Source organism: Polyangium sp. 15x6, assembly GCF_029960785.1.
Taxonomy (GTDB): Bacteria; Myxococcota_A; Polyangia; order Polyangiales; family Polyangiaceae; genus Polyangium.
In genome coordinates this window covers 1-114,138 of the sequence record NZ_JASBQE010000025.1, presented here as the reverse complement: position 1 = coordinate 114,138, position 114,138 = coordinate 1, and the positions used below count along the sequence as shown (strand labels likewise).

The 114,138-nt window shown below is 67.9% G+C and carries 98 protein-coding genes and 2 pseudogenes (1 of these 100 only partly in view); 36 read left to right on the top strand and 64 right to left on the bottom strand.

Annotated elements, in window-relative coordinates; all coding sequences use genetic code 11:
• Both QHF83_RS20305 and QHF83_RS20300 read right to left on the bottom strand, forming a co-directional pair.
• Positions 1-219: the 5' portion of a hypothetical protein gene (locus tag QHF83_RS20305; protein ID WP_282419528.1), read on the bottom strand. Its footprint begins 477 nt before the window's first position; only the first 219 of its 696 coding nucleotides appear in the window; its start codon is at positions 217-219; its stop codon lies beyond the left edge, outside the window.
• A gap of 63 nt (positions 220-282) precedes the next feature.
• Complete coding sequence (locus QHF83_RS20300; protein WP_282419527.1) at positions 283-552, bottom strand: carboxymuconolactone decarboxylase family protein; 270 nt, start codon at positions 550-552, stop codon at positions 283-285.
• A 335-nt stretch (positions 553-887) separates the two neighbouring features.
• Between QHF83_RS20300 and QHF83_RS20295 the strand changes: the two genes are divergently transcribed.
• Entirely contained in the window at positions 888-1,472 is a 585-nt protein-coding gene (locus tag QHF83_RS20295; RefSeq protein WP_282419526.1) for a TIGR02265 family protein, read from the top strand.
• Here the strand turns inward: QHF83_RS20295 and QHF83_RS20290 are convergent.
• On the bottom strand, positions 1,461-2,561 hold the full coding sequence (locus QHF83_RS20290) for a class I SAM-dependent methyltransferase family protein (protein ID WP_282419525.1): 1,101 nt from the start codon (positions 2,559-2,561) through the stop codon (positions 1,461-1,463). The genes QHF83_RS20295 and QHF83_RS20290 overlap by 12 nt on opposite strands.
• Before the next feature lie 241 nt (positions 2,562-2,802).
• Entirely contained in the window at positions 2,803-3,825 is a 1,023-nt protein-coding gene (locus QHF83_RS20285) for a Rieske (2Fe-2S) protein (RefSeq protein WP_282419524.1), read from the bottom strand.
• Positions 3,826-4,367: 542 nt separating this feature from the next.
• On the opposite strand from QHF83_RS20285, the gene QHF83_RS20280 reads away from it, so the two are divergent.
• On the top strand, positions 4,368-5,138 hold the full coding sequence (locus tag QHF83_RS20280) for a VOC family protein (RefSeq protein WP_282419523.1): 771 nt from the start codon (positions 4,368-4,370) through the stop codon (positions 5,136-5,138).
• Positions 5,139-5,144: 6 nt separating this feature from the next.
• Here the strand turns inward: QHF83_RS20280 and QHF83_RS20275 are convergent, their stop codons facing one another.
• The 3 genes from QHF83_RS20275 to QHF83_RS20265 form a co-directional block, all read right to left on the bottom strand.
• Complete coding sequence (locus QHF83_RS20275; protein ID WP_282419522.1) at positions 5,145-6,779, bottom strand: hypothetical protein; 1,635 nt, start codon at positions 6,777-6,779, stop codon at positions 5,145-5,147.
• Between the two features lie 64 nt (positions 6,780-6,843).
• Positions 6,844-7,380, bottom strand: coding sequence for a DUF4142 domain-containing protein (locus tag QHF83_RS20270; RefSeq protein WP_282419521.1), 537 nt, complete (start codon positions 7,378-7,380; stop codon positions 6,844-6,846).
• 149 nt (positions 7,381-7,529) lie between these two features.
• Complete coding sequence (locus tag QHF83_RS20265) at positions 7,530-9,575, bottom strand: cation:proton antiporter (protein WP_282419520.1); 2,046 nt, start codon at positions 9,573-9,575, stop codon at positions 7,530-7,532.
• Between the two features lie 216 nt (positions 9,576-9,791).
• Between QHF83_RS20265 and QHF83_RS20260 the strand changes: the two genes are divergently transcribed.
• On the top strand, positions 9,792-10,352 hold the full coding sequence (locus QHF83_RS20260; RefSeq protein WP_282419519.1) for a DUF2231 domain-containing protein: 561 nt from the start codon (positions 9,792-9,794) through the stop codon (positions 10,350-10,352).
• A 675-nt stretch (positions 10,353-11,027) separates the two neighbouring features.
• On the opposite strand, the gene QHF83_RS20255 is transcribed toward QHF83_RS20260, so the two are convergent.
• The 9 genes from QHF83_RS20255 to QHF83_RS20215 all read right to left on the bottom strand — a co-directional run bounded on the left by QHF83_RS20255 (position 11,028) and on the right by QHF83_RS20215 (position 21,715).
• On the bottom strand, positions 11,028-11,951 hold the full coding sequence (locus QHF83_RS20255) for an SDR family oxidoreductase (protein WP_282419518.1): 924 nt from the start codon (positions 11,949-11,951) through the stop codon (positions 11,028-11,030).
• A gap of 122 nt (positions 11,952-12,073) precedes the next feature.
• Entirely contained in the window at positions 12,074-12,478 is a 405-nt protein-coding gene (locus QHF83_RS20250) for a hypothetical protein (protein WP_282419517.1), read from the bottom strand.
• A 106-nt stretch (positions 12,479-12,584) separates the two neighbouring features.
• Positions 12,585-14,603, bottom strand: coding sequence for an NAD-dependent DNA ligase LigA (gene ligA / locus QHF83_RS20245; protein ID WP_282419516.1), 2,019 nt, complete (start codon positions 14,601-14,603; stop codon positions 12,585-12,587).
• A 17-nt stretch (positions 14,604-14,620) separates the two neighbouring features.
• Positions 14,621-16,234, bottom strand: coding sequence for a right-handed parallel beta-helix repeat-containing protein (locus tag QHF83_RS20240; RefSeq protein WP_282419515.1), 1,614 nt, complete (start codon positions 16,232-16,234; stop codon positions 14,621-14,623).
• An 18-nt stretch (positions 16,235-16,252) separates the two neighbouring features.
• A complete protein-coding gene (locus QHF83_RS20235) occupies positions 16,253-17,434 on the bottom strand; it encodes a YCF48-related protein (protein ID WP_282419514.1) in 1,182 nt (393 codons plus the stop codon).
• A gap of 300 nt (positions 17,435-17,734) precedes the next feature.
• Positions 17,735-18,916, bottom strand: coding sequence for a cytochrome c peroxidase (locus tag QHF83_RS20230; protein ID WP_282419513.1), 1,182 nt, complete (start codon positions 18,914-18,916; stop codon positions 17,735-17,737).
• A 174-nt stretch (positions 18,917-19,090) separates the two neighbouring features.
• Positions 19,091-19,345 carry a hypothetical protein gene (locus QHF83_RS20225; RefSeq protein ID WP_282419512.1) on the bottom strand — a complete coding sequence of 85 codons (255 nt, stop codon included), beginning with the start codon at positions 19,343-19,345 and terminating at the stop codon, positions 19,091-19,093.
• A 69-nt stretch (positions 19,346-19,414) separates the two neighbouring features.
• A complete protein-coding gene (locus QHF83_RS20220) occupies positions 19,415-20,278 on the bottom strand; it encodes a class I SAM-dependent methyltransferase (RefSeq protein WP_282419511.1) in 864 nt (287 codons plus the stop codon).
• Positions 20,279-20,305: 27 nt separating this feature from the next.
• Positions 20,306-21,715, bottom strand: coding sequence for an amino acid permease (locus QHF83_RS20215; RefSeq protein WP_282419510.1), 1,410 nt, complete (start codon positions 21,713-21,715; stop codon positions 20,306-20,308).
• A 21-nt stretch (positions 21,716-21,736) separates the two neighbouring features.
• On the opposite strand from QHF83_RS20215, the gene QHF83_RS20210 reads away from it, so the two are divergent.
• From QHF83_RS20210 to QHF83_RS20200, 3 genes are all read left to right on the top strand, one after another.
• Positions 21,737-22,174 carry a hypothetical protein gene (locus QHF83_RS20210; protein ID WP_282419509.1) on the top strand — a complete coding sequence of 146 codons (438 nt, stop codon included), beginning with the start codon at positions 21,737-21,739 and terminating at the stop codon, positions 22,172-22,174.
• 11 nt (positions 22,175-22,185) lie between these two features.
• Entirely contained in the window at positions 22,186-23,511 is a 1,326-nt protein-coding gene (locus QHF83_RS20205; RefSeq protein ID WP_282419508.1) for a hypothetical protein, read from the top strand.
• Between the two features lie 84 nt (positions 23,512-23,595).
• A complete protein-coding gene (locus QHF83_RS20200; RefSeq protein ID WP_282419507.1) occupies positions 23,596-24,324 on the top strand; it encodes a hypothetical protein in 729 nt (242 codons plus the stop codon).
• Between the two features lie 5 nt (positions 24,325-24,329).
• Here the strand turns inward: QHF83_RS20200 and QHF83_RS20195 are convergent, their stop codons facing one another.
• The 6 genes from QHF83_RS20195 to QHF83_RS20170 form a co-directional block, all read right to left on the bottom strand.
• Positions 24,330-25,391 (bottom strand): M28 family peptidase, encoded by a 1,062-nt coding sequence (locus QHF83_RS20195; RefSeq protein WP_282419506.1) that lies wholly within the window; start codon positions 25,389-25,391, stop codon positions 24,330-24,332.
• A gap of 39 nt (positions 25,392-25,430) precedes the next feature.
• Positions 25,431-26,840 (bottom strand): HTTM domain-containing protein, encoded by a 1,410-nt coding sequence (locus tag QHF83_RS20190; RefSeq protein ID WP_282419505.1) that lies wholly within the window; start codon positions 26,838-26,840, stop codon positions 25,431-25,433.
• Positions 26,827-27,966 carry an imelysin family protein gene (locus tag QHF83_RS20185; RefSeq protein ID WP_282419504.1) on the bottom strand — a complete coding sequence of 380 codons (1,140 nt, stop codon included), beginning with the start codon at positions 27,964-27,966 and terminating at the stop codon, positions 26,827-26,829. Before QHF83_RS20185 ends, QHF83_RS20190 begins: the two co-directional genes overlap by 14 nt.
• Positions 27,963-29,354: a di-heme oxidoredictase family protein gene (locus QHF83_RS20180; RefSeq protein ID WP_282419503.1), complete on the bottom strand. Its 1,392-nt coding sequence runs from the start codon at positions 29,352-29,354 to the stop codon at positions 27,963-27,965. Before QHF83_RS20180 ends, QHF83_RS20185 begins: the two co-directional genes overlap by 4 nt.
• A gap of 5 nt (positions 29,355-29,359) precedes the next feature.
• Complete coding sequence (locus QHF83_RS20175; RefSeq protein ID WP_282419502.1) at positions 29,360-30,550, bottom strand: imelysin family protein; 1,191 nt, start codon at positions 30,548-30,550, stop codon at positions 29,360-29,362.
• Positions 30,551-30,631: 81 nt separating this feature from the next.
• The gene (locus QHF83_RS20170; RefSeq protein ID WP_282419501.1) at positions 30,632-31,111 is read right to left on the bottom strand and encodes a hypothetical protein; all 480 of its coding nucleotides are present in this window, start codon (positions 31,109-31,111) and stop codon (positions 30,632-30,634) included.
• A gap of 100 nt (positions 31,112-31,211) precedes the next feature.
• On the opposite strand from QHF83_RS20170, the gene QHF83_RS20165 reads away from it, so the two are divergent.
• Complete coding sequence (locus tag QHF83_RS20165) at positions 31,212-32,471, top strand: ferritin-like domain-containing protein (protein ID WP_282419500.1); 1,260 nt, start codon at positions 31,212-31,214, stop codon at positions 32,469-32,471.
• Here QHF83_RS20165 and QHF83_RS20160 read toward each other — a convergent pair.
• Positions 32,424-33,611: a type 1 glutamine amidotransferase domain-containing protein gene (locus QHF83_RS20160; protein WP_282419499.1), complete on the bottom strand. Its 1,188-nt coding sequence runs from the start codon at positions 33,609-33,611 to the stop codon at positions 32,424-32,426. The two genes, QHF83_RS20165 and QHF83_RS20160, sit on opposite strands and share 48 nt — an antisense overlap.
• Positions 33,612-33,903: 292 nt before the next feature.
• On the opposite strand from QHF83_RS20160, the gene QHF83_RS20155 reads away from it, so the two are divergent.
• The 3 genes from QHF83_RS20155 to QHF83_RS20145 are packed head-to-tail and all read left to right on the top strand — an operon-like array spanning position 33,904 to position 38,984.
• Positions 33,904-35,661 (top strand): DEAD/DEAH box helicase, encoded by a 1,758-nt coding sequence (locus tag QHF83_RS20155; RefSeq protein WP_282419498.1) that lies wholly within the window; start codon positions 33,904-33,906, stop codon positions 35,659-35,661.
• A gap of 40 nt (positions 35,662-35,701) precedes the next feature.
• Entirely contained in the window at positions 35,702-37,762 is a 2,061-nt protein-coding gene (locus QHF83_RS20150) for a hypothetical protein (protein ID WP_282419497.1), read from the top strand.
• 4 nt (positions 37,763-37,766) lie between these two features.
• A complete protein-coding gene (locus tag QHF83_RS20145) occupies positions 37,767-38,984 on the top strand; it encodes an alanine racemase (protein WP_282419496.1) in 1,218 nt (405 codons plus the stop codon).
• 3 nt (positions 38,985-38,987) lie between these two features.
• Here QHF83_RS20145 and QHF83_RS20140 read toward each other — a convergent pair whose 3' ends face one another.
• Both QHF83_RS20140 and QHF83_RS20135 read right to left on the bottom strand, forming a co-directional pair.
• Positions 38,988-39,842, bottom strand: coding sequence for an NAD(P)H-binding protein (locus QHF83_RS20140; RefSeq protein ID WP_282419545.1), 855 nt, complete (start codon positions 39,840-39,842; stop codon positions 38,988-38,990).
• Positions 39,843-39,926: 84 nt separating this feature from the next.
• The gene (locus QHF83_RS20135; protein WP_282419495.1) at positions 39,927-40,844 is read right to left on the bottom strand and encodes a LysR family transcriptional regulator; all 918 of its coding nucleotides are present in this window, start codon (positions 40,842-40,844) and stop codon (positions 39,927-39,929) included.
• Positions 40,845-41,118: 274 nt separating this feature from the next.
• On the opposite strand from QHF83_RS20135, the gene QHF83_RS20130 reads away from it, so the two are divergent.
• Complete coding sequence (locus tag QHF83_RS20130; RefSeq protein ID WP_282419494.1) at positions 41,119-41,889, top strand: SDR family oxidoreductase; 771 nt, start codon at positions 41,119-41,121, stop codon at positions 41,887-41,889.
• Between the two features lie 862 nt (positions 41,890-42,751).
• On the opposite strand, the gene QHF83_RS20125 is transcribed toward QHF83_RS20130, so the two are convergent.
• The 3 genes from QHF83_RS20125 to QHF83_RS20115 all read right to left on the bottom strand — a co-directional run bounded on the left by QHF83_RS20125 (position 42,752) and on the right by QHF83_RS20115 (position 45,187).
• On the bottom strand, positions 42,752-43,633 hold the full coding sequence (locus tag QHF83_RS20125; protein WP_282419493.1) for an SDR family NAD(P)-dependent oxidoreductase: 882 nt from the start codon (positions 43,631-43,633) through the stop codon (positions 42,752-42,754).
• Positions 43,634-43,733: 100 nt separating this feature from the next.
• Positions 43,734-44,111: a nuclear transport factor 2 family protein gene (locus QHF83_RS20120; protein WP_282419492.1), complete on the bottom strand. Its 378-nt coding sequence runs from the start codon at positions 44,109-44,111 to the stop codon at positions 43,734-43,736.
• Positions 44,108-45,187 carry an alkene reductase gene (locus tag QHF83_RS20115; RefSeq protein ID WP_282419491.1) on the bottom strand — a complete coding sequence of 360 codons (1,080 nt, stop codon included), beginning with the start codon at positions 45,185-45,187 and terminating at the stop codon, positions 44,108-44,110. The genes QHF83_RS20120 and QHF83_RS20115 overlap by 4 nt, the downstream gene beginning before the upstream one ends.
• Positions 45,188-45,295: 108 nt before the next feature.
• Here QHF83_RS20115 and QHF83_RS20110 point away from each other — a divergent pair, with 108 nt between their 5' ends.
• On the top strand, positions 45,296-45,898 hold the full coding sequence (locus QHF83_RS20110) for a TetR/AcrR family transcriptional regulator (protein ID WP_282419490.1): 603 nt from the start codon (positions 45,296-45,298) through the stop codon (positions 45,896-45,898).
• A 319-nt stretch (positions 45,899-46,217) separates the two neighbouring features.
• Here QHF83_RS20110 and QHF83_RS20105 read toward each other — a convergent pair whose 3' ends face one another.
• The 14 genes from QHF83_RS20105 to QHF83_RS20040 form a co-directional block, all read right to left on the bottom strand.
• Positions 46,218-48,833 (bottom strand): GH116 family glycosyl hydrolase, encoded by a 2,616-nt coding sequence (locus QHF83_RS20105; protein ID WP_282419489.1) that lies wholly within the window; start codon positions 48,831-48,833, stop codon positions 46,218-46,220.
• A 200-nt stretch (positions 48,834-49,033) separates the two neighbouring features.
• Positions 49,034-49,675 carry a VIT1/CCC1 transporter family protein gene (locus QHF83_RS20100; RefSeq protein ID WP_282419488.1) on the bottom strand — a complete coding sequence of 214 codons (642 nt, stop codon included), beginning with the start codon at positions 49,673-49,675 and terminating at the stop codon, positions 49,034-49,036.
• Positions 49,676-49,967: 292 nt separating this feature from the next.
• Complete coding sequence (locus tag QHF83_RS20095) at positions 49,968-51,818, bottom strand: bifunctional acetyl-CoA hydrolase/transferase family protein/GNAT family N-acetyltransferase (RefSeq protein WP_282419487.1); 1,851 nt, start codon at positions 51,816-51,818, stop codon at positions 49,968-49,970.
• Between the two features lie 18 nt (positions 51,819-51,836).
• Positions 51,837-52,898 (bottom strand): hydrogenase expression/formation protein HypE, encoded by a 1,062-nt coding sequence (gene hypE / locus QHF83_RS20090; RefSeq protein WP_282419486.1) that lies wholly within the window; start codon positions 52,896-52,898, stop codon positions 51,837-51,839.
• Complete coding sequence (gene hypD / locus QHF83_RS20085) at positions 52,895-53,986, bottom strand: hydrogenase formation protein HypD (RefSeq protein WP_282419485.1); 1,092 nt, start codon at positions 53,984-53,986, stop codon at positions 52,895-52,897. The genes hypE and hypD overlap by 4 nt, the downstream gene beginning before the upstream one ends.
• Positions 53,983-54,243 (bottom strand): HypC/HybG/HupF family hydrogenase formation chaperone, encoded by a 261-nt coding sequence (locus tag QHF83_RS20080; protein WP_282419544.1) that lies wholly within the window; start codon positions 54,241-54,243, stop codon positions 53,983-53,985. The genes hypD and QHF83_RS20080 overlap by 4 nt, the downstream gene beginning before the upstream one ends.
• Positions 54,243-56,531, bottom strand: coding sequence for a carbamoyltransferase HypF (gene hypF, locus QHF83_RS20075; protein ID WP_282419484.1), 2,289 nt, complete (start codon positions 56,529-56,531; stop codon positions 54,243-54,245). The genes QHF83_RS20080 and hypF overlap by 1 nt, the downstream gene beginning before the upstream one ends.
• A 9-nt stretch (positions 56,532-56,540) precedes the next feature.
• Positions 56,541-56,882, bottom strand: coding sequence for a hydrogenase maturation nickel metallochaperone HypA (locus tag QHF83_RS20070; protein WP_282419483.1), 342 nt, complete (start codon positions 56,880-56,882; stop codon positions 56,541-56,543).
• Between the two features lie 17 nt (positions 56,883-56,899).
• Positions 56,900-57,349: a hydrogenase maturation protease gene (locus QHF83_RS20065; RefSeq protein WP_282419482.1), complete on the bottom strand. Its 450-nt coding sequence runs from the start codon at positions 57,347-57,349 to the stop codon at positions 56,900-56,902.
• A 13-nt stretch (positions 57,350-57,362) separates the two neighbouring features.
• Positions 57,363-58,652 (bottom strand): Ni/Fe hydrogenase subunit alpha, encoded by a 1,290-nt coding sequence (locus QHF83_RS20060; protein WP_282419481.1) that lies wholly within the window; start codon positions 58,650-58,652, stop codon positions 57,363-57,365.
• Entirely contained in the window at positions 58,645-59,457 is an 813-nt protein-coding gene (locus QHF83_RS20055; protein WP_282419480.1) for an oxidoreductase, read from the bottom strand. The genes QHF83_RS20060 and QHF83_RS20055 overlap by 8 nt, the downstream gene beginning before the upstream one ends.
• Before the next feature lies 1 nt (position 59,458).
• Positions 59,459-60,298, bottom strand: a complete 840-nt coding sequence (locus QHF83_RS20050) for an FAD/NAD(P)-binding protein (protein ID WP_282419479.1) — start codon at positions 60,296-60,298, stop codon at positions 59,459-59,461.
• Positions 60,295-60,762 carry a cyclic nucleotide-binding domain-containing protein gene (locus QHF83_RS20045; protein ID WP_282419478.1) on the bottom strand — a complete coding sequence of 156 codons (468 nt, stop codon included), beginning with the start codon at positions 60,760-60,762 and terminating at the stop codon, positions 60,295-60,297. Before QHF83_RS20045 ends, QHF83_RS20050 begins: the two co-directional genes overlap by 4 nt.
• 9 nt (positions 60,763-60,771) lie before the next feature.
• The gene (locus QHF83_RS20040) at positions 60,772-61,884 is read right to left on the bottom strand and encodes a 4Fe-4S dicluster domain-containing protein (protein WP_282419477.1); all 1,113 of its coding nucleotides are present in this window, start codon (positions 61,882-61,884) and stop codon (positions 60,772-60,774) included.
• A 189-nt stretch (positions 61,885-62,073) separates the two neighbouring features.
• Here QHF83_RS20040 and ppsA point away from each other — a divergent pair, with 189 nt between their 5' ends.
• Entirely contained in the window at positions 62,074-64,350 is a 2,277-nt protein-coding gene (ppsA, locus tag QHF83_RS20035; RefSeq protein WP_282419476.1) for a phosphoenolpyruvate synthase, read from the top strand.
• A 13-nt stretch (positions 64,351-64,363) separates the two neighbouring features.
• Here ppsA and QHF83_RS20030 read toward each other — a convergent pair whose 3' ends face one another.
• From QHF83_RS20030 to QHF83_RS20015, 4 genes are read right to left on the bottom strand one after another with little or no spacing between them, the layout of a single operon-like run.
• A complete protein-coding gene (locus tag QHF83_RS20030; RefSeq protein ID WP_282419475.1) occupies positions 64,364-64,729 on the bottom strand; it encodes a hypothetical protein in 366 nt (121 codons plus the stop codon).
• Between the two features lie 47 nt (positions 64,730-64,776).
• A complete protein-coding gene (locus tag QHF83_RS20025) occupies positions 64,777-65,559 on the bottom strand; it encodes an amino acid ABC transporter ATP-binding protein (RefSeq protein ID WP_282419474.1) in 783 nt (260 codons plus the stop codon).
• A complete protein-coding gene (locus QHF83_RS20020) occupies positions 65,556-66,629 on the bottom strand; it encodes an amino acid ABC transporter permease (protein ID WP_282419473.1) in 1,074 nt (357 codons plus the stop codon). Before QHF83_RS20020 ends, QHF83_RS20025 begins: the two co-directional genes overlap by 4 nt.
• Before the next feature lie 6 nt (positions 66,630-66,635).
• The gene (locus QHF83_RS20015; protein ID WP_282419472.1) at positions 66,636-67,514 is read right to left on the bottom strand and encodes a transporter substrate-binding domain-containing protein; all 879 of its coding nucleotides are present in this window, start codon (positions 67,512-67,514) and stop codon (positions 66,636-66,638) included.
• Positions 67,515-67,780: 266 nt separating this feature from the next.
• Here QHF83_RS20015 and gcvPA point away from each other — a divergent pair, with 266 nt between their 5' ends.
• The 5 genes and pseudogenes from gcvPA to QHF83_RS19990 all read left to right on the top strand — a co-directional run bounded on the left by gcvPA (position 67,781) and on the right by QHF83_RS19990 (position 74,098).
• Positions 67,781-69,148, top strand: a complete 1,368-nt coding sequence (gene gcvPA, locus QHF83_RS20010) for an aminomethyl-transferring glycine dehydrogenase subunit GcvPA (protein ID WP_282419471.1) — start codon at positions 67,781-67,783, stop codon at positions 69,146-69,148.
• Complete coding sequence (gene gcvPB / locus QHF83_RS20005) at positions 69,145-70,668, top strand: aminomethyl-transferring glycine dehydrogenase subunit GcvPB (RefSeq protein WP_282419470.1); 1,524 nt, start codon at positions 69,145-69,147, stop codon at positions 70,666-70,668. The genes gcvPA and gcvPB overlap by 4 nt, the downstream gene beginning before the upstream one ends.
• A gap of 25 nt (positions 70,669-70,693) precedes the next feature.
• A pseudogene (locus QHF83_RS53475) lies at positions 70,694-72,268 on the top strand (glycine/sarcosine/betaine reductase component B subunit); the annotation flags it as partial.
• Positions 72,242-73,006 carry a D-proline reductase (dithiol) protein PrdB gene (prdB, locus tag QHF83_RS19995; protein WP_282419543.1) on the top strand — a complete coding sequence of 255 codons (765 nt, stop codon included), beginning with the start codon at positions 72,242-72,244 and terminating at the stop codon, positions 73,004-73,006. The pseudogene QHF83_RS53475 and the gene prdB, both read left to right, overlap by 27 nt.
• 27 nt (positions 73,007-73,033) lie before the next feature.
• Positions 73,034-74,098, top strand: coding sequence for a nitrilase-related carbon-nitrogen hydrolase (locus tag QHF83_RS19990; RefSeq protein WP_282419469.1), 1,065 nt, complete (start codon positions 73,034-73,036; stop codon positions 74,096-74,098).
• A gap of 21 nt (positions 74,099-74,119) precedes the next feature.
• Here QHF83_RS19990 and QHF83_RS19985 read toward each other — a convergent pair whose 3' ends face one another.
• Positions 74,120-75,133, bottom strand: coding sequence for a proline racemase family protein (locus QHF83_RS19985; protein ID WP_282419468.1), 1,014 nt, complete (start codon positions 75,131-75,133; stop codon positions 74,120-74,122).
• 93 nt (positions 75,134-75,226) lie between these two features.
• Between QHF83_RS19985 and QHF83_RS19980 the strand changes: the two genes are divergently transcribed.
• On the top strand, positions 75,227-76,642 hold the full coding sequence (locus tag QHF83_RS19980) for an amino acid permease (RefSeq protein WP_282419467.1): 1,416 nt from the start codon (positions 75,227-75,229) through the stop codon (positions 76,640-76,642).
• 122 nt (positions 76,643-76,764) lie between these two features.
• Positions 76,765-78,135, top strand: a complete 1,371-nt coding sequence (locus tag QHF83_RS19975; RefSeq protein ID WP_348980450.1) for an APC family permease — start codon at positions 76,765-76,767, stop codon at positions 78,133-78,135.
• 120 nt (positions 78,136-78,255) lie between these two features.
• Here the strand turns inward: QHF83_RS19975 and QHF83_RS19970 are convergent, their stop codons facing one another.
• Both QHF83_RS19970 and QHF83_RS19965 read right to left on the bottom strand, forming a co-directional pair.
• Entirely contained in the window at positions 78,256-79,386 is a 1,131-nt protein-coding gene (locus QHF83_RS19970; RefSeq protein ID WP_282419466.1) for a YbdK family carboxylate-amine ligase, read from the bottom strand.
• Positions 79,383-80,561 carry a M20 family metallopeptidase gene (locus QHF83_RS19965; protein WP_282419465.1) on the bottom strand — a complete coding sequence of 393 codons (1,179 nt, stop codon included), beginning with the start codon at positions 80,559-80,561 and terminating at the stop codon, positions 79,383-79,385. Before QHF83_RS19965 ends, QHF83_RS19970 begins: the two co-directional genes overlap by 4 nt.
• 225 nt (positions 80,562-80,786) lie before the next feature.
• Between QHF83_RS19965 and QHF83_RS19960 the strand changes: the two genes are divergently transcribed.
• Complete coding sequence (locus tag QHF83_RS19960; RefSeq protein WP_282419464.1) at positions 80,787-82,511, top strand: pyridoxal-dependent decarboxylase; 1,725 nt, start codon at positions 80,787-80,789, stop codon at positions 82,509-82,511.
• Positions 82,512-83,029: 518 nt separating this feature from the next.
• Positions 83,030-85,105: a multicopper oxidase gene (locus tag QHF83_RS19955; protein ID WP_282419463.1), complete on the top strand. Its 2,076-nt coding sequence runs from the start codon at positions 83,030-83,032 to the stop codon at positions 85,103-85,105.
• A gap of 80 nt (positions 85,106-85,185) precedes the next feature.
• Here the strand turns inward: QHF83_RS19955 and QHF83_RS19950 are convergent, their stop codons facing one another.
• Positions 85,186-86,517 (bottom strand): arginine deiminase family protein, encoded by a 1,332-nt coding sequence (locus QHF83_RS19950; protein WP_282419462.1) that lies wholly within the window; start codon positions 86,515-86,517, stop codon positions 85,186-85,188.
• Here QHF83_RS19950 and QHF83_RS19945 point away from each other — a divergent pair.
• Positions 86,419-86,835, top strand: a pseudogene (locus QHF83_RS19945) (aminotransferase class V-fold PLP-dependent enzyme); the annotation flags it as partial. The gene QHF83_RS19950 and the pseudogene QHF83_RS19945 overlap by 99 nt on opposite strands.
• A 74-nt stretch (positions 86,836-86,909) precedes the next feature.
• Here the strand turns inward: QHF83_RS19945 and QHF83_RS19940 are convergent.
• Complete coding sequence (locus QHF83_RS19940; protein ID WP_282419461.1) at positions 86,910-88,271, bottom strand: right-handed parallel beta-helix repeat-containing protein; 1,362 nt, start codon at positions 88,269-88,271, stop codon at positions 86,910-86,912.
• Between the two features lie 161 nt (positions 88,272-88,432).
• Here QHF83_RS19940 and QHF83_RS19935 point away from each other — a divergent pair, with 161 nt between their 5' ends.
• Both QHF83_RS19935 and QHF83_RS19930 read left to right on the top strand, forming a co-directional pair.
• On the top strand, positions 88,433-89,539 hold the full coding sequence (locus QHF83_RS19935) for a sialidase family protein (RefSeq protein WP_282419460.1): 1,107 nt from the start codon (positions 88,433-88,435) through the stop codon (positions 89,537-89,539).
• A 420-nt stretch (positions 89,540-89,959) separates the two neighbouring features.
• Positions 89,960-91,942 (top strand): GAF domain-containing sensor histidine kinase, encoded by a 1,983-nt coding sequence (locus QHF83_RS19930; RefSeq protein ID WP_282419459.1) that lies wholly within the window; start codon positions 89,960-89,962, stop codon positions 91,940-91,942.
• Between the two features lie 406 nt (positions 91,943-92,348).
• Here QHF83_RS19930 and QHF83_RS19925 read toward each other — a convergent pair whose 3' ends face one another.
• Entirely contained in the window at positions 92,349-93,410 is a 1,062-nt protein-coding gene (locus QHF83_RS19925) for an aldo/keto reductase (RefSeq protein ID WP_282419458.1), read from the bottom strand.
• A gap of 115 nt (positions 93,411-93,525) precedes the next feature.
• Here QHF83_RS19925 and QHF83_RS19920 point away from each other — a divergent pair, with 115 nt between their 5' ends.
• Positions 93,526-94,443, top strand: a complete 918-nt coding sequence (locus QHF83_RS19920) for a LysR family transcriptional regulator (RefSeq protein WP_282419457.1) — start codon at positions 93,526-93,528, stop codon at positions 94,441-94,443.
• Between the two features lie 89 nt (positions 94,444-94,532).
• Positions 94,533-95,420 carry a hypothetical protein gene (locus QHF83_RS19915; RefSeq protein WP_282419456.1) on the top strand — a complete coding sequence of 296 codons (888 nt, stop codon included), beginning with the start codon at positions 94,533-94,535 and terminating at the stop codon, positions 95,418-95,420.
• A 132-nt stretch (positions 95,421-95,552) separates the two neighbouring features.
• Here the strand turns inward: QHF83_RS19915 and QHF83_RS19910 are convergent, their stop codons facing one another.
• Positions 95,553-96,065, bottom strand: a complete 513-nt coding sequence (locus QHF83_RS19910; RefSeq protein WP_282419455.1) for a DUF3592 domain-containing protein — start codon at positions 96,063-96,065, stop codon at positions 95,553-95,555.
• The gene (locus QHF83_RS19905; protein WP_282419454.1) at positions 96,065-96,562 is read right to left on the bottom strand and encodes a hypothetical protein; all 498 of its coding nucleotides are present in this window, start codon (positions 96,560-96,562) and stop codon (positions 96,065-96,067) included. The genes QHF83_RS19910 and QHF83_RS19905 overlap by 1 nt, the downstream gene beginning before the upstream one ends.
• Before the next feature lie 148 nt (positions 96,563-96,710).
• On the opposite strand from QHF83_RS19905, the gene QHF83_RS19900 reads away from it, so the two are divergent.
• Entirely contained in the window at positions 96,711-97,604 is an 894-nt protein-coding gene (locus tag QHF83_RS19900; protein WP_282419453.1) for a LamG domain-containing protein, read from the top strand.
• Between the two features lie 31 nt (positions 97,605-97,635).
• Positions 97,636-98,073 (top strand): hypothetical protein, encoded by a 438-nt coding sequence (locus QHF83_RS19895; RefSeq protein ID WP_282419452.1) that lies wholly within the window; start codon positions 97,636-97,638, stop codon positions 98,071-98,073.
• On the opposite strand, the gene QHF83_RS19890 is transcribed toward QHF83_RS19895, so the two are convergent.
• Together QHF83_RS19890 and QHF83_RS19885 are read right to left on the bottom strand one after the other, a co-directional pair.
• Positions 98,058-98,861, bottom strand: coding sequence for a phytanoyl-CoA dioxygenase family protein (locus QHF83_RS19890; RefSeq protein ID WP_282419451.1), 804 nt, complete (start codon positions 98,859-98,861; stop codon positions 98,058-98,060). The genes QHF83_RS19895 and QHF83_RS19890 overlap by 16 nt on opposite strands.
• Entirely contained in the window at positions 98,858-99,835 is a 978-nt protein-coding gene (locus QHF83_RS19885; protein WP_282419450.1) for an aldo/keto reductase, read from the bottom strand. Before QHF83_RS19885 ends, QHF83_RS19890 begins: the two co-directional genes overlap by 4 nt.
• Positions 99,836-99,931: 96 nt before the next feature.
• On the opposite strand from QHF83_RS19885, the gene QHF83_RS19880 reads away from it, so the two are divergent.
• Positions 99,932-101,011: an ATP-binding protein gene (locus QHF83_RS19880; protein ID WP_282419449.1), complete on the top strand. Its 1,080-nt coding sequence runs from the start codon at positions 99,932-99,934 to the stop codon at positions 101,009-101,011.
• Positions 101,008-101,775: a hypothetical protein gene (locus QHF83_RS19875; RefSeq protein WP_282419448.1), complete on the top strand. Its 768-nt coding sequence runs from the start codon at positions 101,008-101,010 to the stop codon at positions 101,773-101,775. The genes QHF83_RS19880 and QHF83_RS19875 overlap by 4 nt, the downstream gene beginning before the upstream one ends.
• 21 nt (positions 101,776-101,796) lie before the next feature.
• Here the strand turns inward: QHF83_RS19875 and QHF83_RS19870 are convergent, their stop codons facing one another.
• A complete protein-coding gene (locus tag QHF83_RS19870; protein ID WP_282419447.1) occupies positions 101,797-102,120 on the bottom strand; it encodes a hypothetical protein in 324 nt (107 codons plus the stop codon).
• Between the two features lie 54 nt (positions 102,121-102,174).
• Positions 102,175-103,029 (bottom strand): hypothetical protein, encoded by an 855-nt coding sequence (locus QHF83_RS19865; protein ID WP_282419446.1) that lies wholly within the window; start codon positions 103,027-103,029, stop codon positions 102,175-102,177.
• 598 nt (positions 103,030-103,627) lie between these two features.
• On the opposite strand from QHF83_RS19865, the gene QHF83_RS19860 reads away from it, so the two are divergent.
• A complete protein-coding gene (locus QHF83_RS19860) occupies positions 103,628-104,368 on the top strand; it encodes a class I SAM-dependent methyltransferase (RefSeq protein ID WP_282419445.1) in 741 nt (246 codons plus the stop codon).
• Between the two features lie 353 nt (positions 104,369-104,721).
• Here QHF83_RS19860 and QHF83_RS19855 read toward each other — a convergent pair whose 3' ends face one another.
• The 3 genes from QHF83_RS19855 to QHF83_RS19845 all read right to left on the bottom strand — a co-directional run bounded on the left by QHF83_RS19855 (position 104,722) and on the right by QHF83_RS19845 (position 107,430).
• Complete coding sequence (locus QHF83_RS19855; RefSeq protein WP_282419444.1) at positions 104,722-105,411, bottom strand: hypothetical protein; 690 nt, start codon at positions 105,409-105,411, stop codon at positions 104,722-104,724.
• A gap of 442 nt (positions 105,412-105,853) precedes the next feature.
• Positions 105,854-106,435 carry a Fe-Mn family superoxide dismutase gene (locus tag QHF83_RS19850; RefSeq protein ID WP_282419443.1) on the bottom strand — a complete coding sequence of 194 codons (582 nt, stop codon included), beginning with the start codon at positions 106,433-106,435 and terminating at the stop codon, positions 105,854-105,856.
• Between the two features lie 125 nt (positions 106,436-106,560).
• Positions 106,561-107,430, bottom strand: coding sequence for a polysaccharide deacetylase family protein (locus QHF83_RS19845; protein WP_282419442.1), 870 nt, complete (start codon positions 107,428-107,430; stop codon positions 106,561-106,563).
• A gap of 216 nt (positions 107,431-107,646) precedes the next feature.
• Between QHF83_RS19845 and QHF83_RS19840 the strand changes: the two genes are divergently transcribed.
• Both QHF83_RS19840 and QHF83_RS19835 read left to right on the top strand, forming a co-directional pair.
• Positions 107,647-108,156, top strand: coding sequence for a hypothetical protein (locus QHF83_RS19840; protein ID WP_282419441.1), 510 nt, complete (start codon positions 107,647-107,649; stop codon positions 108,154-108,156).
• On the top strand, positions 108,153-109,709 hold the full coding sequence (locus tag QHF83_RS19835) for a GMC family oxidoreductase (RefSeq protein ID WP_282419440.1): 1,557 nt from the start codon (positions 108,153-108,155) through the stop codon (positions 109,707-109,709). Before QHF83_RS19840 ends, QHF83_RS19835 begins: the two co-directional genes overlap by 4 nt.
• A gap of 343 nt (positions 109,710-110,052) precedes the next feature.
• Here QHF83_RS19835 and QHF83_RS19830 read toward each other — a convergent pair whose 3' ends face one another.
• Both QHF83_RS19830 and QHF83_RS19825 read right to left on the bottom strand, forming a co-directional pair.
• Entirely contained in the window at positions 110,053-110,667 is a 615-nt protein-coding gene (locus tag QHF83_RS19830; RefSeq protein WP_282419439.1) for a hypothetical protein, read from the bottom strand.
• Positions 110,668-110,767: 100 nt separating this feature from the next.
• Complete coding sequence (locus QHF83_RS19825) at positions 110,768-111,343, bottom strand: 3'-5' exonuclease (RefSeq protein WP_282419438.1); 576 nt, start codon at positions 111,341-111,343, stop codon at positions 110,768-110,770.
• A 54-nt stretch (positions 111,344-111,397) separates the two neighbouring features.
• Here QHF83_RS19825 and QHF83_RS19820 point away from each other — a divergent pair, with 54 nt between their 5' ends.
• Entirely contained in the window at positions 111,398-112,405 is a 1,008-nt protein-coding gene (locus tag QHF83_RS19820) for a hypothetical protein (protein WP_282419437.1), read from the top strand.
• Here QHF83_RS19820 and QHF83_RS19815 read toward each other — a convergent pair whose 3' ends face one another.
• The gene (locus QHF83_RS19815) at positions 112,406-113,227 is read right to left on the bottom strand and encodes a lysophospholipid acyltransferase family protein (protein WP_282419436.1); all 822 of its coding nucleotides are present in this window, start codon (positions 113,225-113,227) and stop codon (positions 112,406-112,408) included.
• A 65-nt stretch (positions 113,228-113,292) separates the two neighbouring features.
• On the opposite strand from QHF83_RS19815, the gene QHF83_RS19810 reads away from it, so the two are divergent.
• A complete protein-coding gene (locus QHF83_RS19810; RefSeq protein WP_282419435.1) occupies positions 113,293-114,018 on the top strand; it encodes a methyltransferase in 726 nt (241 codons plus the stop codon).
• Positions 114,019-114,138 lie beyond the last annotated feature (120 nt).

Below are 114,138 nucleotides of genomic sequence, written 5' to 3'. Positions count from 1 at the left end.
ATCGAACGCGATGCCCGTGCCGTCCGCGACGCGCGTGTAGTAGTTGAAGAACGCCGCGACGCAGATGGCGTGCTCGACGCCGTCCTCGGACAACCCCACGGCGCGGAGGCGGTCGAGATCGGCGGCGTCGATGGACCACGGCGCCTCGGTCATGACGACCGCGAACCCGGCGAGGGCGCGCTGCCGCGGGGAAGCGCGCTCGAAGTCGGTCCCCGTCACGACGTCCGCGGCGAGGTCCTCATCCTGAGAAGCGGCACGCAGAAACTCTGCGTGAGCTGACGTTCAGTAAAAGCACTGGTTCGTCCGCGAGGCGGACGCGGCGATGAGCTCGCGCTCCGCCCAGGAGAGCTCGTCACCCCGGTGGAACGTGCCGGTCGCGGCGAAGGTGATCCGGAGGAGGTCCGGGTCGAGGCTGTGCGCGCGGATGATGCCGGCCGGACCGCCGTGCGGCGCACGGTAGACCGCGGGGATGGGACGCGACAACATGGCATCGTAGACGGCGCGGAGGGGGGCGTCCGCTTCGTGGGCCTCGACGATCCGGATGTGGGGCATGACAGGAGGCTATCATGGATCCCGAGGCGGAGTGAAATCCGAACGCGGACGCCGAAACGCGAAGCGGCGGAGCGCGGGACGATTCCCATGTCATTCTGGCAATGACGGACGCGATTCTCTCGCGCGTGCTATGCGCGTGCCCCGCCGAACCTGTCATGTAGAACATGCTACGTAGAACGCGGGGGGAAGGACGGGGGAGCTTTTGGCGCGAAGAACCGATAACGGCTCGGCCGCCTCGATGGGCAGCACGAACGCCCCCATCGGGGATGGTGACGGACGGGAAGGTTCGTGTAAGCTGCGAGCACTTCGTTCCTGGGAAAGGACCTGGACGGGCGATGGACTCCAAGGAGATGCTTGACAAACGGATCGCGCTGGCGACGAGCACCGACAACATGCTCGGCATGGTGCTCGACGGCGCGCTCACCCACCTCGGCCAGGCCTACGGGGTCGCGAAGGTGAACACCATCCGCACGCAGGTGATGGGGGACAAGACGATCCGCTCCTTCTTCTGGTACCCGGTCACCTCGCTCCTCAAGGTCGCGCGGCGCCTGGTCGACGACCCGAGCCTCGGCCTGACCTGTGACGAGGTCATGAGCGGGTGTGGCGAGCACGCCTTCAGCTCCCTGCTCGAGTCGCCCGTGGGGAAGATGCTGGCCAGGTTCGGCCAGGGCAACCCGCAGGCCCTCGTCGCGAACGGCCCCTATGCCTATACCCTGGCCGTGAGCTTCGGCGAGCGCGAGTACACGAAGACGGGCGAGCGCTCGGCCGACGTGCTCTTCACGCGTGACCTCTTCGGCCCCGCCTTCACCACCTCCGTCTACAAGGTGGCCTTCAAGCTCGTGAGCAACGTGAACGCCACGGTCACGGCGACCATCTCCAACGACGCCGGGACCGACTTCACCGTCCACTCACGGTGGTGACTCCATGCTCGGACGGTCGCCGCGCTTGCGGACCAAGAGAAGGTGGAGGCAACCGGTGGCGTCCGTCCAGACCTCCGCGTCCTCGACGTTCGGCAGCCCCGAGGCCAGCGCCAGCATGTCCGGCACATCCCTGTAAATCAGGTACCAGTCCATCGCCGCCTCGATGAAGCGGCGCATGGGGTCGTGGCCGTTGAAGTTCCCGAGCGCCAGGAGGCCCCCCGGCGCGAGGTTGAGCCAGAGCCGCGCCGTGAGCGCCGTCGCGAACCGGGGCGACAGGTAGTCGTACAAGCCGATCGAATAAATGAAGTCCTGATCGCCGGGGACGAGGGTGGTCTTGCCGCGAATGAGCGTGAAGACCGAGCCGGACCAGGTGCGCACGTGGGCGGGATTCATCCGCTTGCCGAGCGCCGTGACGGCCGCATACAGGGCGCCCTGGTCCTGGTCGAGCAGCGTGACGCCGTCGAAGGGCATCGCGTGCACCACCTCGGAGAGCTCCGAGGCCGCGCCCGACGCCACGTTCATGACGTAGCGCGCGCCCCGGTTCCACTCGTCGCTGAGCAGCGACTTGAGCTTCTCCCGGCGGTTTCGGACCGCGACGAAGCCGGGCTGCTCCAGCACCCACCGGTCCATCCAGCGGCCGAGGGCCGTCTCGCCCTTGGGGGCGTTCTTGTAGACATCGTCCATCATCAGGAAGTCGCCGGCGTAGCCCCGGGGTTTGGCGAAGCAGCGGTGGATGATGGGGCTCTGCCAGAAATAAGTTCCCAGGACCTCCTGAAAGCGGCGCTGGGCCTGGGAGTTACGCAGCAGGCCTGACGGCCCGAGGGCGTCGCTCGCCTCCCAGATGCCGCGCAGCATCTCCCCGAGCCGGGCGCTGTCCTCCGGCGATGGGGGCAGCGCGCTCCGCGGGGACGCCTCGAGCTCCCTGCACCAGGCGGCGAGCTGGGCGAGCCGCCGCTCGCAATCCATCGAGATGGGCGGCCCTTGGACCTCCCCATCCTCTGGATCGAATGATCTTCGAGCAGCGTGCTCCCCCGCCGCGCGCTCCTCGGCCCCCTTCGCGATGCTTTCCCTGGCAAGCTGCTGGGACATGGCCGGGCTCCTGTCGTTGTTCTCCGAACTGACGCAGAGCATCGCCGAAAAACGCCCTCGCTGACAACCCTTCAGGTAGTCGACGCACGAAGGGCGCGATCGGGTGAGTCCGGCCACGCAAAACCCCGAGGGTCCAGAGGGGGCTCGACGACGTTCGCGGCGGGGTGGGCGCGTTCTTTCGCGACGAACCCGCCGCGGCCGGGTCCTCGGGCGCGGCGTCGAGGCGCGCGGGGCAGGAGCTTCAGCGAATGAACTCGGCCGAGGGGTGTGCCCGCGGGAACTTGCGCAAGTATTCGAAGAAGCGCGCGAGCGCCGTGTCGCTCTTCGTCAGGGCGCCGGGCCGGAAGTGGACGCCCCGGAGGATGGGGGCGTCGTCCGCGAGGATTTGCCGCTGCACGCCCATCGCGAAGTCGAGCAGCTCCTTCTGGGACGCCGCGTCGCCCTCGGATTTCCGCGTGGCCAGGACGTAGTACAGCTTCGTTCGCCCCGGCGCCGGCATGCCGAACGGGGCGAGGTATCCATACCAGCGGCCGTTGAAGAAGCTGCTCTGATAAAAGATCGTCGTCCCGAAGATACCCACCCGGAACGTGACCCGGGGGCCCGCGGGGTGGATGCCGTCGAAGTCGTACATCATCGAATGATCGGTGATGACCATGTTCTCGGCGGGCTCGCCCTTGTCGAACCTGAAGCCGTGCACGACGCGGATGTGCTGTACGTCCGGCGTATTGCAGCAGACGACCCAGGGATCGACCGGAAAGACCTCGTCGTGCTCTTCCACCCGGAAGACGAGATCGTCGTCGGGATAAGGGAAATCCGGGAGGTCGAAGAGCGGGGTTTCGCCGTTGAAGGCCCAGATCATCCCGTACCTCTCGACCGTCGGGAAGCGGAAGAGGCAGGCGCCGGGCGGCGGCGGGTCGCCGGGGCCGGTCTTCAGGCAGGTCCCCTCCTGGCTGTACTCCCAGTGGTGAAACGCGCAACGGATGGCGTCCCCGACGACCGATCCCGCGGCAAGATCGGCGCCGAGGTGCGGGCAGTAGGCGCTGAGCGCTTGCGCCCTGCCGCTCTCGCCCCGAAACACCACGATGCGCCCGTCGAGGAAGCTCGCGCCGAGGATCTTCCCCGGCGAAAGCTCGCTCGACATGCAGACGGGATACCACGATTGCGTGAATACACCGCCCTCCCCTTCGGCCGGGATCGGCTTGCCGAGGAGCCTCCTCCTCGCGCCGATCACCTGGCCCGGTCCCCCATGGCTCTTGGTCTCCATCGTACGTCGTCTCCGTCCTTCGTCCGCAATGCCGATTCAATGCGGGAATGCCGCGCTTCGAGTAGACGGGACAGCCGAGCCGCATGTCAAGGAGCGCTCTTCTGGCACTCATCTCGAGGCCGTTTCGCTGGGGCTTTGCCCCAGGCCCCAGCAGGGGCTGTCCGCCCCTGCACCCGGACCAGCCAGGGGCTGGACCCAGGACGATGAACTGCGCTCCGCGCAGTTCATCGCACAGGCCGAGGCAAGACCGGCGACGATCTCGCCAACCAAGACAGCAGCGCTGACGTCTCGGCTGGCGAGGCGGTCCCACCGGCCTGCTGGGAGAACTGCGCGGAGCGCAGTTCTCCCACAAAAGGTCCAGCGCTTGCGCTGGTTCGGGTCGAGGGGCGAACAGCCCCCGCGGGGTCCGGGGCAGCGCCCCGGCTCCACGGTTCCAGCCGAGACCCATCGATGTGTCATTTGCACATTCGCTGCGCCAAACTCTTCAGGTGACACGAAGGCCGCGCTGTGTACAATGGGCCCCGCCACGAAGGGAGGAGTCCATGACGGTGAAGAGCTCGTATGCACCCGGCCAGTTTTGCTGGACGGACCTGATGACCACGGATCCCGCGGCCGCCAAGACGTTTTACACGACGCTGTTTGGCTGGACGGCGGAGGAGATGCCGTTCCCCGGCGGGTCGTACACGATGTTCCGGAAACGCGAGCACGATGTGGCGGGGCTCGGCGGACAACCGCCCGAGGAGCAATCGCGTGGGATCCCGCCGCATTGGAACGTCTACGTCTCCGTGGACGACATCAACGCCGTGTCGGCCAAGGCCGCCACGCTGGGAGGCAACATCCTCGCGCCCGCGTTCGACGTGATGGATGCGGGGCGCATGGCGATCCTCGCGGATCCCACGGGCGCCGTGTTTTTCCTCTGGCAGCCGCAAAAACACATCGGCGCGACTTTGTGGGGCGAGCCGGGCGCGCCCTCTTGGTTCGAGCTCCAGACCACCGATCCGGAGAAAGCAAAAGCGTTTTACACGGCGCTCTTCGGCTGGTCGACCGGCGGTGACGCGACCTACCAGGAGTGGATCGTGAATGGCGAGCACGTGGGCGGGCTCTTGAAGATCGACCCGAGCTGGGGCCAGGTGCCGCCGAACTGGAGCGCGTATTTCACGGTCGAGAACGCCGACGACACGGTGGCGAAGGCGCGCGGGCTCGGCGCCAAGGTGTACCTGGGGCCGAAGGAAATCGGCGGCGGGGGCAGGTTCGCCGTGCTCTCGGATCCGCAGGGCGCGGTGTTCTCGGTATACGAGGAAAAACGCCGCTGACGCCCTTCACGGCCCCGGAGGGCTGCCGCCCCGGATCTTGAAGACCACCTGGAACTTCACGGGGCCCTTCACCTCCGGGGCCACGATCTTCTCGATTTTTTCGTAGATGGCCTGCGCGAACGGCTGATCCACGGTCGGCCGCTGGGCCATCTCGAGTTTTTTCTTCTTGCCGGGGAGGAGCTCGCATTCGACGAGCAGGTCGGTGCCCGGCCCCTTCGACGTGCCGACCTGTGCCTCGACGATGGCGATGATCTGCTTCACGACCTCGCTCAAGTCGTCGACCGTGGTCCGCTTCGCGATGTCCTGCTCGTTCGTCAGGAGAACGAGCGCGGCCTCGACCTGGTCGTTCCGCTTCTGCGCCGCCGCGCCGCCCTCGGGCTTTGCCGTGTCCCAGCCCGTTTCCGATTCGTATCGTTTGCCGTCGATGGGATTCACGTAGGTCGTCTGGACGTGCTCCACGACGAACGCCGGCATCTCCCCCTGGCCGGGAATCGTGATCTCCTTGCCCGAGACGAGCGCCTCGCGAATCCGTTTCCACGTGGCCAGGGGGAACATCATGACGAACCCGTCCTCGGCCACCCCGGCCTTGGACACGTCCTTTTTGCCGGCGAGGATCAGGAAGTTGCCCGTGATCCGATCGCCCGCGGCCGCCGGGCTCGTGATGGCGGAGGCCACGGTTTGCCCCGGATACCAGTAGAGGCCCGTGCCCGAGCTCGGATCCATTTCGAGCATCAGGATGAGGCCGTCCTCGTTCCCCTCCGACGCCGCGGCCGACTTCAGATTGTCGAGCCCGCGGGGGAGCACCCGCAGGACGATACGATCCCCCGGAACGAAAAAACTCTGCGTCGGGGAGGCGTTCGCGAGGCCGCCTTTTCGCTCCAGGCGCACCGACGCGCCGCGAACGTGCCTTCGCGAGCCCTTCGTGATCAAGGTCTGATCGGTTTCCCCGGGCCGGGCCACGGAAGGGCGCTTGCGGTCGGTCCAGAACGGGGTCGGATAATGGCTCGCCTGCGCGCCGAGCCGGGCCAGGATCCGCGCATAGCCGGCCTGCCCCCCCACGTCCTCCTCCTCGCACGTGACCATCACGGCCGAGAGGAACGGCGCGTTCGCCGCGATGCCCTCCACCGGCACCGGCGGGCCATAGATGATGCAATGAAAATCGTCGCGCCCGAGCAGCGGCGGGCCGCCGAGCTGCGACCGGCCGTGGACGTCGACGATCTTCCCCTGCTCCGCGAGCTCGTAGACGAGCCCGTAGAGCTCGAAGAGCTGACGATCGAATACGCCCTCCGCATCGTCGGGCTCACGCTTGACGGAGAACCGGATCTCGCGTTGCCCGAGCGACCAGAGGCCCTCGCTCACGTAGGTCCAGAAGTGCAGCGGTCCCTCGGGCGTCGAGAGCGAATGCGAATACACCGTGACCGAGAGCTTCCCCGGCACGACCTCCTCGCGCAGGAGAATCTGCACGGCGGATCCGGGTGCAGAGGCGCCGGCGCGGGGCGACGAAGCGCTCGCCGTGGCCGGAGGTTTTTCGTTCGCCGGTCCCGCGCAGCCCGTAACGAGCGCCGCGGCGAAGAGCGCCGAGCGCACGCCGCGACGAGCCGTGATCCATGTCCCCTGCCGATGCATGCGCCTCGTCTCCATCGGCCGACGAGGGTAGCCGCATCGGAGGCGCGCCGTCACGTTTGTCGTGGTTCGCCGTCGAGGGTCATTCCTGGGGCAACGTCCGGAGGATCTCCTGCGCCGCCTCCAGGTGCCCCCGCAGAATGGGGAGGTTCTTCTCGGCGAACGCCTTTACGTCCGCGTCCCGGGAGGACAGCGCAAGCGACAGGATGGCCACGTCGTACATGTGCGACTCGATGACCGTGTGCAGGTACGCCCGGTCGAAGCGATTTCCCTGGAGGTTCGAGAGGCGCTGGAAGAGGCTCTCGACCAGAGGATCGAGCGCTGTCGGCATCGCGACGCCGAACTTGCCCGCGAGCGCCTCGATTCCCTCGGTCACGTTCACGTGCTCGGCGAGCTCCTGCAGCGCGAGCGCCTCGACCTTGGAGTTCTTCGCCAAACGCACGGCGAGCCGCGCGGCCTTCACCGACCAGAGATTGCTGTTCGCCGCCGCCTGCACGAAGAGCGTATCGTTGTGCGTGACCGCGAGCTCGGACGCCGCTTCCTCTTCCGGCGTCTCCGCAAGGGCCACGGACGACATCCCCATCGTGGCGAGCATGACCGCCATGAAAACCTTCTTCATGATGACATTCCCCCTTCCCGGCTCCCCGCGGAGCGCCCGCTGTCCTGCCTGATCCTGGGACCACGAGCGCGCGGGCGGGAGCCTGGCCGGAGAGAATGTCGCGCCTCGCTCCCGAGGCGCGCGGCGAGGAGCAGATTCGCGAATCCGCGTCAACCGCGTGAAGTCGGCATGGCCTCGCTGACCGGCGCCTCGCCGTCGGCCAGCGGCCGGCTCAGGAGATCGACGGCCTTCTTCACCGAGCTCACGGGCCCCGCGAGATAGACGATGTCGCCGACATCAAAAGGCTTCTGCGGATCCATCTGTTCGAGGAGTTTGTCACCGCGCCGCACCGCGATGATGAGCGCACCGGTCCTGCGACGCACGCCGAGCGACGCCGCCGAGCGACCCACCGCCGCGCTCGCCGTGGTCACCGAGGCGCTCTCGATCTTGAGCTCGGCGAGATCCCCATGCTCGCCGAGCACCCGCCGCGGGAGCTTGTGCGTGCGCTCGGTGGTCTGCGTGGTCGCGCGCGCCTCGTCCACGCGATCGTCGATCACGTTGCGCGGCACGTCGAGCCAGCGGAGGAGCCTCGCGAGGATCTCCACGCCGCCCTCGACCTCCTCGGCCACCACGTCCGTCGCGCCCATGCGCAAGAGCGCCGGTTTCTCCAGGAGGTAATGAGCCCGCATGAGGATCGGGACCTCGGGCGCGACGCGCTTGGCCGTGTCCACCACGCGCTGCGCAGCCTGCGGATCGTTCATGAGCAAAAGAAGCGCGCGCGCCTTTTCGAGGTGGGCATGGCCGAGCGCCTCTTCGCTGGTCGCGTCGCCGTAATACACGGGCTGGCCCGCGGTTCGCGCGGCGCGGACGGTCTCGGAGTTCAATTCGAGCACGACGTACGAGACGCCGCACGCCTCGAGCGCGCGCGCCACGAGCTTGCCCGCGACGCCGTAGCCCACGATGACGACGTGATCCGAGAGCCCGTGCACCTCGCCCTGGTCCGCCTCGTCGATGCTACGAACGCCGATGAGCCGCTCGAGCGGCGCGAGCAAGCGCTGCCCCGCGGTGACGTGCGGCGCGACGCGCACGAAGACGGGCGTGAGGAACATGCTGGCGATGCCCGCCGCGAGGAGCGGTCGCGTGGCGTTTTGATCGACCACGCCCGTGCTCTCGCCGAGCCGCGCGAGGACGAACCCGAACTCGCCGAACTGCGCGAGCCCCACGCCCGCGAGCCAGGCGACGCGCGCCGGGAAGCGCATGGCGATCGCCGCGATGGTGGCGAGCAAGCCCTTGGCGACGAGGAAGCCGGAGGCGAGGAGCAGCACGAGGAGCGGCCGTTCGAGCACGATCCGCGGGTCGAAGAGCATGCCGAGCGAGACGAAGAAGACGCTGACGAAGGCGTCGCGCAGCGGGAGCATGTCGCCCATGGCGCGGTGGCCGTACTCGGTGTCGGCGACGACCATGCCGCCGAGGAAGGCGCCGAGCGCGAGCGAGAGGCCAGCGAGCGACGTGAGCCACGCGGTGCCGACGCAGAGCGCGAGCACGGCGAGGAGGAAGACCTCGCGGCTACGGCTCGCCGCGACCCAGCGCAAGGCGCGCGGGACGACGAGGCGCGCGACGAGGATGGTCGCGACGACGACGGCCGTGGCCTTGCCGAGCGCGAGGCTGATTTCCTTGGCCATGTTCGTGCCCGCGGAGCCTTCGCCGAGCATGGGGACGACGAGGACCATCGGGACGACGCAGAGGTCCTGGAAGATCAAGGTGCCGACGATGAAGCGGCCGTGCGGCGCGTCGAGCTCGCGCCGCTCGGCCAGGGCGCGCAGGACGATGGCGGTGCTGGAGAGCGCGAAGACGAAGCCGTAGAAGACGCTGCGCCCGGTCGGCTGTCCGAGGGCCTTCGCGACGAGCGCGACGACGGCGGTGGTGAGCCCGACCTGGATGATCCCGCCGAGCGCGACCTGCCGGAAGATGCTCTTCAGCCGCGCGAGCGAGAACTCGAGGCCGATCGTGAAGAGCAAGAGCACCACGCCAATCTCGGCGAGGATCTCGATCGCGTGGATCGAGCGCACGAGCTTGAAGCCGAACGGCCCCACGAGCGCGCCCGAGAAGAGCAGCCCCGCGACCGTGGGCAGCGAGAGGCGCGAGAGGACGACGGTCACGAGGACGCCGAGCGCCGCGATGACGGCGATCTCGTCGAGGAGCGGAATATGGCCCATCGGAGTGAAAGGTAACGTCGAACGGGGTTGGTTTGAAGACAAACGAACGGCGCGCTCGATCGTCACCCCATCCGCGGTCCGAAGCAAGCCGCTTCGCGCGTGGCGCCGTCGAGAAGCCGCTTTTCGTGTGTCTCCCGCGGCGCCCGCGATTCCAGAGGGGACGAGCCGCCGGCGGGCGGCCCGAGCGTTGCTTGACCGGCATTGCGAGGAGGCAGCATGAGAGTTCCGTGGCCCCTGCGTGTCGTCGAGCGGCTACCGCTCGACGAGATCGTCGACGTATTTCACGCCCCCGTGCGTGGTTTCTTCGCGCGGCATCCCCGCATCCGAAGGGCACTCGATGGCTCCTGGCTCGGGCATCCGCTGCATCCAGCGCTGATCCCCGTGCCCATCGGGGCCTTCACGACGGGCCTCGTCCTCGATGTCGCGACGCTACTCGGGAGCACATGGGCAGCGCGCGGAGCAGATCTCGCATTCCTGTTCGGGCTCGTGGCCACCGTCCCCGCAGCGCTCACGGGGATCGTGGAGTGGAGCTATCTCGAAGGAAAAGCGCGACGCGTGGCGTTCGTGCACGCAGTGTCGAACGTGGCGAGCACGAAGCTCGTGGTGGGATCGGTGATCCTGCGGGCCATGGAGCTCCGCGGCGCGGGGCTCGTGGCGTCATCGCTCGGTTTCCTGATTCTCGGATTCGGCGCCTGGCTCGGCGGGGAACTCGCGTACCATTACGGCGCAGGCGTCGGACGCATTTCGGAAGATCGTGGCGATTCGGACGCGTCGTGACCTCCCGTGCGTGTCGCCGGGGTTTCACCCCGGACCCCGACCAGGGGTTGTCCACCCCTGGACCCGGACCAGCGCAAGCGCTGGACTCGGGGTCGATGAACTGCGCGATGCGCAGTTCATCGAAGGGGCCGGGTTTTACACGTGTCAGGTGGTGGTCCTGTGCCGGCGCGGTGTCTGACACGTGTGTCGGTCGCAAGAGCCGTTCGGGTTGGGCAGATGACACGTGTGGCAGCAGGCGGATCCGTGCTCGTCGCCGCATGGACACACGTGGCAGGCCGTCCTTGCGCTCGAAAAGGGTGGGTGACACGCGTCGAAGGTGCCGCGCGGGTGGGGCTCGGCGAGGTGACACGTGTGGAACATGGCGATCCCGGTCCGCGGGAGCGGGTGACACGCAGGACAGGTGCGCGGGGAGACCAGGGAAACCGGGTGACCGGTTGGTCTCATGTCGAAACCGCAGCGCTGACCTCTCAACCGAGAAGTCCCACCGGCCCGTTGGAAGAACTGCGCATCGCGCAGTTCTTCCACAAAAGGTCCAGCGCTTGCGCTGGTCCGGGTCCAGGGGCGGACAGCCCCTGGTCGGGCCCGGGGTGAAACCCCGGCGCTACGGTACCATCTGAAACCAATGCTCATTCATCTGCTGGGGTGCGGGGCAAAGCCCCGCGCATACCTCTCCGTTCAGTAGAGCGTCCCCCTCCCCCCGCGGCGCACGCCGAGCCGGCCGAATCCGCCGCTCTTCGCGTGTGGCTCCTTCGGCTCGAAGAGATTGCCGAGCGTCGGCGTCGCGGGCTGCGCGCGGATCGAAAAGCGGTGTGTGAGAGAGCCCATGAGGCTCGCCGAGAGCGCCGGGGAGAGCCGGCTCAAAATATAAAGAAAGGCGCCTGCGACGCCGATGGCGCGCCGTGGGCGCGGCCGTTTGGCGAGATCGACGAGGACCTCGGCCACGTCGTTGGCCGAGGAGACTGGCGGGATCGGGCCGATCTCGTGGCCCGTGAGGTTGCCGGCGCGCTCGTAAATGGGCGTGTCCACCGAGGGCGGGAGCACCGAGCATACGTGGATGTCGGGGAAACGCGCGAGCTCGAGGCGCAGGCACTCCGAGAGGCCGAGGAGCGCGAACTTGCTCGATACGTACGAGCTCGCGAGCGGCGCGCCCACGAGACCCCAGCCCGAGACGTTGTTGATGAGAATGCCCCGACCCTGCGCGAGGAACACCGGGAGCGCGGCCCGCGCCCCGTGGAGGTAGCCGTAAAGGTTCGTCTCGACGACCCGCTTCCAGGCGGCGGTCGGCGTTTCGAGCAGCGTTCCGAAGAGCAGGAGCGCCGCATTGTTGATCCACACGTCGATGCGTCCGAAACGGGCGACCGCCGCTTGCGCGAGCGCCTCCACCGCGGCCTCGTCGGTCACGTCGGTCGGCACGGCGAGCGCCTCGGCCCCGAGCGCCTCGCAGGCGCGTGCTGCCTCCGCGAGGGCGTCCTCCTGCCGCGCCGCGAGCACGAGCCGTGCTCCTCGCCGGGCGAAAGCCTCGGCCGTCGCGAGCCCGATCCCGCTCGACCCGCCGGTGATGACGACGACCGACCCCTTGATCGCGTTCGAACCCTTCATATCGATCTCCTCCGGCGAGACCTGCGGACCGGACAGGGCCCGGCCCCCGCTTCCCGGACGTGGGGAGCGAGGGCCGGGTGATCTCACGACTGCCAAGCACGAACAGCGCGTGTCGGTGCGTATCAGAAGCGGCCGCCGCGACGGCCGCAGACGTGCCTCACGCAGAAGTTGAATTCGCGCTGGCAGCGGCCGAGGCGGCGGAAGCGGTCGCGATCATAACCGTGGCGCCTGAACCGATCGTCGAACCGCTCGCATCGGAAGTACTCGTCCTGGCAGAACTCCCGACACTCGCGCCGCCCGCCATGACGACGGAACCCTTCGTAATCGTAGGGGTTCCAGTCCTGGCTCGACAGCGCTTGGTCGGACTCCGTGATGTTGCGCTCCTCGGTGGCTTCATTGTCCACGAGCGCGCCCTCGGCCTCGGCGACGATCCCTTCCTCCACCGGCTGCTCGGCGCGGGCCACACTGGCGGTCCCGACGAGACCCATCGACATCACGGCCAAGAGCAACGACTTGATAGCGTTCATCGTAGATTCCCCCTGCGCCCGGGACGCCCCGGGCAGGCAAGCTATACGTCGTGCCCGGACAGGCGGACGTCCACAGGGGGAAATGTTTTTTCTGTCTGGCGTGAGCTCACTCTCCCGGCTTGGCCAGAAGCTCCAGGAAGAGCGCCTCGTCGAGCCGCGGGATGCCGAGCTTTTCGGCTTTTTCGAGCTTCGAGCCTGGCCCCTCGCCCACCACGAGGTAGTTCGTCCGTGACGAGACGCTCGACGTGACCTTGCCGCCGAGCGCCTCGATCCGAGCCTTGGCCGCCTCGCGTGACATGCCCGCGAGCGTCCCGGTGATCACGAACGTTTTTCCGGACAAGGGCCCCTCCGTCTCCTTCCGCTCCTCGGTCAGGCGCACGCCGGCGCGGCGGAGATCCTCCACGAGCGCCTGCATGGCGGGCCGGTCGAACGCCTCGCGGACCGCTCTGCCGATCGTGGGCCCGACGCCCTCCACGGCCGCGATCTCCTCCACGCTCGCCTTTGCAATGGCGTCGATCGATCCGAACGCGTCCGCGAGCCGCCGCGCCGCGGTCGCGCCCACGTGGCGAATGCCGAGGCCGTACAGCAATCGATCGAGGGGTCGATCCTTGGCGGCCTCGATCGCCGAGAGCAAGTTCCGGATCGAGCGTTCCTTGTACCCGGGCAAACCCGCGAGATCCGCCTCCGTCAAGAAAAACACGTCCGACGGGCCCCGGATGAGGCCCCGATCGAGCAGGGCCTGCGCCGTGGCGTAGCCAAGGTGCTCGATGTCCATCGCGCCGCGGGAGGCGAAATGGACGACACGCTCGAGGGCCTGCGCCGGGCAATCGAGGTTCGGGCACCGCGCGACCGCCTCGCCCTCGGGCCGCACGATCGGGCCGCCGCAGGCAGGGCAAACCGTGGGCATGTGGAAGGGGCGCTCCGCGCCCGTGCGCAAGCTCGGAATGGGGGCGACGACCTCCGGGATGACGTCGCCCGCGCGGCGCACCACCACCGTATCGCCGATGAGAATGCCTTTCCGGGTGATCTCGCTCTCGTTGTGCAGCGTCGCCATTTGCAGGGTGACGCCGCCGACGCGCACGGGTTCGAGGATCGCGAACGGCGTGACCGCGCCGGTCCTGCCGACGTTGACCCGGATGTCGAGCAGTTGGGTCGTTCGCTCCTCCGCCGGGAGCTTGTATGCGACGGCCCAGCGTGGCGCCTTGGCCGTGGCGCCGAGCTCGATCTCGGCAGCCAGTGGATTCACCTTCACCACAGCCCCGTCGATCTCGTGCGGCAGCGAATGCCGATCCGCCGCGAGGCGCCGGACCTCGGCCTTCGCCGCGTCGAGATCGGGCGCGCGCGCCGAGCGCGGGTGGACGCGCAGCCCGACGTCGCGCAGGTAGTCGAGCATCTCGAAATGGGTCGCGAACGTGCGCCCCTCGATCCGTACGAGGCCGTGGAAATAAATGTCGAGGGGCCGCCGCGCCGTGACCGCCGGATCCTTTTGCCGGAGCGTGCCGGCGGCCGCGTTGCGCGGGTTCGCGAACAGGGGTTTTCCCTGCTCGCCGAGATCCTCGTTGATCCGATCGAACGCGGCGATTGGCAAGAACACCTCGCCGCGGACCTCGAGCCACGCCGGCGGGTGTTCCGTACGCAGGCGCGCGGGGAGCGCGCGCAGGGTCCGGAGGTTTTGCGTGACGTCCTCGCCCACCGTGCCGTCGCCGCGCGTCGCGCCTCGCAGATAGCGGCCGCCTTCGTAGACGACCGCGACGGAGACGCCGTCGATCTTGGGCTCGGTCACGAGGTCGACGGCGCGGCCGAGGGCGTGCCGCGCGCGCTCGTACCAGGCGTCGAGCTCGGCGTCGTCGAAGACGTTGTCGAGGGAGAGCAAGCGGTCGCTGTGGCGGACCGGCGCAAAGAGGGCCTCGGGCGGGGCGCCCACGCGCTGGGTGGGCGAATCGGGCGTGATCAGCTCGGGATAGGTCTTTTCGAGGGATTCGAGCTCCCGGACGAGCTCGTCGTATTCGGCGTCGGAGATCTCCGGCGCGGCGAGGACGTGATACCGATCATCGTGGTGCGCAATGGCAGCCCGGAGCTCGTCCGCCCGCACGCGCGCCCGCGCGAGGTCTTCTTCGGAGGGCACGCCGGGAGCATGCGGCTTCAGCGCGAGGCGCGCAAACGACGGCGAATCCGGGTCGCGAGGAAGGCGCCGGCCACGAGCGCGAGGGCGCCATGGTTCGTCGCGGGGTCCGTCGTTCCGGCCACGCGGCAACCGCAGCTCGCGTCGGAACCGGGATCGTCCGCGGATGCGCCGCCCGAGCCGCCGGACGCGCCCGCGCCCGAGCCGCCGGACGCGCCCGCTCCGCCGCCGCCGCCTGGGCCCGAGGAGCTGCTCGAACCGCCGCCCACGCCGCCCGTGGGCGAATCCATGACGAACTCGTACGCGCCTACGGCGGGGGGTTTGGCGCGGAGGAATCCGTCGAGGTCGGTGGTAAAACCGTCGGCGCTGTGATCGATGCCGGCGCTGCGTGCGGGCGAGCTCTCCGTCAGGTGGTAATCGTCCGCGTCGGGCGCGACGAACCCGGCCTCGGCGACCGTGGGCACGAAGAGGTTGCCCTCGGCCGCCCAGCCGACGTCGTTGCCCGCCCCGATGGCCGAGTTCGGCCCCACGACGAAGTTGTTGTAGGCGAACGCGCCCTCGATCTTGTCGCCGAAGACCTGCACCGCGGCCTTGCCGAAGCCGACCAGCGTGTTGTGGGCGATGCGATAAGCGACGGGCCCCGGGTTGTTTTGAATGTTCGCGTAAATGTTCGTCTCGCCGAAGCGCAGAACGACGTTGTCGGCGACGGTGGTGTCGTTCGCGCCGAACACGAAGATGCCGTTCACCGGGCCGTCGGAGATGATGTTCCGGCGGATGTCGCACTTCGAGGGGCCCCCGATCTGCAGGCCCATCCACTGGTATTGCACCATCTCGCCACCGACGCGGCGGATCACGTTGTCGTGGACGCTGCACCCTTCGCGGGCCATGCCGACCTGCGCGCCGTCCCAGCCCGTGTCCTCCACGAGGCAATGGTCGATCTCGATGCCCTCCAGGAAATGCGGCATGCGCACCTCCTGCTGGCCATTGCAGGTGATGGTATGGCCGGCGCCCTGGGTGCTGCCCACGTAAAATCCTTCGCCGCCGGTGTCGTGGACCCAGAGGTGGTGAAGGCGCACGTTTTTCTGGATGAACTTGTCCTGGTCGGCGCTGCCGTCGCAGAGAGGGTCGGTCTTCGACATCACGCCGGCAAAACCGGTCTCGTAGACCTCGATGTGATCGACCTCGTAATCGGTGCTCTTGTCGAGGAACCAGAGGCCCACGCCCGGATACGGCTCCTTGTCCGGCGCGCTGACCCGGAAGCCGTACTCGACGCCGGCTTCCCCGGTTCCGGTGAGATGAAAATCGTGGGAGCTACCCTGGAAATCGACGGCGTACGCACGATCCGTGTTGCGCACGTTGACGACGCCGCCGCAGTTCTTCACGACGACGGGCGCCTCCGGCGTGCCGCGGATCTCGCGGAAGCGGATGAACTGGTAATCCCCGGCCATGACGCAGACGACGTCGCCGGGCTTGACACCGAGCTCGGTGCCGTTCACGGCCGTCGTCCCCGGCATGATCTCGTGATTGCAGCCGCATTCGGCGGCCGACGCGGAGGCTGGATCGAGGATCAGGAGCGAGAGTGCCGTGCAGGCAGAGAGGGTGAGCGAGATGCGAGCGTGGATCGAGGAAGGCATGCCCACATGGTAACGGTATCAACGGCGGCGAAACAAGGTGCCCGTGGGGCGCGGCGAGTAAACACCCTCGCCGCCCACGAAGACCTCGCCGCTCGGTAAGGCGAAAATCGTATCCACCATGCTGTAGGCGAGCTTCGTCCACATGTTTTGCGCGGAGAGCTCGTCGGTCCACGTTTTTCCACCGTCCTCGGAATGCTGGAAGGTGCGATTGCGGCCACCCACGAAGATTTCACTCTTGCCGCGACAAGCGAGCGCGCTGAGCTCCATCGAGCCGAACGAATGCGCCTTCGCCCAGGTCTTGCCGCGATCCTTCGACTGATGGATCGATCCGCTGGAGTCGATGATGTGCATCACGCCGTCGCCGGTGCCGCAGATGCCACGCAGCGGCGCGGCGTTGATGTTCATGAGCGTCCAGCTCTTTCCGCGGTCCTGCGTGTGCACGAGCGCGGTCGTGCTCTGCCACGAGCCGTCTTTCGGTGCGGCTTCGCCGAAGGCCCAGACGTCGCGGCCTTTGCCCCAGACGCCGTAGAGCCAGCGAAGGCCCAGCGTTTCCCCTTGCCGCTCCCACGTCTCGCCGCGATTCGTGGAGTGCAGGATCACGCCGTCCGAGCCGACGGCGTAGACGTCCTTCTCGTCGGCCCAGAACCCATTGTAATATGCATTCGCCGGAACCACGGTGGTTTTCCACGTGACGCCGCGATCCGTCGAGCGGAGGATGACGTTTTTCGAGCCCACAAAGACCTCGTCGGGCGAGGTGCCCCAGACGCTGAGGGCCTGGGTCGTTGGCGGGAGTTTTACGATGCGCCAGGTGAGGCCGCGATCGTTCGACTGCAAAAATTCGTCGCCGGCGGCGGCGAAGACGAGGTCCCCGGCGCCCCATACCTCCCGCACCGGGGAATGGTAGTTGCCGTGCTCGCCGGTCCACGTGCCGGGCGGGCCGTCGAGCAGGACCAAAGCCATCTCGCGGTACGCTTTGGCCTCCGGCGGAGGCGCGGGCGAAGGTTCGGGCGCCGCGGGCTTCTCTTCGAGCGCCGCGGGCGCGGGCGGCTTCACTCCGGTCGTCGTGGGTATGGGAACGTCGACCACGGGCGCGGATTCGACGGGCGCAGGCCCCGGAGAACGCCCGCCGCCGCAGGCGACCGCGAGGAGGGCCGCCGGCGCAACGGCCCAGGAAAACGAGCGCGTGAGGGATCGGTGCATTCGCGTGCCTCGTTCGAGCATGCCACCATAACCACACCGCGGGCGGCGAAACAAGTCCGGACCGCGTCCCCAAGAAGAACCCGGGCAAGTTCATCGGTCGCGTGGTCTGGTATTTCGGCTACTGCGACGTGGTCTCGGGTGACCCGCAGAAGAAAGAGCGACGCTACGGGTGGGTGCCGGCGCTCGCGTTGAAGAAGGTCTGACGCCGTCGATGGAGGTTCGCGCCTCCAGGGATGGAGGCTGGAACCTCCATCCCCGAAGCGAAAGGCCCGGCTTCCGTCCCCGCGGCCGGGTGAGCGCTCAGGGCGAGGTCTTTTCGAATGGGTCCGCGTACATCGGATCGACGAGCAGCTCGTCGTCGGTGAGCGTCCCCAAGAAGGCGATGAGCGAGGCCTTTTGCTCGGGCGTGAGGTTCAACTTGCGGGGCTCGGTCGATCCCTGGACGCGCAGGCGCGGGTCGAGGTTCGGGTGCGGCTTCACGCCGGAGTTGTAATGCTCGACGACCTCGGCGAGGGTCTCGAAGCGGCCGTCGTGCATGTACGGTGCGGTGAGCGCCACGTTGCGGAGCGAGGACGACTTGAAGCGGCCGCTATCCTGCGGGTTCTCCGTGATCTCGCCGAGGCCGTTGTCATCGACGTCGGTGGTCGCGTCGAGGCCGTTGTTCGTGGGGATCGCGATGAAGAAAAACGCGTTGTTCCGGCGCGGCGGCGGGTGGGGCGGGCCGTCGTCGAGGTGACACGCCGCGCAGCCGCCCGCGGGGCCGAGGAAGAGGGCCTTGCCCGCGTTTTCCTCGGGCGTGAAGTTCGGGAAGTCGGCGGCGATGTCGCCGCCCGCCGCCTCGATGCCCTGGTCGAAGCGCGAACGGTACGAGACGATCGATCGGACGAACTGCGCGAGGGCGCGGGAGATACGGTCCGAGGTGATCGCGGGGTCGCCGAACGCTTTTTCGAAGAGCGCCGGGTAGTAGCTCTTCGCCGAGACGTTCGCGACGAGCTCGTCGAGGGTGAGACCCATCTCGACGGGATCCTGGATCGGCCGGAGCACTTGATCTTCGAGCGTGGCGGCGCGCTCGTCCCAGAAGAAGCGGCCGCTCCGATAGTAGCGGGCGTCGATGACGCTCATCGAGTTTCGCCCGGTCTCGCCGCCCTCGAAGCCGAGGCTCAGCCGCGTCGTGTCGGCGAAGGCGTCCTTCTGCTTGTGGCAGGAAGCGCAGGCGACGGCGCCGTTTTTCGAAAGGGCCGTGTCGTAGAAGAGCACGCGGCCGAGGGTCGCGCCGTCGTCGGTGATGGGGTTCGCCGCGGGCGTGTTGTCCTGGTCCTGCGCGAGCTGGCCCTGGAAATGCGCGGGTAGGTCGATCTCGGCGTAGTTGTAGGGCGTCGCGGGGAGATCGAGCCCGTCGTCGGTCGTCACCGGGGGACCCGGCGGATCGATGGGATCGGGCGTCTCGGCAGCAGGGCCCTCGCAAGCGGCCAGGGCAGCCATGCAGGTCAAGGAGATCAAAGCAATCGTCGTCGTTTTGCGCACAAGGCACCTCTCGTCGTCGCCAGGGGGGAAAGCTCGACGGCGAGACAGAGCAAATGAGGTGCCAACGGAGAGACGGGCGCAGCCGCGGGGGTGCGCCACGGGCGAGGTGCGGAGGACGTGGGGTCATTCGTTTCAGAAGCCTTGCGAGCCTTTGCGTTCGCCCCAGCTCGCGCGGCCCGGATCCCCCGTGACCTTGGCGCCCGGCGGGGCGGGTTCGTCGTATTGATGCGGATTGTCAGCGGTATAGCCGCGCTGGCTCGATCCCTGCTGCCGAGCGATGTCGGCGATGGATCCGCTCGCGGCCGGATTCACGGTCCGCGTCGATTGCCCGGGCTCGATCCGCTCGGCGCCCGCCTCGTCACGCCTGCCCGCCCCGTGTTTGGCCATGTCCCCTTTCCTTTCTGCGCGGCCGCGCTTTGGGTCCATGGGCCCGGGCGCCGCCCACGTCGAGCGCCGTCACGGGGTCGCCGCTTCCCGCTGCGCCGTGAATGCCCGCGATTGCCCGCCGGCCGGCATCACGTTCCCGTGAATGCGCGTCCCCTCGACCCGGCCACGGAAATGCATCTCGGGGCCCTCGGCCGTGCGGAAGCTGAGCGCGTCGCCCTGCAGGACCACCTCCGCGAGCGGCAAGCGCCGATTGCCGATCCGGAGCGTGCCGTTCACGTCCTGGAACTCCTGCTTCAGCGTGAGCGTGGCCGGCGCCTCGCCCTGCGCCGTGGGGACCGACAAACGGTACGTGCCCTGCACGCTGGCGGGGACGATCCACAGATACACCGTGTCGTCGCCGACGATTTCTTTCCGGTCGGGCCGCCAGTCCCCCATGTCGAAGTCGTGCGAGACGATCCGCGCGCCGGGCTTGAGCTCGGTGAGCAATTTGCTGCGGATTTTCAGGTTGACCGCGGGCAAGAGGTAAATCGTGACGACGGTCGCGTCCTTGATGTCCGCGTCGAAGAGGCTCTGCTGCCGGAATTCCACGCGATTGGTGACGCCGGCCGCCTTGGCATTGATGTTGGCCTCCTGGATGCGCACCGGATCGATCTCGACGCCGACGGCGCGCGCGCCGAGCTTTTGCGCGGCCATGACCACGATGCGGCCGTCGCCGCTGCCGAGGTCGTAGACGACGTCATCCTTGGTCACGCCGGCGATGCCGAGCATTCGCGCCACGGTCTCCTCGCGCGTGGGCACGAAGGGCACGTCTTTCTGGACGGTCTCCTGGCCTTGCGCGACCCGCGTCACCTGGGGCTTGCGCGCGCCCTCGGCGTGCGCAGCCGCCGGCAGGAGGCAAAGTGCGAGGTACGGAACGAGCATTCGCTTCGGCATGAGCTCCTCTCCTCGTGATCGATTGCGTCAGCGTCGAGCCTCCGCCGCCCGCCGCCTTCCGCGCCCGCGCGCGCGCGGGCGCGGGCGCGGAAGGAGCAGCACCGGCACACCAGCAAGGAGCACACCCACGCCCACGAGCGCGCCGACGCCCGTATACGCCAGGCTCGACCGGAGCATGTGCAGGCAAACGCCGCAAAAAAGCACCGGCACGAGGGGATAGAGCGGCACGCGGAAGGGGCGCGCGGCGTCGGGGTCCTTTTTGCGGAGCACGAAGAGCGACAGGCCCACGAGCAGGAGAAACCCCCAGAAGACCGGCGCCGTGTATTCGACCATGGTCACGAATCCGCCGCGCGTGACGTCGCCGAGGAGGACGAGCGCGAGCGCAATGGCGCCCTGGACGACGAGCGCGCTCCGCGGCGTGTCGGCCCCGTCGTGCCACCGGCCGAGGCGCTGGAAGGGCGCGAAGCTCTGGCCGAGCGCGAACGTCGTGCGCGCTCCCGTGAAGATGGTCGCGTTCATCGTGCTCAGCGCGGCGAGCGAGACGAGGACGCTGATGAGCGGGACGCCGACCGGACCGATGGCCCGGCGCATGAGATCGGCCGCGACGGCGTCGGAGCCGGCAATGGCCGGAAACCCGAGGCCACGGAGGAAGATCAGGTTGACGGCCAGGTAAATCGCCGTGATGAGGCCAATGCCGATGACCAGCACCCGCACGACGGCGCGCCGGCCGCCGCGTAGCTCGGCCGAGAGGTAGGCCGCCTCGTTCCATCCGCCGTACGTGAGGAGCACGAAGACCATGGCCAGGCCAAACGCCGGGTTCGCCGCGGTCGCCGCCGCGGCAGCGGCCGGGGCCGGCGCGGGCGTGAGGACGAGGCCGGCGACGACGACGAGCACGAGGCCGAGGACGAGCGCGGCCGTGAGCACGCGCTGCAGGACGCGGCATTGCTCGAGGCCGGCGATGTTCGCGCCGGTCAGGAGAGCGATGACGAGGGCGGCCCAGATCGACGCGGAGTGGGGGCCGAACGAGGCCACCCGGGAGGCGTAATCCCCGATGAGGAAGGCCTGCATGGTGATGGATCCCGTCTGGATGACGGCCATGCGCGACCAGGCGAAGAGAAAGCCCACCGTGCCGCCGAACGCTCGCGTGAGGTAGTGGTAATCGCCGCCCTTGTGGGGGTACGTCGAGGCGAGCTCGGCATAACAGAGCGCGCCGAGCAAGGAGGCCACACCTCCGAGCATCCAGGCGAGCATTGCGCTTCCGGCGCTCGTCACGTTCGCCGCGACGAGCGAGGGCGTCTTGAAGATGCCCGCGCCGATCACGATGCCGACGACGAAATAGATGCCGTCGCTGACCGAGAGCCCCCGCGCGCCACCTTCGGACGTCCGGCCCGCGGACGAAGTCGCTCGGATCCGGATGGTGTCGAACCAGCCTCGCATCGGCCCCCCGAGGGAAATGCCGTGCAGAAGGCAGGCCAGGCGACGGGCGGCGCGCGGTCTCCGCCGAGAATTTGCCCGGCCGGCGAGCGCTCGGTAAAGCCGTCGGGCATGCGCTCGTTCTTGATGCCCCTCCTCTCGTTTTGCCTCCTTCTCCCGCTCGCGGCCTGTAGCTCCGACGAGGTCCAATGCACCACGATCGCCGCGGTCTCCGTGACGGTCACCGTCGTCGACGGCACCGGCGCAGCCGTGACCGACGCCGAGCTCGAGTACACGGTGAACGGCAGCGCGGCGAAGCCCTGCGAGCAGGTCATCGAGAACACCTACGATTGCGGCGTGGAAGAGGCGGGCGACTTCGTCATTACCGCGACGCGCGACATGGCGACGAAGACGGCGAACGTCACGGTGACCTCGGATGAGTGCCACGTCATCGGCCAGGCTTTGACGATCACCATCGATTGATGCGTTTTGCCATGCGAACCTCGATTCCTGCGCGCGCCACGCTCCTGACCCTCGGGAGCGCGCTCCTCGGCGCATCCTGCGTGGTCCAATCTCCGCTTCAAGCGACCGTCGTCTCGGATCCGCAATTCGTCGCGTCCGCGCCGCAGCCGCAGGCGCCGGCGGCCGCGCAGCCGCCGGCGGAGGCCAAGCGGCCCGAGGTCGCGGTGCTCCCGATCGAGGACGATCAGCTCTTCCGCGCCGAACGAGCGGCCCTCCGCGCCGAGCTCGCAGCGCACCTCGCCCGGGTCGCGCCCGATTACCTGATTCTCGGGCCGGCCATGGTCGATCCGAAGTTGCGGCCCGTCTCCCAGAAAACCGGGCATCGATGCGCCTACGAGGGCGAACCCCTGTCGCGGCGCGCCCACGACGAGGGGTGGTTGACGACGGACGTCATCCACGTCGCCGGGATCGCGGGGGGCAAGGGCGAGGAGCTCTGGATCAACATTCTTCCGCGCACGGGCGGCCCCGATGTCACGTTCCAGGCGCCCTGGGATCCGAAGCTCGGGATCGTGGATCGATATCGCACGGCGTTCGCGTCGCTCGTCCGGGACGACGGCGCGGCCGGCCTCGTCGGCGGACTCGGCACCCTCGGGTGGGCGCGTGATACCAGCGTCCTCCGCGAAGGTCCCCTCACGATCTGCGAGAATCGAAACTTCGGGCAGTGTGAGCCCGGGACCATCGACTGGAAAGATCGCGCGGTCAGCCTGGCCGCATGTTTTGCGAACGACGACGACGTGACCCGCGATTTCCTCGTGCAGGGCGACGCCGGCGGGCGGTATTGCGAAATGGAAAACCTCGATTTTCGGGACGGCCGCGAGGGCGCGCGCGAGGCATGCGTGTGCCAGGCGCTCGTGGGTTCGGCAGCGATCAGCAAGCGGCCCGGGCGGCGCACGATCCGCGTGCGGTACGAGGCGCCGGATCTGGCCGGAAAGCCGCGGCCGGAGATCCGGGTAATCGAGGCGAGCACGAACCTCCACGTCGAGGATGACTGGCATTCGATGGAGCAGGTGGTCGACGGGAAAAAGCGTTACTCGTCCGTCAAGCGGCTCGTGGTCGACAACGTCGATTCGCTGCAAGCGCCGCTCGCGCGTTGCGCGGCCCCCGCCGGCAGCTTGGTCGTGGTCGATCTCGACATCCGCGAGGACGGCGTGCCCGCCGCGGGCAAGGTGGTCGCCGGAACGACCGATCGCGAGCTCTCCGCATGTATCGAGAAAAACCTCGGCCGCGGCGCCTTCACCTGCACGGACGACGGCAGCAGTGCGAGGGTGCGCGCAGCGCTGCATTGGCACGCCCCCTGACGCAGGAAGATGGTCACTGCATTGACCATCGATTTCGTCTAGATTCGTCCTTTCAATGGTGCGTGCGGAGTGTATACTTCCGTCATGCGCAACTCGTCATTTACCGTTGCGGTGACCTCCCTCTTCCTGCTGCTCGGTTGCGAGCAGTCTTCTTTCGATCAGGCGTCATTCGATCCGCTGCGTGGCGTCAAATTCGCGGTTGTCGCCACGCCGGAGCCGTGTCTTCCCACGAGCCCGCCCACGATCGTTGCCCCGCCGTCCACGGAGCCGCCTCCCACGGAGCCTCCGCCCACGGAGCCGCCTCCCACGGAGCCGCCGGATCCGACGGACCCGCCCACGGAGCCGCCCCCGGATCCGACGGACCCGCCCGATGAATGCGACGTTCCGCTCCTCACGCGGACGCAAGGATTCTGGAAGAACCACACCTGCGTCATCGATGGCGTCGTGGGTGGGCTCTCACTCTTGCCGGTCTCGCTCGGCGCGACCGTGACGTTCGATTCGTCGGCTGAGGTGCAGGCGTATTTCCAGACGCCGCCCAAGGGCGACCCGCAGATCATCCTGGGCCACCAGCTCCTCGCGGCGAAGTTCAACGCCAAGGCCTTCGGTATCGGTAACTACGTCTTCGCGGACGTCGACGCCGATGGGGATCTCGAGACGGTGGACGAGCTCCTCGCCCTCGGAGACGTTGCGTTCGACGAGGGCGACGACGAGCGCCGCCTGGTTCTGGGCGCGGTCCTCGATGAATTGAACAATGCGGGAGATGGAGAGTCCTTGCCGTTCAATCCCGCGTGCGGGGGTAAGGGCGGAAAGTAGGCGAACTATCGCCCAGAATCGCGCTCCTTCCGCACTTCGTCGAGCACCGTCAACGTGAGGCGCACGGCGCGCCCGATCTGGTCGGTATCGATCTGATCGGGCGTGTCCGTGGGCTGATGGTAATCGGCGAGCGCGGCATCGGAGAGAAAAATCGTGGGGGTGTGCGGGCCAAACGGGACGCTGTCGGAGGCGTACCCGAGTCGCGTCATTGCCGCCTCGGGAATGCCAAACAGAGGCCGATCCTCACGTGCCGCCGCACGATCGAGCAGCGCGCGCGTCCTTTCCCCATCCCGTGTCCCCACGACGAACCCGAGCGCCTCGGATGCGCGGGGGACGACGAGCCGGAGCGGCGATCCGTCGAGCAGGGGCCGGCCGACCATGTCCAGGTTCACCATGAGCGCGAGGCGCGAAAGAGGCACCGTCGGCGCCTCGACGTAAGCTTTCGCCCCGAGCACGCCGCGCTCTTCGGCGCCAAACGCGACGACGACGAGGTCGAGATCCGTCCCACGCAAGGCGTGCAGGCGGGCGATTTCGAGCAAAGCTGCGACGCCGGAGGCATTGTCATCGGCGCCGGGATATGCTTCGCCGCCGCGTTCGCCCTGCGCATCGTAATGGGCTCCGACGAGGACGGCAAGGCCCTCGGGACGTGGTTTTCCGCGGAGGTGGGCGATGACGTTCTGATCACGGAGGCCGCTGCGCTCGAAGGGGACACAAGGGTCGTGGCCCTCGGGCGGGGAAAAACCGAACGAGAGGAAAGCGCGCGCGAGCAGATCGGCGACGCGGCGGTTTTCGGAGGAGCCGGCCGCGCGGCCATGGAGGGCGGGATCGGCGAGGAGCTCGACCCAGGCGCGGAGGTTCTCCCGGGAGGGCTCGGGCGCGCGGAGGTCGAGGCGGGGCGCCGGGAGCGACGGGAGCTCGGCCGCGAGGGCACAAGCCGGCTGGATGGGCGGAGGCGCGGCGGGCGGGGGCGCAGAAGCCGCCATCGGCGCGGGCGGGGGCGCGGGGGGCGCGGCCGGAGCGCCGCACGCGGCGAGGACGAGCGAGAGGGCGAGCGGGAGGCGCGGCATCGGCGAGAGGGTACGCCGGGCCGGGGCCGATTCACCAGATCAAGGCTGCGAGGAAGCCGTGGCGGACTTCTCGGCGCTGTCGTCGAGCGGCAGGATCCATGGTTTGGGCAGCAACGAATCCTGGACGGCCGTGAGGTCGACGCTGGGATCGATGATCCGCCGGCTCGGTCGACCATTCATGGTGACCCACGCATCTGCGTACACGGAGACTCGTTTACCCCGGCGCGCGTAGTCGTCCGCGACGTGGTGCGCGAGCTCGAGGATCATGTCGGGGCTCTGCGCCATCATCTTCGTCTGGAGCGGCGTGAGCCACCGGGAAGGCTCGGCGAGGAGCGTCCGGCCCGTCGTGTGGTCGTGGATGCGGAGCTCCACATAACCGAGCTTTTCGACGAGCATGACCCTCCAGGCAAATCGAAACCCCTCCTCGCTCCAGGCCGTGTTCCCAGGGTAGAGGAAATGGCGGAGCGGGAGCGCAATCTGCACGATCCCATGCACCGCGAGGAGCGCGAGCCCCATGCGCTGCCACATACCCATCGTGCGCGGCGGCTCTGGGGCTGCGAGATCCTCGGGCGTCGAGCGGGCAAACCGGCGCGAGATCCGCGCGACGAGCTGCCGCGGCCAGCTCGGCGGGAAGAAGATCAGCGCGGACGCGGACATGACCCACGGGAAGACGCCGATGGGGAAGAGCATGCCCGTGACGAAATGAAAGCCGAGCACCGCGGCATACGCGAAGCGCCGCGTGCGGTCGCGGAGCAGGAAAAACACCACGGTGAGGTCGAACGCGGCGCCCGCGAAGCTCGCGGCGCGCGCGACCCAGCGCTCGGCGAGCAAGGGTCCGACGAGCGGGATGTCCGTGTGCGCCGAGAGCCAGATGCCGAGCGGCTCGCCACGCAGGAGCCAATCCGGGCCGAGCTTCGCGATCCCGGCGAACACGTACACGACCCCGATCTGGAAGCGCAAAAGCAGGAGCGCCCAGGCCGGCGCCGTGCGGCTCGCGAGCGCCGGGTTTCTCCACGCGTCGATCGACGCCGCCCGGTGGAGCGGCAGGAAGATCATCAGGAAGGAGAGAATGCTGATGAGGTAATAGTGATTGAGATAAGTCGCCTTCTCCAGGAGCTCGACGTACGTGAAGGCGACGAACAGGACGGCCGCGGCGGCGCGGTAGAAGAGGCCCACCATCACGAGGGCGCTCGCGAGGCCGAGGACCACGAAATGGGCGTACATGCCCCAGCTCGGCCAGGGCGAGACCCACGAAAAACCGAAGTAATGGAAGTGGAACGGGGGTACGATGTAAAAATCGCGGATCCAGCCGTTCGCCCAGAACCGGACGACGCTCACCAGCATGAGCGCGCCGAAGAGGATGCGGAACGCGGTGAGGGACGCGATGTCGACGGGGCGGAAGAGCCTCTCGACGAGGCTCTCCCGCGGCGATTTCTCAGTCGCCGTCATTGTCACTCAAGGTGACGGTGACGCCGAGCACGCTGGCGACGTCGGTGGAGAGGAGGCGCCGCAAGACCCGGAGCGCGTCGTGCGCCTTGGTGACGGCCGCGGGATCATCCGTGATCGCGGTGCGCAGAGGTCCGGGGATCGCCGAGGCCGCGGCCATCGCGTCCGTGAATGCCTTTCGAACGGAGGTATCGATGGCGGGGCTGCGCGCGGCGACGAGCTCCGTGACGCCACGCCCGCTGTGGTCGCCGTGGCGGCCGAGGTAGACGTCCTCGATGCCGCGGAGCGTGCCGAGCAGGTCTTCGATGGAGTTGTCGCTGAAGCGTGATTCGATGATCGTCGGATCCGGCCCGGCGCCGCTCACCGCGCCGAGCGGGCCCGAGACCCTGTTCTCGGCCACCGCCTGCATGGCGAAGACGAGCAGGTTGACGATCCGCGCGATGCCGTCCTGCCCCGTGAGGAAGAGCGTGCTGCCCGATCCCGCTTTCGCGACCTGATCCACGAACGCGCCGCCCTCCAGGCTCCACGCATCCTGCGCCGTCGTCGCGTCCGCGGCGATCGCCTCGGCGAGGGCGCGCGCATACGCGCAGCGCTTCTTCCCGGTCGCATCCGCGGCCCCGAGGGACGCGAGGACCGCGGCATTGCCGCCCGCCGGATCGAAGAGCAGGTATTCGAGCGCCGGCAGGCCCTTCGTGGCCACGCCGAGCGAGGCGATGTGCGTGGCGGTGACGGGCTCGGGCGCGTCGGTGATCGCGGATTCGATCGAGTCGGGACGCGCAGGCCAGAAGTCGAGGGCGGTGCCGAGGCGGAGGTCTTCCACCGGGCCGAACCGGAACGCCTCGGCATGCTTCCACGGCACGCGCGCCGCGCGCCACGCCGCCTGCGCGGCTTTCAGCGTGTCTTCCGTCGGCGCGTCGCAGAACCCCGCGACGGCGGGAGGCAGCGGGAGCGCCTCTTTTTCGAGCTCGTCGTAGATCGGCAGCATCACCTCGTAGGCGAGGTCGTGCATCACCGCGCGTTGCGCCGTGTCGTCCGCGGTGGGCGTCTCGCACGAGGCCGCCGCGAGGGCGAGCGTCATGGCGAGGGCGAGCGTGGATCGGGAAGGAAAGGCGGGGCGGGACAAGCTCATAACGACTCCAGGAACCGAACGAGCGCGCGGCGATCCTCGGACGGCAGGGCGCGGAACGCCTCGCGGGAGCCTTCCGCCTCGCCGCCGTGCCAGAGCACGGCCTCGACGAAGCCGCGCGCGCGGCCATCATGTAGCAGATTTTTGTGGCCATTGACGGTCTCGAGGAGCCCGAGGCCCCAGAGAGGCGCCGTCCGCCACTCGCGCCCGTCCGCCTCGAAATCGGGACGGTCGTCCGCGAGCGCCTCGCCCATGTCGTGGAGGAGCAGGTCCGTGAAGGGCCGGATCGTCTGGCCCGAGAGCTCCGGGTAGCCGTCGAAGGTGCCGGTGCGAAACAAGGGCGTGTGGCATTTGCCGCAGCCGAGCTTCAGGAAATGTTGCTTGCCGGCGAGGACCCCGGGGTCGCCCACGTCGCGGCGCGCAGGGACGGCCAGGGTCGTCGAGTAAAACGCGACGTCCCCGAGGATCTTTTCGCTCGCCTCGGGGCTGCCGCCGGTCGGGGCGGCCTTGCAATCGGCCTGCGCGTCCGTGCACTCCTCGGTCAGGAACATCGACGTGGTGATGCCCATGTCCCCGAGGAACGCGCCCGCCGTCTGCTGCATGAGCGTCGGCTGGTTCGCCTTCCAGCCGAATCGACCGAGCGTGACGGCCCCGCGCGCCACGTCCCACACGTGGTTCGCCCGCCCCGAGATGCCGTCGCCGTCGGCGTCGCCCGGATCCTCGGCCCGGAGGACGTCCTCCTCGGTGATGGCTTCGAGCAGGCCGAGGCCGATCATCGCGGGCGCCACGCGCGGGGAGAACAACGTGTCCGGCTGCATGTCGCCGCGGGCCGCGGCGATCGTATAGACGGGCTTGCGCAGGCTGTACGTCTCGCCGTCCGGGAACGAGCCCGGCATTTCTTCATATGCGACGAACGCGTCGCCCTCGGGCGCGACGCCGGGGATCGCGCGCGGCTGGAGCTGGCCGCCGTACAGGGGCTCGGGAGCCGGGCCGCCATGCGCGTCCACGCCGGGGATGCCGAGACGGAGGAGGACCGAGACGAGGGGCTCGGCCGGGTCGTCCGGCGGGCTGCCGCGACCGTCGAGGAGGTGGCAGGACGAGCACGAGCGCGCATTGAAGAGCGGCCCGAGCCCGTCCCGTCCTTCGGTGGAGGAAGGAGCGATGACCCAGTTTTCCTTGAAAAACGAATTTCCCACGAAGAACGCGCTGCGCCGCTCCGGCGTCATGTTGCGGGCCGAGAGCGAGTAGGCGTTCTTCGAGGTGTCGTGCACCGTGGTCTCGCCGCCGGAGAGCTCTTCCCCCGGCTCGGCCGAGAGCCCGGTTTCCCCGGGCGGGGCCTCCGCGCCGCAGCCGAGGACCACGAAGACCAAAGGAAACACGGGCCATCGCATGGCGCTCACTCCTCGATGTTGAGCTCGATACCGAGCAGCGTCGCGACCTCGATGATCGACGTCGTCTGCTTGCGAAGCGCCTCGATCGCCGTCTTCACCTTCTGCCGCCCGGCCGCCATGTCGTCGCCGAGGATCGCCTGATCGAACGGCGCTCCAATGGCCTTGATCGCGTCGATGCTGGCCTGCATCTCCGCCTGGAGGCGCGCGTCGAGCGCCGGATCACGCTCGCGCACGAGCTCGTCGAGGCCGGGCAGGTCGACGTTGCCGCGACGGCCGAGGTAGACGTTCTGGATGCCGAGCGCGTTGTTGAGCAGATCCTTGTGCGTGTTGTCGCTGAAGCAGGAGTGCTCGTCTTCCTGCTCCTTCGTGTCCCACGCGACCTGCATCCGCTCGCCGGCGAGCTCGGCGCCGCTCAGGCTACCGAGACCGAGCAGAATGCGGCGCAGCGCCTCCTCGGGCGGCAGCGCGACGAACGACGCCCGATACGCGCCGCCCTCGGGCGCCCATTCCGCCGAGACCGAGCCGAGGTCCTGGAGCAGGAGTTTTCCTGTCGCGAGGAGGTACTGCCCGCGCCGCTCCTGGTTCGCGGCCGTGCCCATCTCGACCACGTAATCGGTGTACGGCCGCTGCCCGGGGCCGTCGGCGGAGAGGTCCTGCCCCCAGAGCAAGAACTCGATCGCGTGATACCCGGTCGCGATGTTCTTCTCGCCGTCCTTCTCGTTCAGCTCGGCGATCGTGGTCTCGTCGATCGTCGGGTACGTCGCCGCATCGTTGATGATGCCCGCGTTGGCATCACCCTCCACGTAATCGACGTAGGCCTCGTCCATCGGCCAGGCATTGATGCGGCCCTCGGGGCCGTCGTCGTCGTCGATGGGGCCGCCGTAAAAGCGGAAGGCCTCGGTCAGGCCGTACGGATCACGCGCGAGGAGCCACGCCTCGCGGGCGGTGTCGAGCTTCTGCTGCGAGGGCTCGGCCACGAACGAGGCGAGCGAGGCATTGAGCGAAGCGGTTTCGTCCATGGCTTCGACGTACGAGCCGTGCACGAGGTTCGCGTACGCCTCGATGACGGGCGGCGCGGTCTCGGAGAGGGGCTTCGCGCCCGACGAGGCCTCTTCCGACCCGCAGCCGGTGAGCAGCCCGGCCACGGCCGTCACGAAGGCCGCGGATTTCAAGATTCGTGTCGCAGGCTTGGTCATGTATCGGTACTCCAGAAATTGAAAGTGACTTTCACTTGTCACAGACGACCGAGCCCTGTCAAGCGGAACGGGCCTCCGTGTTCAGCGATCGGTGGGGCGAACCACGCCCGCGGCGCGGAAGGCTTCGTCGAGGTCCGCCTGGACATCGCCCGTGGGGAGCGTCGTGGATCGACCGTCCTCCACGACCTCGAGCGCCGAGCATTCGTAACAGATGACGAGATCGACGGTGCGGCCTCCCTGCACGGCATGCACGCCATGACGCGGGTTGAAGCATTTCGCCTGCGTGCCGCCCTTGCGCACGCCGGCGTTGACGATGCCGACGATACGCTCGCGCGCCTCGAGGTCGACGACGTCGCCCTTCGCGAGGACCTGATGTCCGTGGAAGGTCTCGACGCCCGGCGGCGGCTCTGCCCCGTGATCGGGATCGAGCGCGAGGACCTGGAACGAATCGGACCCTTCGAGCACGGCCACCGCGGAGTCCGGGAGCGAGCTGCAGCCGAGGACGGGCGTAGCGAGGAGCGCGAGGAGGGCCGCGGCACGGGCAACGAAGGGGATTCGCATGAATGCGATCTTATCTCGCAGATTTGACGTACCCGTCCAGACGTAGACTCGTGATACCCAGACGGAGCCGCGTCCGTATCGGCGCGCGGACGGAGGAGTCATGGATCGTTCTTTCCTTTTCCGGCGCCGGATCGCGGCGCAGTTGCTCGGCGTTGCACTCGCAGGGATGGGCGTGGCGGCTGCGCAGGGTTGTGGCAACGACGTCGACACGGAAGGTCCGGGAGGCCAGGGGGGCCAGGGAGGTCAAGGCGGCGCCGGCGGCACCGGGCTCAACATGGTGGGAGGCTCAACCCCCGCCTTCGAGACGAAGACGGAGTGCTTCGCCTGGCCCCAGGCAGACGCCGGGAGCGGCGGCTCGGGCGGCGGAGGCGGCGCAGGGGGGAGCGGCGGCGCTGGAGGCTCGATGGTGCCCCCTTGCCCGCCCAAGGACGCGGCATTGATGCACGTGCAAAGCGGCGCCCCCGTAGGGTACTGCAGCGCCGTCGTGAATACCGAAGGGGTCTTCGAGGACGGGGAGTGCTGCTACGAGGTGACGTACGAGACCTGCGGCGTCGGTCGGCCCTACCTCGTCGAAGGCCGGGCCCGCGCGGCGACGCGCACGGCGGGCCGATCGAGCTGGATGGATAGCCCCCTCCCCTCGCCCGATCTCGCCGGTTTGTCCCCGGACGAGCGCGCCCTGCTCGCCGTCGCCTGGACCCACGACGGCCTGCTCGAACATGCCTCGATCGCCTCGTTCGGCCGGTTCGCGCTGGAGCTGCTCGCCGTGGGGGCGCCGGCCGAGCTCGTGGCGCGCGCACACGAGGCGGCGCTCGACGAGGTCCGGCACGCGCGCCTCGCCTTCGCGCTGGCGTCGGCCTACGCCGGTGAGCCGCTCGGGCCGGGCGCGTTCCCGTTCGCCGGGGGCGCCGTGGACGTGAGCACGAACCTCGCGGACATCGCCGCGCGCGCGGTGCGGGAAGGCTGCATCGGCGAGACGCTCGCCAGCCTGCTCGCGGCCGAGCAAGCCGCGCGGGCGACGGATCCGGCCGTGCGGGAGGCGCTCGAGGCCATCGCGGAGGACGAAGCGAGGCACGCGGAGCTCGCGTGGCGGGCGGTGACCTGGGCGCTTCGGAGCGGGGACGCGACCGTCGCGCGGGCCGTCCGGGCGGCCTTCGTGGAGGCGCTCGCCGCGGGCGTCACGCTGGAGGTGCGAGCAGGCGGGGCGGGCGCGCTCGAGGCGCATGGACGGCCGGAGGCGGCCGTGCTGCGGGCGTCGATGGCGCGTGCACTCGAAGAGGTGGTTCGGCCGGCCGCAACGGCGCTCCTTGGGAGCTCAGCCGCGCCGGCCGGTGAAGGCCGCGAGCGCGCGGAGCGCGGGTAGCGCCGCGAGGCCCACGGCGAAGGCCGCCGTGAGGCCGAGGACACTGCGCGCCTTGGCCACCTTCGGCAGGAGCGCCGCGCCGGCGAGGGCCATCGCCGGCGGCGCGCTCCGCTGCGGCGACGACGCGGCCGGCGCCCACGGCCGCTCGGGCGTCGGCTTCGTACCGGTGAAGAAGTCCACGAGCGCCTTCGTGAACACCGGCAGATCCTGCGGCCCGCGGCTCGAAATGATGTTGCCGTCGCGCACGACCGCCTCGTCGCGCCAGGTCGCCCCCGCGTTCACCAGGTCATCCCGGATCCCGGGCCACGACGTGATGTGCCGCCCGCGCAGAATGCCCGCCGACGCGAGCACCCACGCCCCGTGACAGATCGCGCCGATGGGCTTGCCCGCCGCGTCGAAGGCCCGGACGAACTCGCGCACCTCCTGGCTCTGCCGCAAAAAGTCCGGTGCGATGAACCCGCCCGGTACGAAGAGCGCGTCGTACTCGCCCGGATCCGCCTCGCGGATCGTCCGCTGCACGCGCACCCTCCGTCCCGGGACGTCGACGTTCATCCCGACGATCTTCCCGGGCCGGAGCGACAGCACCTCGACCGCGCCGCCCTCATCGCCGATCGCCCGCGCCGGTCCGAAGAGCTCGACCTGTTCGAACCCGTCCGCCGTGAGCACTGCGATCTTCCGGCCCGCGAGCCGCTTCCGCCGCGACGGTCGCGCCGCGAAGAAGCTCGCGATCCCGAGGGCGAGGTACTTGGCGAGCGTGCCCGAGTTGCCCATCGCGCGGCGGAAGTTCGGGACGAGACGATCGGGCAGGACAAGCGCGTCTACGGCATACCCGCCGAGCGCCGAGAGCGCGCTGGCGAGCAGCATGTCCCGGGGCCGCTCGGGACGGGCCCGCGCGAGCACGCCCTGATACGCGAGCCCCCAGCCGAGGAGGCCGCCGGTGAGTAGCAGCAAGCCGAGGGGCGTGACGCCGCGCTGGAACCGGACACCGACCCGCCGTGTCGGCACGGCCGCCGTGGCCATCGCGTTGAGCCCGGCCCACGGCGAGCCCCGCTCGATCGTCGAAGAGCTCATCATGGCCGTCGCGGTCGCCGCCGTCAGCGCGGCGCCCGTCCACAATCCTCGCCTCACGATTGCTCGCATGGTCTCTCCTTCCGCGTCGTGCACACGGGGAGAGCCGCGGATTGCATCACAAGTGCCACGTCCGAGCGCGGCCGGGCGCTCTCGGCCGGAAGGGCCCGGCCCCCAGGCGGGATCCGGGGGTTTGGGGCGTAGCTCGGCTTGCCCGAGCGTAGCCCCCAAGCGTGAACCGCGGTGTGGCGGACGAAACTCCGGGCGATCCGTCGTCCGAGCTGCTACGGTGCGCGCCTTTCTACATGGGGGCGCCGCTCGGACGAACCGAGCTCCTTCGCGTAACGCCCCCTGCCCGCATCCGATGACCGAAATCGACACCCTTTCGCCTGCCATCGCGGCTGCCTTCCAGAGCCGCGGTTACACGACCCTCACCCCGATCCAGCAAGCCGTCCTCGACCCGGCCCATGCGGGGCGCGACCTGCGCCTCTTCTCGCAGACCGGCTCGGGCAAGACCGTCGCCATCGGCCTCGTCCTCGCCTCCGACCTCGAGCGCATCGTGGCCGAGCGGGCGAGCCGGGCCCCGGCGTCCGCGCCGTCCCCCGCGGCCACGCCTGCCACGATCGTGATCGCTCCGACGCGCGAGCTCGCCGCCCAGCTCGCCCGTGAGCTCTCGTGGCTCTTCCGGCCCCTCGGCGCCACCGTCTGCGCCGTCACCGGCGGGACCAGCATCCCGCAGGAGCTCTACAACCTCCGGCAGGGCCCGCTCGTCGTCGTGGGCACGCCCGGGCGCCTCGTCGACCACCTCGAGCGCGGCGCGATCGATCCCTCGCGCGTCTGCGCGGCCGTGCTCGACGAGGCCGATCAGATGCTCGACATGGGCTTCCGCGAGGAGCTCGAGACCATCCTCGGCAAGATGCCCGAGGAGCGCCGCACCCACCTCGTCGCGGCCACGTTCTCGCGCGAGGTCTCGGCTCTCGCGAACCGCTACCAGAAGGACGCCGTCGCCGTCGAGGGCACGAGCCTCGGCGAGGCGAACCAGGACATCACGCACGTCGCGCACCTCGTCAAACCGGACGAGCGCGACGCCGCGGTCGTGAACTTGCTCCTCCTCGCGCCCACGGAGCGCGCGCTCGTCTTCGTCCGCACCCGCGAGGGCGCCTCCGAGCTCGCCGAGCGCCTCGGGCAGGCCGGTTTTTCGGCGCGCGCGCTGAGCGGCGAGCTCGAGCAGCGCGAGCGCACCCGCACCCTCGCGGCCTTCCGCTCGGGCGCCGTGACCACGCTCGTCGCGACCGACGTGGCTGCGCGCGGCCTCGACATCCCCGACGTCGGCCGCGTCATCCACGCCGATCCCCCGAGCGACCCGGAGACCTTCACCCATCGGAGCGGCCGCACCGGCCGGGCCGGGCGCAAGGGCACGAGCGTCATGCTCGTCCCGCCGCAGGCCCGCGACTACGTGGCTCGCCTCTTCCGCGGCGCCGGCATCCGCGCCACCTGGTCGGCCGCGCCGTCTCCCGCGGACGTCCTTCGCGAGGCCGACGCGCGCCTCGCCGCAGAGCTCCGCGCCCCCGCGGCCGAGCCTGCCGATCCGCGGCTCCAGGCCCTCGCGGCGTCCTTGCTCGCCGACATGGATCCGGCCGTGCTCGTCACCACGCTGCTCACCCGCTCCCGCCACACCGGCCCTTCGGCGCCCTTGCCCGTCACGCCGCTCGTCCCGCACGAGCCGCTCCCGCGCCGCCCCCCGGAGCCTCGTGCCCCGCGAAACGCGCCGAATGCCGGCGCGTTCGTCCCGTTCCAGGTGAGCTGGGGCGGCCGGCACGGCGCCGATCCCCGCCGGCTCCTCGCGCTCGTGTGCCGGCGCGGCGGCATTCGCAGCGATCAGGTCGGCGCCATTCACGTCGGCGACTTCTCGTCGAGCGTCGAGGTCGCGACGCCCGTCGCCTCGGACTTCGCCCGCTCGGCGGCGCGCCCCGACGAACGGGATCCGCGCGTCCGCATCCGGCCCATGCCCGAGTCGAACGGCGACACGCACGCTCGCCCGGCGCCTCGGCCCCGCGGCCGTGGCCCGCTCGGCGGCGACGAGCCCCCGCGCCGCTTCCGCAACCATTCCCTCTCGCGCTAGAGCCTGGACACGCGCGCCGGCCACGGCGAAAGTGGCCTTCATGCCGCGCGCGTTCGCCCGCCCACGCGTCTCCGCACACCTCTCGGCCGCCGTCCTGATCCTCGCCGCGACGAGCCTCGGCTGCGGCCCCTCGGGCACGAACCCTCCGGCTCCGCAGCGCACCCGCGTCGCCCTCGACTTCACCGGCGGGAGCGGCTTCTTCGGCGCGCCCTTCCCGAGCGACGCGCGCCTCACGGCGAGCGGCGCGGCCGATCTCTCGACCTTCCCGAACCCCTCGAACAACGGCATCGCCGCGCAGATGATCGACCTCGCCGGCGACGTCCGCGGCTTCGGCACCACCACGGCCGTCTACTTCGGCCTCGACGGCCCCTTGCCCGCGGGCGAGCTCGTCACGCCGCTTGAAAGCCTCGCGCCCAACGCCCCTGCCCTTCTTATCGGCGTCTCCGCGTCCGCCCCCGATTACCTCCGCCGCTACCCCATCTCCGCTCATTTCCTCGAAGACGGCGGCCCGTACGGCGCGCCCAACCTGCTCGCCCTCCTCCCCGTGCAAGGGGTCCCGCTGCGGCCGAACACCACGTATGCGGCCGTCGTCCGAACGTCTCTCCCGGATCGGGATGGCGCCCCGCTCGGCGTCTCCCCGGCCATGGCCGAGCTGCGCGCTGGCAAAGCCCCGGCGGGCATGTCCGAGCAGACGCTCGCGACCTACACGAACGCGCTCGCGGCCCTCGCCGAGGCGGGCATTCCGGCGGACCAGATCGCCGCGCTCACGGTCTTCACCACGGCCACGCCGATCGACGATTACGCCCGTGTCGCCGAGGCCATGCTCGCGGAGCCGCTCCCCGCGCCGACGGCGCCGTTCGTGCGAAACGAGCTTTTCGACGAGTATTGCGTGTACGAAACCACGATTGGTTTGCCCGTGTATCAAAGCGGGGAACCCCCGTACACCTCGACGGGTGGCAACTGGGCCTTCGACACCGCGGGCAACCCCATGCTCCAGCGGTACGAAGAAGCAAACTTCGTCGTCACCGTCCCGCGCCGCCCCATGCCGCCGGCTGGATACCCCATCGTCCTTTTCTCCCGCACGGGCGCGGGCGGCGAGCGCCCCCTCGTCGATCGCGGCGTCCGCGCCGAACCGGGCGGACCTGCGCTCGAACCCGGCACCGGCCCCGCGCTCACCTTCGCCCGCGCCGGCTTCGCGGGCGCCAGCGCCGACGGCCCCCACGGCGGCTTGCGCAACAAGACCGGCGGCGACGAGCAGTTCCTCGTCTTCAACGTGGGCAACCCCGTCGCCCTCCGCGACAACATCCGCCAATCCGCCGCCGAGCTCGGCCTGCTCGCGCACGTCCTCGGCGCGATCGAAATCGACGTCGCCGATTGCCCCGGCGCGGACGCAGCCGGCGGAAAAGCTCGATTCGACACGGACACCCTCGCCCTCATGGGTCATTCGATGGGCGCCTCGATCGTCCCGCTCACCGCGGCCTTCGAGCCGCGTGTCCGCGCCTTGCTCCTGAGCGGCGCGGGGGCGAGCTTCCTCGCGAACATCGTCCACAAGCAAAAACCCCTCGCCACGCGCCCGCTCGCCGAATCTCTCGTCGGCATCAGCGGCACCGGATACACGCTCACCGAGATCGATCCGCTCCTGAACCTCCTGCAATGGGCCGGCGAGCCCGCCGACGTGCAGCCCTACGCCTCGCGGATCCTGCGCGAAAACGAGGGCCCGCCGCGGCACGTCCTCATGATGCAGGGCATCGTCGACCATTACATCCTGCCGCCCATCGCGAACCCGATGAGCCTCTCGCTCGGCCTCGACCTCGCCGGCCCGCCGCTCGACGCCTCGCACCCCGAGCTCGCCGTCTACTCCCCGCTCTCCGCGCTCCTCTCGCTCAATGGTCGCAGCGAGATCTCCCTGCCCGCGTCGGGCAACATCGACGGCGCCACCGCGGTCGTCGTGCAACATCCCGAAGACGGCGTCGAGGACGGCCACGAGGTCGTCTTCCAGACCGAGCCCCCGAAACACCAGATGCAATGCTTCCTCGAGAGTTTTGCGAAGGGCACCCCGCGTGTCCCGACGGCGGCGCCCGTGAGCGCGGCTTGTGATTGACGCCATGGAAACCCGCCAGCACCGCTACGAACGTTACCGAAAAACCCTCGCCGGCGAGCCCTTGCCCGTCGCGCTCGTGGATCTCGACGCCGTCGACGCGAATGTCGACGCCGTCCTCTCACTCGTCCGCGAGAGCCACGGAAAAACGCTCCGTATCGGCACGAAATCCGTTCGATCCGTCGATCTCGTCCGCCACATCCTGAACCGCGGCGGCCCCTCGTTCCGCGGCCTCATGGCTTATGCCCCCGCCGAGGCCCGCTACCTCGCGGCGCAGGGCTTCGACGACATCCTCGTCGCATACCCCACGGCCCAGCCCGCCGACGCGCGCCTCATCGCCGAGGCGAACCGCGAAGGAAAACGCGTCTCCATCGCCGTCGAGGAGCCCATCCACCTCGACGTCCTCGAAGCCGCCGCCGCGCCCTACGGCGTCCGCATCCCGGTCGTCGTCGACATCGACGTCTCCCTCCGCCGCCTCGGCGGCCGCGTGCACCTCGGCGTCCGCCGCAGCCCGCTCCACGAGGCCCGCGGCGTCGCCGATTTCGCCGAGCGTGTGGCCTCGTCCCGCCACCTCGAATTCGCCGGCCTGCTCGGCTACGAAGCGCACATCGCCGGGACACCCGACCAGACCCCGCTCGGCCCCCTCCCGCCCGGAGCCAAGCGCGCCCTCAAGAAAATCGCTTGCGCCGCCGTCACCACGCTGAGAGGCGAGATCATCGCCGAATTCGAGCGCCGCCGCCTCCCGATCCCCCTCTTCAACGGCGGCGGCACCGGCAGCGTCGCCTCGTCCCTCGCGGACCCGTCCCTCACCGAAATCACCGTCGGCTCCGGCTTCCTCGGCAGCCACCTCTTCGACCATTACGACGATCTCCGCCCCGAGCCGGCCGCCTTCTTCGCCCTCCAGGTGACACGGAGACCTGCGCCCGGCTTCGTCACGTGCCAGGGCGGTGGCCTCGTCGCCTCGGGCGCCGCCGGCCCGGATCGCCTCCCGATTCCGTACTTACCCGAAGGCCTCTCGCTACTCGATCTCGAAGGCGCCGGCGAGGTCCAGACCCCGCTCGCCGTCCCGCCACACGTAAAACTCGCGCCCGGCGATCCCGTCTTCTTCCGCCACGCCAAGGCCGGCGAGCTCGCCACGTTTTTCCGCGACTATCTCCTCGTCCGCGGCGACCGCGTCGAATCCCGCGCGCTCACCTATCGCGGCGCGGGCGAATGTTTTCATTGAACGTCACTGCGCTTCTACGTGGCGCTCGAGAAAAGCCGAAAGCTCTTCGGGCCGCCTCCCGACGATCCGTTCGAACCCAGCGGTCGTCACAGCGAACCGGTCTTGGGACACCGACGCGAGCAGGCTGGCGAAGGCATGCGGCCACGGGTCTTCCATCGTGGCCCAGCAACGCGCCAGATAGTCTGTCGCAGAAACGGGCCGGTAGGTCATGAGCCGGCCGAAAGCCCTGCTTGCCAGCGCGGTGATCTCGTCGAGCGTGTATGCCTCGACGCCTGCGAGTTCGAGGACCTGGCCTTCATGGGCTCCCGATTCGAGCGCCAGCGCCGCCGCGGTGGCCACGTCGTCGCGCGAGATCGGTGCAATGCGCCCTCGTCCGGCCGGCACATCGACGACCCCCGTGTCGCGGGCTTGCTCCAGCCATTGCGAGAGCATAAAATCGGAGTACATGCCGCAGCGAAGAATGCACCATGGCTTGCCGCAGGCGCGCAGCCGTCGCTCGGCGTCCCGGTAGACCGGCGCGAAGTAGAACGGCGAGTGCTCGTCGACGTCGACGATGCTGGTGAAGACCACCCGCTCGATGCTCGACGCGGCTATCGCGTCGATGACGTTTTCGTGTTGCTTCATCACGTCACGTGCATCGCCATCGCTCGCGACGAACAGCAAGGCCGACCCCCCTGCGAAGGCTCCGTCGAGGCTCGCACGATCGGTGTAATCGGCGCGGCGAACCTCCACACCGGACGGCACACGCGCGGCCGCGCGCGCCGGGTCCCGCGCAAGGCCTGCCACGGCGCCCGCGCCGAGCCGGCTCGCAAGGAGCCGCACCGCGGCGCTGCCTACGTTGCCCGAAGCTCCAGTCACTAGCAACAAGCGAACCTCCCTCCTCGTGCGTGGGGCTTCCGTCATCGCCGCGCACGCAGCATGGCATGCAATTCAAGGCGGCACTCAGGCTTCTTTCAGGCGGCGCACGGCGAGCTCCTTCGCGGCTTCGACGAACAGACGGAGCGGCGCAGAGCGCTGAGCGCGATGGGGGAAGTAAAGGAAGTAGCCGGGGACTGTCGGGGAGTAGGGCTCGAGCACACGTCTGAGTGTTCCCGTGCGTAGCTGCTCCAGCACCATGGGTTCGAAGGTATACGCGAGCCCTAGCCCCTGCTCGGCGAGGGAAATGATCAGCTCGGCGTCGTTTGCAACGACGACGCCACCACGAACCGGCACCCGCCACGTTTTTCGTCCGCGCTCGAGCTCCCACGCGTACAGGGCTCCGGTCGTCTGCGAGCGGAAGGTGATGCACTCGTGCCGAAGGAGATCCTGCGGCCTCTCGGGTGCACCATGACGAGCGAGGTAGCTCGGCGCGCCGACGATCACGAACCGAAACGGATCGGTGAGCCGCACCTGCACCATGTCGCGCTCGATGGCCTCGCTGAGTCGGACACCCGCGTCGTACCCCTCTTCGACGATGTCGACCAAGCGATCATCGATTGCGACCTCGACCTCGATGCGCGGGTGACGCTCGCGAAACGCGGGCAAGACGGGGGCGATGACGAACGGAATCGCCGCACGCGGGACCGTGATCCTGAGGCGGCCGATGGGCTCGCCGGGTTGCGCGCCGATCTCGTTCAGCGCGGAGAGGAGCTGGCCGAGCGCGGGCGCAGCGGCTTCGACGAGGCGCCTTCCCGCATCCGTCAGCGAGACGCTTCGCGTCGTGCGCGTGAGGAGCGCTGCGTGCAGTCGCTCTTCGAGCTGTCGGACGGACTGACTGACCGCTGAACGTGACACGCCGAGCTCACGCGCCGCCGCGCTGAAGCTGCGCAGCCGTGCAACCACGAGAAAGGCCTGCACATGCGTGACCGCGGTCGTGTTCATCGCTCGAAGATCACGGGCGAGTCACCGCATTGTCAAGTCTGGCTTTACAGGCCATCCGCATTTGACCGTCTACTGGGCGTGACTCGCGTGGCGTATGTTCCTTGCGTGCCCCGGTGGCCTGTTGAGGCATGGCGCCGGCAAGAGTCGCTCGACGGCAAGGCCGTCGAATGGCTCGAGAAGACGAGCGGCGCGCGATCAAGACGCTCCTGCGCGTGTGAAGGACGCGGCTCACCTGAGAGAGAGCCGCAGAAGGAAGCATGCCGTCATGGTTACGATGAACGAGAAGAGAAGCTTCGAGGGAAAGGTCGCGTTCGTGACCGGGGGCGCGAGCGGCATCGGCCGCGCGGCGGCGCTGGCGTTCGCCGCCGAGGGGGCGAGCGTGGTGGTCGCCGACGTGTCGGAAGTGGGCAATCAGGAAACGGCCCGCTTGATCGAGGAACGAGGCGGACGTGCGTTCGCCGTCCGCTGCGACGTCACGCGAGCCGAGGACATCGAGGCGGCGCTCGACAAAACCGTCGAAGCGTTCGGGCGATTGGATTTCGCGTTCAACAACGCCGGCGTCGAGCCGAAGGGTTTGGTCCCGACCGCGGAGATGCAACCGGAGGAATGGGACCGGATCATGAACATCGACCTCCGTGGTGTCTTCCTGTGCATGAAGTACGAGATCCCGCGGATGCTCGAAGCCGGTGGCGGCGCCATCGTGAACACTTCGTCCGGTGCCGGCGTCATCGGCATCAAAGGCAGCCCCGCGTATACCGCCGCGAAGCACGGCGTGATTGGCCTCACCCGAGCGGCGGCCCTCGACTACGCCGCGCAGAACATTCGCATCAACGCCGTCTGCCCTGGATACATCGATACTCCGATGATGGCTCGCTACACCGGCGGTACCGCCGAGGGCCGCTCGAAGGTGATCTCCGAGGAACCCATCGGAAGGATGGGCCGGCCCGAAGAGATCGCCGCGACGGTCGTTTGGATGTGCTCGGACGCGGCGGCCTTCATGATCGGGCACGCGCTGGTCGTCGACGGCGGCCAGACGATCACCTAGCGCCCTCCTAGTCCGCGGCGACCGCGTCGAATCCCGCGCGCTCACCTATCGCGGCGCGGGCGAGTGTTTTCATTGAAACCTCAACCGTCACCCGCGCCGCGTTTTTGCGAAAATCTCATTCGGGTGCAGGCACCAAAACACAACGCTGCGGCGTGACCTGCCAGCGAAGGGGTTTGCCTTCCTCGACCTCGCCATGGTGAGGTGCAGGCGACCGTGGCCTCGAGCAAATGGCTCCCCATCCATCGGGCCCCTGATCCGCGGGCCTCACGACCAGCTGACTCCACGTCGGACCGGAGTCGAGTTGCGACAGCCATTGGATGTCACCACATCCGTCGGGCCCGGTGGTGACCTCAGGGAGAGCAGGTCCGGCGGGCATGGCTGCTTCCCATTTGTATACGGAACTGGGGACGGCGTGCAAGGCTTCGGAGGTCACGCGTGCTCCCACGAGCGGCGCCCCTTTTTCATCAGCGAAGCACATGTGCACAGGGGGCGACGATATGACCGCGGTTGTCGCCTCGTCTGCGGAACGTGGTGACGTACAGCCAAGAAGCAAAACTGCAAGGCCGACGGACAATAGGCAAAAATTCGTGCTCACGTCGTCCCCTGACGTGAATTTCCAGACGAACATTCAATCCGTGCGCGTCGGCAGCGGCGGCTTGTTGGGTGGGTGACGCACCGTCTCTCCGAGCAGCGACGGGCCCCGCGACCGACCGAGGGCCTCGAGGTTGCATCTCCAGGCCCTTCTTTCTTGCTGTCGTGGCACCGATCGGAGCGTGCTCCGCGAAGTTCGCCCGGACCACCCGTTCCGCGTCGCTCACCGTCGAGATGCCACGCTTGCGCGCGCGCCTCTCCCCCATGGGAATCAGAAGGCCCGTGGCACCAACGCCTCCGAGGCCGCGAGGAACGCACGCACATACGAGCCGTCCGTCAGCTTGGGCGTCGGCAAGATGGCGAAGCCCTTCTGGTTGAACATGGCGCCGCTGTGCGCTTCCAGATCGGGAGAAACGAGGAGCGGCGCCAGACGCTCGGCATACGTCTCCGGGCTGGGAGTCATGAGCCCGATCATCGTCTCCATGATGCGCGACTTCAGCGTATCTTTTCCGAAGAAGTTGTCGCGGATGTTGGTCTTGATGAGCCCGGGATTCAGGCCGAAGAAGGTCGCGTTCGCGTAGCGCTTCGCCGCGTCGAGAACGAGCATCTCGTTGCCGGCGACGGTGTTCATGTGCACCGGCATGGCGCTGTAGGACTTCTCGGCGTTGAGATCGTCGAGCGTGCCTGCCTGGCCGGTGCCGGGAAAACCCATGATGAACACGCGTGGCTTCATGGGAGCCGCCGGCCGGTCCTTCCCGAGGCGCGGGGCGATCTCGCGGAGGATCACCAATCTGCTCAAGTAGCTGACGGCCATGTCCCGCTCGATGCCCTCCGCGGTCTCCTGGCGCTTCGGCGCCGCGAAAATGCCGGTCGTGAACACGACGAGATCGAGCTGCTCCGCGGGCAACGCCTTGGCGACGCGCTCGGCCTCGCGCATGAGGCTCAGGTCCGCCTGAATGAACGCGATGCCCGGCACACCGGCGTCGCGGAAGGTCTGACCGACGACCGTGACGCTGGCGCCTCGTGACGCCATGAAACGACCGAGAGCACGTCCGATGCCGCCGGTTCCACCGACGATCACGACCTTCGTCTTCTCGAGGTCGAGGCTCGAAGGCTCGACACGATTCCATGCGATGTTCTTGTTTCGTTTCATGAGATTCTCATCATCACGTCGGAGTCCTGGCCACGCGGCTCAGGTGCCCGCCAAACGGTGCGCGTGGTGTTCTCGCTGCTCTCCTTTACGCTCGCCTGCTTCATGGGTGATCAGAGTCCTTCGCGGTTTGGGCTCCCGCCGGGAGAATGGGGCGCGGGTCGAAGGCCACCGATACCCGCGTGATGAGACCTTCCTCGACCCGCAGCCAGTTGACCGCCGGCATCGGCTCCGCACCGTTCGTATGGTGCAGGTCGAACCAGTTCAGTACATCGGGACCGTCCACCCACTGCTTCACGATCACGAGATCGCGGGTGATCCCGAACAGCCACGCGAGTGCCTGCCGGTACGCCTTCGCCCCTTCGATCCGCCCGAGCGGGCCCTTGACGGAGACGTCCTTCGCGAGCAACTGCTCCAGCCGATCGGGGTCGTTTGCCCGCCAGGCGGAAAAATAGGCGTCTACCACGCTCACTGCGTTCATGGTGCATCTCCTTGTCGAGCCTCGCGGAGCGTTGGGTAGTCGGTGTAGCCGCGCGCGCCGGGGGTGTAGAATGTCGCCCTGTCCGCCGTATTGAGCGGCGCCCCCCGGCGAAAGCGATCCGGCAAATCGGGGTTGGCGAGGAAGGCGCTGCCGAATACGGCCGCATCGGCCCGCCCCCCCTCCAGGTGGGCCTCGGCCGCGGCCTGATCCAGCCCACCCCCGAGCAGATAGGGGCCGTCGAAGCGCGGACGCAAGAGCGCGTGGTAGTCCACGCGGGCGCCGAACAGCGCGACGTGCAGGTACGCGAGCCCGAGCCCGCGGAGCTTTTCGACCAGATGGGTGTAGGTCTCCTGCGGGTCGGCGTCGAAGATGTCATTGTAGCTCATCTCCGGCGAGACCTTGATCCCGACGCGATCCCCGCCGGCCTCCGCCACCATCGCCGAAAGCACCTCCAGCACGAAGCGGGCGCGGTTTTCGACGGAGCCGCCGTATGCATCCTGTCGCTGATTGCTGCCGGACGACAGGAACTGCGCCGGCAGGTAGCCCGTGGCGCCATGCAGCTCCACGCCGTCGAAACCCGCCGCGAGCGCCCGGCGCGTGGCCAGGCGGTAGTCCTGCACGACACCGGCGATCTCGGCGATGGTGAGCGCGCGAGGAGTGACGAAATCCTGAAGGCCGCTGCTCGTGAAGCTCTGGCCCTTCGGTCGGATCGCCGAAGGCGCGACGGGCTCTGCGCCCCCGGGCAACATCGACGGGTGCGAGATGCGCCCGCAATGCATGAGCTGCATGAAAATGAGGCCGCCACGGGCGTGCACGGCGTCCGTCACCTGCTTCCAGGCGGTCACCTGCGCTTCGGTCTCGACGCCGGGGGTGCGGACGTAGCCCTTGCCCATCGCCGAGGGGTAGACGCCCTCGCTGAGGATGAGCCCCGCGCCAGCGCGCTGGGCGTAGTAGGCGGCAACGAGGTCGCCCGGAACGCCGGCGTCGTCGGCTCGGGAACGGGTCATGGGCGCCATGACCAAGCGGTTGGGCAGGGTGTAACGGCCGACGTGGACGGGGGTGAAGAGGCGACTCATGGTGGTACTCCTCCGCGATGGGCGTTCGACGGCGCTGGCTTGCAGTTACTTTCTTTCCGGAAAGAAATAAATTCTGAACGAGGGGCTGTCAAGCCCGCGAGTGTCACCATGGGAAGACCGAAGGAAGTCACGGATGAGCAGATCGTCGTCGCGGCGCGGCGCTGTTTCCTCGAGCGCGGCGCGGGCGTGTCGGCTGCCGACATCGCGCGCGAGATCGGTGTGAGTCACACGACGTTGTTCAACCGTTTCGGCTCGAAGGAGGGGCTGATGATCGCGGCCCTCGGGCCTCCCAAAGAGATCCCGTGGGTGGCTGCGCTCGAGGCCGGGCCTGACGACCGCCCGATCCGCGAACAGCTCGTCGAGCACGCCAAGGTGATGTCCGCCTACTTTCAGGACCTGCAGGCCGGTCTCGGTATGTTGCAGGCTGCCGGCATCGCGCCCGGGAAGGCCTACCGCGGGCGTACCGGGGAGTCGGCGCCAGTGCAGGCGTTCCGCGCACTCATTGCGTGGCTAGAGCGCGCGCAGAGCCAGGGACGCCTGGCCAGGTGCGACGTCGAGACGCTCGCCTCGACGATCCTTGGCGCGCTGCACGGCTGGGCGTTTACCGCGCGGGTCTGCGGCGGATCGACGGCCCCTGCCGCCGAGGAGCGCTACGTCGAGCGCTTCATCGAGCTCTTGTGGAACGGCATCGGAGGAGGAGGTCAGCCGTGAGCGGTCATGCCGCCCGTGTGCGCGGCCGAGGCAATGCCGAGGCAATGAAGAAGCCCGAGCCTGCCCCGGCAAGACCCTCCGGAGGCTGAAAAACCCCCCCGGCAGGCTGTCGACAGGCGCCTCGGGGCTCCCAAACCCCCCTCCCCGGCCCGCGAGCAGGCGCCGGAGGGCTGAAAAACCCCCCCGGAGGGGCCGCGGACGGCTTCCGGCGGCTGAGAAACCCCTCGGAGGATTGCGTACCCCCGGCATGAAGAAGCGCCTCATCGAGTTCGATTCTGGCGCGCCGGCCTGGCGCTGGGGCATCCGGGCGCCTTCGCACCTACACCGCCACCACTGCCCTCTCTCCCGCCCGGGCCGTGATGCCGCACGCGAGCTCGCGTGTCTTCCCGTCGAGCGTCAGGATCAGCTTCTCGACGGCGAGCTCGCCTTCAGCGAGCTCAATCGCCAACCCGTCACCGTCGATCGATAGCGTACCCCAGCCGGTCGTGGTGCTGAAGAAGGTGCGGAAGGGCCGGCCGGCGAGGCGCGGCCCCAGCCGGAGGGTGCGCGTGGCCGCCGCGTAGGCGAAGCCAGCCAGCGAGCCGAGGAGGGCGTAACTGGCCATCGCGCGCGCGTAATAGTTGCCGCACTCGTACTCGTTCCAGGGGTTGCGCGTGCGCCCGTCGTAGCGGCTGCGCGCCGCCCGGACGAGGGTCAGGCCCTCGTCCACCAGGCCCTCTTCGATGAGATGCGATGCCACCTGGTACTCGATGCCGGTCCACACCTCGTCCGAGTAGGGAAAGGGGAGCGTGGGTTTGCCGCCGTTCGGCCACGAGCAGAGGAGCAGGCCGGGCTCGTGGCCCCAGGCGTAGCCGGGGCGCTGGGTGCATGCGTGCTCCCACAGGTCGGGGCGGAAGTTGTAGCGGAAGATGGCAGCCAGGCTCTTTGCCACGTTCGCGCAATTCAGCGGGGAGTGGATGCCGTAGACGCGCGCCATCCAGGCGCCGATGACGCCGTCCGAGAGGCAGCCCTTACCGTACTGATACTTCGGCCCCTCGGCCTTCAGCAGGCGCTGCACCTCCCCGCTCGACTCGTCCACCTTCGCGATGCTCTCGGCGAAGGACGTATCGCGCAGGCCCTCCCAGATCACCTCCTGGACGTAGTACTCCCCGTTGAAGAGCTCCTCATCGAGAACACGCGCGCCGCGGGCGGCCAGTTCCTCGTAGAAGGGCGCGTCTTCGGGGTGCCCGGCATCGCGGGCCAGGGCGGCCATCGCGGCGAGGGCCCCCAGGTAGATGCTGGAGCACATGCCGTCCGGACCCCAGAACTCGATGTCGTACGTGTTGTGGTGCGGCTCCACCAGCACGCCGCGGTGCTCGGGGTCCCAGAGGCCGATGCAGAAGTCGAGGCTCTGCTTCGCCCGCGGGTAGAGGCGCTCGAGCCAGGCGCGGTCACCCGAGATCTGCCAGTCGCGGTACAGCTTCATGATGCCGCCGAGCTGCCCGTCCGCCGCGGCGTGGAAGGTATGCGTCGTGGGGCCGTCGGGCAGGGCCGCGCGGAAGTTGACATGCCCCCGCTCGTCCATCGAACGCTCGAGCTCCTGCTCGCGCAGCGTGCGCTCGAGTTGCGGGAAGAGGTGCGGCATCGCCTGGGCGTAGTTCCAGACGTGCGTGCAGGTGCCGGGGCAGCAGCCCTGCTCCGAGAAGCACCCCTCCCAGGCCCAGACGTTGCCGTTCTCCTGGCGCAGCACCGTCGGCGACTTCAGGATGGCCAGGTTCGCCGAGACGGCGTCGAGGACGTAGGCGGGGAGCGTCGAACCGAAGAGGGCGTCGTGGAACGCCTGGGTGCGCGCGCGCAGGGAGGCATACTCCCCGCGCACGTACTCGGCCACCGCCCAGGCGTCTTTCCACTGCCCCGCGTAGTACGGGCGCCACTTCGGCGCGGGCTCCTTGGGGCAGCACGGGCCGGCTGCGCCGCCGCATCCCTCCGTGCCGGCGGCCGGCGCAGGGGCCGGCGAAAGGCCAACCGTGTCGTTGCTGTTGGGAAAGTGCCAGGCGATCACGATCGGATAGGTGATGGATTCGCCCGGCTGCAGCGTACCGGTCATCTGGATCGAGCCGCCGCTGCGCCCGGTGGTGTCGGCGTCGCTAGAGCCCGCGTTCGGGGTGAAGGTGCCCGTGGAGACCTCGCGCCAGAGTGCCGAGACGGAGTCGAACCACCCGCCGCGGAACCACATCCCCTTGATGGCCGGCTCGTGCCCGATGACGGCGAGCGCGGCGGTCCCGAAGCTCTCCTTGTTCGGGCTGTCCGTGTTCCAGAAGGAGACGCCCGCCCCGGCCACCGCCCGGCTCCGGGCGCTCGTACCATTCTGGCCGCTGCCCGGCGCCAGGTGCGAGAGGTGGTACGCGAAGTCGTAAGAGACTGCCTCGCCCGAGCGATTCTCCAGCGTGTACTCCAGGATCGCGCACGGGATGCCCGAGTTGCGGTCGTCGAGCGGGATGAAGGGGTTGAAGCCCGTGATGCTCACGGCCAGGGGCACCTGCGGGTCGGCGAGAGAGACGTAGCCGAAAGGGTATTCGCCGCGGAACTCGGCGTGCTCGAAGCGCGGCAGGCCCACGTGTCCGCCGCCGCGGTAGCCCTGGCCCCTGGTGCCGTGGGCGTAGATCTTCCCCAGCGGAAACGGCCCTTCCACCAGGCGGGTGACCGGCCGCGCTCCCTGGATGTGGAGGGTGGCGAAGGCGTCGTCACGCGCGCCGTGCCCGTCCGGCAGCGCGGTGGTGTCCGGCCGGTTGCGGATCGAGAAGTCCTCCAGGCAGCCCACGCCGGTCAGGCAGATACACCCCGCGCCGATCCCGCCGAGCGGCATCGCGATCTGCTCCGCCGTCTCGCCGGAGAAGGTGCGCTGGGGACCGTCGTCGTTCAGGAGGTCGGCGGAGTATGGGGCTGCGTGTTTCATGATGTGTTCTCCTCGAGCTGTGCCGGGGAACGAGCGTCCACATCATCACGAGTATTCGCGTCACCACATCATGACGAGCCACGAGCAGCCAGTCGAGTTTGCTCGTCCGCTTTGCCCTCACGAACGGCAGTCATCGGGCGCGCGCGATGCCCGCACGCGGGGCTCGCAATCCGTACTGGACTGACGAACGTCCGGGCGCGTCATGGCTGCGCCTCGAGCAATGTGCCGATGGCATAACCTACCAGAGCCGTTCCAATGCCGATGAGCGCAAGCTCGAGGCCACTCCTCGACCACCGCCCCGTCGTGACGTGTGCCTTGTACGCGCCAACGCCGAACAACGAAAGCGCGGCCATGGCGACGGACGCGAGCATTCCGACGCGAACGGGCAGCAGCAAGAAGGGCACGAGCGGCACGAGCGAGCCGAGGATGGACGAAACGCCCACGACGAGCGACGCTCGAGCCGCATGCCGACGATCAACGGGAGCGAGGTTGTGCTCCTCCGCCATCATCACTGCCACCCAGACGTCTCGATTGGCCGTGATCGTCTCCACCACTTTTTCGAGGAAGTCGCCCTCGAAGCCCTTTTTACGATAGATATCGCGAATCTCCGCCCGCTCCAAGGCAGGAAAGTCGCGGACGTGTCGCAGCTCCCTCGCTCGTTCGCTCTCGTAAACGTCGGCCTCGGCCATCGTGGACGTGTAAGCGACGGCGGCCATCGATAGGGATTCGGCGAACGCGGCCGCCAAGCCTGCGACCAGAACGACGCGCGAGGAGCTCGTCGCTGCCGCGACACCCAGGGCCACGCCGAGCACGTTGACGAGCCCATCCTGCCCCCCGAGCACGACCTGGGGGACGCCCCTTCCGCGACGGTGAGGATCCCGCTGCGCGCGTCCCGCCGTGTTTTGAACATCGGGTGGCATGCGTAGCGTCGACAGCGAGCGTCATGCCAGGGCCCTGCCGCCGGTCACCGCTTCGATGACCCGCGCTCGTTCACATCGCCGATCGATCGGGCTGATGCCTCGCCTCGTGCATCCCCCATCCGACGGCCGCGTACCTGCACGACGACCTGCGGATCCGCGCTCCACCACGCGCACGCCTCGGGGTGTCGGCTCAGGAACGCTCGGAGGCGCCTCATCATGGAAAGTCGATCTCGACATGGTAGACGCCCTCTCGCAGACTGGCTTTCACGGGCAGCCCGCTTTTGTAGAAAATCGCCATCATGGGCTTGTTGCTCACCAGCACGTCCGCGAAGAAGCCCGTGACCCCGCGTGCCCGCGCCACCTCGGCCATGCGCCGCATGAGCAACGTGCCAACCCCGCGCCCCTGCCATTCGTCGCGCACCACGAAAGCGATGTCCGCCCTCCGCGTCGCCGGGGCCACGTCGTAGCGGGCGAGGCCGATGATCTCCTCACAGCCGTTGTCGCTGTGAATCACCACGAGGCCCATGTTCTGCTCGTAATCGAGGCACACGAGTTGCAGTAACTCCTCGTGCGGGTGAGAGCGTTTGAACTTCATGAAACGCTGGTAGGTGCTCTCGTCGGAGAGGCGGTAGAAGAGATCCTTCAGCGCGTCCTCGTCCGATATCCGCAGCGGGCGCACGAGCACTTCATGCCCGCCCGGTAGCGTATCGCGCCGCGCCTCCTCCCACGGGTACGCCAAGCGCGCGCAGGCCTGGTCGCCGAAGACGTAGTGGCGCTGCTTGGCCGCCGCGAGCAGGTCAACGCGGTGATCGGGGTGAGCTATATCGATGAGCGCGAGCGCGCGCTGGCGAATGTTCTTGCCCCAAAGATCGGCGATGCCGTGCTCCGTGACCACGTAGTGCACGTCGCCCCGGCTCGTGACGACGCCGGCGCCCTGCTCGAGCCCGGGCACGATGCGGCTCACTTGCCCCTCCTTGGCCGTCGAACGCAGCGCGATGATGGGCTTGCCGCCACGGCTGCGCGCCGAACCGCGAATGAAGTCGACCTGGCCCCCGATGCCCGAGAAGAAGCGGCCCATCAGCGTGTCCGCTGCCACCTGGCCCGTCAGATCGACCGCGAGGGCCGCGTTTATCGCAATCATCATGTCGTTCTGGGCAATGATGAATGGGTCATTCGTGAAGCCCGAGGGGCGCATCTCCACGGCGGGATTGTCGTGCACCCAGTCGTAGAGCGCCTGGCTGCCCATCACGAACGACGTGACGAGCTTGCCTGGCAGGAGCGTTTTTCTGCGACCGTTGATCACACCGCGAAGCGCAAGGCGCATCACGCCGTCGGAAAACATCTCGGTATGCACGCCGAGGTCGTGGTGCTCTCCGAGCGCGGCAAGGGCAGCATCGGGTATCCTGCCAATGCCGGTCTGCAATGTGGCACCGTTCGGGATGAGGCTGGCGATATGGCGGCCGATGGCGCGGTCGACCTCGTCGAGCGGCTCGGCAGCGCGCGTCGGCAGGGGCGCGTCGACGGGCACGAGGTGCTGGATGCGATCGACGTTCAAGAACGAATCGCCATGCGTGCGTGGCATGCGTGGATTGACCTCGGCTAGAATGAGATCGGCGGCGTCGATTGCAGCCCGCACGATGTCCACGGAAACGCCGAGGCTCACGTAGCCGTGCGCGTCGGGCGGCGACACCTGGATGAGCGCGACGTCGATGCGCACGCGTCGCGAGCGGATGAGCTCGGGGATGTCCGAGAGGAAGACCGGCATGAAGTCGGCGCGCCCCTCGGCCACCGCGTCTCGCACGTTCGGCCCTATGAAAAACGCCGTATGACGGAAGCGGCACTCGAGCCCAGCTTTGACGTAGGGGGCGGGGCCCAGGGTGAGCAGGTGGACGATATCATTGCCTTCGAGGTGATGGCCATGCTCGACCATGGCCTCGACGAGCCGCGCAGGTTCGGCCGCACCCGAGCCGATGAGGATGCGGCGACCGCGCGGGATGGCGCGCGCTGCGCCTTCGGGAGTCGTGATCTTGTGGGAGAAGCGCTGTAGCCAGGGTGTGGGATCCACGGGAAACCTCCGTCAGGCTCAGCAAATCCTCGGGAGCTGCTCGCCCGCAGGGATGTCGAGCAATCGGTTCGTGCCGAGACGGCTCCGGAGCGTGACCCGGCCGGCCCGACCAGGCGCCGCGTTGTCGAGGACTGTCCCGATCCGCGCTGGCTCCGGAGCCGCCGGATGGGCGCGCATCACCTCGATGGCCGCCGCCGCGTGCTCCTCCGGCACGAACGCGACGAGCCGGCCCTCGCACGCGACGTAGAGCGGATCAAGTCCGAAGAGCTCGCACGCGCCGGCCACCGTCTCGTTCACGGGAACCGCGCGCTCGTCGATCTCGATGTCGACGCCCGCATCCAGGGCGATCTCATTGAGTGCCGAGGCGAGCCCGCCGCGCGTCGGATCGCGAAGGCAATGCGGCACGACCCCCGCCGAGAACAGCGCGGCGACGAGCCCGTCGAGCGGCGCGCAATCGCTCTCGAGCGCACCCGAAATCGTGAGCCCTTCGCGCATCGAGAGCACCGCGATCCCATGGCGCCCGAGGTCGCCGCTCACGAGAACCTCGTCACCCGGCCGAACCGCGCGAGGCTCGATCGTGATCCCCTCCGGCACGATGCCCACACCGGTCGTCGTGACAAACATCCCGTCGCCCTTGCCGCGATCCACGACCTTCGTGTCACCCGTGACGATCTCCATCCCCGACGCGCGGGCGGCGTCGCGCATCGAGGCGACCACGCGGATGAGGTCGGCCATGGGAAGTCCCTCTTCCAGCACGAAGGCGACCGTGAGCCAGCGGGGCGTCGCACCGGCCATGGCGAGGTCGTTGATCGTGCCGCAAACGGCGAGCTTGCCAATGTCTCCGCCGGGAAAGAACAGCGGCCGCACCACGTAGCCATCGGTGGTCATCGCGATGCGGCCCTTGGGAGCCTCCACGACCGCGCTGTCGTGCCGCGCAGAGAGCGCGGCGCCTCCGAACGCCGGCATGAAAATCTGCTCGACGAGCTCGCGTGACAGGCGACCTCCGCCGCCGTGCGCGAGCTGCACGGTCCGGTGCCGGAGCGGCACCGGGCATGCGAGATCGAAATCGCGCGTAGTCACGACCCAGCCCTCCGGTAACGATAATAGGCCGCGCAGGCGCCCTCGGAGGACACCATCGTCGCTCCGAGCGGTGTCTCGGGCGTGCAGCGTGTGCCGAATGCCGGGCAGGCCGAGGGTTTCTCGATCCCTTGCAGCACCAGGCCGCTGATGCACACCGATGGCTCCTCGGTCGAGATGGTCCCCACGTTGAAACGCGCCTCCGCGTCGTGCTCTGCATACTCGGGGCGGAGTCCGAGCCCACTCTCCGGGATATCGCCGATTCCCCGCCATTTCCGCGGAACTACCCTGAACACCTCCGCGACGACGCGCATGGCCTCGCGGTTGCCCTTCGGGCGCGCCGATCGCGCATACTGGTTCTCGACCTCCGCCCGCCCCTCCTCGAGCTGCACGACGCACATATGGATGCCCTGTAAAAGGTCCGCCGGCTCGAAGCCCGTGACCACGATGGGCGTGTGATGACGCGCGGCGATGGGCCGATACTCGTCCATGCCCATCACCGTGCACACGTGGCCCGCCGCGAGGAAGGCGTCGATCCGACAATGCGGCGCGGAGAGGATCGCGGAGAGCGCCGGGGGCACGAGCACGTGGGAGACGAGCATCGAGAAGTTGCATATGCCGTGCCGCCGCGCCTCGCGCACGGCCATGGCATTCGCTGGTGCCGTGGTCTCGAAGCCCACCCCGAAAAACACGACCTCCCTGCCCGGGTTCTGGCGGGCAATCTCGAGAGCGTCGAGCGGCGAATAGACGATGCGCACGTCGGCACCCTCGCTCTTCGCACAGAAGAGGTCCGAGCGCGTCCCCGGCACGCGTAGCATGTCCCCGAACGAGCAGAAGATCACCCCGGGCTTTGCCGCAATGGCGAGGGCGCGGTCGATCATCTCCAGCGGCGTCACGCATACGGGACAGCCGGGGCCGTGCAAGAGCTCGAGCCCTGGGGGGAGCAGCGCGTCGATGCCGAAGCGTACGATGGAGTGCGTCTGGCCGCCGCAGACCTCCATGATACGCCACGCGCGCGTGGCCCTCGCGGTGATGGCCGCGGCGTAGCGGCGGCAGACATCGGCGTCGCGGTACTCATCCACGTACCTCATTCGGTCCTCCCGTCCGGTCTGCGCCCGAGCTCGCCGAGGTCGCCGATCTCCTCCAGATAGGAGAAGACGCGAGCCGCCTCGGCCTCATCGATGCGGGAGATCGCGAATCCCACGTGCACGATCACCCAGTCACCCTCGCCCGCCTCGGGCACGTATTCGAGGCACACGTCCCGCACGACGCCGCCGAATGCGACGTGCCCATACCGGAGATCGCCCTCTCGCACATCCAGGATCCGGCCCGGCACTCCGAGACACATCACCGTCCTCCAGTTCGATACGCGGCAATCGCCGCCTGGCCCACGGAGATCCCACCGTCGTTCGTCGGGACGCGCCTCGGCAGGCGCACGTCGAATCCGTCGGCGCGCAGCCGCGAGGTGAGCGCGCGCGTGAGCAGATCATTCTGGAAGCAGCCGCCCGCGAGCACTACGCGGGGCAGCTTCACTCGCTCCGCAACACGGGCGCCAAACTCGACCAGGCTCGCGTGGAACCGAGCCGCAATCTCGGCGAGTGGCCGACCGGCGGCTCGATCCGTCAGCACGGCCCGTACCAGTGGCCCCGTATCGGCGACCGCGGGGGCCCCGTTCAGGAGTGGCAACGGATAAGGCACCGGGCGCGGATCTGGGTGCGTCGCGGCGTACCATTCCAGTTCCATGGCCGCCTGCCCTTCGAACGAGCATGTATTCCGCAGGCCGAGAAGCGCCGCGACCGCGTCGAAGAGCCGCCCCACGCTGGTCGAGAGCGGTGCCGCAAACCGACGGGTCATCGCTGTGAGCAGACAGGACGCGGCGGACTCATCCCATAGCCCGCGCGCCGCCGCGAGGGTGTCCGGGCCGAGCGTCGCGTAAAGCAGGCCGAGCGCGCTCCGACGCGGCTCGCGGGCGGCGCGATCACCGCCCGGTAGGTGGAATGGCAAAAGGTGCGCGACGCGGCGGAAGCCGGAGGCGTCCGCGACAAGCGCCTCGCCGCCCCACGCGGTGCCGTCTGCCCCGAGCCCCACACCATCCCACGCGAGGCCGAGCACCTCGCCTTCGTCCAAGCCGTGCTCGGCTACCACGGATACCACGTGGGCGTGGTGGTGCTGCACGCGCACGAGCTCTGCCCCCCATTCGCGTGCAAGTCGCTCGGCAAGGCGGCTCGACGCGTAATCCGGGTGCAGATCGCATGCAACGACGGACGGGCGCACGTCGAAGAAGCGGGTCATGTCCCTTGCCGTGCGCTCGAGCAGATCCACGGCGGCGGGGCCATCCAGATCGCCGAGATGCTGGCTCGTCAAAAGCTCGCCCCCCGCGGCTAGGGTGATCGTGCTTTTCAGGTGCGCGCCCACGCCGAGAACGGATGCATCGGCGACCCATCGCGCGACGGAGAGGGGCGCGAACCCGCGGGCGCGCCGGATCACGGAAATGCCGTCGGGACCCGCGCGCACCACGGAGTCGTCAATGGCCCGCACAATGGGGCGGTCATGAACGAGAAACAGATCGGCGATGCCCGCGAGACGTGTGAGGGCCTCCGGCACGTCCACGGCGAGGGGCTCCCCCGAGAGATTGCCGCTCGTGCAAACGAGCGGGCAGCCGGCGGCCTCGGCCATCAATCGGTGCAGTGGTGAGGCCGGCAGCATCGCGCCCACGAGCGGACTCCGCGGCGCCACCTCGGGGGCGAGGATGGAGGGCACTCGGCGGCGCACGAGCACGATGGGCGCCTCCGGGCCCACGAGCACGCGCATCTCCTCGGCAGAGAGCACGGCCGATGAGGCTGCGGCGTGCGCGTCCGCGAAGAGCACGGCGAAAGGCTTCTCATCACGCCGCTTCCGGCGGCGCAGTACCCTCACCGCATCGCTATCGGTCGCGTCCACGAGGAGCTGGAATCCCCCCACGCCCCGCAGCGCGACGACACGGCCCGCGCGCAGCGCCGACGCGGCGGCTCGGAGCGCGAGATCCGCCTCGGCGATCTCCTCACCCGCAGGCGACAGCAGGGAAAGGCGGGGGCCGCAGCGCGGGCAGGCGATCGTCTCGGCGTGGAAGCGACGGTTGCTCGGGTCCTCGTATTCGTGCCGGCATTCGTCGCAGAGCGCGAAGGCCCGCATCGAAGTGCGGTCGCGATCGTAGGGCAGCGATGAGATGACGGAATAGCGCGGCCCGCAGCGGGCGCACGTGGTGAAGGGATACCCGCGGCGCCGGCCCTCCGGGGCGAGGGTCTCGGCCATGCAATCGGCGCAGGTTGCGAGATCTGCGGGCAGCAGCGGCGCGGGCCGCGCGCCCTCCTCGCTCGGCAGGATCGAGAACCCGGAAGAAGGTGGAGCCGCGCCGGTGCGCGCGGGGAGCTCGCGGCGCTCGATTCGCGTGACGGCGCCTGGCTTCGGCAAGTCGAACGCGAGCGCGCGGACGAACTCCTCGATCCCCTCGGGGGACCCCTCGGCCTCGATTTCCACGGTGCTACATCCATTCTTGACCCAGCCCGACAAACCGAGCGCCATGGCCTTGCAATAGACGAACGGGCGGAAGCCCACGCCCTGAACGATCCCCTCCACGTGCAAGGACACGCGCACCATAGCGTCCTCCTAATCAACCTCCATACAATCGATGCCGAGACCCGTCGGCCCGAGGAGCGTGGCCTCGGTGGAGCCGCATCGAGGGCAAAGGAGCAGGTGCTGCTCGGGCCGGTAGGTCTTCCGGCAGGCGCGGCACTCGGCCTCGACCCGGAGGAGCACGAGATCCAGCCGCGCCCCCTCGGCCTTGGTTCCGCGGGCGTGCGCGGCGAAATGAAACGCAATCGCCCCCGGATCGAGCTGCTCCGTTTCGGCAACCCAGCCTCGCACCGCGCGTACGCGTGCCGCGCCCTCGTCGTTCGCTCGCGCGAGCGCCAAACGAAGAACCTCTTTGCCCAGCGAGGACTCGTGCATAGATCGTCGGCTCCTCTTCAGCTCGCTTCCGCAACGAGGTTTCGTACGGCCTCGGTCGCGCGCGGGACGGCGGCGAGCGCCTCGGGCGACAGGCCGTACGCAAGGCAAGCCGGGCGCTCGACGGAGATCGCGACGATCGAGATGTCGCGACAGACCTTGTCGGGTGCGAGCGCGCGGGCGAGCCCGAGGACCTGTCCCACGGTCAGCCCGTGCGTCGAAATGGGTGCGATATCGCGCGCGTCGAGCGCCTCCTCCGCGAGCACGTGCACCGTGCCAGCGCCGCCGCCACCCAGGGCCGCGTCCACGAGGATCACGCGGCGCGCGCCCTCCAGAAGGGGCAGGAGCGCGGAAGGCTCGGGAACCTCGCAGAGGTCGACACCCTCGCCTGTCCCCTGCGCCCGCAATGCATCGAGCACGGCCGGCCCTACGCCATCATCGCCAGCCGCACGCTGGCCTATGCCAATCACGCGAACGACCACATCAATCCTCCCGTTCGATTGCAAGGCGTAAAAAGTGGGTCGAGCAGGAGATGCAGGGATCGAAATTGCGCACGGCCTGCTCGGCCCGCCGCGTGGCCGCCGCGTGGGGCATCGCGGCGAGCGTCGGGGCGAGCTGCCAGAGATCCTGCTCGATGCATTTCTGGTTCTGGGAGGTGGGCGGGACGATGCGGGCGTCCTCGACGAGCCCAGCCTCGTCCAGCGTGTATTTGTGCCAGAGCATGCCGCGCGGCGCCTCCGTGCAGCCATATCCCGTGGCCCTGCGCGGGGCGGCCGCGATCGCGGGCGCGTCGGGCGGCGCGTACCCGTGGATGATTCGGATCGCCTCGTCGAGCGCCTGGATGATCTCAACCATACGCGCGAGTAGGCTCTTGTATGTGTTGTGGCAGGGCGGGACGAACTCCACGCGCTCTGCGGCGTCACGGGCCCGTTCGCCGAGCCGATCGAAGTTCAGGTTGAACCGGGCGAGCGGCCCGCACTGATAGTCGCCTCGGCCGCGAACGACCGAGTGCAGCGCTGTCGAGTGCGGCACTTGCAGCTCGGCGAAGTGCTCCTCGTACGCGTGCAGGTCGATGTCGAGGCCCTTGTTCGAGACGATGCGACCCTCGCAGAACGGGTATTCGTCCGCATGGCGCAGCGCGACGTACTCGTAATCACGCTCGAACGCCGGGAAATCGAACCGCGCCGCCCAGGCGAGGCACATCTCCGCATCACCGAGCGCAGTTTCCAGCGCGGGCAAGAGCGCTGATAGCTCAGCTCGAGTCGGCACCCGGTAGAACCCGCCGACCTTGACGTTGATCGGATGGATCTCCCGGCCGCCGAGGGCGGCCACGATTGCATTTCCAGCCTTCTTGATGCCGAGGCCTCGCACGACCCATTCGCGGTGGTCCTTCGCCATCGCGATCGCGTCCTCGTAGCCCAGGAAATCGGGCGCGTGCAGCATGAACACGTGCAGCCCGTGGCTCTCGATCCACTCGCCGCAGTAGAGCAGACGCCGAAGCGCGCGGAGCGTGCCGTCCGTCCGGATGCCGAGCGCGTCCTCGATCGCGTGGCAGGCGCTCATCTGGTAAGCGACGGGGCAGATGCCGCAGATGCGCGCGACGATATCGGGGACTTCCTGGTATGCCCTGCCGCGCAGGAAAGCCTCGAAGAAGCGAGGCGGCTCGAAGATACGCAGCTCGACCGCCGAGGGTTTGTCACCCTTGAACCGGATGGTGAGCGCCCCCTCGCCCTCGACGCGCGCGAGGTAATCGACCTTGATCGTCCTAGCCACGGCGCCCCTCCTTCAACCGGATCTGCACGAGTTGCTCTTCCTGCGCCCTCCGGAACGGTGGCGCGGCCGTGTTGAACGTGGCGTAGGTCCGCGCGATGTCCTCTTGGCTCGCGCCTGCGGCGACGAGCGCCCATTCGAGCCCGCCCGTATTCGTCGTCTCGGCCGGGCCGAAGCAGCCATAACAACCGCGGTGGTACGTCGGGCAGAGGGCGCCACAGCCCGCGTGCGTGACCGGGCCGAGGCAGGGCGTCCCGTGCGCGACCATGACACAGACATTTCCGCGCAGCTTGCATTGCATGCACACCGAGTGGCTCGCGATCGATGGCGTTCGGCCGGAGAGCAGCGCCGAGAGCACCGCGAGGAGCTGGCGCTTGTCGATGGGGCAACCGCGGAGCTCGTAATCGACCTTCACGTGGTCCGCGATGGGCGTCGAGGTCGCGAGCGTGTCGATGTACTCCGGTCGCGCATAGACGACACGCGCGAATTCCTTCACGTCACGGAAGTTGCGGAGCGCCTGGACGCCGCCAGACGTGGCGCACGCGCCAATGGTGACGAGGACGCGCGACTGGGCGCGGACCTCGCGGATCCGCTCGGCGTCGTGCGGTGTGGTGATCGACCCCTCGACCAGGCTGATGTCGTACGGGCCCCGAAGGACCCTGCTCGATGCCTCGGCGAAGCTCGCGATCCGAACAGCGTCGGCCAAGAGGAGCAGCTCGTCCTCGCAATCGAGGAGGCTGAGCTGGCAGCCGTCGCAGGAGGCGAACTTGAAGACGGCCAGCTTGGGTCTCTTCTTCCGTGTAGGCACGTTACACCTCCCTCACCAGGAGCAGGTCCTGCACCCGGTCGTAGCGGTACACGGGGCCGTCTTTGCACACGAAGGAGGGACCGAACTGGCAATGACCGCAGAGGCCGATGCCGCAGCGCATGTTGCGCTCCATGGTGATCCATATCCTGTCCAGCGAGACGCCGAGCCGCTCGAGCTCGCGGGCGCAGAAGCGCATCATGATCTCGGGGCCGCAAATCATGGCGAACGCTCTTCCTGGATCGAATGCGGCCCGGCTGATGAGCTTGGTGACGACGCCCGTATTTCCTCGCCAGTCGCTCCCGGCCGTGTCGACCGTGACCTCGACCTCGACGTCGAGCCTGCCGCGCCAGCGCTCGATCTCCTTGCGGTAGAGGATGTCGTCGGGGGTGCGGGTGCCATAGAGCAAAGCGACCTTGCCGAACGCTTCGCGACGGCGGAGCGCGTGGTAGACGACGGGGCGCAGCGGGGCGAGGCCGATGCCGCCAGCGATCACCACGAGATCGCTTCCCTCCGCCTCACGGATCGGCCAGGCGCTGCCGAACGGCCCGCGCACGCCCACGACGTCACCACGGCCGAGGCGCTCGAGGGCACGCGTCACCGCGCCCACGGCGCGGATCGTGTGTTCGAGCCGATCGGGCTGGTGGGGATCACCGCTGATCGAAATGGCCGATTCACCGGCACCGAACGGGTACAGCATGTTGAATTGCCCCGGCAGGAACGGAAAACCGCCGCGGGCAGAGACGTCGAGCTCGAACGTGAACACACCGTGCATCTCCCGTTTCGCTCGTGTGATGCGGAGCGGCTCGGGGAGCATGGGGTCGGGGGCGGAGGAGACGTTCATGGCCTGGCCCGATAGACGTCGAGCGTTTGCAGCCGCGCCCGCTGCAGGCGGCTGTGGACCTCGTTCAAAAGCCGTCGGGTGAAGGCGTACCCGAAGCCGTGGTCGGCCTCGAGCTTGGCGCGCAGGCAGGCGCCATCGATCGCGAAGAGGTGCGCCAGATGGATTCCGCGCGCATCGAGCCCCCACCGATAGGGTGGAAAGAGCGTCGACCAGCCGAGCGCGTCACCCCCGCCGACGGTCTCGACCACGATGGTTCCACGGGCGCCATCGTGGATCTCGAGGGCGATTTTTCCGGAGCGAATGAGGTAAAGCTCATCGGCGCGCTGGCCCTCGCGGAAGAGTAACTGGCCCTCGTCGAGGCGGACGTTCCTGACGCAGCCGCTCAGGAAGTCGACGTGCTCATCGGACATGCCGGCGACGAGGGAATGCTGCGCGATCGATCGGGCGAGGGATTCCTTCTCCATGCTCCTCGTTCAGCCGTCCTTTTCCGGCAGCCCGACGGCGGCAGCCTCTTCCGTAATGTCGATCCCCACGGGACACCAGGTGATACAGCGCCCGCAGCCTACGCAGCCGGAGGTTCCGAACTGGTCATGCCAACCGGCGAGCTTATGGGTCAGCCATTGACGATAACGCGCTTTGATCGAGCTGCGCACGGATCCGCCGTGCACATGGGAAAAGCCGAGCGTGAAGCACGACTCCCAGCGCTTCGTGCGCTCGGCGGTCTCGCCCGCGAGATCGGTCGTGTCCTCGAATTCTGTACAGAAGCAGGTGGGGCAGACCATCGTGCAATTGCCGCAGGCCAGGCAGCGCGTCGCGACGTCGTCCCAGCGCGGGTGCTCCAGGTTTTTCTGGAGACGCTCCTTGAGCCCGCTCGTGTCGAGACGGCGACCCATGGCCGCGGCAGTACGCTCGGAGACGGAGGCTGCTGCACCGATCTCTTCTGGATTGGCCGGACGAACGGGCAACTCCGCGGCGACGGCGGCCCCGTCGTCGCTTCCGATTTCGACGAGAAAGCGGTGGTCGCCCGGCTCGACGAGCTCGGTGAGAGCGAGATCGAACCCCCGCTCGGCACGCGGGCCGGTCCCCATGGAGGCGCAAAAACATGTACCTCCTGCGCGCATGCAGTTCACCGCGACCACGAAGACGTCGCTTCTACGTGCAGCATAACGGGGATCGGGGTGCTCGCCGTGGATGAGGATCCGGTCCTGGATTGCGATCGCGTGGATCTCGCAGGCGCGGGCGCCGAGCAGGGCGATGCGCTGGCGCGGCGCCTCGTCCGGGATGACGGAAAACCCCTCCTTGTGCCGACGAATCTGGAACAAGCGCTCGACCGGTACATGGAAGGTTTGCTTCCAGGAATGCGGACCGACGGTGAACGCAAAAAAGGCGCCATGCTCGCGGCGCTCGAGGCGATAGCGGCCTGGTCCCTGGACGTCTTCGAGGCCGATCGGCAGGTCCGCGGCGCGCCGCACATCGTCGATCACGATTGCGCCGTCACGCGCTACGGGCCCGAGCACGCGGTAGCCGCGCCCAGCGAGCGCCTGGACCAGGGCGTCCAGATCGGCTGCTGCGAGGACGACGGGCAAGCGTGCAGCCGATCTTGCGGGGTCAGGCGCAAGGGGTGCGGGGGCGGCATGGGGCGTTGGCATACAGCAGTGGTTTCAAAAGGCGTAAGACCGACAGCGGCAAGGGGGATGCCTCGCGTTGCTAGACTAGGGGAGGCGTGGATTTTGCCGGCACGCCGGCAAGCGCCGCGAGCCCAGGGGGAGGTGACCATGGTCGCGCACGTGATCTGGTTCGAAAAACTGTCGCGCGGGGACATCGCGTCGGCTGGTGGAAAAGGGGCAAACCTGGGTGAGCTCACGCGCGCGGGTCTGCCTGTGCCTCCCGGCTTCGTCATTACTGCGGACGCGTTCCTCTCCTCGATGGACGCCGCGGGCATACGGCAGCAGCTCGCCGAGCGTTTGGCGGGGCTCGACCCGGACAACGCGGCCGCTCTGCGCGCGACGAGCGCCGAGATGAAGCGCCTCGTCCGCGCAGCAGCGATCCCGGCCGACATAGAGGCGGAGATCGTCGATGCCTACCAAAAGCTCGGCCCCTCCCCCGCTGTGGCGGTGCGCTCGTCCGCCACCGCGGAGGACACGGCCACGACCTCGTTTGCCGGAATGCACGAAACGTACACGCACGTCGTTGGGCAGCAGGCGCTGCTCGAACGCGTGCGCGACTGCTGGGCGTCCGCGTACGGCGAGCGCGTGGTTGCTTATCGGAAGACCGAGCAACTCGGAGACGAGCCCGCTTTGGCGGTCGTCGTGCAACGAATGGTGAGCTCCGATCGCTCGGGCGTGATCTTCACCGCGGACCCGGCGACGGCGGATACCTCGCGCATCGTCGTAGAAGCGGCGTTTGGCCTCGGAGAAGTCGTGGTCGGTGGTCAGGTCGAGCCGGACACGTACACCGTGTCGAAGCGCGGCCCCCGGCTGCTCGAGGCCCGCGTGGGGCACAAGGCGTTCAAGGTGATCCGCGGCCCAGACGGCGTGGAGCGACGCGTGGACCTCTCGGAGGAGGAGGGGGGCCGCAGAGTGCTCCGAGACGAGGAAATCCTCGCGCTGGTGCGCCTGGCAATGCAGGTCGAGGATCATTACGGTGCGCCCCAGGACATCGAATGGGCCGAGCAGGGCGGCGCCTTCTATCTCGTACAGAGCCGCCCCATCACGACGATCGGCGCGCCGCCGGAGCGAGGAGCGGTGCTCGTCTCCGGCCTCGGCGCCTCGCCGGGCGTTGCGTCGGGTCGAGTGCGCGTACTGCGCTCGCCGGGCGAAGGGCAGAGGCTCGAGGCGGGCGAAGTGCTCGTGGCGCCGATGACTTCACCTGACTGGGTGCCTACGATCCGACGCGCGGCGGCGCTCGTGACCGACAGCGGCGGAATGACCTGCCATGCCGCGATCGTCAGCCGCGAGTTGCGTATCCCATGCGTGGTCGGCGCACGCTCGGCGACCCACCAGCTCCGGGACGGCGAGCTCGTCACCGTGGACGGGGCGCGCGGCCAGGTGCTCGCTGGCCCCGCCCCCGCGGTCGAAAAGCCCAGGGCGGCCACTCCAGGGCCTGGGGCGGCCCCCTCTGCTGGGCCGTCGGGTGCGCCTTCGCCGGCCGTTCTCGGCACGCGCCTTTACGTCAACCTGGCGATTGCAGACCGCGCCGAAGAGGTCGCCGCGCTGCCGGTGGACGGCGTGGGGCTGCTCCGGGCCGAGTTCATGCTGCTCGACGCGCTCGCCGGGGTGCACCCGAAAGAGCTGCTCGCGTCCGGCGGCCGCGACGACTTCATCCAGCGCATGTCGGCCTCGCTGCTCCGCATCACCCGCGCCTTTCACCCCCGACCGGTCATCTATCGGACCTACGATTTCCGGACGAACGAGTTCCGCGGGCTGAAAGGAGGCGAGCGGTTCGAGCCCATCGAGGAAAATCCGATGATCGGATATCGCGGCTGCTATCGCTACGTGCGAGAGCCCGAGCTGTTCACCCTCGAGCTCGACGTTCTCGCCCGGGTCCGTGAGGAGACGCCGAACTTGCACCTGATGATCCCGTTCGTGCGGACGCGCTGGGAACTGGAAGCGTGCCTCGAGATGGTCGATCGAAGCGCGCTCGGCCGCCAGCGAGGTCTTTGGCGATGGGTCATGGCCGAGGTCCCCTCGGTGGCGTACTGGATCCCTACGTATGCGCGCATGGGCATCGACGGTGTATCCATTGGTTCGAACGACCTGACCCAGCTCATGCTGGGCGTGGATCGGGATTCCGGGTTGTGCGCCGAGCTCTTCGACGAATCCGACGCAGCCGTGCTCGACGCGATCAAGCGGATCGTCCGCGCGTGCCAGAAGGTCGGAATCACCTCCTCGTTGTGCGGCCAGGCACCGTCGAATCGGCCCGAGTTTGCCGAGCACCTGGTGCGGCTCGGTATCACATCGATCTCGGTCAACCCCGACGCGGAGCCGGCTGCACGGCGGGCGATTGCCGCGGCCGAGCGGCGCCTGCTGCTCGAGGCGGCGCGGCGGCCTTGAGCCTCGAGCCTCGTCATGACGCTCGGCGCTGGACCTTGGCCTCCGCGGCGTCGAGCTTCCTGTCGAGGTAACGGCCCAGTGCTTCGGTCATGACCACGGCGGTGATCGCATTGGAAAAAACGCCGACACCCGGGACGAAGCCAAGGAGGAGATTCGCCACGAGGCGCGCGCCCGCACCGCCCCAGATGAGCCCCGAGAGCCGTCCCCACGGCGCCTTCCAGAGGCGAAGTCCACGTTTCCGCGTGAAAGAGGCCGCGTACCAGTAGTGAACGGGGACCACGAGGAGCTCGTCCGCCGCAGGGATTGGCTGCGTCACGTGGCTGAGGACGCTGGAGAAGACATCGACTTGGGTCGTGAGGCGGCGTGTCTCGGGAGTCACGGAGCTCGAATGGGGTTGCCTTCCGCCGATCGACAGCCGTCACGGCGTCAGAGCACCGAAGAGAGAAACCGCCGCGTCTGCTCGTGCTGGGGATTGTCGAAGACGGCTTTCGGCTCACCCTGCTCCACGATGACGCCCTCGTCCATGAACACGAGGTGGGTCCCGACCTCCCGCGCGAACCCCATTTCGTGGGTCACCACGACCATGGTCGTCCCCTCCGATGCGAGCCGCTGCATCACGGCGAGCACCTCGGCCACCAGCTTCGGATCGAGCGCCGAGGTGACCTCGTCGAACAGAATCAGGTCCGGGCGCATGGCCAGGGCTCGTGCGATCGCCACCCGCTGCTGCTCGCCCCCGGAGAGCTGCCCTGGATGGCTCAGGGCCTTCTGGCCGAGCCCCACGTGCTCGAGCTCCGCCCTGGCCCGCTCCCTGGCCTGGTCCCTGGGCATGTGCAGCACCTTTTCCAGGGCAAGGGTGATGTTCCCCAGCGCGGTCTTGTGAGGAAAGAGGTTGAACGCCTGGAACACGATTCCCATGTGCGTTCGCACCTCGTTCAGGTTCACCCGAACGTCGGTGATGTCACGGCCCTTGAACCAGACGTGCCCGGACGTCGGCTCTTCGAGCATGTCGATGCAGCGCAGCAGCGTGGATTTGCCCGAACCCGAGGTGCCAATCACCACCAAGACATGGCCGGACGCAAGGTCGAGATCGATTCCCTTGAGCACGTGCAGATTGCCAAACCACTTGTGAATGGCCTCCAGCCGGATGAGCGGCGCGCCCGCCGGGACCGGGCCCGCCGGCCACCCAAGCGCATTGGCTTCGCGGCTCATGCCACGGCCCCCAAAAGACCGCTCCGCAGCCGCTTCTCGACCCAGGTCACCAGCCTGATCAGGGGCAGCGTGACAACGAGATAGCCGAGCCCGGAGGCAACATAAAACGTCGCGTTGAAGAACTGCGAGTAGCCCTGCGAGCCGACGGTGAACAGGTCGCGCTGCGCGTACGAGAGCCCCAGAAAGGCGATGAGCGAGGTGTCTTTGATCAAGATGACGAACTCGTTCATGAGGGGCGGGATGACCCGCCGCACGGCCTGGGGCACGATGACGTACCGCATCGATTGCATGTAGCCGAGCCCGAGCCCCCGGGCCGCTTCCATCTGGCCGCGCTCGATCGACTGGATCCCCGCCCGGAACACCTCCGCGGAGTATGCGCCGGTGTTGAGGGAGAAGGCCAGGATGGCGGCCGTGTAGGCGGACATGTTCACGCCGAGCCCGAGGGCCAGGCCGAAATAGATCAGAGAGAGCTGGAGCAGGAGCGGCGTCCCTCGAAAGAGGTTGATGTACACGCGCACCGGGGCCCGTACGACCGCTCGTTTTGAAATCGTGAACACCGAGAGGACAAGGCCGAGGATCACCCCGAAGAACTCGCCCGCGCCGGCCAGGACGAGCGTGTTTCTGGCTCCGTTCAGGAAGGCCTCGTATTGCGGCACGATCTGCTCGAAGCTCAAGAAGTTCCTGGCGAACCTCTCCATGTCGCCCTGGATGAACCAGAGCAGGGCGAGGCCGCCAATGGCGGCCTGAAGGCCAAGCACCGCCCCGGCGATCGCCTCCTCCCGCGACACCCGGGTCGGCATTCGCCGGTAGGTCCCGAAGCCGAGCGCCGTGGCGCCCGCGCCGAGCAGGCTCCCGAACACGAGGAGCGTGAAAAGCTCGCGCGATTGCAGCGCCGCCGCGATCCGGTCCTCGCGGCGGATCCCGTATTCGGCCAGCACGGACGTGGTGCCGCCCAGCACGACCGCGAGCGCGAGCCCCCCGACGACGGCGCTCACCACCCCGAGGGGCCGGCTCCCCTCGCGGAGCGCGACGAACCCTCGAATCGGACGCGGCGCTGGTATCCGGTTCATGCGCACTCAACCACTCGCCTTCACCGTCAGCGACTGCAGGGCCGAATAATAGGGCTTCGTGAACGACACGATCTTCTGCCGGGCCTTCACCGTGGCGTACGAGGGAGACCCCTCCGGGGCGTACCCGGTCACGGCCGCGGCGACCACGTCGAACCTGCCCGCCGAGAGGCTCGTGAAAATGGTGTCGAAGTTCGAGTTGACCCACTTCGGGGTAAGGCATAGCTCCTTGGCGATGGCTTCGATGAGCTCGACATCGAATCCCGTCGTTTCGCCGTTCTCGGTGAAAAACTCGAAGGGCGGATAGGGGATGTCCGATCCGACCGTCAGCGTCCTCGGCTGGACCGTCGACAGCGAGGGGCAGGCGGAGAAGGGCACGGCCGTCGCCTCCTCCACATGAGACGGGAGCGACTGCCCGGGGAAATACTTGGTGAAGATCGCCTTGTAGGTGCCATCGGCGAAGAGGTTCTCGAGCGCCTGGTCGATGCCGTGGAGGAGCGCGGGGTTTTCCTTGTTGACGGCGAATGCGTATTTCTCGCCATTGTCGATCCGCTGGACGATCTTCAGCTCGGGCTTCCTCTCGACCACGTCTTCGGAGATTGGAAGGTCGTTGATGATGGCTTGGATCTGCCCCGCCTCGAGCGCGTTGTACATGTCGGGAGCCTTGATGAAGGTCACGATCTGGACGCCCCTCGACGCGAGCAAGTTCTCCGCATAAAAAGCGCCGGTCGTGCCCCGCTGCACGCCAACCCTCGCCCCGGGCATGAGGTCGCTCACGCTCGTGATCGGGTGGGTGGGGGGCGAGGGCGGAGCCCTCTTGTCGCACGCTGCAGCGGCCAACACCGTCGCGGCGAGCAACGCCAGCGTCCAGGCGAATCGCTTCTGCATTCTTGTCCTCTCTCGGCATGAATCCGGGCACGAACCGGACCAGACGCCGGCTCGCCCAACCCATCCATTCGTCGCGCTGGCGATCGAAGAGGCTGCACAGGTTGTCCAGGCGGGCGCAGGCTTCCTTGGCGCCGAGCCGACAGGACCCCCGGAGCGGGAGCGCGAACGCACGCGCGAACCATCGACCTTCTTCGTGGTCTTGCGGTCCGCGGAGGCCCACCCCAGCTTCGAGCCGGAGTGCGTCCTTCTCTCTGGAGCTCGTCACGATGGAGAGTCATCCCGAGCCGCTCATCTGTGGCTACAACGTCCACCGAGAGGCCGACCGAAAGGCCATGCTGGAGGCCCTCGGGCTCACGAGCATCGCGGAGCTCTTTTCCGCCATTCCCCAGGAAGTGCGCCTCGGCAGAGAGCTTCGCCTGCCTGCTCCCCATAACGAATGGGCGCTCGGCAGGCATTTGCGGCAGCTCGCGGGAAGGAACGCATCGACCCGGACCCACCTGAGCTTCCTTGGCGGCGGAGTCTACGAGCACCACATCCCCGCGGTCGTCGACAGCCTCACCTCCAGCGAGGCACTGCTCACGGCTTACACCCCGTACCAGCCGGAGCTGAGCCAGGGCCTGCTCCAGATCCTCTTCGAGTACCAGCGCATGCTCTCGCTGCTCACGGGTCTGCGGGTCGTCAATTCCTCGCTCTACGATGGCGCCACGGCAATGGCCGAGGCAGCCTGGATGGCCTGCGCAGCCACGGGCCGGCGGCGTGTCCTCGCATCCTCGCGCATCTGGTCCGAATGGAAGGCGGTCCTCGAGCTCTACATGCGCGGGCGCGGAGTCGAGGTGGCCTACGTCGCCGCGGATCCCGTCTCGGGTCGGTTCGATCTGCGCTCGCTGAAGGAGTCGTTCTGCCGCCCCGCGGCCACCTTCCTCCTGCAGACCCCCAATTCCCTCGGCATCCTGGAGGAGATCCCCGCCGCCGCGGCCCTCTGCCGGCAGCACGAGGCCCTCCTCAATGTCTCGTGTTACCCGATGATGCTGGCGCTCCTGAAGCCACCGGGCGAGCTCGGAGCGGACATCGTGACGTGCGAGGGCCAGCCCCTCGGCCTGCCGCTGTCGGCCGGAGGCCCCTCGCTCGGGGTGCTCGCCTGCACGAAGCGCCTGCGCGAATTCATGCCGGGGCGCCTCGTCGGGGAGGTGCGGGACATTCATGGCAAGCCAGCCCTCGCGCTCATCATGCAGCAGCGCGAGCAGCAGGTGAGCCGCGAGAAGGCCACGAGCAACATCTGCTCGAACCAGGCGCACCAGGCGATGCGCGCCGCCATCTACCTGGCAGCCCTCGGCGAGCGGGGCTTCCGGGAGGTCGCCGCGCAATGCGCTGCCAAGGCCCGTTACTTTCACGAGAAGCTGCTCGCCATTGCCGGCGTCGAGCCTGCGGCGACCGGTCCGTTCTTCAACGAATTCGCGCTCCGGCTCCCCTGCCCCGTGCAAGTGTTCCTGGAGCGAATGCTGGAGCGGCGCGTTTTCGCCGGATGGGAGGTGGATGGCAACCTCCTCGTCGCGGTCACCGAGGTGAGAGCGCGCGCCGAACTGGACGAGGCCGCGGCCATGTTCGCGGAGACGATCGGAGCGCTGAGGCAATGAAGCAGACGATCTTCGACATTTCCCGCCCGGGCGTGAGCGGAGCGGGCCTCTCGGATCCCGATTTCGGGGAGCTCGATCCTTCCCAGTGGTTCGACGCGGCGTCGCTCCGGACCGAGCCCATCGGGCTGCCCGAGGTGAGCGAGGTCGAGCTCGTCCGCCATTACACTGCGCTCGGCCACCGCGCCTATGGCGTAGACGATGGCACCTATCCGCTCGGGAGCTGCACGATGAAGTACAACCCCAAGCGCCACGAGCCCCTGGCAAACCTTTCGGGTTTCGCTCATGCTCACCCGAGGCAACCCGAAAGCACGCTGTCCGGCCTCTGGGAGCTCTTCTTCCACCTCGCCGAACACTTCGCGGAGCTCACGGGGATGGACCATTTCACCCTGCAGCCCGCGGCCGGAGCGCACGGCGAGCTCACGGGGCTCATGCTCGTCCGCGCCTGGTTCGAGTCCCGGGGCATGAAGCGAGACGTGGTCCTCATTCAGGATTCGGCCCATGGCACCAATCCCGCGTCCGCGTCCATGGCGGGCTATCGCTGCAAGATGATCCGGACCACCCCGGAGGGATGGACCGACCTCGACGCGCTCGAGGCCGTGCTCGACGACTCGGTCGCAGCGGTGATGCTGACCAACCCCTCGACCTTCGGCCTCTTCGAGAAGAACATTCGGGAGATCGCGGAGCGCGTCCATGCAAATGGCTCGCTCCTCGTCTACGACGGCGCCAACATGAACTCGCTGATGGGGATCGTCCGGCCCGGCGACATGGGATTCGACGTCCTCCAGCTCAACACCCACAAGACGTTCTCGACCCCGCACCTGTCCGGAGGACCGGGCTCGGGGCCGTGCGGCGTCAAGGCGTTTCTGGAACCCTTCCTGCCGATTCCAGTGATCCGCCGGGATGCGCGCGGATACTTTCCGGATGAAGACCGGCCGCAATCGATCGGCCGGATGAAGTCGTTCTACGGCCACGTCAGTGTCTTGATCCGGGCCTATTGCTACATCCTGACCTCTGGTCCCCGGGGCCTGCGCACGGTGTCCGAGAACGCTGTGCTCAACGCGAACTACGTCCAGGCCCGCTTGTCACCCTGCCTGCCCCCGGTCTTCGGCGGCCGGTGCATGCACGAGTGTCTGCTGAGCACTGCAGAGCTCCAAGTGAGCGCCTTCGACTTCGCCAAGCGGCTCATTGACTACGGGGTGCATCCCCCGACGCTGGTGGGCGCCGGCTGCGTGTACTTTCCCGGCCACCTGCGCGACGCGATGCTGATCGAGCCGACGGAGACGGAGACGCGGGAGTCTTTGGATCGGATGATCGAGAAGTTCCTCCGTGTCGCGCGTGAGGCCCTGGAGGACCCGGACCTGGTCCGGACGGCGCCCCATACCCGCGAGGTCGGGAAGATTCTTCCGCCGGGCTCCCGCGGCCCAGAGCGGGCGCACGAACAGAAGCGCCCAGCGTCGGAGCCGCCTACCGGCACCGCTGCCGCCGGTGCCGAAAGCCCTCCCGCCGCCATCGGCCGGTGATACCCGAGAAAGTAGAGAATGGCGCATGTCCATTTCGATGAAAACCGCGAACCTCCACAGGGACGCCCCTGCCGTCCTCTGCTGTCGGACGCCCAAGGGAGCAGTCATCGGCGCCGTACACCTGGAGGATCCCTCCATGTTCCCCGAGCTCGAGGGCTCGGGCCTCCTTTCGATTCCCGCGGGCGCGCTGACCATCGGCCAGGTCCTCGGCGCGACGCTCAAGGAGACCACGGACGCCCTCACTCCGCTGACCCCGGCCCTCGTCGAAGACGCCCCCGCCTCCGCCGCGTGTCACGTGGCGCCCCTCGAGCCCACCGCGCCGTCGGAGCGGGTCCTGCGCACGCTCAGGCACAGGATATACGACGTCCGCCAGGTACAGATTGCGGGCAAGACCTCCTTCGAGGACGGGAAGCTGACCATCCGCGAATCGCTGCGCGAGGAGTCGTCTATGGCCGATCTCCTCGTCAAGAAGGTGGAGATGGATGTGGTCACGCCCGACAGTCGGCACATCTTCACCAATACCATCATGGATGTCATTCCGGTCGCCACGAAGGTGGAGGGCAAGCTTGGCGAGGGCGTGACGCACGTGATGGAAGGCCTGGTGTTCATTCTCACGGGCGTGGACGAAAATGGCATGCAGCTCCACGAGTTCGGCTCCTGCGAAGGATATCTGGACGAAACGATCTGCTTTGGCCGCCCGGGCTGCCCGGACTTCGGCGACCTCATGGTGCGCGTCAACGTCGTCCTCCAGGCCGGCATCGGCATGGAGCGCCGTGGCCCTCAAGCGGCGCACAAGGCGTGCGACGTCATCATGCAAGAAATCCGCGAATCCCTAAAAAGAGCCCCCGCGAGGGGCTGCATTGGAGTGAAGACCCATCACGACATGAAGAAGCCCGGCAGGCCGCGCGTCGTGCTCGTCAAGGAGATCATGGGCCAGGGCGCAATGCACGAGAAATTGCTGCTGCCGGCCGAGCCCGCGGGCGCCAGGGGGGGCCGCCTGGACGTCGACCTCGGCAACGTGCCGGTCGTGCTCTCCCCCAACGAGGTGCGCGATGGGGGCATCCACGCGCTGACCTGCGTCGGCCCCGCGACCAAGGAGACCACACGCCACTATTTTCGCGAGCCGCTGCTGCGCCTGATGGCGGAGGACGGGGCGATCGACCTCGTGGGCGTCGTCTTCATCGGCAGCCCGCAGGTCGACGATGAAAAGACATTCGTCTCGGCGCGCCTCGGCGCGCTCGTGGAAGCGCTCAGCGTGGACGGCGTGATCCTCACGACCGAGGGCTTCGGCAACAACCATATCGATTTCGCCGAAAGCATCGAGCAAATCGGCGCGCGCGGAATCAGCGTGGTCGGCGCATCGTTCTCTGCCCATCAGGGCCAGCTCGTCGTCGGCAACCGATACATGGACGCGATGATCGAGCTCAACAAGAATCCGGAGGGCCGTGAGAGCGAGACCCTCGGCGAATGCACCTTGTGCCCCGAAGACGCGCGGCGCGCCTTGTCGATGCTCAAGACGAAGATGGCGGGTATCCCGATCGAGCCTGCGAGCCCCAGGTGGACCCAGGCGGTCATCGACGCAAACCAGAGGCTCGTCGACCGAGGAGAAACCACGAAGCCCACGACAGCGACAGGGCTGAGGAGCGAAATTTACGTTCCCATCACGCCGCCTGCGGTCTGGACGCCCCTCATGAAGCCGCTTTCCGCGTGCGTCGTGGCCCTTTGCACGGCGGGCGGCGTCCATCTGAAATCCCAGAAGCCGTTCGTCCTGTCCGGCGATCCCACGTTTCGCGAAATCGCGAGAACGACACCGTCCTCCGAGCTGATGGTCAGCCATGGCGGCTTCGACAACAGCGACGTGAACCGGGACATCAACGCGATGTTCCCGATCGACCGCCTGCGCGAGCTCGAGGCCGAGGGCTTCATCGGCAAGGTCGCGCCGACGCTGATCGGATTCATGGGGGGCGGCGGCGACGTGGACAGGTTCCGCGACGAGAGCGGACCCACCATTGCGAAGATCCTGAAGGACGAGGGCGTGGACGTCGCGGTCTTCACGGGCGGGTGCGGCACCTGCCACCGCTCGGCGGTCATCGTACAGCGCGCCGTGGAGGCCGCGGGCATCTCCACGATCCTCATTGCTGCGTTGCCTCCGATTGCCAGGCAGCAGGGCGCGCCCCGCATCACCGCGCCCCACGTCCCCATCGGCTCGAACGCCGGCGAGCCCCGCAATGTGGAGATGCAAACGGCGATTCTCAAGGATACGCTGCGCGCGGTCGAGGTGATGACCCATTTCGGGCAGACCAAGGTGCTGCCGTACGAGTACCGGCGCAGCGCATGAGCCGGCTGACGAACCAGGAGCACCCGCATGATCATTCAAAGCTTCATCAGCGACAACATACCGCCCGAGGTGCCCCACCTGCGGCTGGGGCTCTATCAGGGGCATGGCACGGCCGGCGACATGGCAGCCGTGATGCGCAACCTGGAGGTCTTGCGCGAAGCCGCGGCGAGAGCTCGGACATACGGTGTCCATCTGTTGAGCTTCCCCGAGTTGTTCCTGACCGGGTACGACGTGACGGATGCAGCCGCGACCCACGAGATGGCCGAGTCGATCCAGAGGGAAGGCATCCTGGACCGGGTGGCTGCCACGGCCAAGGAGAACGGGCTCGCCATCATCTGTCCCTATCCCGAAGCGGCCACCGTGGCCGGCGAGCGGCGATACTACGACAGCATCGTGGTACATGGACCGGATGGCGGGCTGCTCAAGAACTATCGCAAGACCCACCTCTGGGGTGGGGACGAGCGCAATAGCTGGTCCTTTGGCCATGTTCATCCCGAGGAAGGCGAGGCTTTCACGGTATTCAGGGTCCATGGTATCGGCGTCGGCGTTCTGAACTGCTACGAGGCGGAGTTTCCCGAACTTTGCCGCATCCTGGCTCTGAAGGGCGCCCAGCTCGTGGTCATCCCCACGGCGGCCGATGAGTTTACCATGCTGCGGACCGGAGAGAGGACCAGGACGGCTTATCCCAATATCGACTTCTTGATTCGCGCCAACGCATACCAGAACGAGATTTTTTGTGCCTACAGCAACCGGAAGGGGCTCGAGACCCAGGACGGTCGGATCGTGGGTTGCTATCTCGGCAACAGTTGCCTGGTCGACCCTCATGGTCATTACCTGCTTCCCGAGATCTGCCTGCCGAAAGGAAGGCCCGACGAGGCTTGTTGCGGCTGGAATGATCAAATGCTGATGATCGCCGACTGTGTGCCCGGTTTTTATGGCCCCACGCACCCGGAGACCATGATCGGGGACAAGATGGCGGCCACGCACTACATGCGCGACCGCCGCTGGAATCTCTATGGCCAGCTCACGGCGCGGACGTACGTGGACCAGACGTCCGGGGAGGAGAGAGTGTATCCGGAAGAGCCTGAGTGACCGTTCGCCGCGTCGCCGCGCTCATCGCCCGACGACGAACCCGTATTTCAGGGGATCATCCGGATCGACCACGAACTGCTGGATGCCCGTCACGTAGGCCCTTCCGACGAGGATCGGCCGGACCGCGCGGGAGCCGCCCACCTGGAGCTCTCGGGTGAGCCTTCCCTTGAAGCGAGTGCCGATGATGCCCTCGTCGACGAGCTCGACCCCGAGCGGCAGCTCCCCGCGATCATGCAGGGTGGCCATGAGCGCCGAGAGGCCGGTGCCGCACGGGCAACGATCCAGTTGACCTCGTCCGAACACCACCATGCTCCTGGAGAATGGGGTGGTCGGCTCGGGTCGTTCGTAGATCTCGGTCAGCTCGACGCGGTCGATGTCTGGCTTCGCGGGGTGCTGGACCTTCACTTTCTCGTTGACGGCGTCCTTCACCATCATCCCGAGCTCGATGAGCCGAGGGATGTGGTCGCGGTGGATCGGCACGCCGAGCTTGCTCGCGTCGACCATGGCAAAGAAGTTCCCCCCGAAGGAGACGTCGACGTCGATGACGCCCACGCCGGGCAAGGTGAGCTCGACCTGCCTTTCGTAGACGAACGAGGGGACATTGGCGACGGCGACCTCGACCACGCGCCCCGCCTCGACCCTGGCGTGACCTTCGACCACGCCGGCAGGCGTGTCGAAAACCACCACGGTCTCCGGCTCCGTGGCCGCGATCATGCCAAGCTCGATGAGGACCGTAGCAACGCCGATCACGCCGTGACCACACATGTCGAGGTAGCCCGCGTGATCCATGAACAGGAGGCCATGATGGCTGTGCTCGCCAACGGGCGGCGTGAGGATGGCCCCGAACATGTCGTGATGCCCCCTGGGTTCGCGCATGAGCAGCGTGCGGAAGTGGTCCAGGTGCTCCTCCATGTGCCGCTTCTTCGCGGCCATCGTGCCCCCGGGGAGATGCGGCAGGCCGCTCAGGACAATCCGGGTGGGCTCGCCTCCCGTGTGCGAATCGATCGCCGATATCACGTGTGAAAATCTCGCCATTCGTCGGTCGGCTCCTCGACGCCTCCACTTCTTGCAAGAGCCGGGCGACCCTCCCGAAGATCGCCTCTCCGGCTTGCTCGGAGGTCTCCACGAATGCCGGCGACACAAAGGGCCGAGATCGGGTTCGTGAAGGCGCTCTCGCGGTTCGACGCCGCGGCGCTCGTCGCTGGCTCGATGATTGGCTCGGGCATCTTCATCGTCTCTGCCGACATCCTTCGCCTGGTGCGCGCCCCCGGCCTGCTCCTGCTCGTCTGGATCTCCGCCGGCCTCGTCACCATCTTCGGCGCGCTCACGCAAGGCGAGCTCGCGGCCATGTTTTCGCGGGCGGGCGGGCAGTATGTCTATCTGCGCGAAGGGATCTCCCCGCTCTTCGGTTATCTCTATGGGTGGACGCTGTTCATGATCATCCAGACGGGCACGATCGCCGCCGTCGCGGTGGCGTTCGCCCGCTTCTCCGCCGTGTTCGTGCCTGCGCTCTCCCCCGACGTGTCCTTCGGGCTCACCCTCGTGCTCCCGAGCGGTCCCGTCGAGATCGGGCTCTCTCCCCAGCGCGCGCTCGCAATCGTCGTCGTGGCGATACTCACCTGGATCAACGTGCGCGGCGTGAAGATCGCGGCGTTCCTCCAGAGCTCGCTCACCCTCATCAAAATCGCGCTGCTCGTCGGCCTCATCGGGGTGGGGATCGGCATCGGGCGGAATGCCGAGGCCATCGGGGCCAACTTCGGCGAGGCGTTCTGGCCGGAGGGTGGGCTCGCGCTCGCGCATCTGCCGGTCCTCGGGGCCGCGATGGTGGGCGCCTTGTTTTCGATGGACGCCTGGAACAACGTGGGCTTCGCGGCCGACGAGCTCACGAACCCGAAGCGCGATCTCCCCTTCGCAATGGCCTCCGGCGTCGTCGTGGTGACGATCCTGTATCTGGCCGCGAACCTGGCTTATCTATCCGTCCTGCCCGGGGAGGCGATCGCCCACGCTCCCCAGGATCGCGTGGGTACGGCGGTGTTCGATGCGATCCTCGGCGCGGTCGGGGCCTCGGTCATGGCTGCCGGGATCATGATTTCCACCCTCGGCTGCGCCAATGGAATGATCCTCGCGGGGGCGCGGGTCTACTACGCGATGGCCCACGACGAGCTCTTCTTCAAGGCCGCCGGCGTCCTCCACCCGCGTCATCGTACCCCGGCCGTGGCGCTCGTCGTCCAGGCCGTCTGGACCAGCGTGCTCTGCCTGTCGGGGACGTATTCGCAGCTCCTCGATTACGTCATCTTTGCCACGCTGCTCTTTTACATGCTCACCACGGTGGGCCTCTTCGCCCTCCGGATCAAGCGGCCCCACGTCGATCGGCCCGTGAAGGTCGTGGGGTATCCCTGGCTGCCCGCGCTTCACGTCCTGCTCACGGCCCTGATCTGCGTGGATCTGCTGCTCGAGAAGCCGGGATACACGTGGCCAGGACTCGTGATCGTCGCGCTCGGCGTGCCCGTGTACTTCGCCTGGAGGGCCGTCGCGGCGAAATGACGCGGGATGCGCGCCGAGGCTCGTTCGATATGCTATCCCTGCGTCTGGACCGAGCCGCGTTCTCCTCGTGCCACTGCGTGGACGTACGGAGGGGAAACTCCGCGTGACGCTCACCGGCCCGGATATCCGAAGGAGCAGCTCTGACCACGTCACCCGACCAAGAACCGCAGGGGCTCAGGCGCGCGCTCGGCCTCGCCTCCATCACCATCTTCGGTATCGGCGATATCCTGGGCACCGGCGTTTATGGGCTCGTCGGCCGCATCGCTGGTATGACCGGCACGGCAGCCTGGGTGTCGTGCGTCATTGCTGGAATCACCGCGGGCCTCACCGGTCTCACCTACGCCGAGCTCACCTCGCGTTATCCCAAGGCCGGCGGCGCCGCCCATTTCTGTCACGTGATTCACCGCAATACGTTCGTGACATTTTTCACAATCTTCTTCGTGGGGCTATCGGGGGTCTTTTCGACGGCGACCGGCGCTCGTATCATTGGCAACTATGCGCTGGCATTGCTCCCCGGCGCCCCGCCCGTGGCGCGAGATTATCTGGTGCCGTTCGTGTTCGTGTTCCTGCTCGGCGCCATCGCCATGCGCGGAATCGTGCTGTCATCCGCCGCCAATGCCGTCTGCACCGTCATCGAATTTTCTGGGCTTCTCTTGGTCATCCTCCTCGGCGCGCGGTTCCTCGGCTCCGTGAGTTACCTCGATTTCGCCGCGGCCGCAGCACCACACCAGGGCACGCCCGCCGCGCTGCTCGCCGTGTCGGGGGCATCCCTGGCGTTCTACGCCTTCATCGGATTCGAGGATCTCGCCAACCTCAGCGAGGAAGTCATCCATCCCGAGCGCAACGTCCCCCTCGCCATCGGTCTTTCCGTCGCCGGCACGATCCTGATCTACTGTCTCGTCGCGCTGGTGGCCGTGTCCGTGGTGACGCCGGCAGCCCTCGCCGAATCCCAATCACCTCTGATCGACGTCGTGCGCAAAGCCGCCCCCGGATTCCCGCTGTGGATTTACACCGTGGTTCCGGTGTTTGCCGCGTTCAACACCGCGCTGCTCAATCTGCTGATGACGTCGCGTCTCCTCTATGGCATGTCACGGAAAGGATCGGGGTATTTGCCACCGCTCTTTTCGTACATACATCCCACATGGCGCACGCCCATCGTCGGCGTGGGGGTCGCGGTCACGGTCGTCATCGTCTTGCTGCTGTGTTTCCGCGACATCAAGACCCTGGCATCCGGCACCTCGACGTTCCTGCTCGTGGTGTTCATTCTGTTGCACCTCGCGTTGATTCGCGTCAAACGCAACCCAACTGCTCCGCCCGCCGCCTTTCCCGTGCCGCTGGCCATTCCCGTACTCGGATTCTTGTCCTGCGCAGGCCTGCTCATGAGACAAGACACGACCGCACTGCGCGCCGCGGCCACGCTCGGGCTCGTTGCGCTCGTCGTCTACGCCGTACAGCGCATCCGCGGCAAACTCGACGTCCAACCGGTGGACTAAACGAGAAGGGCGCATGTCCATTGACCGAGGGCTTCGGCAACAGGCATATCGATTTTCAATGCGAGTGGGCTCTCCTCCCGTGTGCGAATCGATCGCCGATATCACGTGTACAAACCTCACCTACGCACCCGCCTGATGTGCGAGCTCCCCGAGGAGCTCGTCCGCGAGCGCTCGCGTGACGGCCTTCATCGATCCGGTCCGCCGGAGCAGCTCGAGCTGCCGCGCGCTCGAATTACCCCGCGAGAGGAAGCCCTCGGCGTGCGCGAGATCCGCCGCCTCGCCCAGCACACGCGCCTGGGGCGAGACGAGCGCGAACAGATCCTCGGCGACCCCGCGGAGGGGTCGCGAATGGCCCTCCGCGTCCACGACGAGCTCGGCCTCGAGCCCGTCCCGGCAGGCGCGATGACAATTCTCCTTCTCGATCCACCAGGGTACGGCCCGCGGCAGCCGCGAATCCGGCACCCCGTCGGCCATTACGGTCACGAGCAATGAATGCACGAGCGCGCCGAGCGAGAGCGCGTCCGCGACGGTGGGCTGTGCATCCATGATACGCACCTCGATCGTGCCGAGATCGGGCCGCGGGCGCAGGTCCCAGTGCATGTCCCGGTACGATTCGAACATCGCGGCCCGCTCGGCCACGTCCACGAAATGCAAGAAAGCCGCCCAGTCGTCGAATGTGGGGGCAATCCCAGCGCTCCGCGTGGGCGCGAGCAGGCAGCGCCGGAACGCGGCGAACGAGGTGTCCCTGCCGCGATACGCGGGCGACGAGGCCGAGAGCGCGAGCAGGACGGGCAAGACGGCGCGGACCCGAGCCATCACGCGTATCGCGACCTCCCCCGAGGGCATGCCCACGTGGACATGCAGCGCATAGACGATCTGCATAGTCGCCAGATACCCGTTCGTGCGCTGCATGGCGAGATACCGCGGCAGCGGCGTGATGGGGACGAGCCGCTCGCAGAAGGGGTGCGTCCCAGCGCCGACGAGGGCCATGCCGAGCTGCGCCGCGGCGTTCGAAACACGGGAAACTCTATCGACCAGGGCGCCGCGTAGGAGCGCCGTGGACGCCATCGGGTCCGTGACGACCTCCACGCAGGGCTCGATTGCTTCGGGTTTGACGAGGGGATCGGGAGGGAGGAGCCCGATCAGCGGGAGGATGCCATCGTGCAGATCGAGCGTCTCTCGATGGACGAGCTGCCATTCGAGCTCGAGGCCGACGGTGGGAGGGCTCGGGTGGAAATCGCGGGTCATCATGGGCACCTTGGCAAGGCGCGTTGCGCCTCCCGCACGACCTCGGCGAAGTAGGACGCGCCGAGCAGCAAGACGTCTTCGTCCACGGTGAATGCGGGGCTGTGCAAGGGGACATAGTCCCAGCCCTCCCTGCGGGCGCCCAGGCGGACGAAACAGCCGGGCGTCGCGTGCAGGTAATAGGCAAAATCCTCCGAGCCCATGCTGGGGTGCTCCTGAGGCAACACGTGGCGCACGCCGAAGACGCGCTCGGCGGCGCGGCGGCAGATCGAAGCCTCGCGCGCCGTGTTCACCACGGGAGGGTATCCCTCGACGAGCTCGACGACGACGGCGGCGCCGTGCAAAGCGCCGACGGCGCCGGCCATGCGGCGAATGCCGCGGAGAACGCGATCTCGAGCCGCCTCGACGGTCGTGCGGATGCTCCCCTCGAGCACCGCCTCCTCGGCGATGACATTCGCCGCTGTCCCCGCCTGCACGCGGCCGATGGTGACCACCGTGGGGTGAATCGGATCGGCCTCGCGCGAGACCAGGGTTTGCAGCGCCGAGATCAAGAACCCCGCGACGATGACCGCATCCACGGCCTCGTGCGGGCGCGCGCCGTGCCCGCCCTTGCCGCGGACGCGCAGGACGAACCGGTCCGACTGCGCCGTGACGACGCCCTCGGTGACCATGATCTGCCCCGTGAGGTAATGGTGGGTGACGTGGCCGCCGAAGATGGCGGAGACCCCGGCGAGCGTGCCGGCCTGCATCATGACGCGCGCCCCGCCGCCGTGCTCCTCGGCGGGTTGAAAGACGAGCACCACGTCCCCCGCGGGCCTCTCGCCTCGCGAGAGCAGCCGCGCCGCCCCGAGCACCATGGCCATGTGCGCGTCGTGGCCGCAGGCGTGCACGCGTCCCGGGTGCTGCGAGGCGAAGGGCAGCCCCGTGGACTCGTCGCCCGGCAATCCATCCATCTCCGCGCGGAGCGCAATGACGGGGGCCGCCGGGTCTCGGCCCTCGATCCGGCCGACCACGCCCATCCCGCGCCCACCGTAGGTCGCGGCGATCCCGAGGCGGAAGAGCTCCCGCTGGATGAAATCAGCCGTCTTCTCCTCCACGAAGGCGAGCTCGGGGATGCGGTGCAGGCCGCGCCGGAGGGCGACGAGATCGTCGAGGAAAACCTGTGTGTTCGGGATGTCCATCAGACCCGCCCCCGCCGGCTCGGTATGCACGCTGCGCGCGCTCTCGAGGCCACGTAGAGCCGGACTTCGTGAAGGGAAGCGGCGGCCCCCGATTCCCGAGGTCTCGCCCGCGGACGTCCCCTCGGGTGCTCGATCGGGCGCTCGACCTCGAATACAGCAGCGCTTGACCTGGGTGCCGATGACCCAAGGGGTATCTCACACGCCGCGCTGGAGGAGGGACAGGACGTGGACACCAAAAAACGATGGGCGACACGAACGCGTGCTGGTGCCGGGGAGCCGTGCGCCGAATACACGCCCGTGCCCGGCCTCGATTGCGAGCTCTTTCGCTTGCGGGCGGAGGGCCTCTCACCCGAACAGCGCGCGGCGGTCATGGACGCGTTATGGCGTTACGAGTCCCAGCAGACGGACCTCATGCTCGGATACCAGTGCAACGAGCGAATCGATTCCTCGGAGATCCTGGGCCGATACCTCGGTAGGCACGTCAACAACATCGGCGATCCGTTCCAGAGCGGATCCGCCACCTTCAACACCAAGTGGGTCGAGCGCGCCGTGCTCGACTACTTCGCCTCGCTCTGGCACGCAAAACTCCCGCACGATCCCGACGATGGCGAATCGTACTGGGGCTACATGCTCACCATGGGCTCGACCGAAGGGAACCTCTACGGGCTCTGGAATGCAAGGGACTACCTCGCCGGGAGGTTCCTCCTCATCGATCCCGAGTCGGCGGAGGAAGCGAGGGAAGCGGCCTCGAACAGGGGCAGGCGCGTCGTGCCGCCGCGCCTCGTCTATCAGCAGGCGCCTGCTCCCGAGGGCCAGCCGAACGCCCGTGTCCCCGTCGCGTTCTATTCGCAGGATACTCACTATTCCATCATCAAGGCGATGCGGGTGCTCGACATCCGCACGTTCTACGAGATCGGCACCGAGCGCTACCCCCGCGATAATCCGCTTTCACCTGGCAATGCATGGCCGCACGAGGTGCCCTCGGTCGGCGGGACGAACGGCATCGGGGTGATCGACATCGAGGCGCTGGCCACGCTCGTAGAGTTCTTCGCCTCGAAGGGCCACCCGATCCTCGTCAATTTCAACTACGGGACGACGTTCAAGGGAGCCTACGACGACGTGGAGGGGGCCGGGGCCGCGCTCCTGCCCATCCTGCGCCGGTACGGCCTCGACGAGCGGAAGGTCCATTATGATCCGAGAGACCCGCGGAAGCACGACGTCCGCACGGGTTACTGGTTCCACGTCGACGGCGCGCTGGGTGCCGCGTACATGCCCTTCCTGGAGATGGCTCACGCAGCGGGGCGGATTGCGACGCGCGGGCCAAACTTCGATTTCCGCCTCCCGTTCGTGAGCTCCCTGGTGATGAGCGGGCACAAATGGATCGGCGCGCCCTTTCCTTGCGGTGTGTACATGACGCGGACGAAGCTCTTGCTCCGGCCGCCCAGCCGGCCCGAGTACATCGGCTCCCCCGATACCACGTTCGCCGGATCACGCAATGGGCTGTCCGCCCTCGTCCTCTGGGAACACCTCGCCAGGCGCTCCTACGAGGATCAGATCAAAAAGGCCCTCTACACGGAGGAGCTCTCGGCGTACGCCGAGCGGAGGCTGCGTGCGCTCGGCGATCGGCTCGGGCACGATCTGTGGGTAGAGCGAGCCCCGCTCTCGCTCACCATCCGCTTCCGAGCCGTGAACCCCGCGCTGGCCTTCAAGTACACGCTGGCGGGCGAGACGCTCTACGTGGACGGGGAAAAACGACAATATCATCACGCGTACATGATGGAGCACGTCACGCGCGAGCGAATCGACGCATTCATCGACGACCTCGCGGCGCCCGGCGCGTTCCCGGCGCAGGAGGTCACGCCGACCGCGCCGGCCCATGAGAGCCACATTGCTGGGCGCGAGGGCCGGCTCGTGCACGTGCCGCATACGGGGCGCAGCTTCCGCGGGTGATAGCCCCTCGGGACCCATGCCCACGGTCACGTGCGGCTGGCCCGCCGTGTGATCCCCGCCGCGAGCCGTCGCCCAGGCTGTCCTCGCCGTAAAGCTCTACATCCATTTGGCCGCGCGGCAGCGGCGTTCGTGAGCAGGTTCGTGACCACCTGGTCAGGCCACGCACCAGTCCCCGAGCGCCCACAGCGTGGGGTTCGGTTGCCGCACGCTGAGGGGCTGGCTTCTGTCGCCGAGCCCCCCGGTCTCCCCGAGTGCGCAGCCTGCGCCGCACCTCCGAGAGCCATTATCCGCCCCCATGGCTCGTTGTTGCTAGCGAGCGCGTTGTGAGGCACACTCGGGCCCGCCGACGCGGGGTGGGATGCGAATTCGTCCCTGCCCCCGAAAGTTTTACACGGGCATTCGATCGCGCAGGTACCGATCCGACGAATGTGTGCAGCGACGGTCCTTCCACCTTTCGGTGACGCGCTCACAGTCGATCGGGTCCGCGATCCAGAACCACGAATGAAGAAGGGGGCGCGATGCTTTCACGACGGGCATTCTTGAAATACACTGGGGCGACGGCGCTGACGCTCTTCACCTACGACAAACTCGGAGTTCGCAGGGCACTCGCGCAGATTCCGGGCGGCACGCTGGATCCCACGATCGTACCGAAGTATTTAATCCCCTTGCTGATCCCGCCTGTGATGCCCAAGGCCGGAACGATCAAGATGCAGGGGGGCAAGCAGGCTGACTACTACGAGATCTCGGTGCGTCAGTTCGCCCAGCAGATCCTGCCGGCTGATTTTTTCCCGCCGACGACGGTGTGGGGATACGGCGCTGTTACTTCAGCAAGCAGGAGCGGGAGAGGTTTACTGATACACAACGCGCCGTCGCTCACGATCGAGGCGGACTGGAAGCGCCCCGTCCGCGTCAAATGGATCAACGAGCTCCTCGACACGAACGGGAATTTCCGGCCCCACATCTTGCCCGTGGACCAGACGCTGCACTGGGCCAACCCGCCCGGCGGTGATGCGGAACGTGACACGCGGCCGACCTTCGCATCCACCCCCGGTCCATACACCGGACCGGTGCCCATCGTCACGCACGTTCATGGCGCGGTTGGCGTCGGCGACGAGAGCGACGGCTACGCCGAGGCATGGTACCTGCCGGCGGCCGGTAATATTCCAGCGAGCTACGCCACGAAAGGCACCTGGTACGACTTTTTCGCGAGCAAGGCCGCAGCGAAGTTCGGAGTCACGTGGGGTCCCGGATTCGCCACCTTCCAGTACCCGAACGACCAGCGCGCAGCGACCGTTTGGTATCACGACCATACGCTGGGCATGACCCGCGTGAACGTGTACGCGGGCCCGGCCGGCTTTTACATCATTCGCGGCGGGCCCGATGGCGATGGCGCCGTGATCGACACCCGATCCGGCAAGCCGGCCGTGCTGCCGGGGCCCGCCCCCAAGGAGAACGACAAGTTCCCGCCCAACAAAACCTATTACGAGATCCCCATGGCCATCCAGGATCGCTCGTTCAACACGGACGGGTCGCTCTTCTACCCCGACACGCGGGAGTTTTTCGACGGCATCATCGGGCCCTACATCCCGGATACCGACATCTCGCCGATCTGGAACCCCGAGTTTTTCGGCAACATGATGATGGTCAATGGAAACACCTGGCCCTTCCAGACCGTCGAGCGACGGCGCTACCGGTTCCGCTTCCTCAATGGCTGCCAGTCGCGCTTCTTGATCCTCGACTTCAGCAACATCCCCGGCGTCGAGGTCTGGGCGATCGGCAATGAGGGCGGCTTCCTGGCCGAACCGGTGAACCTCACCGTGACGAACGGCAATCAGCTGCTCATGAGCCCGGCCGAGCGGGCCGACCTCATCGTCGATTTCACCAACGTTCCGGTCGGCAATCACGTGCTCGGCAACCTCGGTCCGGACGAGCCATTCGGCGGCGGCGTGCCAGGGGTCGATTTCCCGGTCGCGGACCCGGTGACCACGGGCCAGGTGATGCAATTCCGCGTGGTGCCGGCGGTCGCTCTCGATCCAACCACGCCCCCGCAATTCTTGCAGTTGCCGGCGATCACGCCGCTTCCAGCGGCGACGGTCACACGGCCTCTTGCGCTACTCGAGAAGTTGTCGGAGTTCTTCCCCGACGCGCCAGCGGAAGCCTTGCTGGGCACCGTAGGCGGCGATCCCAATACGGGCTTGGGCACCTGGACCGAGCTCCACTGGGACGACGACGTCACCGAGAACCCTGCCGTCGGTGCCACGGAGCTGTGGGAGTTCTACAACGCGACCGCAGACGCCCACCCGATGCACGTGCACGAGGTTGCCTTCGAGGTGGTCAACCGCCAGGCGATCATCGTCAACGAGGACACCCAGCAAGTCCAGGTCGTCATCGGCTCTCCGCCAACCCTACCCGAGGCGTGGGAGACCGGCTTCAAGGACACCGTCATCGCCTATCCGGGCCAAGTCACCCGCATCCGGGCGCAGTTCAAGACGCCCGGGCAATTCGTCTGGCATTGCCACATCGTCGAGCACGAGGACAACGAGATGATGCGGCCGTACCGGATCGGGCCGCCTCAGCCGGGTGAGCCCACGTAGGGGACGTCCCTCTGTGGCGGCTGACGGCCCAGCGAGACTCGAACCCGCTGGCCGCAGCCGCACGCGCAGCAGTTGGCCCTTCACTTCGGCGGTCGCCGACGGAGGACCTGGGTGATGCAATCTGCGGAGCCATAGCCACGCCGAAGGTTGTCGAAGCGCACCCAAGTCGCATGCACGGAGGACGCGGCGAGGGCACGCTTGTACGCCTCGCTGACGCCTTCCGCGCCGATGATACGCCGCGGGCCAATGGTGAGGACGTTGATCCCATAAGCCCCTTGGTCCTCCACGGACACAGGTAGTACGCGGACCCCTTTTTCCAGGAGGAACCGCACGAAATCCACATCCTTGCGCGCAAGGTCGTAGGTGCCCTGCGCGTTGCGGGTCCACACGTCGGCCTTCAGGCACTTCACGCTCCGGCGCACGTCGCAGTCGGGCATGTCGCGATCCGCCACGAGCAAGGCGAGATCGACGTCGAGGAGGTTGAAATACGTGTCAAGGTGCATTTCACGGGGATCTTGCCAAGCGTCCTTCACGACGATCACCTCGCGCGTGCCGAATACGTCGTGATCCAGCATTTCTCGGATCGCCGCCGCGTTGGTCCGCAGCCCCTGGCCGATGAACGCGCGCTCACCGGCTGGGAAGAAATCACCTCCCTCCAGGCGTGCGTCCGGGCTGATCTCGTAGATGGTCTCGATGCCCATCTTGGCGAGGACGAATTTCATGACCTCGCGCTCCGCAGCCCGCTGCGGGTTTGCCATCCGGCCGAGCACCACGCCGCGGGCCGTGGTCACCATCTGATCCCGCGCGAAATAGAGGTTCATCAAGGGGTTCAGGCGGTACTCGGCCAGCATGCAGGAGCGCTGCTCGGAGGCGCCGCATTGGCCGTACCGCAACACCACGGTGGGGCGCTCGAGGACCATCCGTACCAGCGTCGTGGGGGCCATCTTCGCGAGGGTCTCGTCGAAATAGGCCCGCTGCGCTTCTTGATCCGCGGGGCCGAGGCTCGAGACGTCCAGGGTCGTCATTCGTTTCGCCAGGCCCACGAGCGCCCGGCGAGCTTCCCCATCCGGATCCTCGGTGCCGGCGAGGAGCACGTCGACCACGTGGGTCACCTTTTCCACGCCTTGGTTCTCCAGCGTCGCCACGAATTGCCGATGCTCTGCAGCCGCGCCCTCGAGGCTGAAGGTATCCTCGAACAGGGCCGCGGCAGGGTGGAGGAGCCCTAAAAACACCTCCTCTCCGGGCCTGTGCACCAGGATCTGGGCGGCCTCGTACCAGTGCGCGTCGACGCCTGCGGGCTCCGCGCGCGAGAGATGTCCGCCGAGCAGCAACGACGCGGCTGTGGCCGCGGCGATGCCGAGGGACGCCCATCGCCTGCGGAAATCGTACATCGGCGCATGACTCGTTCGCATGGCCCTGAGCGATTGCACGTGCCGTACCCAGCGAGGCCGAGCAGCGTTCCCTGGCACGGCCTCGGCGCAGCGATCGATTACGTGTCCTCGCTCGGCCTCGCGGATATCCACGCCCACGAGTCGACGTTGCTCGCCTCCGGCACCGAGCTGCTCCGGGAGATCCCGGGGCTCCGGTTGATCGGCACGACGCGGGAGAAGTCGAGCATCCTGGCATTCGTCATCGATGGGACGGACCCGCAGAAGATCGGCGCCGCCCTTGGCAGGAACGGAATCGCGGTGCGGGCGGGGCATCCTTGCATGATGGTCCGCTTGGGGCTCCCCAGCACGACGCGCGCGTCGATAAAGCTTTACACCACGAGGGAGGGGATCGATGCGCTCGCCAGGTGCCTATGCTATCGCCTCCGGACGCCAGGAAGGCCAGGCACGTCGCTGCGGTGGGAGCACCGATCCTGGCCCGTGACCAGGCGCCATTCGTCGAGCGACAGCACCCGGTCGCCCTCGAACCCCGGCGTGGTGCTGATGGCGAAGCGGTCGACCACCCGGTTGAAGTCGCTCCAGAACCGCGCGCCGTTCCCTCCGTCGGCGGCGAGGCTCACGGCATCTATGCGGATGCTGCCCCTCTCGGCGTTCGCGTTGAGGAGTGTATTGCGCAGGATCACGTTCCCCGTGCTGCCCGTCACGCGGCTCGGCGGCCGTATCCACTCCGGAATCGGGGGCCTGTTTCCAGTGGGGCAAGTCGAGGACACGGGAGCTTCGCAGCTCGCGATCTGGACCGCATGACGCGCATCGTCCGCCATCAGGATGGTATTGTCGAGGACTCGATTGCGGCGTGATCCCTCCGCCCCGTCGATTTGGTAGAGCGCCACCCCCCAGGCGTGGTTGTCGAGGAGGATGTTGCGGCGGATCAGCGAGTCCTGCACCCCGTCGAGGTTGATGGCCGCGCCCCCGCCGGCCCCATTGTCGTGGATCAGGTTGTCCTCGATGACGGCGCCCGTGACGATCCCGTCGACCACACCGCCGCGCACGCGGTACGCGGGGCTGTCGAAATTGTTGTCCGCGTTGATCTGGATGCCGGAGCGCTGGTTGCCCCACACGTGGTTGCGCCGGATGATCGGCCGATCGGCGCTGTTCGACACGTAAATGCCGTGCTCGGAGCGGGAGCGGGAGCACTCGTTGTCCTCGACCAGGAGGTCGTCCGTGAAACTCGTGAAGATGCCCCAGCGCCCATTGTCGTCAGCGCGGTTCCGCCGGAGCGTGATGTGGTCCGAGACCTGCACGAAAATGCCGGCCCCGCCGCGATGAACGGGCCCCAGCTTCGCGTCGAGCTCGGCAGGCGGCATTCCGACGACCTCGAACCCCTCGATACGCACGTGGGACGAGCCCCAGACGTACAGCCCGTGAGGCCATTTCGGCCAGGAAGTGGTGTGTGTGACGTTGAGGGGGAGGTTCTCGGGGAGCGGGCCGGGACGTACCACCCGGGCTCCGGGAGCTGCGAGAAAGACGATGGGCCGCTCACGCGTCCCTGCCTTGTTTTCCAGGCTGAACCCATCGTAATCACCGGGGGCGACGCGCACCGTGTCTCCAGCCTTTACTTGGTTCGCGGCGCGCTGGAGCGTACGAAAGGGCCGTGCCGCCGATCCGACGGCCGCGTCGTCACCGCCTGGCGCGACGTGATAGGTGGCGGCCAGGGCGGTGCTCCTCCCGAGGAGCATTGCGAGACCAGCCGCCATCGTGATCGTGCCGCGCTCCTTCATGATGTGCCCCCTTCGCAAGGTGCCCCAGCCGACCATGAGGATCGGACGTCGTGGCTGGCAAGCCGACAAGGGGCAATGTTTTTTGGTAGGGGGACGGCGTAGGGGATGGCGGGGGTGACGATTCGAGGGCCCGTTACTTATTCGATCTTCGGGTCGAAGTCATGCTGGAAGCAATCATTCTCGACGTGAACGTCATCAGCTCGCACCCGTCCTACCACGGGTGGCCTACGGTGGCGCGGAAGCGCGACGGCGAGCTCCTGGTCGTGTCATCGGCGGGGCGCGAACGACACGTCTGTCCCTTCGGTCAGGTCCACATGATCAGCAGCCGCGACGATGGTGACACATGGTCGGCCGCACAGATCCTGCTCGATGGACCGCTCGACGACCGCGACGCCGGGGTGCTCCAGACCCGGTCCGGAACGACCCTCGTCACCTGGTTCACGTCGCTTTCGTGGATGGAGCAGCTTCACCGCCAGGAGATGGGAATCACGGACTGGCTGACTCCGGCCGATCAGGCGCGGTGGCAGCTGGAACGGGAGCGGGTCGTCACGAGCCATGCCGTGCGCCGTGAAATGGGCACGTGGATGATCCGGTCTGAAGACGACGGTCGCACCTGGTCCGAGCGGTACACGACCCCGGTGAACAGCCCTCACGGTCCCATCGAGACCACGAGCGCTCGGCTGTTATACGCCGGCAACCGAATGCAGCCGCCCGAGAAATGGGAAAACGGAGCTCCGCATGGTAAGGGCGACATCGCCGTGGCGGAATCGACGGATGACGGCAGGACTTGGCACATCGTCGGCGCGGTCCCGTACGCGGACGGCCACGAGGCAGGCGATTACCACGAACCGCACCTCGTGGACGCCGGGGGCGGCCGGCTCGTGCTGCACATCCGGAACCATGGCCGGCCGTACGCCGGCGAAATCATCCAGTCCGAATCGGAGGACGGGGGGCGGACGTGGATCGCGCCGCGGTCGATCGGCGTGTGGGGATTACCGTCGCACCTGATGCGTCGGGGGGACGGCCGGTTGGTGATGACCTACGGATACCGGCGCCAACCGTATGGCAATCATGCCCGCGTCAGCGGCGACGGCGGTCGGACCTGGTCGACCCCCATGACGCTGAGTGATGACGGTACGAGCGGCGACCTGGGCTACCCGTCCACCGTGGAGCTGGGGGACGGCCGTTTGCTGACCGTGTGGTACGAGAAACCCGCGGACCGTCCTTTCGCCGTATTGCGCCAGGCACGGTGGAGCCTGGGGGAATAGGCCGTCGCAAGGCCCAAGCGAGGGGCAAGGACGAGCGAAGCGCCATCAAGCTATCGAATGTCCCCGGATCTGGACCCTCAACCACCGTACGACACGCCGCAGACCTGCGCAGGAGGGGGGCAGCCGCTTCTGTGATGTCCTGGTTGCACCGCTCACGCGACCGACAGACGAGGATAAGAATGACCAACGCGGCCTGGCGAGCTTCGTCCGAGCCGACGAAAATTTCTGCCGAGCGCGACCCAGTGGAGCCGCCGCTCGACCTCGCGTTATCGATCTCGATGCGCTCAATCGCTTGCAGCCGGGGTGACCTCGACGGTTGCCCTCGGGCGTACCAATACCTTCTGCATGATCGTGGAGTCCTTGCTCCCCTGGCCAGTGATGAGGCTGACCAGCACGGGTGAGGTCTTGGCGAGCGCGTCCTTGAGCGAGCTCCTGGAGATGGAGTCACCGACCCCGGAACGGATGTCGGAGCGCTTCGAGATATCGCGGCTCGGCAACCAGGCGGTCCTTGCCGAGAAAGAGTTGCCGTGGCGGCGCGCCCTTCGCGGCGAGTCCTTCAGCGACGAGGAGGTCTGGTACGATCAACAGACCGCCCGCCGCCTCCTGCTCCTGGTGCGCTGCCGCGCGTCGGCTGGCGAGGCGCTGCTCGCGTTCGAAAACGTCGCCGACGAGCCCTTCGCGATCCGGCTCGCCGACCTCGTGGCCAGCGTCGGCGCCGCGCTTCTCAGCACGGACGAGCCCTCGACCCTGGCCCATGGACTGCTCGACGAGGTGACCACCGCCATTCGCGCCGACGCGGTGTTTCTCATCGCCACCGAGGGCAGTGAACGTCTCAGGCTGGTCGCCTCGGTCGGGGTTCCCGAGGCATTCGCGCAAGTTTTGAATACGAATTTGGCGAACACTGTCGCAGCGCTGGCAGCCGAGACCGGCGACATCCAGGAGATCGCGCGCATCGAGGAGCTGCCGCAGGGCGCCTTCCGCGGCACCCTGCGCCTGCTCGAGCTGGGGCTCCACGCGGTGGTGGCGTTCCCCCTGAGCGCAGGGGGCGAGCTTGTCGGGGTGCTAGCGCTTGCGCGGCGGCAACCGGGGAAGCTCAGCCGGCTCGAGCGCCGCCTGCTCCGGGGCGTCGCGGGCGCCTGTGCTCTCGGGCTGCGGCAAGCCCGGCAGCGCGACGCCGAGCGCCGCGAGGCCCGAAGGCTGCGCTTGCTCCGCGACGTGGCCATGGCCATCGAGGCCGCCATGCCCCTGCACGAGCTGCTGCGCCGCCTGGTGGAGCAGGCCTGCGAGCTGACCCGGGCCCGTTATGGCGCCCTGGGTGTGCTCGACGCCGAGGGCACCGGCCTTTCCGACTTCATCTACATAGGCGTCTCCGAAAAGGTCGTCCGCGACATCGGCCACTTACCACAGGGCCGAGGGCTCTTGGGCGCGCTCATCCACGACCCGCAGCCCAGCCGGGTCGCGAACATCCACGCCGATCCGCGATCGGTCGGCTTTCCCGCGCACCACCCCGCGATGACGTCCTTCCTGGGCGTCCCGCTGCTCATCGGGCAGAAGGTATTCGGGAATTTCTACCTTTGCGACAAGGACGGTGGAGCCGAGTTCACGGAGGAGGACGAGCGTCTGGTCCGGCTCTTCGCCGCGCAATCAGCGCTGGCCATCGCCTACGCCCAGCAAGTCGAGAGCACGCAGGAGGCCCACCGCGAGATGGACCGCCTGCGAGACGATTTCGCGGCCGTCATCGCTCATGATCTCCGCAACCCCGTCGCGGCCATGATGTTGATTTTGGACAAGCTGCTCGCAAAACCCGAGGGTGATTCGGTCGTGGTGCCGGTGCAGCAACTCCAACGCTTGCGCCGACTCGGCTGCCGAATCTCGCGCATGACGCAGGACCTGCTCGACGTCTCCCGCATCGAGCTCGGGCGCCTATCGCTCGATCGCGTGCCCGTATCGCTGGAGGAGGCAACGCGCTCGCTGCTCGCCGAAATCGAGCCGACCCTCGGACAGCACCCGGTGACCCTCCATGTGGAGGGCCCTGTGCCCGAGGTCTTCGTCGATCCGGCCCGGCTGGCGCAGATCCTCACGAACCTGCTCGATAACGCCGCCAAGTACTCCCGTGCGGGCTCGCCGATCCTGGTGACCATCCGTCCGGAGGCGGGAGGCGCGGCGCTGACGGTCGAGGATCACGGCGCGGGCATCTCGGCGGCGGATCTGGGCAGGCTATTCGATCGCTTCTTTCAGGCCCCGCGGGCGCGCGAGAAGAACACGGGGCTCGGCCTGGGCCTCTACATCGCCAAGGGGCTGATGGAGGCGCACGGCGGCACCATCGCCGTAGAAAGCACGCCGGGCCAGGGCTCGCTCTTCCGGCTGTGGTTTCCGGCGGAGCAATCTGCGCAGGCGGCATAGGGCGAGCCGAGGCTGAAAAACTCTCGCCCGAGGCCGCCGCGCCGGGGCGCTGCCCCGGACCCCGCGGGGGCTATCCGCCCCTCGACCCGGACCAGGCACGGCCTGGACCGAAGGTGGAAGAACTGCGCTCCGCGCAGTTCTTCCAACGGGCCAGTTGGACCGTATTGCCAGTCGAATGGGCAGCGCGGCTGTCTTGATGGGCAGCGTTGCTCGCCAGTCTTGCCTCGGCCTGTTCGATGAACTGCGCATCGCGCAGTTCATCGACCAAAGGTCCAGCGCTTGCGCTGGTCCGGGTCCAGGGGCGGATAGCCCCGGTGGGGCCTGGGGCAACGTCCCAGCGAAACGGCTCCCAGATGAAACCAATGGCAAGCGCCGGGGGGCAGAGAACCCCCTCGGACGTGTCGTATCAGATGCGGCGCGCGACGTTCGAACCGCCGAAGATGAGTTGCTGGACCAGCGGCCGCGCGATGAAACGGGCGGGAAAGATAGGCTCGGGTGCGCTCGCCGCGTCGAGCCGCGCGCGCTGCTCGTCGGAGAGCACCACGCCGAGCGCGCCAAGATTGTCCTCTGCCTGCGCGAGCGTGCGCGCACCCATCACCGGCGCGGTCACTACCGGGTTCGAGAGCGTCCATGCGAGCGCCACCTGCGAAGCTGTTGCGCCGATCTCCTGCGCCACCGAGCGCACGACGTCGGCGATGCCCAGCGCACGATCGCTCAGCTGACCCGCGGAAGCCATGACGCCTTTGCGCGTCGCCGCCACCCCCGCTTCGCGCGAGTCCGCGACGTCCGCACGCGTGTACTTGCCCGTGAGCACGCCACCGCCGAGCGGCGACCACGGCAGCACGCCCATGCCCAGCGCCGCGGCCATCGGAATGAGCTCGTGCTCCACCGTGCGCTCGACGAGGCTGTATTCGATCTGGAGCGCGACGAAGGGCGCCCAGCCGAACCGATCCGCGAGCGTCTGCATCTGCGCGATGCGCCAGGCGGGCGTGTTGCAGATGCCGGCGTAGACGATCTTGCCCGCCCGCACGAGATCGTCGAGTCCGCGCATCACTTCTTCCGGCTGGGTGGTGAAGTCCCAGGAATGCAAATAGAAGAGATCGATGCGGTCGGTGCCGAGCTTTTGCAGGCTCTGCTCCACCGAGCGCTGCATGTTGAGCCGATGGTTACCGCCCGAGTTGGGGTTGCCCGGTTCGCGCGCCATCGTGAACTTGGTGGCGAGCACCACGCGCTCGCGCTTGTCGCGCAGGAACTCGCCGAGCAGGCGCTCGGAGGCGCCGTCCGTGTAGTTTACGGCGGTGTCCACGAAGTTGCCGCCGCGGTCGACGTAGAGGTCGAAGATGCGGCGCGACTCCGTCGCGTCCGCGCCCCAGCCCCAGTCCTGACCGAATGTCATGGTTCCCAATGCGAGCGGTGAGACGCGCAACCCGGAGCGGCCCAGCAGGCGGTATTGATCGAGCGAAGTCATCGTGTGGTCCTCCGATGAGCGGGGTCGCCCCGCCCTGTGTGCGAACAAGTTGGATCACGCGCGCCGGAAAGAGAACTTGCCGCGTTCTGGACGCCCCGGTAAGTTCCTCTAACCAATGGCCGTCGATTTGAATGGTGTCGCGGTGTTCCTGGCAGTCGCCGAGGCGAAGAGCTTCACCACCGCCTCTCGGCACCTTGGCGTCACCCGCTCCGCCGTCAGCCAGGCGATCCGGCGGATGGAAGACCGCCTCGGTATCGCATTGGTCCAGCGCACGACGCGCAGCGTGAGCCTCACGGAGGCCGGCGAAGAGCTCTACCGGCGGGTCGCGCCCGCCGTCAGCGAAGTCGGCCTCGCGCTCGATGCCACGCGCGATCGCGACGCTGCCCCTTCGGGCCTTCTGCGGCTCGCGGTGTCCTCTATCGCAGAGCGCTTCATCTCGGGTGCCCTGCTTGCGAGCTTCGTCGAGAGCCATCCCGGCATTCAGCTCGACATCACCATCACGGACGAGGAGTTCGACATCGTGGCGGAGGGCTACGACGCAGGCGTTCGCCTCGGAGAAGTCATCGAGCACGACATGATCGCCGTGCCGGTTTCAGACCATCAGCGCCAGCTCGTCGTGGGGGCGCCCTCCTACCTCGCGCGCCATCGCGCGCCGAAACACCCGACCGAGTTGTCTCGGCACTGCTGCATCGGCTGGCGCCCCTCGCCGCGCGTCGAGCCTTATCGCTGGGAGTTCGAAGAAGACGGGCGGGCGTTCGACGTGGCGGTGAATCCGCGCGTCACGACGAACGACATGTGGGTGATGATTCGCACGGCCGTTGCCGGCGGCGGGCTCACGTTCGGCATGGAGGAGACGTTTCGGCCCTATATCCAGCGCGGCGAGCTTTTGCCGCTCCTGGAACGCTACTGCCCGCCGTTTGCCGGGTTCTATCTGTATTTTCCTGATCGAAGAAACCTGGCGCCGAAGCTCCGCGCGCTGGTGAGCCACGTTCGCTACGCGACGGGTCCCTCCAAGACGCAGAAGCGCGGCTGATCTTGCGCGTCTGTCGTGGGCTTGCCGGACCTCGGGAATCCGGTGTATGAGGCGTCCGCCCGCTCGGTTCGGGCGCGCACGGAGGTTTCATGCATCGGATGATCGGGGTTCTCGGGCTCGGGCTGTCGCTCGTTGCCTGTCAGGGAGAAAAGTCCGAGGGCGGCGCGGCCGCGAGCAACTCGGCAGCGGCGGCGCCCAGCACGAAGACGGCGGGGCCGACGGGGACGCCGAAGTTCGTGCACAAGAAGGATCCCATCGATGACGAAGCCGGCCGCAAGGTCGAGACGAAGTTCGTGAAGATGGAGGGAACCGGCGACGACTCCATGCCCGTTTTCGCCATCACGAACAAGTCCGGCAAGCGGATGAAGAGCGCCCAGACCTGGATCTTCTACTACGACAAGGATGGCAAGCACCTCGACCGCTATCCGCACTCGATCATAAGGGACCTGAAGGACGGCGATACGGCCGAAGTGCCGCTCGGCCGCAAGAAGAAGGAGATCAACAAGGAAGCCACGACCTACGAGGTCGAGCTCTCGCGCATCGACTTCGACGACGGCTCGAACTGGTACAACGACGACCTCGTCCCCAACTCGCCCTCGCGCCCCAAGGGCGGCGTGCCCGCGGACGAGCTCAAAGCGCACACGGGCGAGAAGGTCACGGTCGACGTCTACGCCCTCGATTCGTTCAAGGTGCGGCTCAAGAACGAGTCCGATAAAGAGGTGAAGCGGTGCGAGGTCATGCTCTTTTACTGGGACGACAAGAACAAGCGCAAACTCGACTTCATATCGGCGGGCCTCGACGATGTGGGCCTCAAGCCGGGCGAAACCCGAGATTTCACGCTCGACGTCGAGGACTTCAAGGTCCCGCCCGAGGCCAAGATCGTGGCGGGCACGGTGCCGACGGTGACGTTCGCCGACAGCACGAAGTTCGAGAACAGGAAGCTGCGCTCCTTCGATCGCCAGCCCCCGCCCGGCTGAGGCGCAGCTCCCCTCCTTGTACAGCGTGATCCGCTAAGAAGAAGCCCGAACCGGCCCCGGCAGGACCCGCCGGAGGCTGAAAAACCCCCCCGGAGGGGCTGCGGACGGCTTCCGGGGGCTGAGAAACCCCTCTCAACCGTCGCCCGCGCCGCGTTTTTTCGTGCGCAACGTCCCGATCCCAGCCCCGGCGAACAGGAGCCCCACGGCCGAGAGCCCCAGCATGAGCCCGAGGCTCACCGACGGCGGCCTCTCGGCCCGCGCTTGGACGAGCAAGGCGTCCGTCGGCTCGGCTGGATCGTACCAGCATGGCACCCGCTTGCCCGGGAGCAGTTCGAGCTTCTTCGCCGCCGCCACGGCGTTGTCGACCTCCATCCCTTCCCAGGAGAACCCGCTCGCCACGAACGTCCCGGCTTGCCCCGGGACGTGCACCCGATAGTCGACCGAGACCCGCGTCTTCCCGGACTTCGGATTCGGATCGCCCCAGACGATGTCCTCGAGCGTGCACGTCGCTTCGGAGAACGTACGCATGCGCGCGAGCCGCTCCGCCCGCGCCTCTGCCTGGCTCCGGAGGACCCACGGCAATACGAGGAGAATGCTGCCGATCACGGTGATCATGATGGCGATTCCCGGCGAGGACCGCGACATCAGTGCACCTCGATCGGCATCTGGATGGCATACGCGTCCGGGCAATCCTCGTGCAGGATGCCCACGCGCGCCGTGACCGTGACGACCGTCCCCGGCGCGACGTCGCCCCCGATCTTCACGTACCCATCCGCGGACATCGCGTCGCAGGCGAAGATGCCATAAAACCAGAATGCGTCACCGACCTCGACGCCGGGGGTCGTGCTGGTGAAGACCACGCCCGGATAACCGAAAAAGCTCTTGCCGGCGGTCTCGATGAGGCTCGTCGAGATTGTCGCCGCTTCGCCCGCCTTCACGAGGCCGTCGCCGTCCGCGTCCTTCACCGTGGCCTGCCCGAGCGCGAGCCCCGCGATGTCCGCGCAGCTCGGCTGCACGGGCGAAGGCTCCTCCGGCCCCGGCACGCACATTCCGCCGCCGCTTCCGCTCCCGCCGCCGCCGCTTCCGCTCCCGCCAGCGCCTCCGCTTCCGCCGCCGCCCCCGCTTCCGTTTTCGGCCCCCACGATCTCGCTACCGCAGCCCCCGAAAAGCAGACACCCCACAAGCAAAAGAAGCGCTCGATGCATGCGCCGCATGATGCGGCAGTGCGCTCTCGATTTCCATCCCCGTGGCTTGACCAACCTCGCTCCTTCGACGGAAGCTCGATCCGCGATGTCCTTTGCGCCGCGCCTCCTTTCGCCCCTGCTCCTCGCCGCCCCGCTCTTCGGATGCGGCACCGCCCCACCACCGCCGCCGCTGGATCCCACCTCCCCGACCCCCTCCAAGGCGCCGCTCGAAATCGCCGGAGACGCCCCATCACCTCCGCAGGCCCACACCAAACAGATCGCCGCGGCCGATTGCAGCGCCGCCTCCGCGCCCTTGCCCGCTCCTTTCCTCGGCCCTGCGCCGCCAGGACTTGCGGCCTGGTATCGCTTCGAGGAGACCGACGGCCCCGTGCTCGACAGCTCCGGCCATGGCCATCACGGCGCCGCCACGAGCTCGGGCCTCGTTCGCGGGGCGCCTGGACGCGTGGGACGCGGGCTCTCGTTTTCCGGCGGCCATGTCCGCGTCCCTTCGTCTCCCGGCCTCGACTTCACGACCGCCGCGACCATCGAGCTCTGGGTCCGTATCGCCCCGGAGCTCAACGAGCGCCTCACCGTGGGCTCGACCGTCAGCCGCGGGACCGGCGAGAGCGACGACAACGTCACCATGCAGGCGTCCTGCGGCGGCATTCAGCTCATCTTCTCGCGAGCGTCCACAGGCACGACGAACGTGGGCAGCGATTGTGGAGTGCTCCCCGTCTGCGCGTGGACCCACGTCGCCTACGTGAACGACGGCCGCACCCTCGCGCTCTACATCAACGGCGCCCTCACCGCGACGTACAAAGGCGGCTTCCTTGGCCCGCTCCAGTCCGACCTCTTCATCGGCCGCCGCGCGCAGGGCATCTTCCCGTTCGCCGGCACGATGGACGAAATCCTCTGGTGGCGCGAGGCCCGCACCCAGGCGCAGATCTGCGGCGACGCGGGCGGGCGCTGGTCGGACGGCCGTTGCCTGCTCCGTCCTTGACAACCCCCGGATTTCCCGTTTGCCTCGACGCGTGTCGTCGGAGCCGGATCGAGAGGTATACGCGGAGGGCGGCAACTACAGCATGACCCTCGGGGACGGCGTGGCCGCGTGCCGCGTCTGGCGCCGGACCGACGTCAGCCGCGAGGTCGGCGCGGCTTATGCGCGCGAGATGGTCGGCGTGTTCCAGCGCGTCGCCCGCGAGCCCACCGCGCGCGTGCGCGGCGCCGTCATGGACCTGCGCGAGGTCACGATCGCCTGGGGCCCCACCACGGATGCCGCGCTCGGGGAGATGTTCGGCGCGCTCGAAGGGGCCTCGCGGCGGATCGCGGTGGTCTCCGCGGACGACGCCCTCCAGATGATGAGCCTCCAGAGGCTGCTCAAGGCGCACGCGCCGAAGTTCGGCCGCGTCTTCGTCATCCCCGCGGACGCCTTCCGCTGGGCCGGCTCGTTCCGTCAGGGAATCGGCTGACCGGCCTCGAAGATCGTTTCGAACGTCCGCGGCGCCCGCCGCTTGCGCACGCACCGCGTCTCGCCGCGCAAAAAACACACGGTCACGGCGCGCCGCGGGCGGTCCGTCGTGTTCGTCCCCGACCGGTGCCAGACGTCATTGTGGATGAGCATCGACTCCCCGGCGCGCGCGGGCACGAGCACGGAGCGCGCCTCGGCGTCGGCCCCGCGCGTCACCTCCGCCGGGATCACCCCGCCGAGCGGCGTCGCGAGTCCGCCGCGATGCGACCTCGGCACGATCTCCACACACCCCGCCTCGGCCGGCGCGTCGTCGAGCGCGGTCCAGATCTGCACGAGCGGCGCCCGATCGAGCCCCCAGAAGCTCCCGCCATCCTGGTGCCACGGCAGCGCCGTCCCCGCCCGCGCCGCCTTGTTGAAAAGAACGGCGCGATACAGCGTGACAGACCCGTCGGTCATGGCCCGCGTGATCCGCTCGAAGAGCGTATTGCCGAGGAAAGCTCGAAAGATGGGATCCTTCTCCAGCTTTTCGAGCTTCCGATAATGGATCGAGGGCCCGATCCACCCTTTCCCATGCTGGAGATCCTCGTACCGCCCGCTCTCCGCGTCGTGCTGGAAAAACAGCCCTTCGTGCACGACGCGCCCGAGCATGAGGTCATCGGCCCGCGCGGCGAGCGAGGTGATGCCTTCGTCCGAGAGCACGCGCCCGAGCCGCGCGAACCCGACCTCCGCGAGCTCGGCGAGGGCCGCGTCCACAGAGGCCGCCGAGGCTTCCGGCGCGAGGAAATTCATCGCGCGTAGCTCGCGTCGGTGCCCTGGAAATCGCGGTAGAGCTGATCGACGCGCTGCCGCGCCTCGGCGGGCAGCTCCTTCGCGCAGGCGTCGATCGCGGCGTCGAGGTGCGCGATCGACCCGGGCCCGACGAGGATCGAATCGACGCCCGGCGTCCCCGCGACGTAAGCGTAGGCGAGCTCGACGAGCGTCATCCCGTGGCTCTCGGCGACGTCACGATACGCGGAGGCGAGCTCGAAAAACCGATCGGTCCAGTACCTTCGCTGATACAGCGGGTTCTTCTCGAAGCGCGACCCCTTCGTCGGCTCGGTCGAGGGCGCGTGCTTGCCCGAGAGCAAGCCGCCCGCGAGCGGATTGTACACGGTCGAGTGCAGCCCGTACTTCTTCGTGAACCGGAAATACTCGATATCGAGCTGCCGGATGAGCACGTTGTAGAGCACCTGCGACATCACGGGCCTCGGCATGCCGCGCTGCTCGGCGAGGTGGAACATCTCGAGCACCTGCCAGGAGGCGTAATTCGACACGGCCCACGCTCGGATCTTCCCGGACGCGAGCAGCGTCTGCACGGCGTCGAGCGTCTCCTCGATGGGCGTCGCGGGATCCGGGACGTGGAGGTAATACACGTCGACGAACTCCATCCCGAGCCGCGCGAGGCTCTCGTCGACGGCGGCGAGCACCCGCGCTCGGGAGAGCCCCTCGGGCTTGCCGGCGGTCCGCCCGAACCCGACCTTCGTCGCGACGAGGGCCTGGTCGCGCCGCCCGGCGAGCGCCTTGCCCAGGATCCGCTCGGAGTTCCCATCGACGTAGGCGTTCGCCGTATCGAAGAGAATGAGGCCGCGATCGAGCGCGTGATGCACGAGCCGGATGCTCTCGTCTTCGGGCGTACGCTTGCCGAAGTTCATGGTGCCGACGGCGAGCAGGGGTTTTTCCGACGGGTCACGCGGGCGGGTCCAGGGCGAGACGAGGGAGGACATGGGCGGGAGGCGTAGCGCAGAGGGGGCAGGCCCGGCAAGCGGGAGTGGACGAAGGTTGCCCGCGGCGGGCTCCGTGGGCCATCATCCGGGACGCCGATGATCACCTCCGTTCGCCTCCAGAACTTCAAGGCCCACCGGGACACGACGGTCGAGCTGGGACGGTTTACCGTGCTGGTGGGACCGAATGGGAGCGGGAAGACGAGTGTGCTGCAGGCCCTGCAGCGCACGCTCGCACTTCAGTACACAGCGGTCCAAAGTGTCTTTTATGGGCCGTACGATCCGGCGGACATTGTGAGCCAACGAGATCGGGACGCGTCGATCATAGTAGACATCAGTGGACCCCGCTTTGAAATAAATGTCGAGTTCCGCCGGGAACCGGATCGCGTGCCTGAGAAGTGGGCGGCGACGCTGCTCTGGTCAATCGATGGTCGTGTCGAGAAATCAGAAAATGCGTGGAACAGATACATCGACCTTGTTGAAGCAGCAGTGTCCAGCAGCATCATCGGCACAGCGGCACTCTATCATTTTGACGCTGATAGGATTGCCTCAGCCGCTCACTCTGCGTCCGAACGGCCAAGCGTGGCAGCCGACGGCTCGAACACCGCGGAGGTCCTTGCCGCGATGAAGCTCGACCAGGATGAGATCTTCGAGCGCATACAGGACGCGCTACGGCGCGTCGTTCCCAACGTCGAGCGCATCCGTGTCCGCCGCGCAGTGGTTGTTGACGAGTTCACCGGAAACAACGTCATGGGGCACAAGATCTATCTTGATTTCCGCGGAGCTCCGAGCGTCCCGGCACACGCCGCCAGCGAAGGAACCCTCATCACCCTGGCCCTTTTAACGGTACTGCACAGCCCCAACCGCCCTCGCCTGGTTTTGCTCGACGACATCGATCAATCCCTGCACCCTCGTGCCCAAATCGAGCTTGTCCGCCAGATCAAACGCCTTCTCGACGAGATGCCCGATCTCCAGATCGTCGCGACCACGCATTCGCCGTACATCCTCGACGAGCTCGACCCGAAGGACGTCCACGTCTTCGCCCTCAAGAACGACGGGACCGTCGCCCACAAGCGCCTCTCCGACCATCAAGAGGCTGCTTCGGGGGTCCTGACCTCTGGCCAGATCTGGAGCCTCGATCCCGAGGAGGAGTGGGTCGCATCCGAGGAGAAGGCGTGACCGTCCTCGTCACGTTTTGCGAAGCTTCGGCGGACTTTCGCGCCATCGAGATCCTCGTGGATCGAGTGCTGCGCGAAGAGGGCCCCGACTGGCTGGCGGACAACTACGACACGATGAAGGAACGCGAAGCGTTCCGCACCTTCAAAGGCGAGTCCGGCGATCGACCCTTTTACGACGTTCACGACGTGCCGAGGCACTTCGCCAAGCTCGAAAAAGACACGGGCAAAAAGGTCCTCGTCCCTCACGCGAGCTTCGATGGTCGACGCTTGCCCAAGGCCATGCAGGTGTACACCATCCTGTACCTGGCCCGCGCTCTCTCGAAAATCGAACGCGTCGACGCGCTGCTCATCGTCGTCGACATGGACAAGCATGGCGCAGGAGGCCGAGAGGGCATGGACAAAGCCCGGTCCGCAACCTTCGTCAGCAAACCGTTTCGCATCGCCATCGGCTGCCCCAATCCGAACCGCGAAGCCTGGATCCTCGCAGGATTCGTCCCCACCAGGCCGGAGGAACGCAAGGCGCTCGACGAGCTACGCAAAAAGCTCGCCTTCTCGCTCCCCGACGAACCCCACCGAATCCGCGAAGCCGGAGACCCCCACAAGGTCATCGAGCAGCTCACGAACGACGACCCCACCCGCGAAGACCGCTGCCTCGAAGAACCCCCGCTCGAAACCCTCGCGACCCGCGGCAAGGACGCCGGCCTCGCCGACTTCCTGAACGAGCTCCGCCGCGAAATCCTCCCCCTCTACAGCCGCCCCGCCTGATCGCGCCGCGCCCCCAGCACCTCAGCGCCCGCCCGGCCCCCGCACCCCTGGCACCCCCACCCCCCGCCGCGGCTCCCCCCGCCGCCACAAGTCCGGCGGATACACCCGGTCCCACCAATCCGGCGCCGCGCACCGGATCCGCAGGCAGATCGGCAAACACCGTCCCCGCGCGCACGTCCGCCTGCACAGCTCGCAAATCCCCTGCGTGAAGAGCGCATCCGACGCCTCGTCGAGCACCTCGCCCTCCGCATCGACGTCTTCCGCATCCTCCGCGCGAGCCTCGCTCCCCGCGCCGACCACCATCGCTCCCATCACGCAGGCCAGCAACCACGGACCCATTCTCATCGTGCACCTCCCCTCGAATTTCCTGGGGCCCGGCCGGCCAGCGTCAACCGCGCGCTACTGCCACTTGTGCTCGACGATGCTCGCTTTCCACGTGCCGTCCTCGAACCAGTGCCGCTCCTTTGCCGTCACGAAGGTTCCCATGGCCGAGCGATTCACGACGAGCACGGGAGGACGGCCCGGCGGGGTCTCGATCTGCGAGCTCTCGTAACAGCCGTGCGTGACCGGCTTGACCTTCAGCATCGCCCCGACGCCGGGCGTGCCCGCGGCGGGCCGACGCTCCACCACGCGCCCCTCGTGCGGCGCGAGGCGACCGTCCTGGATGCGCCAGAAGGCGTGCCCGTCGCCGCACCAGCAGCTCGCGAGGCATCGAACGCGCTCGATCGTCTCGATCAGCACCGCCCCCGGGCCCATCGTTCGCAGCTCGACGTCGAGCTCCGGCCAGAAGCGCTCGACCTGCAGCGTGGTGCCCTTCTCGTCGATCAGCTCCACCCGGCTCTGGAGCAAATCGCAGGGCGGCAGGACGGGGTGCGTGCCGGTGCGCGCGGCCCCGGGCCGCGTGAGACGTGAATCCTCGAGCACGCGCAGCTTGCCCGCGCCGCCGTGCGCCCCGAGGTCGACGGGGAACGTCCGCCAGGTGGCATAAAGCCGGGTATCGGGCGAGGGAATCGGCGGGGGTTTTTCGGGGTCGCAGTAGTGTGATTCGGCCGTGTCCGTGCCCGCGTCCGGAGGGTCGGCGCTCGGCGGAGGCGCGGGGGACGGCGCGGGCGTCACGACCGCCGAAGGCGGGCTGCTCGGCGCGCTCGGGACGGCGTCGTCAGGCGTCGATCTCGACGCGTCCTCGTGCGTGCAGGCCACGAGCAACGTGGCGAGAAGAAGCGCGCGTGTGTCCCACGAACCCGCGAACAGCATCCCGCTCGCGACGCCGAGGCCCCGGCGCTTATTCCTGGGAGCGCTCGAACCTCTCGGCCTCATCATTGCATCGTCCCTCGACATGTCCCCGTTGGCTCCAGTGCTCGTGTTGCTCTCCGCCGCCGCCGTGCTCCTCTCGCACGGTCATACCCTTGCCTATGCGCCGGACGACGGGTGCGGCCAAGATGACATGCACGTCTATTTCTCGGGTCCTCTCCCCCAGCGATTCGATTTGCTCCTCGATGGCAAGCCCTGCGTCTCGGTTTTTTCGTCGGGAGGACGATGCACGATCACAGCCACGCCCCAGTCAGCATGTTACGAGATGGGGGACCTCACGCTCGTTCCAAGCGGCTGCTTCGAAGAGGAGGGCGAGCAGCACGTGTCCTTCCATGTTCGCCCCGGGCATCGACCACGTCTAGGCGTGCCCTTCACGATGGTGGCGCGCATCTGGACCAGGGCGGGCGTCAGGGTGCGCCAGGGCAGAACCTCCATGGACTTCTGGGTCCCGCAGTTTTCGGATGAGCGGTGTTACTACGGCGTCGCGCACTTCTGATTTTTGGTTGACCCGTCCGCGCCGAGACGAGCGAGGATACCCGCCATGTCCTCCCCTCGCCTCTACGACGACCTCGCGTGGGTCTGGCCCTTCGTCAGCCCGCCCGAAGAATACCCCGAGGAGGTCGCGACCTTCCGCCGCCGCTTCCAGCAAAAAGGCATCCCCGACGGCGCCACCGTCCTGCACCTCGGCTCCGGCGGGGGCTCGATCGACGTGCACTTGAAGCAACATTACCAGGTCACCGGCGTCGACCTCAGCGCGCCCATGCGCGCCCACGCGGCGCGGCTGAACCCCGAGGTCGAATACTTCCCCGGCGACATCCGCGACGTGCGCCTCGGCCGCACCTTCGACGCCGTCCTCCTGCACGACGCCTCCGCGTACATGACGTCGCTCGACGAGCTCCTCGCGGCCTATCGCACCGCCGCCGCCCACCTCCGGCCGGGCGGCGTGATGGTCACGCTCCCCGAGGAAATCCGCTCGTGTTTCGAGCAAAACCGCACCACGTGCTCCTCGTACACCCGCGGGGATCGCACGGTCTCCACGATGTACGTCGACCACGACCCCGACGAGACCGACACCTGGTTCGAGAGCACCTTCGTCTTCTGGATCCGCGAGGGAAACCGCGTCACCGTCGAGACCGACACCCATCGCGTCGGCCTCTATCATCTCGACGACATGCTCGCGGCGATGCGAGAGGCCGGATTCGAGCCCGAGGTCTCCCGATGGGAGCTCGCGGACCTCGAGGACGAGGATCGACCGCTCGTGACAGCGATCAAGCGGGGTTAGCGTCTCTTTTTGGGGACGCCGCGCTGGGGCGTTGCCCCAGGCCCCACCAGGGGCTGTCCGCCCCTGGACCCGGACCAGCGCAAGCGCTGGACCCGGGGTCGATGAACTGCGCATCGCGCAGTTCATCGAACAGCCGAGGCAAGACCGGCGAGCGCCCCTGCCACTGAAGACAGCAGCCCTGCCGTTTCAAGCGGCAACGCCTTCCCGCGGGCCCGTTGGAAGAACTGCGCATCGCGCAGTTCTTCCACCCTCGGTCCAGGCCGTGCCTGGTCCGGGTGCAGGGGCGGATAGCCCCTGCCGGGGTCCGGGGCAGCGCCCCGGCGCGGCGGCCCCAAGCGAACCTCCGGCGCCCGTCAGAACACGCCGAGCAATCCGATCTGCGTGTAGAGCGCCGTGAGCCCGATGGTTTCGCCCTCGTCGTCGGTGCCGTTGTCGAGGATCCTGTAGTTGCCCGAAATGCCTGTCACGAGGCTCATGGCCACGTGCGGATGGACCCAGTACCGCACGCCTGGCGCCGCGCGCCACCTCACGCGCAGGCGCAGCTCGTCGTCGACCGGCGTCGGCAGCGGGTTCGGGTCGGGGTCCGTCGTCGTCACCGAATCCCACGTCCCGAGGCCCACCGACACTGCGCCGAAGAGCTCTGCCCGGAGGTCTTTGGACCTTGCGATCGCCACCTGGAGCTCTGGCGCCACGATGAACGAATACATGCGCCTCGTCCGCTCGCCCGTGACGGGGTTGCCGGTGCTGGGATCCGTGACCGTGAAGTCCTCGGACTCGCTCCAGTTCGTGAAGTCGAATCCGACGCCGAACACGAACCGATCGTACTTGTACCCGAAGGACAGCCCTCCCTCGAAGGACGGGAATCCATCGACGGCGCCGTCGAGCATGAGCGGCGTGACCACGAGGCTCGTCTGGAGCGCGAAGCCGCTGTTCACGGGCCGGCCCGTGGACTCGGGTTCCGTCTGCGCGGCCGCGACCGAGGCCATGAAGAGCCCCGAGAGGGAAACTGCAACGGCAAGCGTGGTTCGAAGCTGCGTCGGCATGGTGGTGTCTCCGGCAAGGAAGACGTCACCTTTACCACGGAACCTTCCCACCCCGTAAATACCTCGCGCCTTCGCGCCGTGGTGAGGCGCCCTCGACGAGCGTCGGCCGTTCCTCGCAACCTTGATCAGCGACCCCTGACGCTCGTCAGCCATCGCTGGCAACTTTGATCAGCGACCCGTGACGCTCGTCAGCCATCGCTGGCCAATCCTGATCAGCGCCCCCTGACGCACGTCAACCACCGCTGGCAACCTTGATCAGCGCCCCCTGACGCACGTCAACCACCGCTGGCCATCCTGATCAGCGACCCTCGACGCTCGTCAACCGTCGCTCTCAACCTTGATCAGCGACCCGTGACGCCCATCGACGGGCGCTGATCACAAAAAAGCCCCCTCGCCGGCTTGCGGAGAGGGGGCTTGGCTTTGGGGGAAAGGGGCGACGCGCTCAGCCCCGCAGGTTCTTCGTGACGAAATCCCAGTTCACGAGCTTCGCCATGAACGTCTCGATGTACTTGGGACGCAGGTTCCGGTAGTCGATGTAATAGGCGTGCTCCCACACGTCGATCGTCAGGAGCGCCTTCTGGCCGTGCTTCATCGGCAGGTCCGCGTTGCCCGTCTTCGTCACGGCGAGCTTGCCGTCCTTCTCGACGAGCCACGCCCAGCCCGAGCCGAACTGCGTCGCGGCCGCGTTCGCGAACTCCTCCTTGAACTTCTCGAACGAGCCGAAGTCCCGCTTGATCGCGTCGGCGAGATCGCCCGTCGGCTCGCCGCCGCCATTCGGCTTCATGCAGTGCCAGTAGAACGTGTGGTTCCAAACCTGGGCTGCGTTGTTGAAGACGCCGCCGTCCGAGCGGAGGATGATCTCCTCCAGCGACAGCGACGCCTCGGGCTTGCCGTCGATGAGCTTGTTGAGGTTCGTGACGTAGGCGTTGTGGTGCTTGCCGTGGTGGTATTCGAGCGTCTCGGCGCTGATGTGCGGCGCGAGGGCATCCTTCGCATACGGGAGATCGGGGAGCGTGAAGGCCATGGTCGCGTTTCCTCGTGAAGTCTCGTGGTTCACTGTTTGCCGGCTGGGTGCCCGGCAGGCGGCGAGACTCTACCGATCGGGGAGGCCCCGGGGAAGTCAGAGAGTTCGGAAGGGCCGAACTTTCATCACCGTCGCCCCGGACACACTCGCGTTGCCCCCGTACACAGCGGATCGTCCACGAGCTCCGCCGACGATCGCTGGTAGCGCGCGCGAACGACGTCCTCGACCGACACGAAGCGCATCCCTCGCCGCCGGGCCTCGGCGATGAGGGCCGCGAGCCCCGCGGCCGTCTCGGCCTGGGTGCTGTGGAGCAGGACGACGCCGTAGTAGCCACGATCGAGCTGCCTCTGGGCGGACGCGGCGACGCAGAGGCCCGCGCCCGAAGGACAGGCTCGCTCCGTCGGCGTGATGCTCCACCCGACATGGACCGCGTGCCGCGCGACGATCGGGGCCACCTTGCGGAAGGTCGGTCCCCACCGATTCCCGGTATAGGGATCGCCGAAAGGCGCCCGGAAGAGCGTGAGGCGCGGCGCCTCGCTGCCGAGGATCTCCCGCACGACGATCTCGACGCCTGCGATTTCTTCCTCGATCCTTTCCGGTGACAATCGGGAGATCCGCATGTGCCGTGCCGTGTGGTTCGCCAGGATGTGACCGTCCTCCACGATGCGCCGCACGATGTCGCGCGCGGCCTCGTTTCTGCGGAGGGAGGTCCAGCTCTCGGCGTTGATGAAGAAGGTGGCCGGGACGCTCTCTCGCGCGAGGACGTCGAGCACTTTGGGGGTATTCACGAGATCCGGGCCGTCATCGAAGGTCAATGCGAGCGTATTGCTCGGGAGGTACGCCGGTTGCCTCTCGAACGGGATCTCCGGAAACGGGGGGCACGCGGCGAGGCTCTCCGCGGGAATGGATGGGTCCGCGGCCGCGGAGAGCCCCGCGAGGAAGGAGATGGCCCCCGCGATGGAACCGAGGGTATACACCGCCGCTGCGCGGTCCATGAACGACGCCTCCCATCGGCGCGGGCGGCGTTCGGCGCAGCGCCAATGGCGATCCCGTGAGGCGAGCGGGCTCGACCGTCAACGGCGCGTCGCCCTGCGCCGCGGCTCTCGCCTCCTATCGCGAGGGCGAGCCGATCGCCCCGTGAAACCGGGCCGGGCGGAGCGGCGACATTCTGCGCTTGCCCAAGTCCCCCGCTCCTCCTACGTTCCCGGTCCGTGAACGAGCTCGTCCGCTTCGCGCTCACGGCGTATTACCCACGCGTGGACGATCTCCCCGGCCTCGCCGAGCTCGGCTTGGACGCGAAGATCCAGCGCCTCCGCCGTGAATCCACCCTCCTCTTCTGGACCGGCATCGTCGCCGCCAGCGTGGCCTTTCAGCTCGCGCCGCTCCTCACGATTCGAAAGCCCCTCCTCGCGAGCTGGCTCTCGGCCGAGGACCTCGACCAGCACGCCCACAAGATGGCGTCGCACCCGGCGTACCTCGTCCGGCAGGTGACGTTCCTGATCAAGCTCGTGGGCGGCATCTTCTGGGGTCAATCGCCCGAGATCCGCACCTTCCTCGACCTCACCCCGTACCCCGAAGATCCCGGCACCCGCCGCCTCGAAGCGTTCGTCCCGCGGCAAGGGCCGCTGCCCGGCGGATCACCGGAACGACTCCTCTCGCTCGGCAAGAAAGAGCGCGAGCGCGGGCGCGACAAGGACCGCGGCAAGGGACTCCAAGCATGACGACCGCCCTTCACACCGCACCGAAACAGCTCTCGGACACGGCGCGGGGCCGCCACGCGACGTTCACCTCGTTCGCGCAGCCAGGCCTCGAAGCCGAGGTCGACTTCGTGGTCGTCGGCAGCGGCGCGGGCGGCGCGGCCGCGGCCGTCGTGCTCGCGCGAGGCGGCTACCGCGTCGCCGTCGTCGAGGCCGGGCCGTGGCGCGCGCCCGAGGACTATCCCTGGACCACGTACGGCACGATCCGCGATCTCTTCCCCGACTGGGGCTCGCTCGTCACGCAGAGCCGCGCGCTCTGGCCGATCGTGCAGGCCTCCTGCGTCGGCGGCTCCACGGTGGTGAACAGCGCCATCGTGGTGCGCACGCCGGGCGACGTGTTCACGCGCTGGGAGCGCGAGTACGGGATCGACGGGCGCGCGCTCGAGAAGCGCGTCTGGGAGCACCAGGATCGGATCGAGAGCGAGCTCTCGGCGACGGTGGTCCCGCCCGACGCGCGCGGGCTGATCAACACGCTGGCGATGGATGCAGCGGAGAAGCTCGGCTGGTCGTCGCATTACATGGTGCGGTACGCGAAGGACTGCGAAGGCTCGGGGCAGTGCTTGCAGGGTTGCCGCAAGGGCCGCAAGCAGAGCACGAACGTCAACTACATCCCCGAGGTGCTGGAGCGCGGCGGCTACGTGCTCTCGACCGCGCCCGTCAAGGACCTGCTCTTCGACGGGCGGCGCGTGATGGGCGTGACGGGCCGCTTCCAGGATCCGGAGACGCGCAAGTTCGGAGCGCGGTTCACGGTCCGCGCGCGCAAGGCGGTGTTCGTGGCCGCGTCCGCGACGCAGACGCCGGTGCTGCTCGCGAAGAGCGGCATCAAGAGCCGCGCGCTCGGCACGCTGTTCCGAGCGCACCCGGGCACGGGCGTGTTCGGCGTGTACGACGATCCGGTCGATCAGAACATCGGCGCGACGCAGGGCTGGGCCTCGACGGCGTTCCGGCAAGATCCGGGCTTGAAGCTCGAGACGCTCGCCATTCCGCCAGAAATGGTGGCGGGGCGGCTGCCCGGCGGCGGGACGGAGCTCATCCGGCGGTTCCGCGAGTACCGGCACGTGGCGATGTGGGTGGCGGCCGTGCGCGCGGAGTCCGTGGGCACGGTGAAGCCAAGCCTGTTCGGCGGCCCGGTGGTGAAATACCAGCTCGACGAGGCCGACATGCGCAAGCTGCGCAAGGGGCTGGCGATGGTGACGCGGATGCATTTCGAGGCCGGCGCGCGCGAGGTGATCCCGGGGATCTACGGGCTGCCGTACAAGATCGGCCCGGACCAGATTCACCTGATCGAGGAGGGACCGACGGATCCACGCTGCTACGTCGCCATCCTGTCACACCTCTTCGGCGGCTGCCCGATGAGCGCCGATCCACGGCAAGGCGTGGTCGACGAGCGCGGCAAGGTGCACGGCTACGAGGGGCTCTACGTCGCAGACGCGTCGGCGATCCCGACGACGATCGGCGTGAACCCGCAGCACACGATCATGGCGCTCGCGTCGGTGTGGGCAGAGAACCTGGTGTAAAGGGAGCCGTCGCGCTGGGGCGTTGCCCCAGGCCCCACCAGGGGCTATCCGCCCCTGGACCCGGACCAGCGCAAGCGCTGGACCCGGGGTCGATGAACTGCGCGATGCGCAGTTCATCGAACAGGCAAGGTCAAGACCAGCCACGACCCTGCCAACCAAGACCGCCGTGACCGGCAACGCCGTCCCTGGTCTTCCAACGGGCCCGTTGGAAGAACTGCGCGGAGCGCAGTTCTTCCATCACGAGTCCAGGGCTTGCCCTGGTCCGGGTCGAGGGGCGGATAGCCCCCGCGGGGTCCGGGGCGGCGCCCCGGCGCGGCGGCCCCCAAAAAACATCCCTCCTCAGCTAGAACGAACCCGCGATCCCGCCCGGCCCGATCGACACCGTCAGCGTCTTCCCGGGCTCCGGCGCGGGTTTCTTCGGCCCGCTCTTCGCGAGCACCATCCCGGGCACCATCATCAAGAAGCCGAGTCCGGCAATCCCGAGCCCTGCGAGCGACAGCGCGGCGCGCGCGCCGCCGTCGAGATCCTTCGTCAGGCCGAGCGCGCTCGTCACCACGCCGCTCACGAAGATTGGCGTCCCCGTCCCGAGGAGCACGCCGCCTGCGACCCGATCGCGCACGAGGTAATCGTCGTACGAGGCCTGGATCTCGGTGATCTCGGCGAGCGGGATCTCGCGCGCGTCGTCGCGCGTGCGCACGACGAGCCGGTCGCCGCGCACCAACGAGCGAATCGGCGCGGGATACACGAGCGGCGCGCCCTCCTTGCGCTGGACCGTGACGGTCTCGAGGTGGCCGTAGACGACCTTCCGCGCGCCGCTCTTCGTGGTGACCGTGGGAAAGGGGCCGGAAGGGCCCGGCGAGCTGTTGGAGAGCGCCGGCAGCTCTGCGGGCGCGACCGTGACTTGGCTCGTGCACGCGGCGAGCCCGAGCGAGCTCGAGAGCGCCAGAGCCACCGTCATCGCCTTCGTTCGCGCCTGGGACATCATCCTCCCCGAGCGCGATGCTTTCATGGCCTGCTTCCGCCGGCAAGAAAGCTCGCGCTCGGGGCAAGGTCCCGTCTCACCCTGTGGGCCGCACCTCTGGGATGGGCACCCGTCCGATCGCGTAAGGCAGGATCCGCGCGATGTTGCGCGCGTCGTCGATGCCTCGATGATGCGTCCCGAGGAGCGGAAGCCCGAGGCGCTCGAGCGCGCTCGACATCCCGTACCGCGTCGTCTCTCCGAGGGCCGCGGAGAAGCGCTTCTTGATGTTCATGTGCCCTCGAAGCGGCAGCGGCACGCCCCAGCGGTTCGCGTCGATCTCGAACTGCTTGCGGTCGTAATCGCCCCACGAGCCGAAGAGCGCGTCCCTTTCGCCGACGAAGCGCCCGAGCGCCTCGAGCGCCGCCGGAAACGTGGGCGCGCCGTCGACGTCCGCTTGCGTGATCGTCGTGAGCTTCTTGCAGAACTCCGTAAGCGTCGGCCGGATGACCGGGCGCACGAAGGTCGCGAATTCGCCTACCGGTTCGAGCGTCGCGCCGTCCACGAGGACCGCTCCGATCTCGATGATCTCCATGATCTTCTCGGGGATGCGCCCCTCCTCGTCGCAAGTCGCTTCCAGATCGATCACCAGGAAAAATGCAGGATCCTTCGTCATCGCCGTTCTCCTTGTTGCTTGTTGCGGAACCTTGATACGCTCGCCGCGACGAAAATGCCCGGACACGAACCCGGACACGCAGCTCCGGCAGGCTTTTCCTGGGAGGATTACGTCGCCTGGCTCGTCGCGCAGCACGGCTCGCTCACGGCGGTGGCCGAGCGACTCTCGTCCCTGCGCGGCTACGAGGACGACGTCTACTCGATCGAGCGCGCCTTGCGCCGGCTGCGCACACGCGGGCAGCGTGACGGCGGGACCTGGGGGGCGCGCGCGCTCTCGGCCTTCGGGCTGCCGGACGCGCTCACCGAACGGGCGCGCTGGATGGGCGCGTATCACTCGCGCTTCACGGATCTGCCCCTGCCCCTCGCCCAGGACCTCTTGCGCCTCTGGGACCGGCCTCCGGTGAGCGAAGACCCGACCTCGCACGTCTTCCTCGCCCTCGCGCACGCCACGTGCGTGCTGCGCGCCGACGACCGCGACGCCGCACGCACGCACCTCGCCCGCATCCGCCCGCTGCTCGGAAAAGCGCCGCCCGAGGCGCGGATCGAGGCGATGCTCACGGAGGCCTTCGTCGCGAGCCGGGAGGACGTCGCGCGTGTGCCCGGCCTGCTCGACGAGATCGAGCCGCTCTTCGAGCTGCCGATGCCCGCCTACGACCACGCCTGCCTGTTCGCGCGGTGGATCGATCAACGCGCGTTCGAGCGGAACCGCGCGTGGGGCGGCAAGCAGCCGGATCCGGCGGCCGCGGAGGCGCTCTACCGGCTCGTCCCGGAAGAAGGGCCGGCGTTCGCGCGTGCGCGGCGGGCGAACGGGCTCGCCTACGCGCGCTGGAAGCAAGGTTTTCCCGAGGAGGGCGCGGCGCTCGCGCGGGAGGCGTGCAGGCACGCGGGCGACGGCGGGCACATGCGGATGCGCGCGATGGCGCTCAACATGTTGGCGCGGATCGTGGGCGGCGAGGAAGGCGCGGACGCGCGGCGGCGGGCGATGGCGATCGCGAACGAGCTCGAGGACGAGGTGCTCCGGCTCCGGTTCGAGCGACGGATGGGGACCAAGGCGGCAGGCTGATCAGGCCGCAGCCTGCTCGCTCTTCTCCGCCACCGCGGGCACGCCCGGCAGCGGCTTCTGATCGTCGCGCAGCTTCTCCACGAACACCTGGTGCACCTCGGCGGCGTGCTCGCGCGCCGTCTCCGCGCGCCAGCCGGACGTATCCATCGCCGGCAGGACCTCGATGTCCACCGTGGTGGGCTGCACGAAGAGCGTGTGCTTCACCCAGTTCTTGTGCACGCCGTGGAGGACGACCGGCACCACGGGCAGGCCCGTGGCGATGGCGAGGTGCACGAACCCGAGCTTGAGCGGCCGGAGCCGGCCGTCGCGGCTGCGCGTGCCTTCCGGCATGATCCAGATGGAAAGCCCGTGCTTTTTCACCGTCCTCGCGATGCCGGACATCGCCGCGATGGCCGATCCCTTGTTCGCCCGATCGAGCCAGAGGTGCCCCGACAGGAGGTAAAGCTGGCCGAAGAAGGGAATCCGGAGGACCTCTTTCTTCATCACGCCGCACCCGCCCACCGGGCAGAGCCAGATCGATAGGAACGCGTCGAGCGTCGAGGTGTGATTCGCGACGTAAATGGCGGGGTGATGCTTGCCGATGCGCTCGCCGTTGTGGAGGACGGGCGTGACGCCGGCGATTCGCGTGATCGAATAGCCGATGATCTTGCCGTAATAGTTGCAGAGCTTGATGCGCAGGATCCGGAACGGCAGGAGGAAGAGCGCGATCACGATGGTCAAGGTGGACGCCACCGCGACCAGGCTGAATCCAAGGACGAAACGAGCAGCCGACGAGAGCGCGGCAAAGGTCGTTCGCCCCGACGAGGCGTCTTGGTCCGACATGAAGAAGCGGATCTCCGAAAGGGAAACGTCCGCACCGTACCACGAACCAACGTTAGGATTGCGTCATGATCACGTCCGAGGCCGTCGAGCGAGCGCTGCACGAGCTGTTCATCGCCACCCCGAACACGAAGCTCAGGCGTGAAGACCGCAAAAAGTCGGTGGAGGTTGCCGCGTTGCTCGGCGAAATCGAGCGGCACCGCAAAGATGCCCTCCTCGTGGACGCGGCCGCAGGCAAGGCGTACGTGGGGCTCGTCGGCGCCGCGCTGCTCGGGTTCTCCCGCATCCACGTGATCGAGCGGAAAGCGACGCGGATCGCAGCGTGCGAGGCGGCCGCCGCGCGGCTCGGCAAGAGGATCGAGCTCGGGCTCGCAGCGGGCGACGTGGGCGATGCGGCATGCTGGCCCGAGGCGCCAGATGTGGTGGTGGCGCTGCACGCGTGCGGTGCGGCGTCAGATGCGATCCTCGACGCGGCGAGCCGGGCGGGCGCCAAATGGCTGTACGTGGTCCCGTGCTGTTATGCGGCGAGCGTGCCGTTCGCCGCAGCAGCCGAGGCGAAAGCCGACGCGCTCGGGATACCGCGGCAAGCCGAGGTGCGGCGGCGGTTCGTGATGTCGCTCGTCGATGCGGAGCGGACGTTGCGCCTCGAAGCGGCAGGCTACGAGGTGACGATCACGGCCTTCGTCCCACCCACGGTGACGCCGCACAACCAGCTCTTCCGCGCACGGCGCGTCCGCGAGCCCAGCCGCATGCGCGAGGCGGCGGCGCGGCTCGCCAGGATCAGAGGAGCGTAGCGCCGGGGTTTCACCCCGGACCCCGACCAGGGGTTGTCCACCCCTGGACCCGGACCAGCGCAAGCGCTGGACCCGGGGTCGATGAACTGCGCGATGCGCAGTTCATCGAACAGGCCGAGG

Bases quoted from the DNA above. Each gene is read 5' to 3' on its own strand.
- QHF83_RS19955 (WP_282419463.1), top strand. From the start codon at position 83,030: ATGCTTTCACGACGGGCATTCTTGAAATACACTGGGGCGACGGCGCTG.
- QHF83_RS20180 (WP_282419503.1), bottom strand. From the start codon at position 29,354: ATGCGATGGCCCGTGTTTCCTTTGGTCTTCGTGGTCCTCGGCTGCGGC.
- QHF83_RS19815 (WP_282419436.1), bottom strand. From the start codon at position 113,227: ATGTCGGACCAAGACGCCTCGTCGGGGCGAACGACCTTTGCCGCGCTC.
- QHF83_RS19850 (WP_282419443.1), bottom strand. From the start codon at position 106,435: ATGGCCTTCACGCTCCCCGATCTCCCGTATGCGAAGGATGCCCTCGCG.
- QHF83_RS19810 (WP_282419435.1), top strand. From the start codon at position 113,293: ATGATCACGTCCGAGGCCGTCGAGCGAGCGCTGCACGAGCTGTTCATC.
- QHF83_RS20220 (WP_282419511.1), bottom strand. From the start codon at position 20,278: ATGCCGAAGCGAATGCTCGTTCCGTACCTCGCACTTTGCCTCCTGCCG.
- QHF83_RS19860 (WP_282419445.1), top strand. From the start codon at position 103,628: ATGTCCTCCCCTCGCCTCTACGACGACCTCGCGTGGGTCTGGCCCTTC.
- QHF83_RS20150 (WP_282419497.1), top strand. From the start codon at position 35,702: ATGCCGCGCGCGTTCGCCCGCCCACGCGTCTCCGCACACCTCTCGGCC.
- gcvPB (WP_282419470.1), top strand. From the start codon at position 69,145: ATGAAGCAGACGATCTTCGACATTTCCCGCCCGGGCGTGAGCGGAGCG.
- QHF83_RS19950 (WP_282419462.1), bottom strand. From the start codon at position 86,517: ATGCGAACGAGTCATGCGCCGATGTACGATTTCCGCAGGCGATGGGCG.
- QHF83_RS19965 (WP_282419465.1), bottom strand. From the start codon at position 80,561: ATGGACATCCCGAACACACAGGTTTTCCTCGACGATCTCGTCGCCCTC.
- QHF83_RS19985 (WP_282419468.1), bottom strand. From the start codon at position 75,133: ATGGCGAGATTTTCACACGTGATATCGGCGATCGATTCGCACACGGGA.
- QHF83_RS20295 (WP_282419526.1), top strand. From the start codon at position 888: ATGGACTCCAAGGAGATGCTTGACAAACGGATCGCGCTGGCGACGAGC.
- QHF83_RS20275 (WP_282419522.1), bottom strand. From the start codon at position 6,779: ATGGAGACGAGGCGCATGCATCGGCAGGGGACATGGATCACGGCTCGT.
- QHF83_RS19925 (WP_282419458.1), bottom strand. From the start codon at position 93,410: ATGACTTCGCTCGATCAATACCGCCTGCTGGGCCGCTCCGGGTTGCGC.
- QHF83_RS19915 (WP_282419456.1), top strand. From the start codon at position 94,533: ATGCATCGGATGATCGGGGTTCTCGGGCTCGGGCTGTCGCTCGTTGCC.
- QHF83_RS20230 (WP_282419513.1), bottom strand. From the start codon at position 18,916: ATGGCTGCCCTGGCCGCTTGCGAGGGCCCTGCTGCCGAGACGCCCGAT.
- QHF83_RS20280 (WP_282419523.1), top strand. From the start codon at position 4,368: ATGACGGTGAAGAGCTCGTATGCACCCGGCCAGTTTTGCTGGACGGAC.
- ppsA (WP_282419476.1), top strand. From the start codon at position 62,074: ATGGTCGCGCACGTGATCTGGTTCGAAAAACTGTCGCGCGGGGACATC.
- QHF83_RS20020 (WP_282419473.1), bottom strand. From the start codon at position 66,629: ATGAACCGGATACCAGCGCCGCGTCCGATTCGAGGGTTCGTCGCGCTC.
- QHF83_RS20215 (WP_282419510.1), bottom strand. From the start codon at position 21,715: ATGCGAGGCTGGTTCGACACCATCCGGATCCGAGCGACTTCGTCCGCG.
- QHF83_RS19935 (WP_282419460.1), top strand. From the start codon at position 88,433: ATGCTGGAAGCAATCATTCTCGACGTGAACGTCATCAGCTCGCACCCG.
- QHF83_RS20240 (WP_282419515.1), bottom strand. From the start codon at position 16,234: ATGCCTTCCTCGATCCACGCTCGCATCTCGCTCACCCTCTCTGCCTGC.
- QHF83_RS20105 (WP_282419489.1), bottom strand. From the start codon at position 48,833: ATGAAACACGCAGCCCCATACTCCGCCGACCTCCTGAACGACGACGGT.
- QHF83_RS20160 (WP_282419499.1), bottom strand. From the start codon at position 33,611: ATGCGAGCAATCGTGAGGCGAGGATTGTGGACGGGCGCCGCGCTGACG.
- QHF83_RS19885 (WP_282419450.1), bottom strand. From the start codon at position 99,835: ATGTCCTCCCTCGTCTCGCCCTGGACCCGCCCGCGTGACCCGTCGGAA.
- gcvPA (WP_282419471.1), top strand. From the start codon at position 67,781: ATGGAGAGTCATCCCGAGCCGCTCATCTGTGGCTACAACGTCCACCGA.
- QHF83_RS20155 (WP_282419498.1), top strand. From the start codon at position 33,904: ATGACCGAAATCGACACCCTTTCGCCTGCCATCGCGGCTGCCTTCCAG.
- QHF83_RS19980 (WP_282419467.1), top strand. From the start codon at position 75,227: ATGCCGGCGACACAAAGGGCCGAGATCGGGTTCGTGAAGGCGCTCTCG.
- QHF83_RS20260 (WP_282419519.1), top strand. From the start codon at position 9,792: ATGAGAGTTCCGTGGCCCCTGCGTGTCGTCGAGCGGCTACCGCTCGAC.
- QHF83_RS20255 (WP_282419518.1), bottom strand. From the start codon at position 11,951: ATGAAGGGTTCGAACGCGATCAAGGGGTCGGTCGTCGTCATCACCGGC.
- QHF83_RS20050 (WP_282419479.1), bottom strand. From the start codon at position 60,298: ATGAACGTCTCCTCCGCCCCCGACCCCATGCTCCCCGAGCCGCTCCGC.
- QHF83_RS20045 (WP_282419478.1), bottom strand. From the start codon at position 60,762: ATGGAGAAGGAATCCCTCGCCCGATCGATCGCGCAGCATTCCCTCGTC.
- QHF83_RS20135 (WP_282419495.1), bottom strand. From the start codon at position 40,844: ATGAACACGACCGCGGTCACGCATGTGCAGGCCTTTCTCGTGGTTGCA.
- QHF83_RS20110 (WP_282419490.1), top strand. From the start codon at position 45,296: ATGGGAAGACCGAAGGAAGTCACGGATGAGCAGATCGTCGTCGCGGCG.
- QHF83_RS20070 (WP_282419483.1), bottom strand. From the start codon at position 56,882: ATGCACGAGTCCTCGCTGGGCAAAGAGGTTCTTCGTTTGGCGCTCGCG.
- QHF83_RS20195 (WP_282419506.1), bottom strand. From the start codon at position 25,391: ATGCCGCGCCTCCCGCTCGCCCTCTCGCTCGTCCTCGCCGCGTGCGGC.
- QHF83_RS20015 (WP_282419472.1), bottom strand. From the start codon at position 67,514: ATGCAGAAGCGATTCGCCTGGACGCTGGCGTTGCTCGCCGCGACGGTG.
- QHF83_RS20190 (WP_282419505.1), bottom strand. From the start codon at position 26,840: ATGACGGCGACTGAGAAATCGCCGCGGGAGAGCCTCGTCGAGAGGCTC.
- QHF83_RS20185 (WP_282419504.1), bottom strand. From the start codon at position 27,966: ATGAGCTTGTCCCGCCCCGCCTTTCCTTCCCGATCCACGCTCGCCCTC.
- QHF83_RS20270 (WP_282419521.1), bottom strand. From the start codon at position 7,380: ATGAAGAAGGTTTTCATGGCGGTCATGCTCGCCACGATGGGGATGTCG.
- QHF83_RS20290 (WP_282419525.1), bottom strand. From the start codon at position 2,561: ATGTCCCAGCAGCTTGCCAGGGAAAGCATCGCGAAGGGGGCCGAGGAG.
- QHF83_RS20080 (WP_282419544.1), bottom strand. From the start codon at position 54,243: ATGTGTCTCGGAGTGCCGGGCCGGATCCTGGATGTGCGAGAGGGCGAT.
- QHF83_RS19890 (WP_282419451.1), bottom strand. From the start codon at position 98,861: ATGAATTTCCTCGCGCCGGAAGCCTCGGCGGCCTCTGTGGACGCGGCC.
- QHF83_RS19865 (WP_282419446.1), bottom strand. From the start codon at position 103,029: ATGCTGTTCGCGGGTTCGTGGGACACACGCGCGCTTCTTCTCGCCACG.
- QHF83_RS19820 (WP_282419437.1), top strand. From the start codon at position 111,398: ATGCCCGGACACGAACCCGGACACGCAGCTCCGGCAGGCTTTTCCTGG.
- QHF83_RS20285 (WP_282419524.1), bottom strand. From the start codon at position 3,825: ATGGAGACCAAGAGCCATGGGGGACCGGGCCAGGTGATCGGCGCGAGG.
- QHF83_RS19900 (WP_282419453.1), top strand. From the start codon at position 96,711: ATGTCCTTTGCGCCGCGCCTCCTTTCGCCCCTGCTCCTCGCCGCCCCG.
- QHF83_RS19845 (WP_282419442.1), bottom strand. From the start codon at position 107,430: ATGGACCGCGCAGCGGCGGTGTATACCCTCGGTTCCATCGCGGGGGCC.
- QHF83_RS20125 (WP_282419493.1), bottom strand. From the start codon at position 43,633: ATGAAACGAAACAAGAACATCGCATGGAATCGTGTCGAGCCTTCGAGC.
- QHF83_RS19825 (WP_282419438.1), bottom strand. From the start codon at position 111,343: ATGACGAAGGATCCTGCATTTTTCCTGGTGATCGATCTGGAAGCGACT.
- QHF83_RS20300 (WP_282419527.1), bottom strand. From the start codon at position 552: ATGCCCCACATCCGGATCGTCGAGGCCCACGAAGCGGACGCCCCCCTC.
- QHF83_RS20205 (WP_282419508.1), top strand. From the start codon at position 22,186: ATGCGAACCTCGATTCCTGCGCGCGCCACGCTCCTGACCCTCGGGAGC.
- QHF83_RS20170 (WP_282419501.1), bottom strand. From the start codon at position 31,111: ATGCGAATCCCCTTCGTTGCCCGTGCCGCGGCCCTCCTCGCGCTCCTC.
- QHF83_RS19970 (WP_282419466.1), bottom strand. From the start codon at position 79,386: ATGATGACCCGCGATTTCCACCCGAGCCCTCCCACCGTCGGCCTCGAG.
- QHF83_RS19835 (WP_282419440.1), top strand. From the start codon at position 108,153: ATGACGACCGCCCTTCACACCGCACCGAAACAGCTCTCGGACACGGCG.
- QHF83_RS19910 (WP_282419455.1), bottom strand. From the start codon at position 96,065: ATGTCGCGGTCCTCGCCGGGAATCGCCATCATGATCACCGTGATCGGC.
- QHF83_RS19870 (WP_282419447.1), bottom strand. From the start codon at position 102,120: ATGAGAATGGGTCCGTGGTTGCTGGCCTGCGTGATGGGAGCGATGGTG.
- QHF83_RS19830 (WP_282419439.1), bottom strand. From the start codon at position 110,667: ATGACGGTGGCTCTGGCGCTCTCGAGCTCGCTCGGGCTCGCCGCGTGC.
- QHF83_RS20175 (WP_282419502.1), bottom strand. From the start codon at position 30,550: ATGACCAAGCCTGCGACACGAATCTTGAAATCCGCGGCCTTCGTGACG.
- QHF83_RS19855 (WP_282419444.1), bottom strand. From the start codon at position 105,411: ATGCCGACGCAGCTTCGAACCACGCTTGCCGTTGCAGTTTCCCTCTCG.
- QHF83_RS20115 (WP_282419491.1), bottom strand. From the start codon at position 45,187: ATGAGTCGCCTCTTCACCCCCGTCCACGTCGGCCGTTACACCCTGCCC.
- QHF83_RS20235 (WP_282419514.1), bottom strand. From the start codon at position 17,434: ATGCACCGATCCCTCACGCGCTCGTTTTCCTGGGCCGTTGCGCCGGCG.
- QHF83_RS20200 (WP_282419507.1), top strand. From the start codon at position 23,596: ATGCGCAACTCGTCATTTACCGTTGCGGTGACCTCCCTCTTCCTGCTG.
- QHF83_RS19940 (WP_282419461.1), bottom strand. From the start codon at position 88,271: ATGAAGGAGCGCGGCACGATCACGATGGCGGCTGGTCTCGCAATGCTC.
- QHF83_RS20225 (WP_282419512.1), bottom strand. From the start codon at position 19,345: ATGGCCAAACACGGGGCGGGCAGGCGTGACGAGGCGGGCGCCGAGCGG.
- QHF83_RS20145 (WP_282419496.1), top strand. From the start codon at position 37,767: ATGGAAACCCGCCAGCACCGCTACGAACGTTACCGAAAAACCCTCGCC.
- QHF83_RS20250 (WP_282419517.1), bottom strand. From the start codon at position 12,478: ATGAACGCTATCAAGTCGTTGCTCTTGGCCGTGATGTCGATGGGTCTC.
- QHF83_RS20130 (WP_282419494.1), top strand. From the start codon at position 41,119: ATGAACGAGAAGAGAAGCTTCGAGGGAAAGGTCGCGTTCGTGACCGGG.
- QHF83_RS19990 (WP_282419469.1), top strand. From the start codon at position 73,034: ATGATCATTCAAAGCTTCATCAGCGACAACATACCGCCCGAGGTGCCC.
- QHF83_RS20120 (WP_282419492.1), bottom strand. From the start codon at position 44,111: ATGAACGCAGTGAGCGTGGTAGACGCCTATTTTTCCGCCTGGCGGGCA.
- hypD (WP_282419485.1), bottom strand. From the start codon at position 53,986: ATGAGGTACGTGGATGAGTACCGCGACGCCGATGTCTGCCGCCGCTAC.
- QHF83_RS19880 (WP_282419449.1), top strand. From the start codon at position 99,932: ATGATCACCTCCGTTCGCCTCCAGAACTTCAAGGCCCACCGGGACACG.
- QHF83_RS20165 (WP_282419500.1), top strand. From the start codon at position 31,212: ATGGATCGTTCTTTCCTTTTCCGGCGCCGGATCGCGGCGCAGTTGCTC.
- QHF83_RS19920 (WP_282419457.1), top strand. From the start codon at position 93,526: ATGGCCGTCGATTTGAATGGTGTCGCGGTGTTCCTGGCAGTCGCCGAG.
- QHF83_RS20025 (WP_282419474.1), bottom strand. From the start codon at position 65,559: ATGAGCCGCGAAGCCAATGCGCTTGGGTGGCCGGCGGGCCCGGTCCCG.
- hypF (WP_282419484.1), bottom strand. From the start codon at position 56,531: ATGGTGCGCGTGTCCTTGCACGTGGAGGGGATCGTTCAGGGCGTGGGC.
- QHF83_RS20265 (WP_282419520.1), bottom strand. From the start codon at position 9,575: ATGGGCCATATTCCGCTCCTCGACGAGATCGCCGTCATCGCGGCGCTC.